The sequence below is a fragment of the Ureaplasma sp. ES3154-GEN genome (assembly GCF_025780075.1).
Taxonomy (GTDB): domain Bacteria; phylum Bacillota_I; class Bacilli_A; order Mycoplasmatales; family Mycoplasmoidaceae; genus Ureaplasma.
Genome location: NZ_JAOXHM010000003.1, coordinates 1 through 115,343 on the forward strand (window position 1 = coordinate 1; position 115,343 = coordinate 115,343).

Consider the following 115,343-nt stretch of genomic DNA (forward strand, 5'->3'; position numbering starts at 1 on the left):
ACATAATCATATGGGAGTCATTTATCTATTTTAGACACTATCATGTCACTTAATTCATGTATTTTTGTTATTCTCTTTTGGTAATTTTCGATTAAATCATCAACACTTCCTATAGTGTCAACTATGTGTTGTTGAAAAATTAATGAAAACTCTGGTATATTAATTGACTTTATGATATCTTGAGTCAATAGCGGTTGTGTGCTACCTATACTTATGTTTTTGTAATTAATTGTTTTTAGAAAATAATATATATATTTCAGTATAAATTCTGAATTACTTAGCGTGGCTATAATCACATTATCAGAAGCTCAAGATTCAAATTTATTAAAAAATAAAGAACCACAATTTCCTACTCTCCCTATAAAAATTGATTCTTTATTTGAATTAAAAAAATCAGTTTTACCAATTATTCCTGAAGATCCATATACATTATATTTACCATATTCATTTAAAACTGGTAATTTACCGCTTTTTAAATCTAATATATATTTTAAAAGCATATTATCCCTCCAATGTTTGTTTATAAAAATTTAAATCAGATTAATAAATATTGTGTAACTTTACTTAATATAAAAGAGGAAATTATGAAATTTATTAAAGATGTAGCAAAAATAAAAAATGGTTCATCAAATTCTGACAACAATATAGAAAATGGAATTTTTCCGTTATTTGATAGATCGAAAGTTATAAAACACAGTAATAAATATCTTTTTGATTCTGAAGGAATTATAATTCCAGGAGAAGGAAAAGAATTTATTCCCATATATTATAAAGGTAAATTTGATTTACATCAAAGGTGCTATTTTATCGATATATTTTCTAAAGATTATTTACCTAAATTTTTGTTTTATTATATTTTTTATAATAATAATTATTTTAGTAAAGTTGCAGTTGGGTCAACAGTTCCTTCTTTACGTTTAAGGCATATTGAACAAATGCAAATACCCTCAACAATTTTAGAGTTTCAACAACACATAGTTGACATTATTTAATCTCATTTAATAAAATCTCTTTAACTTTATTTTCTAGTTCTTCTCCTTTTTTCATTAATTCTAATAATTCATTGGTAGCTAATTTAAGTTGTTCTTTGATTTCTTCATCTGATAATTTATTTGATTCATCAACACCAACATATCTACCAGGGTTTAGTGAATAGTCTTTTTCTTGAATTTCTGAAAGTGATGCTACTTTAGCAAATCCAGGAATTCCCTCATTAAACTCATCATTCTTAAATTTTTTATATGTATCAACAATTAAATTAATATCTTCATTTTCTAATACTCGGATTTTTTTTGATATTAATTTTCCTTTATCACCCGCATCTACAAATAATATATCTTTATCAGTTTTTGCTGCATTCAATATTCAGCATTGCACAGAGATGCTAACATTAGAAAATAATTTATTGGGTAACGCAATAATTGCGTCAACTTTACCCATTTGAATCATGTTTTTTCTTAAATTATAATCATCATTTCGATTACTTGTTGTTGCACCATTTGGCATTAGTATTGCTGCTTTGCCTTTATTAGGAGAAAGCTTTGAATACATTAATGATAATCATGCATAGTTAGCATCCTTATCATTAGGTCTTCCAAAAACCCATCTTGAATCACCTTCTAAAGTAGATTTTCAATAAGATTTTAAATTGTAAGGAGGATTAGCTAAGATATAATCTGCTTGTAAATCTTTATGTTTATCATCTGTAAAAGAATCTCCATTTGAAGGACCTAGATTCCCTTCCAAACCCCTAATAGCTAAATTCATTTTAGCCATTTTTCAGGTGCCTGGATTACTTTCTTGTCCAAAAATAGAAATATTATCTACATTACCTTGATGTTGTTTTACAAATTCAGAACACTGAACAAACATACCTCCTGAACCACAACAAGGATCATAAACTCTACCACTATATGGTTCTAAAATATTTACCATTAATTCAACTAATGATTTAGGAGTAAAGAATTCCCCGCCCTTTGTCGGAATATATTTTGCAAATGCCCCAATGTAAAATTCGTATACTTGACCAAAAAAATCGCCATCTGTCTCTTCCATATTCAAGTTATTAGTAAAGAAATCAACTAATTCACCTAGCGCATCTTTATCTAAATCACTTTTAGAATAAGTTTTTGGCAAAATGTTTTTTAGTTGGTCATTGTGTTTTTCCAATTCGACAAAGGCCATATCAATTAATTGACCTAAATTATATATTTTACCAGTCTCAGGATCAATTTTATTAGATTTTGTGTATTTAGAAATTTCGGATCATAATGCATTTTTAGGAACTATAAAGACGTGTTCCGCAATGTAATAATCTTCATCGTCTTCTCTTCCATCATTATATTTTACTAATTCATTATATTTAGCATTGTATTTATCACTAACATATTTTAAAAACACCAAACCTAAGACTATGTTTTTATAGTCAGCAGGATCACATTTATCTCTTAACTTTTCAGCAGCTCCTCATAAAACTTTTTCAGCAATGATTTCTGACATATTATTTCTCCCTTAATTTACTGTTTATTTCTGATTATTTGAAATATTTTTAACTTTGTATAATTGATTACCCTTTGATTTTGTTTATATTAACATATTCGTGGATAAATTACAAATTTTTTATTAATTCTTATTTTTGTTTAAATATACAAAAATTGCCATATGAAAAATTATATTAAAACTATTTTTTTATTTTTCTTAATCTTATTTTTTACTTACCCTTTTCAAAGTAAAAGTCAAAACTATATCTCTGTAAATCTAAAAAACCTTAAAAATTAATAAAATATAGAAATATTTTAAATTAAAAATAGAACCTAAATTTTAAATGTAAAATGTTTGAGTGAGTTTGATTAAAAAATAATTTTTGTAAATGAATAGTGTAAAATTTTTTACAATTAGAATTAATTTAGAATAATATTTTTTCATTATTTTTTTAGTCAATATTTAGAACATTTACTTATAGAAAATCTTATTTTATAATTTTCATTAATTTATAATAAATTATTTTAATTTTATTTAATTTCTTATAGTGATAGTGTTAATAATTAATGATGTTTTGTTTATTTTTTAAGTAATTTTAACTAAGCAAATAATTGCCAATAAATTAATAATATAATAATATAGAAAGTGAGTTTTTATGTTTAATGAAAATGAAGTTGAAAACACTATAATAATCTTGTTAAAAAATGAAAAATATGAGTTTTTGGATAATGAAAATGATTATTGATTAAACAATCGTCAACTTGATGAATTTATTAACAAAAAAGTATTATTCGATTGTTTAAGACGGATTAATAAGATTGATGATGAATCAATTTTAGAAATGGCAATTAATCATATATTAACTTTAGACAACCCTTCACTATTTGAACGAAATTATGATTTTCACAAACTTTTAATTGATGGATTATCTCTCGAAACAGTAGATGACATAAATCCCACAATATATTTTATTGATTTTAATAATCCAGAAAATAATGTTTTTCAAGTTGTTCACCAAGTTAAATTTAATGAAGGAAAAAACACTAGAATTCCTGATGTTATAATTTATGTTAATGGTATCCCTTTAGTAGTGATGGAGTTAAAATCATTTGCAGAGGATGCAATTAACGCAACTTTAGAACGTGCATATGAACAACTAGGTTCTAATTCAGAAAATGATGGATATAGATATGACATTCCCACTCTATTTAATTTTAATTCATTTTTAGTTATTTCAGATGGGGTAAATACTAAAGTAGGAACTTTAACATCTAAAATAGATAGATATAATGAGTGAAAAAGCATAGAAGGCGAAAAGGGATATGATACAAATTGTGTACATAAATTAGATGTTTTAATAAAAGGGGTTTTTAATAAAACTCGTTTTTTAGATATTATTAAAAATAATATATTTTTTATATTAGACAAAAATGATAAACCTATAAAAATAATGGGACAATATCATCAATATTTTGGAGTTCTCAAATCTGTTAATTCTGTTAAAAATGCTATCAAACCTGTCGGTGATGGAAAAGCGGGAATAATATGACATACCCAAGGAAGTGGAAAGTCATATTCTATGGTTATGTTAGCACATAGAATTATTTGTGAACAAAGTTTAAAAGTACCTACTATAGTTGTCTTAACTGATAGAATCGATTTAGATGATCAATTAGATAAAACTTTTTATAGTGCAAGAGATTATTTAAAATGCGAACCGCAAAGAGCTATATCCAGAGAAGATTTAGTTAATAAATTAAATGATTTAAGACAAGGGGGCATTATATTAACTACAATTGGGAAGTTTGATAAAAATAATTTACCTAAAAACGAAAGAACTAATATTATTGTTATGACAGACGAAGCTCACAGAAGTCATTATGGTATTTATGAAACTGTTAAGTATGAAAAAAACAAAAATACAGATGAATATAAAGCGATTTTTAAGTATGGTGTAGAAAAGTATATTAGAGAAGCATTACCAAATGCAACTTTTATTGGATATACCGGAACTCCTGTTTCAAGTAAAGATAAACAAACTACTGATGTATTTGGTGAAATTATTGATACTTATGATATGACGCAATCTATTATAGATGGTTCTACAGTTAAATTATATTATGAATCTAGATTGGCTAAAGTTTGAATCGATGATAATGACTTAAAAGAAATAGATGCTTATTATAAAGATTTAGAAGAAAACGAAAAATCTGATAGTGAATCCATTGAAAAATCAAAAAAAGAAATGTCAAAATTAAAGGTTATTCTTGAAGATGACGATATGATTGAACTATTTGCTAAAAATATTATGGAACATTATGAAGAAAGAAAAGGTTTTTTGAATGGTAAGGCAATGATTATTTGCCAAACAAGGGTTGCAGCTTTAAAACTTTATAAGAAAATTACTGAAGATTTATATCCTGAAATGAAGAACCAAGTTATATTGGTTGTTACAGAATCCAACAAAGATACAGAGCAAGAAAGACGGATTTTTGGAGATTCTGATTATAGAAGAACATTAGGAGAAGAATTTAAAAAAGATAATTCCAAATATAAAATTGCAATTGTTGTAGATATGTGGCTAACTGGTTTTGATGTACCAGATTTAGATGTAATGTATTTTATTAAACGTTTAAAAGCTCATAATTTAATGCAAGCTATAGCACGTGTTAATAGAATTTATCCAGGTAAAGAAGGAGGATTAATTGTAGACTATATAGGATTATCAAAAGCACTCGATGAAGCATTCACATTTTACACTGATAGAGATAGAAAAGAAAAAGTTCAAGATATTCGTAAAGAGATTTATAATCTTTTTAAAGAAAAATTAAGTTTTTTGAATGAATGTTTTTTCAAGGTTGATAAAAGTAAATTTTATAGCAATGACTCAGCTAAGAGATTTGCAGCAATTCAACTTGGTTCTCAATTTGTCCTAGAAACAAAAGAAAGAGAAATTCAATTTATGGAAGATTTATCGATCTCTATTAAACAAGCATTTGTTCTTTGTGGTGGTATAACTACAGAAGAAGAAAAAAATGATGTTTATTATTATTTAGCAATAAGAAGTTTCATTTTAAAATTAAGAACCAGTTATTTTAATATATCTATTAAAGACATGAATGTTTATGTTTCTAAATTATTAGCTGATGCAATTAAAGGCGATGAAGTTAAGGTATTAACTGAAAACAAAAATGAATCAATAAATGTGATTGAATTATTAAGTCCTAAAAAAATCGCAGAATTAAGACAAAAAAATCCACCTCTAGTCTTTATGGAAATTATTAAGCAATTATTAGAAAGAGCAATATTTGAATCCAGAAAAAATAATTATTTTAAGTCCCAAGAATACAGCAAGAGATTAAGAAAAATTTTAGAGAAATATTCTAATAGAGATGGTGAATTTTTACCCGAAGCCACTATTGCTGTTTTAGTTTCTTTTGCTAATGAAATGGTTTCTGATGAAGAAGAAGCTAATCGCGTTGGTGTATTTGGAAGAGAGAGGGCTTTTTATGATGCTCTTATTAGAGATAGATCAGCACATGATTTATTAAATGATGAAACTTTAAAATTAATTGCCCATGAATTAAAAGAAATTATTGAAGAATATGCAACAACAGACTGATCTCATAAACAAGCTACAAGAGCTAAAATGAGAACTAAAATCAAGGAATGTTTAAAAAAATATAATTACCCACCTGAATACACAAAAGAAGCAGTTCAAGATGTTATCAAACAAGCTGAATATATAATGGAAGAAAAACGATAATATTTTTATTTTTAATTTTTTATAAAAAAAATTCAAGTGCATAACTATTGTACTTGAATTTTTGTTATAAAATAACACAACATATCTTGTTGTATTATTTGTGTTAAAAACATAATTTATCGTGTTTACAACCAATTGTTGAGCGTTTGCCTTCCTTGTTGATTTTTTTATTGCTATTTTTTAGAGCACATAGCAAAATTACAAAAACCAACAAGCTAGTTTTATAAAAGGGAGGATGTAAATTGAAATTAAGTCTTACTTGTTGCAAAATTTAAAGGTTTACACATATTTTTAATATTTTTTCGGTAAATTACATAAAAAATGTGTTTTTTCTATAAATACATCTATGATTAATTTTAGGTAAGACTTTTATTTTTGCTCAAACTAGTGATTAATTGTTTTGCCTATTTTCAAAACTAAGGAAAAACTATAATATGAAAAAATAAATAAAGTTTGGCTAGGTGTTTTTGGCTCTATTGCATTAGCATCAACCGCGCTAGGAGCGTCTATTCACATAAACAATGTTAATGCTTCAAAAAGTATGACGCAAGCGATTAAAAAGCAATTAAGAGTAACTAAAATCGATTTTGCAAATGCTTTTGCCCAATCAAATTCAAACAAAGAAAATTCAACAAGAAAAATTGGTGTAAACAGAATTGACATTCTATTTAAACAAGATTTAAGTGAACAACAAGTTAATTTATTGAAAGATTTGTTGAAAAATAAATTTAATAAAGACCTGCCATTCTCTTATGCTAAAAATGTGCGCGCCGTTTCTGTTGCATACTTCAAGGATACAAATGTCAAGGACCTATTAGCATTAATCGATTTATTCATTAACGAAAACCAAATTGATTATCAAAATGTTTATCAATTTAGCAATAGTGTTTATTATGATGACTTTGCTAATTTGCAAAAAAATAAAAATTTAATAGCACAAAGTGTAGAAAAAGATCTTTTACCACCAAGTGTTGATAATAAAGAAATAAAAAATAATTAACCGATTATTAAGCTTTATTGGGTTAGATTTTGACACTAGAAAAGTTCATTTTTACAAACATAAAAAAAGAAACTTGCAGTTGGTATTTTAGAAGCAGGTGGTGTAATTGAAACATATTACCCTGGATTTTATTGAAATGTAAATTATGGTAATGGGGTATGATGAAGAAATCATGCTTTTTATGCTGAAAAATACAGTGATCATGCTAATCATGTAGGGGAAATTATTGTAGGTGCAAAAGGTATTAATCCAACTGCTGAATTAATTTCTGTTCAGTTAGATACAAATTGGAACGGAATGACCGGTGAAATGAATTATTTAATGTATTACACAAACATTATTAACCATAGTTGGGTTTTCCTACACCACAAAGATTGAGAAAACTATAATGGTTATTCTGAGTATCTAGATGATTTGATTTATAACAATTCTGAACTAATAAATGTGATTTCAGCGGGTAATGAAGGCTATTATGGTTCGCCTTATCGACAACTTCTTGGAACAACACTTTCACAAAACAGCATTATTGTTGGGGCTTTGGACAAAAAAATTTGAAGAAGAAAAAAAGCTGAATATAGTCAGGTTGGCAACGAGTTGAATTATATCTCAGTAGCAGTTCCAGGAACATATAATTTTAGTGATGGTTCAACCGACAGAGGAACAAGTTTCGCAGCGCCTGCTGTCACAGCAATGGCAACAATGTTAAAACAAGATCGTAAGTACCGGTTTGACCAAGGTTCAGATTCAATTATTTTTAAATCAGCACTTTTAACTGGTTCGCGCAAACCTAAAACTACTAACCAAATTTACACAAACGAAACTGGCTTTGGTATTCCTAATTACAAATTGATGAACCAAGCACTAGATAATTTATCAGTTTTCTATATTAGTAACAACTCAATATCAGACATTAGAACTGTGTATTTAAGTGAGGGCGAAACTTTACGAGCAAGCATTGCCTACTTGTATGGTGGTAATTCTCACAAAGTAGACATTGACTTACAATTAATTGACCCCGACCAAACTAGTGTTGCTTTGTCGTTGAGTTCTAATAAAAACGCAGAAGTGATTGAATATACTGCTCAAAAATCTGGTTATTATAAGCTAAAAACTTATGGTTTATCTAATTTTTTAGGAATCAAGGAGGTCGCATTAACCTATGTTAAAAAATAAAACTAAAAGAATTTTACTTGCGACTTTTTCGCTTGTTTTAACAGCGGGTGTGATTACAACTATTGCCGCCTCGTGCAAAGAAAAAAATAGATTTTCGGGCCCAAGTTCTGGTTTTTATTTATCAGCTGATGGAAAAGTTAAAACTTTTGCATTAGGAAACGAAAGCCCAACACCACATATTTTTTATGACAAAGAAACAAAAATGTTTGCAGAAACTGCAAAAAGTGAATCTTCAGAAAATAGAACTTATGTTTCACTTGTAAAAAACGAAGATGAATGAAACAATTTAACAACATCTTCAAAGGATCAGTTAGCCAAAATATTTGATTATAAATTTGACCCTGATTATCCTAGGAATTATAGAGATGTTGTTGAATCAATACAATGAAAATTAAAAAAAGATTTCGTTATTAATTGGCAGAACCAAAGTGTTATTGTTTTAGATTCAATTGTTAATGATTGAAAAGAAGGAATTATCGGTAATTCAACAGCGGGTTTAAACATTAAAAACTACACATTAGAAAACAATAAGCTAGTTGTTAATTTTGATTTTAAACCCCAAGTTAAGGTAAACGATTCAGGTTTATCAATCAATGTATATTGGGAAACTACTAAAATATTTTTCATTATTGTTGATAAGAAAAACATTTCATTAGATCAACTAGAAGTCGAATTTGTTGTCGATAATGTTAAATCGGTAATTAAAAAAGGCCAATAACAATTCTAAAATGTAAACGAAAAAGCACAGCAAAATAAAAGTTGTGCTTTTTATTTACGTAAAAACAAATTAGTTATTAGTTTTTTATAGCGTAGCTTGTTGAAGGTTTTCAATAAACTCAAAATTATTTTTATAAAACCCGTATGCCAAGCTTGTACAGCCGAGAAATAAATCAATATTTTTTTGTATAAAAACTCCTTTTTGTAATTATTTTTTTTATTTTACTAGTTCTTTGAACTCTTTTTTAATATTAGCTAGTTGATGGATGTTTTGAACTAAAAAAGAACCAGAAACATAGTAGTTAATTTTGTTTTTGTATCTTGCAATAATTTCTAAATTAACCCCCCCGTCAATTTCAATTGCAAAATTTAGATTATATCTAGATCGCAAAGATATTAATTTAGCTAGTTTATCATCGGTTTCTTTTAAAAAAGTTTGCCCACCTTTACCAGGAATAACCGACATTAAAGTCACGTAATCCGCTTCTCTTAATAGTGTTAAATAATTATTGATATCAACAAAAGGATGAATAGCAAGTCCTGCTTTAATATTATGTTTTTTTAATAATTGTAAAGATGCCAGGTTTGTTTCGATGTCTTGTGATTCAAAATGAAAAGATAAGCCATTAATCGGATATTTAATATATTTACGAATGTAATTAATGGGATCAATAACCATTAAATGGACGTGTATCCTAACTTGGTTTGCAAATAAAAGATCAAGATCAAATGTATTGAAAGCTGTATTAGTAACATAAATTCCGTCCATTACATCAAAATGACAAAAATTAAAACCATTTTTGCAAAAGGTTTTAATTTGTTGGTTGCGGATTTGTAAATTATTATCAAATGCTAATAAGGAATAGAGATAATTGGACATACTTATTTAATTTTTACAAATGGTTGGGTATTTTCGTTGTATAAACGTTGGTCAAAAATTTGAGCTTTAAACTCAGGATTAATTTTACTTAAAGCTTGAATGCTTATTGTTGGTTCATTAATTGCCAATAACATCACCATTTTAATTAACTGGTCACGCGATAGCTTTAAGAGTGATGTGCTTGTTGTTTGGTTTCAATCCAATTGCTTAACATCGTTTGCATTGAATTGGGAAACCACAAGTGTTTGTTTTCAATCAGGTTGGTCCTTAACATTAAACAAGTTAGTAACTTTGTTTGCATCACGGTAGTAAATATAATCAAGTTGCAGTGGGGTAAACATAATGTCTGGATAAAGCTTAATTGTCTCTACCATATTCGAACGAAGTTCATCGAATGTTAGAGGTAATGTTTGTTTATTGTTATTTGAATCCAAATATTCTTTAGTTTTGTTAATGATAGTTTGTAATTGATCATTGGTTTGTGTTGAATATAATAAATCTTTCAATTCAGTAGCTAACTCATAGAATTGGTTATAACTATTAAACGATTGGACAAGACTAATTAACGCATCTTTAGATGTGTATTTATATAATACACCCTTATATTTGATTTGCTCATCATCATTAACTATAAATGTTTTGTTATCAAATAAATCTACACTATTTAAGTGTTCATTTAAACGGGTACGTTGATTGTCTTTTGTAATTAAACCAAGATAACTGTGGATAATTTTGTTATCAACAGTTGTATAGTTTATGATTTGGGGATTTTTAACATATGTTAAATTGTTCAAGAATTCTTGAGAGTTTACAATTTTGTTGTCCTGATTAATATATACTTCACTTGGATTTATGTTCAATGTATTTCATAACTCGTTTTCAGGTTGGTAAATATGTGTTGCGTAATCATAAAAAACATTTTTTCCAAAATTGGGTAAATTTTTTGTATTTTCTTGCATTGCATAGGCAACAAATAATTGGTTATCATTACTTTCAAGTAGTGAATTTAAATATTTTTTAAAGTTGTCTAGAGTAACTTTTTCATCTTTAATTCCAAGTAAATAAACAAATGTATATAATTGCTTTAAATCGTTTGCATCAAGCTCATAATTTAGCAATAAATTTTTAATTTTAATGTTTAGATGATTTTGTTGTAATGCTAAATTGTATAAATCAGCATTTGTTTTTAATTGTTCACTAGGGTTAGAGTGGAATTTATTATTTGAATTCACAACTTGTTGTTTTTGTTTAATAAACATATTAATCGCATCATTAATTAAACTTTGTTGATCAATAGGCAAATATGTCAACTGGTTTAAATCAATAATATTTAAAAATAATTGCTCATAAACTTTGCGTAAGACAAGGTTTGACATTGTTTGTGTTTGGTATGCATTATTAAATACAGTATTTACAACATAGTTATTAAAAGTAATATTTTGTGTACGATTAACATTGGGATTAATTAAATTAGTATTTATCTCATAACTTGCTGCAAGTGTGTTTATTAAATTATCTAGTTGTTCATTATTGGGTGTAGTTTCTAAATGTAGCGTATTTAATAACTCACTTGTAATTGTATAGTTGTTGTTTTTATCTTGTGTTAATTTAATTCCTGAGCGCAAACCGTTATCGAAAATATTAGCCGCTAACACATTGTCTGCAACTTGCTTGTTGTAAGTATTTACGAGTTGATTCATAGTTCGATATAGCTGTTCGTTGTTGTTGTTTTGGCTAAATTTAAATCATTCGTTAATAAGTTTAGTTGTGTTGTCGTTGAATGAGGTTGGACTAAAGCTGGCTCCTTCTGCTAAATTGGTTTTAAATAGGAAATCGGGATCATTAAAAGTTTGTGCATAATAACTTACTAACAATTGGTCTTTATGGTTTTTAAAGAAATCTTTTAGTTTTTTTAAACCATCAACTGTAGGTAAATTGGTTGTCTTGTTATTGAATAAAGCAGTTTGTAAAAGGAATTGGTTTTTTAGATATGTATAAAAAGCGCTTTCATTAGCGTTTTTCTCTTGTAATTGATTTGCATTTACAAGTGTATAAATATTTACCCCTGTAGGTGTTAAATTGACACTAAAATATTGATTATTTGCGTGCACAATAATTTGGTTAGTAATTTGTTTTATATTGGCTAAATCATTAGAAAAGGCGTTTTGATTATTTAAAGATAAGGGGTAAAAGAATTTATTAAACCCTGGAATTGACTGCTCGTCTGTGCGAACAAAATTTGCGAGCAAATCATCTTTGAAACCTTCAACTACAGGAATGTCATTTGATGTTTGATTACTATTTAATTGGGTAACTAAACGCATAATTCCTAATACTTCATTGGTTTGCAGGTCTTTTTTATTAACTAAATCTGTTAGATTAGTACTTTGAAAACTAATTAAATCTTTGTTGTCAGCGTTGATCATTCAGTTATCTGTTTTTATTGCAGTAATAAACTTTTGATAATTTTTGTGGGTTTTATCATTATCAGGGGTTTTATTAAAAAAAGGAAAAGATTGATTCGCTTTTTCGGGTAGTTGTTTAAAAATTTCTTTGTTAAATAGGTTTTGGTTTTTTAAATCATCATAACTAAAACTAGTTTTAACTAATGATACTGGAAAGTTTTGTCTAACATATTGATCGGCAATGAAGTTTAAAAAATGCGCATACCCTTTATCACTTTCGTTATTACTAAAAATTGATACAGGATTTTGTTTTTGTAAATAAACTTGTGCATCACTGGTTATTGTGTTTATGAAATTTTGATCATCGTCTTGCACAAACAATAAATTTTTGTCATCAAATACTTGCTCATCAATTAATGAATAAGCGTGATCAATAGCTTGGAATTTGATTCAGTTAGCTTTTGTCCCCCCAAAACTATTGTAAATAGCATTTTGGATCGCAATATCCTTGTCATTACCAAACCGTTCAGCTGCTGTTTTTGCAATCCGGTCTAGTTCATCACTTTTATTTTGGATAAAACGATCAACACTTCGGTTTCATTTAACATTAGTATTTTGTTTCACTCACTCGTAAATGTTCGCTTTGAGTTGAGCAGTTAAAAAAGTTCTAACACCGGTGTCAGTATGCATAATTGTATTTCATGCATCTAATGTAGATAAATTTGAACTAATGTTTTTACCATCACCAATATTAATACTTGTTTTAAATGCGTTAGTCTTGGATATTTTTGCACATCCCACGGCTATTCCAACGGTTGCTAACATCAAGGGAACACTTGCAAGTAAAGGGAATAATTTTTTCTTAAATTTCATAACAACTCCAACAGTATTTTAAATATATTATAATTAATAAGTTATATGCATAGTTTAAAGCAATATTTTATTAATTATACAAAAAAATAAACAGCAATTGCAGATTGTTGTATTAAGGAGATTGAATGCAAACGATCAAAATTAAAAATTTAAGTGTTAGTATTGATAATGAAAAAATTTTATCTGATATTAATTTAACGATTAACCAAGGCGATGTCATTGCAATTATGGGTCCAAATGGACATGGAAAATCAACGCTGTTTAAAGCGATCATGAAACATTATAGTCTCAGTTATGATATGGGGGATATTTTGTTTGATGATGTTAGTATTAACGATTATGAAACTAATGATATTGCTCAACAAAAAGTTTTTCTAGCAACTCAAAATCCAATCGAAATTCCGGGGCTGGCCATGCTTGATTTTTATCGAACGTTAGTTAGTAATTATGAAAATAATGAAAATTTAAATGTTTTAGATTTATATAGTAAATTAAATGAAAAAATGAAGGTATTATCATTGGATTCATCGTTATTGCAGCGTTCATTTAATGATAATTTTAGTGGTGGAGAAAAAAAGAAAAACGAGATTTTACAACTTGCAGTTTTGAATCCGGATTTTATCTTTTTAGATGAAATCGATTCGGGATTAGATGTGGATGCATTAAAAATGATTAGTAACATTTTGCAGGAACAGCGTGTTTTAAACAAGGCAATTTGCTATATTTCGCACAACAATGGCTTAGTGAATTTAATCCCCCCAACTAAGGTATTATTAATGATTAATGGACAAATTGTACAAGTTGGTGATATGTCATTAGCACAACGAATTCTAAGTGAGGGTTATGCTTGGGTTGAAAAAGAATTGGGGATTACAATAAGTAAACAAAAATCAAAAGACACATTTGAAAATATTCAGTTAGGAGTATGTGGTGCAAATAGATAAGCAGCTTATTATTGTTGATCAGGATGTTAATTTTGATCTACATATTCACAAAAATACCGACTATTATTTGTTAGATCTTAACCCGCACCCTCACAAGATTAAGATTAATCAATATTTATATGATAATGTGGAATCAACGATTCATTTGATTGTTTTAAACTATGAAAATTACACAAAAGAAATTAACATTCAAGCCTATTTAAATAATAATTTTGCAAAAGCAATTAACTATGTTCAGGTTATTGGGTTTAATAATTCACAGACATCGGTTTTTTTAAATGCTCATTTGCATGCTAAATGTCATAGTAATCAGGTTGCACAGACAATTAAAGCGACATTATTGAATAATGCAAGGGTACAAGGTCAACCGACATTAACAATTGATTCCAATGACGTAAAAGCTTCACACGCTTATGAAGTAGGTAATATTCCTGATGATGTGTTGTTTTATTTAAAACTGAAAGGCTTAAGTAAACATGACGCAATTTACCTAATTGTTACGGCAATGTTTAACCAAGTCCTAAATCATTTTGATGATGATATTAAAAATAAGTATTGACAAAAAATACGTGATACTTTTGAAAGGATTATCTAATGAACTACAAGCATTATTTTCCCTGATTTAAACATAATCCAGATTACACGTATTTTGATTCAGCAGCAACTTCGCTAAAACCCCAGAGTGTAATTGACGCAATTAATGAGTATTATTTATCTCAATCGACAAATCCTCATAATAATGATTCCCCCTTCGCTTACCAAGCGAATGCTATTTTAAGTGCAACCCGGAAACAGATTGCAGATTGATGAAATACAGATGATGATGAAAGTATTATCTTTACAAGTGGAGCCACAGAAAGCATTAATACAATTGCATTTGGCTTAAAACATTTATTAAAACCAGGTGATGAAATTGTATTAACTACAAGTGAACACGCTTCAAACTTATTGCCATGGTATGTGTTGCAAAAAGAAATTGGGGTGAAAATTATTTTTGCAAATCCTAAAAATAAACTTCCCCAGGTTAGTGATTTCGCTAAAGTTTTAACTTCTAAAACCAAAATTGTCGCTTTTGCCTCAGGAGGAAATTTAGTTGGCCATGTCTTGGATGAAAACGAGATTACAAATATTGTTAAAAGATATAACAAAGATATTCTCGTATTGGTTGATGCAACTCAATCAGTCCAACACCGACCCATTAATTTACAGAATAGTGATATTGATTTTGTGGTGTGTTCGGCACACAAAATCTTTGGACCAACCGGTATTGGCGCAATGTACATCCAACCGGCATTAATTAATCTTATTCGACCTCTAAAATATGGCGGAGGAATGAATTCATACATAGAAGCAAATGATTTTGGTATTTTTGATAATTATATGCGCTTTGAAGGTGGTTCACCACATACAGCAGGGGTTTATGGTTTTAATGCTGCTTTAAAGTTTATTAAACAGATTGGTTATGATACTATTCTCGAACACGAGCGAGAGTTAATGAACTATGCCGTGTCTAGATTAAAAGAGATTCCCGCGATCAAAATGTATATCCCCGAACATTTTTCTGCAACTATTTCGTTTAATTATAATGGGGTTTTTGCCCAGGATTTAGCACATTACTTAGGACGAAATAAGATTATTTGTCGAGCTGGTTTGTCTTGCGCAAAATTAATGAATGATATTTTAGACACACAAGCTGCAGTTCGGTTATCATTTTATTTATACAACACAAAAGATGACATTGATTATTTAATTGATGTTCTAAAAAAATACCACAAAGGAGATGAACTTGATGGGCTTATTTAAAACTAAAGATCCCTTGGTTTTACGCAACATTATTATGCAACATTATGAAAAACCAACTCAACGCATTGACAATGCTAAACCAGCACCGTATTTGAATTTTCGGAACCGGATTGAATCGTGTATTGATGATATTACAGTTTTTGTTCAAGTTGAAAACGATACTATCATTGATATAAAATTTTTGGGAACTGGTTGTGCAATTGCAACAGCATCAACCGATATTATGGTGGAGATGTTGAACAATAGCACCATTAGTGATGCAGAAACATTATTAAATGAATATGAACAAATGTTACTAGGAAACGATTATAACGAAGAGATGCTTGCTGAATTAATTGCTTTTCATAACATTAAAAATCAACCTAACCGTATTCGCTGTGGTTTAAACGGAATTGTTGCAATTAAGGAATGTTTAAAACAATATGAGCGATAATAACTTTGTTAAGCGTCCTTATCTTTATGGTTTTGCAGATGATATTCAACCTGATTTTCAAACACAAAAAGGTTTAAATATTGATGTTATTAAAGCGATTTCTCAACATAAGAATGAACCTGATTGAATGCTGGCATTTCGATTGCAATCATACCAAGCATTTATAAATTTAAAAAATCCTAAATGAGGCGCAAATTTAGATTTTATTAATTTTGATGATTATATTTATTACGCAACTTTTAGTGCTGATATTAAAAAGTCATGAGACGATGTACCCCAAAAAATTAAGGATACTTTTAAAGCGCTAAATATTCAAGAAGCAGAAGCTAAGTTTTTGAATGGGGTACATACACAATATGATTCATCAGTGGTTTACGGTTCATTAATGAACGAATTAAAAAATAAGGGTGTAATTTTTACAGATATTCATACCGCAGTTAACGAGCATTCTGAATTAATTAAAAAATATTTAGGAAAATTAGTTCCATTTAATGATAATAAATATGCTGCATTAAACTCTGCTGTTTTTTCGGGTGGAACATTTATCTATGTTCCAAAAAACACCAGAATTAATTTACCTTTACAATCTTATTTCCGAATTAATTCACAATCATTAGGGCAATTTGAGCGAACACTAATTATTATTGAAGAAAATTCATCACTTCATTATATCGAGGGATGTACAGCCCCGATTTATCAGAAAGATAATCTACACGCTGCAGTGGTTGAAATTTATGTGCATAAGAATAGCAAGTGTAGGTATACCACGATTCAAAATTGAAGTGATAATGTTTTAAATTTAGTTACTAAACGTGCGTATGTTGGGGAAAATGCAAATATGACATGAATTGATGGGAACATAGGTTCACGCATCAATATGAAGTATCCAGCATCAATTCTTGCTGAACCTTATGCTTCTAGTGAATGCATTTCTATCGCCGTTGCTAAATCTAATGTTATCCAGGATGCGGGTGCAAAAATGATTCATTTAGCCCCTTATACACGGAGTAAAATCATTTCTAAGGCAGTAGGCTACGGGACGGGGGATTCACGATATCGTGGTTTGGTTAAAATTGGACCAGATGCTGCATTTAGTACTAGTAAAGTAGAATGTGATACTTTGCTATTAAATGAAACCGCACGAAGTGATACTTTTCCGTTAGAAATTGTCGAAAATAATTCTTCGTACTTAAACCACGAGGCAACAGTAACAAAAATTAGTGCAGAACAATTATTTTATTTGCAAACCAAAGGTTTTAGTGTAGAACTAGCTGAACAATTAATCGTCTTTGGTTTCTTAAAAGAATTCAGCGATGAACTGCCAATGGAATACGCAGCTGAATTAAATCGATTATTAAAATTAGATATGACTGGAGCAATTGGATAATATGAAATTAGAACGAATTATACGACGGGATGAAGATTTTGCTGCTTGATATCAATCAGTAGTAAGTAATGCAAAATTAATGATGCACACGAATGTGAAAGGGGCAATGATTTTTTTACCTAATGCATGAGCGATTTGAGAAAGTATTCGCAACACAATTGATCAAGTTTTCAAAAAATACCAGGTTAAAAATTTAGCGATGCCAACCTTGATTCCGATTAGTGAATTTCAGAAAGAAAAAGATCACATTGAAGGATTTGCTCCGGAGTTATACACAATTACACACATCGGAGATAAGCAGTTAGATAATCAATATGTAATTCGTCCAACGAGTGAAATTTTATTTTGTCAATACTTTGCTAATATGGTAAATTCATATAAAGATTTACCAGTAAAAGTTAATCAGTGATGTTCAGTGATGCGTGCAGAAAAAACTACCAAACCTTTTTTAAGAAATTCAGAATTTCATTGACAAGAATTACATGCTGTTTTTGCTCAACAGGATGAAGCTCAACAATTTGCAAGTGATATCATTGACGAGTATGCACGTTTTGCAGAAGAGTGTTTATGTTTGCCTGTTTTCAAAGGTCAAAAAACACCATGAGAAAGATTTGCGGGTGCAGAAATAACGCATACCATTGAAGCTGTTATGCAGGATGGACAAGCCTTGCAGGCTGGAACATCACACTATTTAGGGACATTATTTGCTCAAACATATAATATTAAATACCAAGGTAATGATAATAAATTAAATTATGTACATCAAATGTCAGCTGGTGTATCAACTCGTTTAATTGGTGCATTGATTATGGTTCACGCGGATGACCAGGGTTTAATTCTCCCCCCACCAATTGCCCCAACCCAAATTGCATTAGTCTCAATTAATAATAAAAATATGCAAAATGAAGTTGACGCAGCCTTGGAAGCAATCAGAAACAATCTGGAGAGTTATCGTGTTGAAATTGATGATTCAAATAAAGGTATTGGCTTTAAAATGGCTGAGCAGGAAATTATTGGCACCCCAATTGTTATTATTGTTGGGGCAAAGGATTTAACAAATAACGAAGTTACTGTTTATCGTCGGGATGAAAAAACAAAGACGATTGTCAAAATTGATGAACTAAATAATTATGTTGTAAATTTATATAATGACATTAAAACTAATATTTATAATAAAGCTCTTCTTCATCAAAAGGATAGTATTGTATATGCAAATAGTATTGAAGAATTAAAAGCCGCGATAGATAAGAAAAAAGTAGCACTATGTTACTTCGATGGAACAGAAGCGGATGATAAAGAAATTAAAAATTTAACAAATGCTTCTTCACGTTGTATTGTAGCATATACCGAAGAGGAACACCCTTGTTTCTTTACAAATAAAAAAACAAATAAATTAACCTTGTTTGCACGTGCATATTAATTTGATAATATAATTATAGATAAGATATAAATATTTATGCTTATGTCAATAGAAAGAGTGAAAATTGATGGATAAAAATAAAAAAACAAATCCCATCAAAAATGATGATTTGGTTATTTTTGATGAATTAGTGGTTTTAGATTCTGATTCTTCGGATCATCACAAAAAACCAACAATTATTAAAGGAACAACAGATAATACTGGGTTAGATAGTGAACAAAAAAGCACATATAAACCAGACGATGCTAATTCGATAACATCAAACAAGTTGTGAGAATTAGATGATTTTGTTTTACTAGAGAAAGAGCAAGTAAAAGAAAATTTTGTACAACCAAAAGTTAAGGAAGAAATTAAGTCCGATTTCACTTTACCAGTAGTTGAAGAGGTTATTCATGTAGATCCGGTAGTTGAGGAACAAGAAGAAACGCCAAATACAAAAATTGCTGATAAGGCAAGAGTTAATTTTGCAGATCAATTTTCTGAACCAGAAAAAGCTGGTGTTTCAAACCGGTTTAAAACCCTTGATGAAAGTCAAAAAACATTAGAAAACATTGGAAAATATAGAGAAGAAGCTAATGTTTTTAATCAGAAGACAAATACAAGTAATACAAAGCCAGTAATTGTTTCTTCTATTAACAATGACTTAGAACCAAAAACGGAGTTAGAATCAAGCAAAGAGTCATCAGCTAATGAAGATTTAATTTTTGCATCTTTACCAAATTCAACTTTAGCGCTAGAAGAACAAGCTTCTACTCAAGATTCGGTTGTTGATGTACAGAGAAGTGGGTTTGTTGATGCTGAAAAAACATTAGAAGATGCAATTGAAATGAACTTACTAGATGACACATCTAAAATTGATCCTTTACGTTTATTACCTTTAGAAGGTTATTATGAAAACTTTTCAAAAATTGAGGATCTTTATCAAGATGACCACCATGGTGATGTTGATAAAATTGAAATGCAGTGATGATTAAAAGGTTCATTAGATGAGGAAAATACAGTTGCATCTCAACAACCTTCTTCGGGTATTGAAAATGTTCAAACAGGTACACCTATCAATTTTTTGGCTGTTGAACAACAAGATCTTTCTGCTAAAAAAGTGTGTTGTACTCGTTTAGATCGTACAATTGATGAATGCATTACTTGTTATTTAAATCACCCACGACCAATTATTGACCCCCGTGTAAAATATTTAGATCAACGCTTAGAAATACTAGCAAATATGCAACAATTAAAGAGTAATATTGGTTACCAAAATACAACAGACTTAGTGACGGAAAAAGTTGTTGGTGAACCTAGATCAGTAGTGGTTAGTGAGCCAGTTGCTTTGGCTAGTGAAACAGAGGAATTACCCGTAATTAATGAAGAAGAAAATTTGGTTGATCAATTTTCAGAGCTAGAAAAAGCAGATGTTTCAAATAAATTCAAAATTCTAGACGAAACTCCACAAACATTAGATAATATGGCGAAATATCAAAATGAAGAAGTAATTGTTCCGCTTGCTAATTCAGTAACTAGTGTATTGCAACCAGTGGTAGAACAAGAAGTTTTACCTACTATTTCACAATCAAAATACAAGAATCGTCATACATGATTTGCAACAGAATCACAAAAATAATATATTAATCAACAATAAATATAGATACATGTTGTATCTATTTTTTGCATTTTAAAGGACTAACATATGTACAATATTTTAAATTTAATTAGTAAAAAACAAAAAAAAGAAGCTTTAACTTTTGATGAATTGCACTGACTATACCACAGTTATGCTAACCAACAAATTCCTGACTACCAAATGTCAGCATTTCTTATGGCTGTGTATTTTAATAAATATAACAATGATGAAATGTATTATGCAACCAAAATTATGGTTGAATCAGGTAGTATTATAGATTTACTTGTCGATAATGAAATTGTAGTCGATAAACACTCATCGGGCGGTGTTGGGGACAAGGTATCATTAATTATGACACCGATGCTTGTGGCATTAGGTTTTTATGTTGGTAAGATGTCTGGTCGTGGTTTAGCCCACACTGGAGGAACGGTTGACAAATTAGAATCAATGAAAATGAATGTTGATTTTAATTTAGCAACTTATCAACAACAATACAAGGATAATCATTTTATTTTGACCGGCCAAAGTAGTGATGTTGCCGTTATCGATAAATATATTTATGCACTTAGAGATGCAACAAGCACAGTTGATGTACTTGAACTAGCAGCAGCTTCGATTATGTCTAAAAAGTTTGCATTACAGACTAATTACATTTTTTTAGATATTAAGACAGGAGATGGGTCAATTACAAAAACATTTGCCGATGCAAAGAAATTAGCTGAAAAATGCTTATATTTAGCGAAACGTTTTAATCGTGAAACTATTGTACATATTACAAATATGAATAGGGTTCTTGGTCGAAGTGTAGGGAATGCTATTGAGGTTAGAGAAGCGGTTAATTATTTACAAAATAATTTTGCTTCAAACGATTTGTACGAACTAATTAACACTTTTTTAATTGACATTTTAATAGAAACTAAACGGGCTAATTCAGTAGAAAATGCTCAAGCAAAAATTGACGATGTTTTAAAGAATAAAACCGCTTATGATATTTTTATTAAATGAATTAAGTGGATGGGTGGAGATTATAATGCAGTAGCTAATAACACCCTATTCCAACCTAAATATGAAGCAGTGATTATAGCTGATCAAGATGGGTATATTAATTTTAAGTCTACGCAAGAAATAGGTTTGATTGCAGTGGATTTAAAAGCCGGGCGAAAAGTCAAAGATGAGCCTTTAGATTGACAGGCGGGAATTTATCTTGATAAAAAAGAAAACGAGTGAGCAAATAAAAATGATGTTATTGCTCATTTATATGCAGATGAACCGATTAACAATGCTGTTATAAAACGTTTCGTTGACAATGTTGTGTATTTAAAAGAACCAACTAAGCAAGAACCAGCAATTTTAGATGTATTACGTGCGGAGGATGTATGTTCAAATTAACAACCAATGAAATTAGAAAAAAATGAATTGATTTTTTTAGCAAAAAGGGTCATTATTTTCTTGAACCAGTTTCGTTAATTCCTAATAATGATCCATCATTATTGTGAATTAATTCAGGTGTTGCGACATTAAAAGACTATTTTTCAGGAGTAAAAAACCCCCCTGCAAACCGATTAGTTAATTCACAGAAAGCAATTCGTACAAACGATATTTTTAATGTTGGTCATACCGCTCGTCATCATACATTTTTTGAAATGCTAGGGAATTTTTCGATTGGCGATTATTTCAAGAAAGAAGCGATTGAGTTTGCTTATGAATTTCTAATTAAAGAATTAGAAATTGATGTTAATAATTTATGAATCACGGTTTTTGAAGAGGATGATGAAGCTTATCAAGTGTGAATTAACCAAGGAATTCATCCTGAACGAATTATTAAAGGAAATCGTGATCGAAATTTTTGGGATGTAGGTTCAGGGCCGTGTGGGCCGTGTACAGAAATTTTCTTTGATCGCGGAATCTTGTATGATCCACAAGGTATTGGAGAAAAATTAATTCTCGAAGATCTAGAAAATGACCGGTATGTTGAAATTTGAAACATTGTTTTTTCGCAATTTAATAATGATGGAAAAAATAACTACACAGAACTTAAACGTAAAAACATTGATACAGGTGCAGGTCTAGAACGAATTGCTTGCGTTTTGCAAGAAGTTCCTACAAACTTCGACGCAGATGGTTTTTATAATGCAATCAAGGCTCTAGAGAAATTAAGTCCGTTTAAGTATGATAGTCAAAATTACTTTAAACAAGTTCAAGATGAACAATATGAAATTAATTTTGCGTACAAAGTTATTGTTGATCATATGCGTGCTAGTTTATTTGCTATTGCTGATGGGGCGATACCTGCTAACAAGGATCGTGGTTATGTTTTACGTCGTTTAATTCGTCGAGCCACTGTGTTTGCTTACAAATTAAATATCATTGATCAAGAGTGAATTGATACTGTGATTGATGCAATTGTCATCCAAATGATTGATTTTTATACTTATTTAACAAGTGAATTAATTGCTAAAGTTAAAGATATTATTAATCAAGAGGTCAATGCTTTTAAAAAAACGTATAGTAAGGGAATTAAAATTTTTGACGAAGTACTAGAAAGTAAACAGCTTGATGCAAAAATGTTGTTTAAAATGGTTGACACATATGGATTTAATATTGAATTAATCAAAGAGTTAGCTAAGAAGAATGAATTGGTACTAGATCTTGATGGTTTTGAGAAATTGTTTAAAGAACATCAACAAAAATCACAATCGCAAAAACCAGCAAAGGCAATGGCTGTTCAAAATGAAGCGTTAATGAATATTGATGTAGAATCAAAATTTTTATATGATACCGAAATTATCAATAATGCAAAAGTTATTTATCTTTTGGATGAGGATTTTAATATTATTGACCAGGCCAGTCACCAAGATGCTTACGTGATTTTTGATCAAACTTGTTTTTATGCAACTGCAGGAGGACAAGTTTCAGATACAGGTGTTATTATTGCTGGTGATGAAACATTTGAAGTTTATAATGTATTTAAATCAAATAATATGTTAAACATCCACCAAGTGCGAAATGCAAATTTATTTTTAGGTCAAAGTGTACGTTTGGAAATTAATGCCAAAGACCGTTCAGATGTGATGAAAAACCATTCATCAGAACATTTGCTACACCATTCGTTAAAGAAACTTATTAGTTTAGATATAAAACAAGAAGGTGCTTCAAAAACCCCTCAACGTGCAACATTTGATTTCAATTATCACGAACAATTAACACCAGATCAATTAACAATGATTGAAGATTATATGAATGATATTATTCGCGCGGAGTACGACACGAAAGAAATGTATATGGATCTTGAAGAAGCAAAAGCAATGGGTGCTCTTGCATACTTTGGAGAATACTATAAAAAAATTAAAGGAAAACTAAGAGTTATCCAAATGGGACCAAGTATGGAATTGTGTGGGGGAACACATGTACATAATACTCGTGAGGTTGAACAGGTTAAAATTATTGATTTTAGTTCAAAAGGTTCAGGATCTTATCGAATTACAATGATCACTGGTTTTGAAACGATTAGAAATTATAACAATGAGTTATTAAAAAATTACCAGAACCAATTAAATACATTAGTAAATTCTTTTGTTTTAACAAATGAGCAGCTAAAACATGCATATAATTCATTTATGCAACTAACTAGTTTTAACGATGGCGTAATAAACGAATTTACAGTCCTATTTGCAGAATTAACTGCTAAAAAAGTTCAATGACAAAAAAACAACCAACGCCATATTATTGCAGATATTAAAAATCAATTTAATAAACTTAGCACGCCCTTACGTCTATTAGAATTTAACGACCAAGATAATAAGTTAATTTTTAATGCATTCAATGAATTAATTAATGACAACCAAACAAGTGTTTTTGTTTCGCTAAATACTGTGGGCGAAAAAGTTCAATTATTAATAGCAACTAATCATTCATATTTAGAAAAGCAGAATTTTGATTTCAAGGTTCTTGCCCAAAGAATTAATACTCTGGAGAAGACTAAAGCTGGTGGAAAAAATAACTTCTTGCAAGGAGGATCTTCAAGTTTGGGTGTTTATGATGATTTAAAACGAGTTATTAACGAGTTTTTTAATGCGTAAGTTAGCAATTGATTTTGGAACAAAAGCGTGTGGTTTTGCGATTAGTGATGAATTGAATATTATTGCAACTGGTTTAAGTAATTTTGAATATCCAAACCAGGATTGAAAATATATCTTTAAACATATTGATGAAATTTTTATTCGTTATCAAAATCAAATTGACACTTTGGTTATTGGATATCCAACCAATGTTTATGATGCATCTGCCAATGAACGTACATTATTAGTACGAGATTTTGTTGCCGAAATTAAAAAAATATATCAGCCCCAAAATATTAAAATTATTTTAGTGGATGAACGTTTTAGCACTCGAATTGCTACTCAGCGTCTAAAAGACCAAAACATTAAAGCTGCTCAACGCAAAAAAGTTAAGGATAAAATGGCGGCTGTTGTTATTTTAGAATCTGTGCTGCGATAATCAAATATAATAGATAATAGATAAATGCTATTAAGAAAGTATGTTTTTTATGACCCAACTCAATACCCAAAAAATTAACCAATTAGTTGATGAACCTATTCATTTTTTAGAATCAAGTACACAACAACTTGAGGAACAACTACCTCAAGCTTATGAAAAAATTTTAGAAAACAGAAAATTAGATATCCAAAAAGTCATTGAGCTCAAAGAGGAAATCGCTAATAAAAGAATTGAGATAGCGCAACGTTCGAAAAAAGATAAAATAGGTGCTCGTAAATTCGCAAATGTTATCATTATTATTTTTTGCTTCATAATTTTAGGATTATTTTTCCTATCTTTTTTGATTAAAAATAACAAAATTATTAAAGAATTTAATAAGTTTCAAAAATCTGTACATCAAGAAATGGCAGATATTAACACTCAAAAAAATAATTTAATTATTAGTGTTTTAAATAATATAGTCCCTTATAAAATTGTGAAAGATCAATTATTAAAATTGGGTCTTTATTTATATGGAAAACAAAATTTCATTAACATCGAAGTTGATGATATCGATGTTAATGGAACAAAATTAGTGGGCTATTTTGAAGGAATGCATGTTAAATTTAAATCCACTGACACATATTTTATAACAACCAAGGAATTCTCCTTACGTAATGTTGTTACAAGCGGATCTATTCCTGTTTATTATTATGTAGATGGAAAAAGTTATACAAAAATGGTAACTGCAACTCATACCGAACCAACCCCAACGATTACATCAAACCCATATTATTTACAAAAAACCAATTATGCCCCTGAATTTAGTTTTCGAAATCACCAAAATGCAGGAAAAATTCAAAAAAATGCAGTTTTAGTAAATAATGATTTTATGAAATTATATGGCATTGGAAATACTTCAATTAATTTAGCATATGATACCAAAATTATTGATTTTTTTAGCTCATTAGCACAGGAAAACTACGTTAATTTTGCAAAGAAAAATAATTATATCACCTCTTCATTTGGCAAACAAAAACATGCTCTATATATTGCTGATAAAGAAATTGATAATTTTGATTTTTCTCTACTGTTAAGCAGAATGCCTTTCGGAACATGACAAGGTTTAAAACTAGATTATCAATCAGATGTTTGAAACACACTTAAACCTTTAATCGATGAACACATTGCGCTGATTCGCAGTTATTTAAAAAACTTGACATATGCAAATTTATCACCAGCATTAAGCCGAGAGTGATACGTTCAAAATGAAGATTATAAAATGATGGTTAATTATGATTATGCAACTTATTACACAAACAACAGTGTTTTAACACCGTTAAGTTTAACTTCAAAACTTTTTGGATACAATGCACTTGAAATACCTCAAACTTGTGAGGTTGCGCCATTTGCTTTTGTACGTAAGGAAGAAAAGGCATTTGGGGTTGTAAGTGCTCAAATTGATGTTATTTCATATAATAAAATCGAACGGATTGATCATGTAGTATCATATGCTTATGAATATGGAACTGTTACGGTTCCTGTTCCGTATATTGAATATCAGGAATATTCAGTTCCATTCCTAACAATGTATATATTAAAAAACAAACCAGAACGCGATAATTTTACTTTAAATATTTTTAATAATCGTTTTAGACATTTTGCTTCTCAACCAATTTTTGATGAAGTTTTTGCGGAGGTGGCAGAATACTTTCAAGAAGAGCAAACAACAAACAATGCAGAAATGATTAATACCCAAGTTAAACAATTACAAACGCAATTAGCTGAATGAAAGATAGATAAAAATGATGTATCATTCATCATTGATGAAGATGGTTATTTCTTAGTTTTCAAAAACGAATCTCAAGATATTGCAAATAGTAATTATGAATGGTTTGCAAATTGATTGCGTAAAATCAATCTATAAAATAGAAGAGAAACTAGTTGAACTAGTTTCTTTTTTTGTGGATTTCCTTGTTTTACACATTGTTTATCTTATAATTAGTAAGATAACACCTATTTAAAGGAGCAACTATGATTTTTTTAAAACGTTTTGAAGCGCAAGGATTTAAGTCGTTTGCTAAATATACGCAAACAGTTTTTGAACATCCTATTACAGGAATTATTGGTCCAAATGGTACTGGTAAATCAAATATTATCGATGCCTTAAGATGAGTTTTAGGGGAACACTCAAAAGCGGCATTGCGTGGTGATAAATATTCACTAGCATTCTTAGGGAATGATTTAGTCAAAAAAGCGACTTTTATACGGGTGAGTTTGTATTTTAACAATGTTCATAAAATCTTATATACTGATTTGGAAGAAGTTAAAATCACTAAGTTTTATGATCTTAAAAAAGATGATGTTGTCTACTATATTAATGACCAAGTTGCTAAGTTTAAAGATATTCAGGATATGTTTTTAGATAGTGGATTATTAAAGGGGAGTTTGGGAATTATTTCTCAAGGAAGTGTTTCGTGATTTGCGGAAGCTAAACCTATTGAGCGGCGTCGGATGTTTGATGAGGCAGCTGGTATTGGGAAATATTTTAAACGGAAAAAGGATGCAGAAACTAATCTCGAAAAGTCAACAACCGATCTGAATCGGTTAAATGATAATTTATATGGCTTAAAAAAAGATTTAAATGCTTATACAAAACAAAAAGAAGATTTCTTAAAATATATGGCAATTAAAGATGAATTAGAGTCATTAGAATTAAATTTATATGCAAAGATTTTAACACATAATTATAGATACAAAAATGAACTAAAAGACCAGCTATCAACGGTTGAAGAAAGAATTGTTGATCTACAACCTGAAATTGACCAATTAACAATCCAAAATAATAAAAACAAACAACGTTTACAACACTTACAAACCCAATTGAATTATGACGAAAATGAACGTGATAAATTATACGATCAACTTTCATTAGTTAACCAGCGTTTAAATGAGCACAAGATGTTCTTGAAAAATCAGGCCGATAATCTTAATAATAACCCCCAAGAGCGTTTTGATAACTACCAAGCACTAAAACAAGAAAACTTATTGAAAATTGAGCAATTAAATCAATTAATTGATGAAAAAAACGCAGAAATTAAACAAGTTCAAGTGCAGTTAAGCACGAATAAAACCCAACAGCTAACGAATATTAATCAACGTTCGGATTTAAATACGCAAAAAAATAATTTAAATTACAAGATTAGTGATTACCAAAATACAGTTGCAAATGAATTAGCTCGCGAACGAGGAACTAATAACATAATGCAGGCTCAAGATTTTATTCCTGGGATCTATGCCACTGTTTTACAAGCGATTAAAACTAAACAGGAGCACGAATTAGCAATTAACACGGCACTTGGAAAAAATATTTATAACATTATTGTTCAAAATAACCAGGTTGCTCAGAACTGTGTTGATTATTTAAAAAATAATCGTGCTGGTCAAGCCGTCTTCTTACCATTGACAAATTTAAAGCCCAAAAGTATTAAACCTGAATTTTATGACGCAATTGAAACACTGCAAGGCTTTGTAGGAGTTGCAAAGGATTTAGTACAAATTAACCCTAAATATCAAGTAGTAGCGGATTATTTATTAGGAAATATCATTATTGCTCAAAATTTAACAGATGCGCTATTAATTTCACAAACTTCATATCAAAATTACAAAGTTATCACTCTTGATGGTCAAATTGTTTTTACTGGGGGAGCAATCATGGGTGGAGATATGTCTATTCGTCGCAGTAATTTAAACATGGAAGAAAAAATTGCAGAATTACAAACGATTTTAAATGACGTTAACAGTCGAATTAATGTTTTAAACGGTCTTATTAATGATAATAATTATGAAACTAATTTATTAGAAAATAAATTAAGTAATCTATATAATGATTTAAGTTCTTTAAATTCCCAATTTAAAACAGCAGAAACAGAAGACAAACGTTTAGCAATTGAACTAGAAAAAATTGCTTCTTTACATACGGATTTAACTACTCGCGAACAACAAGTTAGTGTTATTAACCAGGAATACGAAACGATTAATCAAAGATTTCTTAAACAGCTTGCAATCGTTAAAGAAGTGCAAAACGAAATTAGTACTTTAAACAATTTTATTCAGCAAGATATGATTAGTAAAGAACAAAAATACACGACATATAATAAACTATTAAACGAAAAGAATAAATTGCAAGAACAATTTAATTCAAATCAAAATTCAATTATAAAATACGAAACAGTTATTATTGAAGAATATCAATACACAATTGACAATGTTTTTGAAAAATATTTAAATATTCCATTAACTTATACTGAACATCAAGCATTAGAAAAAATTAATAATTTAAAAATTCAAAAAAGTAGTTTCAAAAATATTAATTTTAATGTGCTAAATGAATATGAAGCAAAAAAGCAAGAATTTCAAAATTTACAACAAGAAGTAACGAATTGTGAAAATGCTGTTCAGGTAATTAAAAATACTATTAAGACATTAGATCAACAGGCAAAAGCGGATTTTAAAAAGGTAATTAAAGCTGTTAATGCGATGATTCCTCAAATTTTTGGATATTTCTTTGAACAGGGAACTTGTCAGATTTTATTAGAGGATGAACAAAATGTACTTCAAAGCGGGATCGAAGTAATTGCGAATCCGATGAATAAGAAAAATGTTTCATTGCACCAATTAAGTGGTGGCGAAAAAACATTAGTTGTGTTGGTCATTTTATTTGCCCTATTAAAAGTTGCAAAATTCCCCCTTGTGATTTTAGATGAAGCTGAAGCAGCACTTGACGAAATTAATGTTGATAAGTTTGCCCGAATGATTCAAAATTTTGCCGCTAATACACAATTCTTAATTATTACGCACCGACAAGGAACAATGCGTAATTGTGGTGTATTGATCGGAACAACGATGCATAAAGACAATGTATCGTTGCTAACTAAAATTAATTTGGATGAGCAAATTTACAAATTTGAAGAACAGGAAGAAAATTAATGGGATTTTTTAAAAATTTATTTAGTAAGATTTTCAAGAAGAAATCCAAAAATGAACAAATCGTTGCGGATATTAAGGATAAAAACGAAGAGCAACGTGTCTTAAAACTTGAAAATGACTCATTAGACAAATTCAATGCTGGTTTAAAAAAATCAGCGAATGCATTGGATAATGCAATTAATGAATTAACAGCAACATTTGTTAAAGTAAATGAGGAATGGTACGAACAACTTGAGGAAGTTTTAATTTCTTATGACATTGGTTATGTAGCAACTAGTAAAATCATCCAGTCAATTCGGGACGAAATTGCCTACCAAAATGTTAAGGACACTGAATTAATCAAAGCAATTATTGTTGATAAACTTTTTTTATACTACATCCAAGATACCGATGTTAATGTTGATTTAGAATTGTATAACGCACAAACTAATGTAGTTTTAGTAGTTGGGGTTAATGGGGTTGGTAAAACCACATCAATCGCTAAAATTGCGCAAAAATTTGTTAATGAAAACAAAAAAGTGCTTTTAGTTGCGGCTGATACTTTTCGGGCTGGTGCAATTGAACAATTAAAAGTATGGGCAGACCGGTTAAAGGTGGATATTGAGTTACCGTTAAAAGCTAACCAAGATCCCGCATCAGTTATTTATAGTGGTTTGAAAAAAGGTTATGACGAAAACTATGATCTCGTGATTTGCGATACATCGGGCAGGTTACAAAACAAAACCAATTTAATGAATGAATTAAAGAAAATTTATGATGTTATTCATAAATTTGATGTTGATGCACCGCATGAAACATTAATGGTTATTGACGCAACCCAAGGACAATCTGGGATTAATCAAGCTAAAGCCTTTTATGAAGCAGCAAATGTTAGTGGTATTGTATTAACAAAAATGGATTCAACATCCCGTGGTGGAATAGTTTTAGCAATTAAAGATGCATTTAATATTCCTGTGAAACTTATCGGATTAGGAGAAGCACTAAACGATTTAAAAGTGTTTGACCTTGAAATGTATGTAGATTCAATGGTTCAAGGAATCGTTATTAATGACCGCGATTAAAGAACGCATTTATTTAATTAATTTATTTCAGCAATACAAGAGTTTATTAACAAAAAAACAGCAAACTTACTTTCAGGCTCACTATTATGAAGATTTATCATTGAATGAAATTGCGGATATTAATAATGTGAGCAAAAATGCAGTTTATGATAGTTTAGATAAAATTACTAAATTATTATATAAATATGAAATGCTACTGCATTTATATGAGTATCAAGAAAACCGACTAGCTTTATATGACCAAATTGAGAATTTAGAACTTAAAAATAAATTAATAAAATTAGAAAAAAAATAATATTAAAAGGCGAAATATGTTATACTTATAAGGTGTTTTGTCTTTTTTATTATTTTTAAAATTGATACGCACGGTTAAGTTGTTATTAACCAAAATTTAATAAAATGAAAGGAAATTTTAGATGCCTACAATTGCTCAATTAATTCGTAATAATCGAACGCCAAAGACAAAAAAATCTAAGTCACCAGCGCTTCAATTTACATACAACTCACTAAATAAGCAAACAAATAACAATCCATCACCATTCAAAAATGGTGTATGTACTCGGGTTGGGACAATGACTCCCAAAAAACCTAACTCTGCTTTGCGTAAATATGCAAAGGTACGTTTAAGTAATGGTTATGAAGTTCTAGCTTACATTCCCGGAGAAGGTCATAACTTACAAGAACATAGTGTTGTAAGTATTCGTGGGGGACGTGTAAAAGACTTACCAGGGGTTCGTTACCACATCGTGCGGGGAACAAACGATGCATCAGGTGTTGAAAAACGTGGTCAACAACGTTCTAAATACGGGGCTAAACGTCCTAAAGCTGCTGCTAAATAATTTAACAATAATACTAAGGAGATAGACAATGAGAAAATTAAAACCACAAAAGCGATCTGTCTTAGCAGATCCTGTTTATAACTCGCGTTTAGTTACAAAGTTAATTAACTCTGTAATGTACGATGGTAAAAAAGGTTTAGCTCAGTCAATCATTTATTCAGCATTTGAAATGATTGAACAAAAAACAAGCAAACCAGCATTAGAAGTTTTCAATAAAGCGATTGATAACGTAATGCCTGCTATCGAATTAAAAGTTCGTCGTGTGGGTGGATCAAACTTCCAAGTACCAACAGAAGTTACACCAGAACGTAAACAAACTTTAGGATTACGTTGATTAACTCAATTTGCACGTTTACGTCATGAACACTCAATGGTTGAAAAACTTGCAAACGAAATTATTGATGCATCAAATAATTCAGGTGCTTCAATTAAGAAAAAAGAAGATACACATAAAATGGCTGAAGCTAATAAAGCTTTCGCTCACTTACGTTGATAATCAATCTCTTAAGGAAAATAAATTTATATGTACACTAAAGATCTTAATAAATTCCGTAACTTTGGGATTATGGCCCATATTGATGCGGGAAAAACAACAACTTCAGAACGGATTTTATTCCACACTGGCCGGAACCACAAAATTGGAGAAACGCATGATGGTGCTTCAACAATGGACTGAATGGCGCAAGAAAAAGAACGTGGAATTACTATTACTGCAGCTGCAACTTATGCTCAATGAAAAGGTTTTGAATTAAACCTAATTGATACACCGGGGCACGTGGACTTTACTGTTGAAGTCGAACGTTCATTACGTGTGTTAGATGGTGCCGTAGCTGTTTTAGACGGACAAAACGGGGTTGAACCACAAACAGAAACAGTATGACGTCAAGCTAGCAAATATAATGTACCACGGATTGTTTTTGTAAATAAAATGGACAAAACAGGTGCAGATTTCTACTACTCAATTGACACGATTAAAAATCGTTTAGGAGTGAAAGCAACTGCAATCCAAATTCCAATCGGTGCAGAAGCAGACTATCTTGGAAGTATTGACTTAGTTGAAATGAAAGCTTATTTCTACGATGGGGAAGCAGCCGAAGAGTATGAAGTTAAAGATATTCCTGCTGAATATGTCCAAAAAGCGAACGAAATGCGCGCACAAATGATTGATGATGTTGCTGTTTTTGATGATGAAATCATGGATAAGTACTTATCTGGTGAAGAATTATCAAACGATGACATTAAGAAATGTATTCGTAAAGGGGTAATTGCGACAGAACTTTACCCTGTATTATGTGGTACAGCATTTAAAAATAAAGGTGTGAAGAAATTATTAGACGCAGTTGTTGATTACTTGCCTTCACCACTTGATGTTCCACCAATTCATGGGGTTAATGAAGACGGAGTTGATGTTTATAAACACAACGACCCAAGTGAAGAATTTGCTGCGCTTGCTTTCAAAGTTGCAACAGACCCGTTTGTAGGGCGTCTAACATATATTCGTGTGTATGCCGGAACAATTGACAAAGGTACTTATGTATATAATGTTACAAAAGGCAAAAAAGAACGTATTTCACGTTTAGTTAAAATGCACTCAAATAACCGAACAGAAATTGATACAATCGGTGCTGGGGATATATGTGCTGTGATTGGTTTCAAAGAAACTGCAACTGGGGATTCAATTTGTGATGAAAAAAACAAAATTGTGCTTGAACAAATGGTGTTCGCTGAACCTGTAATCTCATTGTCTGTTGAGCCAAAAACAAAAGCTGACCAAGAAAAAATGAGTCTTGCTTTATCTAAATTAGCAGAAGAAGATCCAACGTTTAAAACTTACACAAACGAAGAAACTGGCCAAACAATTATTGCAGGGATGGGTGAATTACACCTTGATGTGCTAGTTGACCGTATGCGTCGTGAATTCAATGTTCAAGTGAATGTTGGTGCTCCACAAGTTTCATACCGTGAAACATTTACGGTTGAAGGTGAAGCTGAAGGGAAATATATTAAACAATCAGGTGGTCGTGGTCAATATGGTCACGTATGAATTCGTTTTGAACCTAACCATGATAAAGGTTTTGAATTTGTTGATAATATTGTTGGGGGTAAAATTCCAAAAGAATATATTAAGGAAATTGAAAATGGTTTAGTAGAAGCTTTAACTTCAGGACCACTTGCTGGATACCAAACAATCGACGTTAAAGCGACTGTATACGATGGGTCATACCACGATGTCGACTCTTCTGGGATGGCGTATAAAATTGCTGCTTCATTAGCATTTAAAGAAGCTGCAAAAATCTGTAAACCAGTTTTATTGGAACCGATTATGTCAGTAGATGTAACCACACCAGATGAATATTTCGGAACAGTTATGGGAGATATCTCTAAACGTCGGGGTGTTATTGAAGGACAAGAAACACGTGGAAATGCTCAAGCGATTAAAGCTAAGGTTCCTCTTTCTGAAATGTTTGGTTATGCAACGGATTTACGTTCTAATACCCAAGGTCGTGCAACTTATGTAATGCAATTTAGTCATTACGCCGAAGCACCAAAAAGTGTGACAAACGAAATTGTTGAAGCACGAGCAAAAAAATAATCATTTAAGATAAAAAATAATTAGTATATATTTGATATAATTAACTAGTAAAATATATATTTAAAAAATCAATTACAACATTTAAACTTATTAAGGAGAAATATAATGGCAATTGGAAAATTTGAAAGATCTAAACCCCATGTTAATATTGGGACAATTGGTCACGTTGACCACGGTAAAACAACTTTAACTGCTGCGATTAGTACAGTTTTAGCTAAAAAAGGACAAGCAACTGCACAAAGTTACGCTGATGTTGATAAGACACCAGAAGAAAGAGAACGTGGGATTACAATTAACGCGTCTCATATTGAATATGAATCATTAACTCGTCACTACGCACACGTGGACTGTCCAGGACACGCGGACTATGTTAAAAACATGATTACAGGGGCTGCTCAAATGGATGGAGCGATCTTAGTTATTGCTGCTTCTGATGGGGTTATGGCTCAAACAAAAGAACATATTTTACTTGCTCGTCAAGTTGGTGTTCCAAAAATCGTTGTTTTCTTGAACAAATGTGACTTCATGACTGATACAGATATGCAAGACTTAGTAGAAATGGAAGTACGTGAATTACTTTCTAAATATGGATTCGATGGAGATAACACACCAGTTATCCGTGGTTCAGGATTAAAAGCTCTTGAAGGTGATCCGGTATGAGAAGCTAAGATTGATGAATTAATGGATGCAGTTGATACTTGAATTCCATTACCAGAACGTGAAACTGACAAACCATTCTTATTGGCAATCGAAGACGTATTCACAATTTCAGGACGTGGTACTGTTGTTACAGGACGTGTTGAACGTGGAACACTTAAAGTTGGGGACGAAGTTGAAATCGTTGGTATCCGTGATACACAAAAAACTGTTGTTACAGGTATTGAAATGTTCCGTAAATCATTAGACCAAGCTGAAGCTGGGGATAATGCAGGGATTCTATTACGTGGTACAAAAAAAGAAGATGTTGAACGTGGACAAGTTCTTGTTAAACCAGGTTCAATTAAACCGCATAGCAAATTTACTGCAAAAGTGTATATCTTGAAAAAAGAAGAAGGTGGAAGACATACACCGATCGTTTCAGGATACCGTCCACAATTCTACTTCCGTACAACTGATATTACAGGGGAAATTAAATTACCTGCTGGAACAGAATTAGTAATGCCAGGTGATGACGTGGAAATGGAAGTTGAATTAATTCACCCAATTGCGATTGAAGATGGATCTAAATTCTCAATTCGTGAAGGTGGAAGAACTGTTGGACACGGTTCAGTAATTAAAGCTCTTTAATTCAATCATTAACCATAATTATTAGTCTAAAAAACCAAACAGATTATCTGCTTGGTTTTTTTGCTTTTATAAACTCTTTTTTAAATAATAACAACTCTTAACAATGCGAGTTGTTATTATTTGCTATCTCGATAGTTTCGTACGTCTTGGAATGAACCATCTTTCTTTTGAATGTAAACGACCGCTTCTTGGTTACGCCCTAGGGTTTTTACATAATCTAAAGCTTCCTTTTTAGTTTCAAAAACTCGTGTGGGACGACTTCCGCCTTTTTTCATAATTTTTCATCCTTTTTCTTGGTAAGGAGATAAATAATAAATAACCTTAGTGTCTTTATTTGCGTTATTATTTTCTTTCATAAACAAAATAGTCTTTCCATATATAAATATTTGTAATTATTATATGATATAAACAAGTTTTGTGGGAATTTTTCGGAAGCAAAACAGAGGACTAATGAAAAGAAAAATTAGCAATCTAAAAGCACAAGTGATAAAAATTGGTGTTTTTTTAGTAATTTACAGCATTATTTTCCCTAATCATAACTAGCATTTAAAAAAAATTATTTTTTAAATAATATGTTATTATAATTTAAATATGCTTTAGGAGGGTAAAGTTATGAATCAAAATATGATGCCAATGATCAATATTAACCGTCATAATTGCTATACGGCAATAATTTTTACCTTCAAAATCAACATTATTATGATTCGTTTTTTCAAGATTATGTGCTGCTCATATAAGATGAACAGCATCAAGCGTTAATTGAATTATAATAACTTCTTAATTAGACAAATAGACAATAAAAGTCTAATTAAATTAAAATACTAATTAAAATACTAATATGAAAACAAAACAGCAAAAAATAAAAAGTTATCTCAAAAGACTTTTTTTATTATCACCTATAATTGCTATTCCTATAGTAACTGCAGCATGTGGTTATCAAAGCCAAAACGAACAAAAAATTAATCATAAACCATTTCAAACAACTAAAGTTACCCTCGATGATATTCATTTACAGAATCGTTTTTTTACGTATAGTAAAGAACAGGATTTAACTGAATTATCAAAAGAAACCCAAAATTTTTTAAAATCACTACAGAAATTTATTCATCAAGTTTTTCTCCGCTCATTTAGCTTGTATTACATTTACAATTTTGCGTTATTAAATGAAGTAGGAATTGCATACCAAATAGCACCAATTAACATTGCTATTCGTCAAAACGATGATGCAAGCTATGATGTGCGGTTTAAAATTCAAGTAAGAATTAACGATGTTGACGACAAACAATTTAAGAAAGTCAACGATCTGTTACGTTCGAAAAATCTATCATTTACCGATAAACAGTCAATGCTAGATCATTTTAATAATAAATTACAAATGGATTTTGCATATACTAAAACTTTTATTTACACTAATTATCAACGTCTTCATCACAGATCCGATTATAGCCTTGGATATGTATTTACTGATGGGACGTTCGATCGTATTGCTCGTAAATCTGCATATGATGCTAACCAACTAGCGATGCGCGATATTAAAAGTGTGCAATTAGTGAGTTTAGATCAAAATACTAAGGTGTTTCGACCACCAAATGATATTGTGAAATTTTATGAAAAAGGGATTATTACTACTGGCTTTAAGGATTATGATTTAAAAGATATTTTATTTACCAATCTAAAAGACCAACTCCGCATTATTCAAAATGTTTATTTTAAAGAAGACAAACAAAAACCTAACCAAAACATTTCAAATCTGGGGTTTAGTAGTGAATTATTCCAGTTTCCTTATTTTATGAGTGATCCCAATATTTACAAACCTGAAGATGTGTTATTGTATCCGGATTACTTACCAAAGCAATTACAAAATAAGTGAAGTATTTTTAATCAAATCGAACAAATTGATTATGAATCAATTTTTGATAATCATCACCTTGCTCTGATTAATCCATTCTTTTATCAAGATTTATCATTAGAGTTGGTGCAATTGGATAAAAATGTTCATTGTCATAGCGATGGAGTGTGTCATGGGACGACAAAATAATAAAGGTCGACCAAAACGATTAATGAAAGCATTAGATTGGATTATAATGTTTTCATTAATCGCTGTTATAGCGGTCTTTCATCTTGGTTTTTATTATTCAAATAACCTTGAACTAATAACCAAAATTTGAATCCTCTTTTTAACTTTTGCTATTTTATGTTTTATTGTCATTAGTTTTTTAATTTTTAGTGGCTTCTATTTAAATCGCAAATGAGCAAAAGCTTATCGGAAGCAAAATGAATATCATTTAAATAATTTTGATCATAAATTAATTGATCGGTTTTATTATGATGCAAAATTAGAGATTCGTTCATTGCAGTATGCGTGAATTCGCTTACGTTTATTATTAGCAATTATTATTACTCCAGCAACTATTTACAGTTTCGTGTGTTTAATTTACTATGCTAATCAATCTTATTTTTAAAATATTTTTAAGGAGTATTTATGAATCAAAATAATGAACTGAACACCGATGTTCAGTCTCCTGCTGTCAGTCAAAAAAGACGTCTGAATTATGCTTTTAGTAATAATTTAGTTTTCTTTGCAGGAATGGGCCGTTCAATGAAGACTGCGGCCAATCGTGATCGTGTTGTTGATCCGTTAATTGATTTCTTTTCTTTTGAATCTAAATTTGTTAGTTTCTTATGAAAATTAATCAAACTTGTGGGTGAGTTTTTCTTACTTGCGTGAATCGTGATTACAATTACTTTCTTTTTAATTAATTCTGTACCTGGAGAAAACGGGTTGACTATTGGGATTAGTTCGAAAGAAGCGAAATTAGCGATCTTAGCTCAATATGGTTTAGATAAACCAATTGGGGTCCGTTATGGAAATTATTTAATTGATATTTTCAAAGGAGAGTTCGGAGTATCAACATCACTTCGTCCAACTGTTCCAATTAACAATTTTATCTGAGAACGTTATTTAGTTTCATTCTATGTTGGTATTTTCTCGGTGTTATTGACGTTAGGAATCGGAATCCCATTAGGGGTACTTGTTGGTCGAAAACCAGGAGGTTTATTAGATAGTTTATCGACTGTTTTAATTTCAGTGGTCTCAGCTGTTCCATCTCTTGTTTTCGGATTAATTCTATTACTAATCGGAAAAGAAGTAGGACTACCATTTATTTTCGAAGAAAAAGATTTTTTAACATATATTCTGCCGGGGTTAGCTTTATCATTGTCTTCGATCATTGTTTATGTTCAATATATTAAAGTGGAAATGAACCGTGAATTAAACTCAATGCATGCGAAATTTGCTTATCTAAAAGGGGCAACAAGAACACGTTTTGTATGACGTCACGCATTAAAGCCATCATTATTCCCAATTGCAACATTCTTTCCGTTTGTGATTCTTGGATCATTTGTTGGAGCAATGTTTATTGAACAAATCTTCCAAATCCCAGGTTCTGGATCATTGTTCTATCAAGCAATTATTAGTAAGGATTACAACGTAATTTTATTATTAATTATTATTTATTCAATTACAACAATTATTGGATATGCTGCACGGGATGCACTTTATCAAATAATTGATCCGCGGATCAGAAGGGGAGGTAAATAGTTTATGTCCAAATTTAAAAATTTTTTTAAAAATAAAACACAAGAATTTGTGGAAGAATTAAACTCTGATGCTCCCAATAAATTCTTACAACCATTTCAACATCAACAATGAAAGATTATTGGTGATTTAATGGAGTTTAGAGAAAACTCATATATGCACGCTAAACCACGACCATTTCGTGAGTTTGCTAACCGGTTTGGACGTTCATTTTCGGGGTTAATTGGGTTTTCAATTATTTTAATTTTATTTTTATTAGCGATCATTATTCCTTTTACAACTAATGATCCAACACAACTATATCCTGAATATCGTTTTAAAGATTACTTTATTCCCATTAAATCAGCAATTGATAACAAAGAAACAGTTGCGATTTTTGGAACCGATGATATGGGTCGGGATTTATGAGCGATGTTATGGTGAGGATTGCGTTACTCACTGGGGGTTGCGTTAAGTGTATCTGCGATCGATTTAATTGTCGGAGTTACATTTGGAATTTTAATGGGATATTTTAATGTCTTTGATAAAATCATGACATTTATTATTAAAGTATTAACTAACGTACCAGGGATCATTATCCTAATGATTTTAACGATTATTTTAAAACCATCATTTGGGGTAATTGTGTTTAGTATGTCAATTTCAGGGTGAACAAGTATGGCCAACCAAATGCGTTCACAGGTTAAACGTGCTCGAGGCTTCTTATGAGTTTCTGCTTCTAAAACACTAGGTACTAAAGCGATTAAAATTATTTGAAACTTTGTCCCAATCTTAATTCCTATGATTATTACACAATTGGTATTTACAATTCCAGGAGCAATTTTATCAGAAGCGAGTTTAGCATTCATCGGGTTAAGTGACCCTAATAATCCCACATTAGGGAACTTAATTTCAATTGGTTCAAACATCATTACTTTATACCCACGTTACACATTAATTCCATCATTCTTGCTAGTTTGTTTAGTAGCAAGTGTCCAACTAGTAGGAGGAGCAACACAAGATGCGTTACGAAGACAACGTTAAGAATAAAAATAAACTTCCCAAACGTTTTGCGGTGCGGGAATGAACCAAAGCGAGTGCATTGGTTGCTTCACACACAAAAACATTAATAGCAAGCAATGCTGTATCTAATAAAAATGAGAAGCAAACATTGGTAGTCGAACAACCAGTTACGCAAAATAATAATTTTACTGCTACACCACTGGTTCCATTTTTTGATGAAACAGTTATTCCAAACTCAAATCAAAAGGATCTAACAAGTGTAGAAGAAACGATTAACGATAATTCATTCGAAGAATCACAACAAACAGTGTTGTTAGAAGATGAAGTTAATTTCACTTCAACAATTTCAAAAAACACTACTGCTGAAGAATCTATTTTAGAACAAACAGATTTATCACTTGAAGAGCAGGCTTCAAAAGTGTTAACTACTGAAGAAAAAAATCAACTTGAAGAAGAATATGCAGTTTTTGCTGCTAATTATGAAAAAACAAAGGAACAAACGATTAATCTTGTACCTGCTGAATCATTAGTTGAAGAAGAAGTACAAAAAGAAACAACAGTAGATGTTAGTGAAATAGGAATAACTGCACCTGTTACAGCTCAAATATTAGAAACATCAACAGACATTTCAAATCAAGAAATAGTATCTAATGACTACAGTTTTGTGCCAAAAGAAGAATTAACAACTAAACAAGATACTAATGCTCGTTTATTTGAAGAAAACCAAACTAAAAAACTAACAGAAAAACCCAAGAAAAAACAAACAAGTCAAGCATTTAAACGTGGATGAAGCAACTCACGAAAAAACTTTGATTTTGCAACTTTTGAAAAAGATGTGAAGTACAAAGAATTTGCAGATGGAACAAGAAAAAAAATTGCGGCTGAAGTTGATAATATTCGCTTAACTTTTTCCAACCCATCACGACCTGGTGACCGTGCTTTAGTTTTACGAAACACTTCAATTCAATTCTACGAAGGGGAAGTGCATGCGATTATTGGTGAATCTGGTTCTGGTAAATCTGTAATTACGTCGTTGTTATATGGTTTAGCAGGGAATAATGCAAATGTTGAGGAAGGCCGAATTTTGTTATATAACAACGAAGTTCAAAACTTTAATTTTTCACAATGAGAGCGTTCACGTTACTTAGGTAAAGTGATTTCTGCTGTTTTCCAAAATCCAATGTCAACTTTAAATCCTACAATGAAAATTGGGACACAAATTATGGAGGGAATGTTGATTAATGGAATTGTTAAAAATAAAAAACAAGCTCGCCAACAAGCGATTGAATATTTGAAATTAACAAAAATTAACAATCCAGAAGAAGTTATGGAATTATATCCACATGAACTTTCGGGTGGGATGATTCAGCGGGTAGTAATTGCAGCAATCGTTTCGTTACACCCTAAAATTTTAGTACTTGATGAACCAACAACCGCCCTTGACCCAACAGTCCAAGCATTGGTTTTGGACATTATTCGAGAATTGCAAGAGAAATTTAAAATGTGTGTCATCTTTATTACCCATGATTTAGGAGTAGTTGCATCAATTGCAAACTATATTTCAATTATGTATGCGGGACAAATTATTGAAGAAGGTACACGGGAAGAAATTCTTTGAAATCCCCAACACCCTTATACATGAGGGTTGATTTCATCAATGCCAGATGTTAACAAGGGTGATCGTCTTGCAACTATTAAAGGTTCTGTGCCCTCACGTTTAAACGGAATTGTTGGCGATGCCTTTGCAGTTCGTAACGATTACGCACTAGTACGTGATTTTAGCATTGAACCAGACATGTATTATATTTCAGAAACTCACCGTGCAAAAACAGCATTATTAGATGAACGAGCACCAGAGTATGAACCACCAAAAGTCATTAAACAAAAATGAGCAGTTTATAAACAACGCCAAGAACAAAAACAACAGGGAGTAAATAGTAATGAAGGACAATAATAACCAAAAATATTTTTATAATTACCAAAAACGTCCCTTATTAAAACCTAAAATAACTGTACGTCCTGTTGCCGAAGGTACTGCTGAGCGTCTTGCAGCGTATCCAGAAAAGAAACGATTAGTAGAAGTACGACATATGGATATTGTCTATGGTGCTGGGTTTAAAAAATTCCGTGCAGTTAAAGATATGTCTTTTAATATTTATGAAGGGGAAGTTTTAGGTCTTGTTGGGGAATCGGGTTCTGGAAAATCAACAACTGGTTCTGCTTTAATTGGTCTTGTAAAATATGCGTTTGGAGAAGTTAAGATCGCTGGCCAAGTGTTACCGAAACAAAAGGAAAAAGTAACCGACAGTATGCGTGATTTCCTTGTAAATAATGTTCAAATGATTTTTCAAGACCCATCAAACTCTTTAAATCCTTATAAGAACATTGAAACTGTGGTTGCTGAAGGTTTATTAAATGTTAAGGACCTTAAAAAAGGTTATTTAAATGTTGACTTCTTTATTTATCGTCGAAACTTTTTATATTTTGTAGAAGAACACGATCAAACGAATCCAGTATTAATACAAATTAAAGATATTTTTGCAGTAGATGCATGGGATCAAACTAAAGAAGAAAACCAAAAACTATTAATGGATTTATTACAAACTTATGATCAAGAACACCCATTACCTAAAAAAATATCTTTAACGCGACTTCAGGAAGTTTTTGATGAAATTAATTTAACCAAGGATTTATCACGAAATAAATTAGTAAAACATATCGTATTACAAACCTTAAAATCTGTTGGTTTAGATGAAACTGTTCTTGCACGTTACCCTCTGGAATTCTCAGGGGGCCAACAACAACGGATTGGTATTTCACGTGCTGTGGGAATGCGCCCTCGTTTATTAATTGCTGATGAACCTATTTCAGCACTTGACGTATCAATTCAAGCACAAGTTATTAATATTTTTAAAGATTTAAAAGAACGTTATAACTTAACCATTTTATTTATCGCCCATGATTTACGGATGGTTGAATATATTTCTGATCGAATTGCTGTAATGAATAAGGGTACATTATTGGAAATTGGTCCAACCAAAGAGGTTGTTAATAATTTCCTACACCCATATACAAAATCATTAATGGAAGCTGTACCATCGATTGAATCAGAAAAGAAATCACTTTTAGGGTACACATATGACCCAGCAATGCATGGGTATACAGCTGAATACCAACCTAAATGAATTCATTTAGGTAATGACCATTGAATTCTTGCAACTGATGAAGAAGTTGCAAGATGAAAAAACAACGAATACTAGAAAGGAAGCTAGCATAATGAAAAAGACGAATAAAAAAAGATTAAAACTTGGTCCTAAATTAGCGATTGCTTTCGGAACAATTGCTGTTTTAGGTGCTTCAAGTGTTGGTTTTATGAAGTTATATGCAAAAGAAAAGGCAATTGGACGAGTTGAAATTCGTGTTTCAAGACAACAATCAAAAATTGAACAACGTCGAGTCCTAGAAGCGGTTTTATTAAACCAATTTTACCAACCAGTGGCAAAATATGCTTACAATGTTATTACTAACAACTATGATTTCAACCCTGAAGGAAATAGCGAATTCGATCCAAATAAGGATTGAGTTAAAAAAGGTGATGATACACCAGTTCAACTGATGGTTGATTTAGGGAAATACAAAAAAGGCGATGTCATTAAGTATGGTGAATTTTTTGATTTGTTCATTAACAATAATGATTTTAACTTACCGCGTTTAGAATTAAAAACTGGACCAATTCTTTTTGTAAACGAATATATTCCTGCATTAAGTCCTGATGAATTTATTGAATATACAAACTGATTCTTGCAAAATGTTTCATGAGGACCTGATTTAGTTACCCTAACAAAATTCTCATTAACACCGGGGGTAGAAACTCAAGGGAATGCAATTATTTTAGGTTCACATAGTGGAACAAGAGAAAAAACACAAATTAAATTTTCTCCGGATGCTTTCTTTGGTTCAATGCCGATTTTCTCTGCCCTTGCGGGTCCAGGTCAAGATAGTGACAAACTAACTTACAAATTAAATAGTAAAAATTTAAGTACTGAAGAATTAACAAAGTATTTAAAAAACTTACCCTATTTAATTTCTGCATATAATCGTCCAAATTTCCACGGAGTTGTAAACTACGAAGCGATTGCCAATGCCAAAGATCTTTATGTTTTTAACGCTGCTAACTATTTAGTTGATCCGTTCACAAAATCATTTAACAATAATTCATACACCTATGTTTTAAAAGAAATGTTAAGAACGGTTGGTGGGGAAATAACTGCAGATCAAAGTACACATTATAATCTAAAAGATTTATGAACTGATTCAAGCGCTTTAGCAAATATTCTTGAAACATATAATAATTTAAATCAATCAACCAATGTTGATAAAACATTTAGTTTTGATAACGAATTATTAGCTAATTTAACAACATCTGAATTAACAAATTTTTTAGCAACTCTTGAATCACAACAAGCTGTTTTGAACAACGAAATGGCAACTAATGAAGAGGATTCATCTGATTTACAGACCCGAAAAACAAATGTACAAAACTTAATTAATTTTATTAGTTTATTAAAAGATTTATGAACTTTTAATGACCAACTAATAAACAAAACATTTGCGTACCCGTTATCTCTAACGCAACTAAGTAGTTTGCGGACAAAAGTTAATGCTTTAAATTTAGGTGATTTAACAACCACGGATGATAATTTAGTAGGATTAGTTGATTTATATAACTCTGACCGAGCTGGATTTAAAAATAGTCTAGTTGATTTTGTTAAATATTTTGCTGAATACTTAACAAGTTTTGCAACTAATGCTCGCGAAACCTTAAAAACAGTCTTAGCACCATTTAGTAATAATGACGATACAATAGTACCTACTGTTGATTTCAATCTATTTTTAAAACAATTATTCGCGTCATTAAATCTACCTGATGACAAACAAGACTTATGATATTCAACATCATTAGCGTCTCCTGAACAACCAGTAAATAACCAAGACCAATTAAGTCTGGCGAAAGCTAACCTAGAATACGTTGCTGATAAATTTAAAACTGTTTTTGATTTTATTCGTGCCAATGTACCATATATCGAAGACAATACAAGTACATTAAATATGTTTAATAAAACCTTATTAGATGTAGTTGAACAACAAGCAGCTAAAACGCAAGATGCAATGAATGCATTCAGCTTTAATTACTTATTTAGCGCAAAGGATGAAGCAGAAGCACTAACGATTGCGTCAAATTACTTATATGAAATTTTTAATAAGTATGGTTATAATGTTAAATTAAATAGTGATAAAACTGCAAAAAACAAATTTGCAACTGTTAATCAAAAAGATGTAAATGCAGTTAAAGTTAAAAGTGTAGAAACCAAAGAATTTGGCAATTATGGTGCTGGTTTTAGTTTAACTTATGATAACAATGAAACTGGATTTGTTTTATTACCATTTAATTTAAATGAAAACAATGAACGGGATGAAACATTATTCTTAGATGATAGTTCTACAAACAACTTAACTCGTTCTTTCCTGTCACGTCGTGATTCAATTTTCTATAACAGTTTAAATGATTTAATTATTAAGAATTTTGATGATTATTTAAAAACTGAAGATGTACACAACTTCCGTAATTTATATAATTACGATGCTATTATTAAGGATAAAGAAGTTTTTGTCTATGATGATAATAACCAAACAAATCCTCGTTTTTATGACACATTCGACAACTTACTGTTAAATGAAACGAAAAACTTTGATGAAACTAAAATTACTCGGGTACAGATTGAGTCAGCAAGTTTTGGAGAAGCAAGTTCGACAATAAGTAAAGCTAACCGTTTAGTTTTAAAAACAAAAGTTTTAAAATCATACGATCCGGCTGTAATTTTAGATCCATTAAATCCACTTGTTAAAGAATATACATTACTTGCGAAAACGGAAAACAACCCTAAAGGTCGTTTATATGATTCTTCATTTGATGATGCATTCAACACATTTAAAGTTGCTATTAAATACTTTGATCCTTTTACACCACGGGTAATTAAAGAACAAAGTCAATTCGTAGATAACGAAATGCGTAAATCATATGAAGTTTATGTTGATGTCTTTAGCGGATTAATTGATAAAGTAGTTAACAAACGACCGTATTTAATGAAAAAAATTAATGGCGTTCACCAGGAAGTTGTCTATGATGATAATGGGGCTGCGCATTATGAAGTTGTGGATGGGGAATACTATGGATTCTTTGCGACTGACCGTGTCCCTTACTTGTCAATTGTTGCCGAAACTGATCCATCATTTAAGACAACAGGGATTAACTATTTGAAATATGTGGGAGCTCACGAATATGGTCACCACCAAACTTTACAATATGTAAAAGATATTTCAGACACAAGAGATATTTCTGAAGTTGGGGGAATTACATCACGTAGTGGACTTGGTTTAGATAGTTTATACAACATTAATATTGTCCAGGATTATTTAAATGCTCGAAGTTCAGGAATTGGTGTACGTCGAATGAAAATTGACTATACACCAAGTGATGAAGGAGAATTAACAAACTTCTCGACTAATGCTGTTTTAGATGATGATCGTTCAAAATATATTTGAGAATCACCAACTGATGTTTGAGGAGCAGATGCACCCGATAAAGCAAACAATTTCTATAAAAATAAGAAACGACGTTTCTTACAAACTTATGAACAATTAGATGAAGCTGCAAAATTGCGGGGAGTTAAAATTTCAGACTTATTCTTGCTGAATGCTTTTGACCATAACTCAGGAACATTAAGTCCATCAATAGATGCAAGTGTAATTTCACCAGAATTAGTAGCTAAAGATTTACTTGCGGCTCGTTATTTCTTAACCAGAGAATTTAAGGTGGATCCGCAACAAGTTAGTGCTCAGTACCGAAGTGAAAATCCAGAAGCAACAACCGTTGATGTAGAAATGTATGTTGCAAGTGTATACGAAAAAACACTAACTGATTTGCGAACATATGTGCAAACGCAATATGATCGTTTAAACGCAAATACAAAAGTAGTTGCAAACAACAATAATCGTTTTAACCCGCTGCAAGTTTCAGATGCTCTTGTTAAAAAAGTTAATAAGTTTGTAAGTGAAAAAGACACAAAAACACAAAAAGAATATGATGCCTTGTTTACTGAAGCTAACAATGTTTTAATCGATTTAACAAGTTTTGAAATTCCATCAAGAACAACTGATTTTTCAAACTATGCAGGAATTCTAAAAGATGGTATGGGAAATAATATTCTGTTTGCAGACGGACGTCCTGTTGTTTACCGTTTTAAAGATGAAACTTTAACCGGGGAAGCATTATGAAATAAACATAATATTGATGTGTTAATTAAAACTAAAGACAATAATGATGTTTTAAATTTAACATCATTTAGTAACGAAAACGATGTTGTCGATCAAACACGTTTCACAGCAGAAGTTAATAAAATCGTTAACCAAATTAATGCTCTATTATTAGTTCCTGGTTCTTCGGAAGCTCCCCGTTATTCAATTAATGGATGAGAATCAGATGGAAAAGCATATTCAGATGAACCAATTAGTTCAAGTTGAGCCTTTACACAAAGAAAAGAATATGTGGATGCTTATGAGGCAGAAAAATGATTTAATATTGGTGATCCAATGGTGCAAACATTTGGACAAAATGTTGCTAGCTCATCAAGTTTATTGGCAAGTTTAACTAATGTTATTGATCGTAGTTCAGCTGTATCAACTGTTATAAGTTCTGTTTTCCCTTTTAGAAATTATTTACAAACTGAATTACAAAGACCTAATTTAACTGCAAAAGAACGAAAACATTATCAAGGGTTATTAAATGTTGTTCTAGCATGAATAAATCGAATTGTTGTTAATGATGCTCTTGGACAGGCGTTTAGATTTCAACCTAGCAACCATCCATTTTTACGAGGAATGCGTTTCGCACATGCTGATGGCAGTGTTAGCCAATATTTTGGACGTGCAATTGCCACTGTGGGAACTGGAGTTTCATCCGCTGTTGTTAGCAAAACATCAATTGCGTTCTCAGATGCTTTTAAACTTGAATTTAACCAACAACAAACAATCACTAACGAAAGTTTTGTAGACAATAATACTAAATACTTTGTGTTGGGTTCGATGGTAAGTAAAGATAATGATCTACCATTATTCTTTTTAAAGCGTGCTGCTGATGGTAATCAAGCAAACGACCGGATTGTTGCGAATGTAAATCGTGACCGTTATGGATTCTTATATGATTTTCCAGCGTTTATTGTTAATCAAGATGGAAACAAAGAACCAAAATACAATTTTCAACAGTTAACATACAAAAACCAAAAAATAGACACAATTGAGTTCAAAACTCTTGAGGAAGCTGTTGCTTTCTTTGCGATTGACTTCACAAAATACCACTATAACAAAGCCACACAAAACGCGGAGTTCTCATTCTCAGATGAATATGCGTACATTGATAATACATTCTTTGACACGGATGCTTATTATGAGGCTAACAAGGTTGATATTCAAACTGGAGGATTGCGTACAAAAGCGAGTGTTATTTCGGATTTAATGCGTAGTTTTAAACTAAATAATCGTGATTTTGAGTTATTCATTAAATCAGATAATATTCCATTGAGTGATTTAAGCAAATATAAACATATTTTTGAAGGGCGTGTGGGATTAGATGGTGTTGCTTCTTTTGGGAACTCTTATTCACCAAACAATTTAACAGCTCAGCCTGCAAGTCAAATTGCTGGTTATGCAATGCGAAACAAAAATAATGTTTTCGAAGTTGATCCAAACGCGGAAAATCAACGATCAGTTGATGATATCATTGGATTAGTTAAAAAATATATGGTTGATGTTACTAAACAAGATGAAGCAGATATTCAAATTAACTATGGTCTGTTAGTGGATATTACATTAGGTTATAGTTATATATATCCAACGAAAGACACAACTATTTCAACGTATGCTGAACTGTTTGCTTATAATGTTTCAAATACGCAAACAAATGGTAGCATTGAAAAAATTAATGGAGAATACAAAGCTTTATCATCTGGATATACACAAACGAATAGTGAGCGTTCTTATGATAAATTAGCCGAAGTGTTCGCTGATTATACTTATAGTTTGCCAGAAGTATTAACGCGTGATTATGTTCAAACAACATTTGTCCCATCAACACAGGAATTAGATAACTTACCAAACTTTGTATCTAATTTATCTGAATGAAATTCAGGTTCAGAATATGTGTTTGCGGGCAATAATACATTATATTGAACTAAGGCAATTAATGATCTTGGCCGAAGTGGATTTAATAACCAAAATGCGGTCTCTGCAAATTTAATGCGTTTAGTATTAGATTATGACCAAATTAGTCGGGAATTAACTAATTTCAACCGTGCCTTAGTGGATAATGAAACTTGAACACGTAGTTGATTGGAATTCACTGCACAAAACTTTGATCCTGAGCAGTTGCTAACTACAACGACGAGTGCTAACACAAATTTAAAACAATTAATTGATCAACTAAAAACTGACCCAATTATTTTAAATTCACCATCTAGTGATGGGGCAACAGCATTTGAAGCAATTAATAACGATTACCAACGTTCATTAACTTTACAAGCAAGTTTTACTAAACAAGCAATCACAGGCTATGTAGATTTATTATCTTTTGCTCGTAATCAATTAAGTGCTGATGATATTAACTTTGAAAACAAAGCGTTGCTAATTAATTCGTTAGAAAGCATTAGTACGTCAGCGAATGAGTTACTAAAAACTGCAACAAATAATGTGGATGATTTGACATTTATGTTAGATACTTTAAAAAACCAATATGAACGTTTGATTAGTACTCTAACAGATAATAATTTATCTGATGTATTATCTGTTGTTAATGAAAAATTCGACCAATTGACATTGAGTTTAGAATTAACAAATGAACAAAAAAATTCATTACTTAATAACTTAACAAATTTACAAAACCACATTTACTTATTCCTTGTTGCATATAATGAAATTAAAAATCCATTATCTGAATATATGAAAAAAGCAAGCAATAAACTATTTGTGCTAGATGATTTTGAAAACTTTGAATCAATTAGACAAGCTGACCCTAATCGTTTGAATTACATTGGTCAAACCAAAATTACCAATAATGGATACTTTAAAGATCGTTGATTGCGTAAAGCATTAAACTGAGAGCTATATGATGAAAACCGAAACCCAGTGATTGACACCCATATTAAAATTAAAGATCTAAAGAACAATACGATTCAAGATCGGGCACGTGCAATGTGAATTTATTCATTACGATCGCAAGGGATTGGGGATAGAACTCTAACAGGTGTTTTCCGAAATGAACAGTTAGATTCAACATTATTCTGAGGATTTGTTGAATCAAAATATGCTGATAAAATTAAAAAATTAGCATTTAAGCCATTAAATAGCGAATCAGTTGTGTATATTGATTTGACGACAAATAACACGAATAATTTATTCTATCTAAAACGTCAAGGTGACATTAGTACAAAACACACATTAAGTGATGAAGGCTATGTTTCTTGGACAAGTGACTATGCAATTCTTGCAAACTATACAAATGCTCTTGTTAATATTAATTCCGAAGAAAAATTTGAATTATTCTTTGTAGACGAAAATAATGAACGTGTACTTGATGATCAAGGGCGTAACTTGCTGACATTAGGTTCTCGCAAATATGTTGCTGAAAATACGAAATCGTACAACACAGCACCAATCTATGCTTACCAATCAGATGACCCAGCAGAGGCTAATAAAGTCTTAATTAAGATCCAAAATCAATTTAAATTATAAAAAGGAGGAGTCTTATGAAAATAAAAACAAGTCGCAAAAAACTATGACTAACAACCGCTGGTGTTTTGTCGGGACTAACAATGTTAACCACAATCGCAGCGAGTTGTGTAAATAATAGTAAGCAAGACAATCCACAATTACAACAAGCGCGAGAACGAAAATATGACTTTGGGATCGCAATTCCCGCTATTAACTCATTTAACTACTTAAAGTTTACGAGTCTACGTTCAATCTCTCCGACATTGATTTCTGGTTTCTTTAAAACAGCGCCGTCTACGAACTCAAAAATTGGAAATATTTTAGGATTGCCAAAACTGTATGCAAAACAATTTGAAGGTTCAATTGATGGTTTGAACTTTGACCAAATTACCGAAGATGATTTAGAAAACCATTTTAATTCCCACGAAATTAGTGGTTCATTTTATGATTTATCATCCTTTGGGATTGCCCCTGAAACTCTAGCGTCATATGTATCTGATGACTACCAATCATTTATTACATACAACAATAAAAACAAAAAAGTTGTGGCGGTAAAATTAGGATTAAACCAAGGGGCTTCAAAATGAAGCGATGGAAAAGAAGTTGATGCCCAAGACTTTATTGACAGTTTTCAGTACATTATGGACTTAAATACGGGTTCACAATTACGAACAGCATTACTGAATATAAATATTAAAGGTTCACAAAGAATGAATGATGTGCAAGAAGCATACATTCGTAAACATGGTGTTCCTTATAAAAACCCATTCGGTCGTCCACCTTATATCTTTGACCAAATCACCAAAGAGTGAAAAGAGGATCCAAATTTCGTTCCATTCCAAAACCAAATGTTTGATGAGAATAACCAACCAACGGATACAAAAGAAGTTAATGACATCAAAGCTGCTGCTCTTGATATCGGATTATCAACTGGGCGAATGTTCTGAAATATTACAAATAAAGATTTCAAGGATGCTTTATCATTACCCGAAAACCAGAATTTAGATTTAACAAACTTACAATATATTTATGTTAAACAAGATAAAAACGCCGATCCTGTTAAATTTAAATTACAAAAAAATCCATACTTTACTCGTCGTCAAATTTTTAATGTTGATGATTTAAATTTTGCCCAAAAAGAACAAAATTTAACGAATGAACAAGTGCGTGCTCGTCGTTTTAAACAAGTGCGTGATTTAGCAAATGAAGACGAATTATTACGTTATTTTGGTCTTCCGCGTTCTCGTTTTGAATTGCTAATGGAATTTGAAACTTTTGCACCAAAGCCCAACGCAATTACAGTGGTGAATGATTTAAATGGTAAGCAAGAATTATTACCTGCCAACCGTAAATTCATTGAAACCCACGGGGGAATTCATAACTTTGGGACTAACTTAGATAACTTTGTATATTCATCTGCATTTAATATTGATTCAACAATTTTAGGTCCCGAAGGATATATAACATTAAGCAAAAACCCGAATTATTACGGAGCAGATCAAACGATTCCTAATAATATTAAGATTTATTTCAATTCAAAAAATGAAGTTAAATCACTGTGGTTTGAACAAGGAATTATTTCGGCAACCGAAATGCCAACATCTTATATGTTAAAATTCTGGTCACAAGAAAAAACACGTCGTTTAATGAGTAAATCACAAGGGTTTGGGACAGTTGCAATCCAATTTAACTTGAATAAAGATTCACGTTATGAGTCATATGAAGACTACGAAGCAAACAAAGATAAATTCATTCCGTTATTAGATCCAGATTTGCGTCGTGCAATTTCTTTTGCAACAAATCGTCAAAATATCTTACTGTTAACAGGTTGAACTTCATCATTCCCGGTTTCAAATTGAACAGCTTTTGGGGTAATTAAAAACTCTAAGGGGGATAATTTAGAATTATGATTTGATAATGTAAAATTCAAATCTGAATTTAAAGATGCAGATGGAAAAGACAAAGAATTCTTGATTCAAAACAACTCCTTCGCTACCCACTCAGCTAAAAACTATAAATTTGAAAACATTAATCGAACTGACCATGGGTTTGATCCTGATGTTGGTCGTCAATATTTAAATCGGTTTGTAAAAAATCACCCTGAATACAAAAATAAAGAAGTACATCTAACATTCTTGTATTCAACCGAACCATCAGAAAATGCCAAAGCTGCTATTGCTTTTAAAGATATTGTTGAACGTTCATTATCAAATGCTGATACAAAAGTTATTATTGATCTGAAAGCTTTACCACCAAGCACTTATGTTTCATATTTAAACTCAGGTAAATTCGATATTACATACAACAATTTAGATAAGTTTGCTAAGGCTGAGTATTCTGTTCCAATGGGTGCTTTCTTCTTGCCAGATGGAGTAAATTGAGACACTAGAAAAACCCAAGGGTTTGAACTAAATCCATCGGGTGGATGAACATTTAAGGATTTCTTTGAATACTATAAAGATGAAGCAGCTTATAATAACGCCCTTGTACGTTTAGGAATACCTGTTGCCGAAGCGAATATTATTAGGGAACTAGCATATGCAGGGGATTTAAAAACCCAAGAAGTTTATGTTCCCCAATGATATGAACAAGCATTTGCTCGTTTAAACGTAATTTTCAAGAATTACAGTCACACAGCAGAATTACTTGTACCAATCAAAGCGTTAGAAGAACAATTAAAAGTTAAAAATAAAAATATAGCAAATGATCGCCAAACACACGATCAAATGCAAAATCAACCATCATCAACTGATTACCAATTATGACACGATTACTTATTTAGTTTGGGACGTTATGCAAATAGTTTAATGTCTAATTTGGTTCAAATTAACGCTTATGCTAATGATGAGAGTGATTTATTTGCCGCTGTTGCTGAGATGGATTCGTCATTAACAGCTGAAGATAACCAAACTAAACCAGCTGCATTAAAGCAACGTTTTGTAACTTTATTAAGTGAATTAGAAACTGCAAATACTCAGCTTGAAGCTTTCTTGCAAAATGATACAAATAGTACATATGAAGAGTTATCTGCAAAGGCAAACGAAGTTTGAGTAAAATGGGATAGTATCAATGATGCTATTATGCAATTTAATGAGTATTTTGTTCAAGCGTTGACTACTAAAATTGCTAATGAAACCCAAGCAACTTTTGCAAATGCAAAAGCAAAACTAAAAGCAAGTTTAGAAAACTTTACTTACTTAGAAAATGACTTAGCTTTAAGCAAAGAATTAAATACACTACTTAATTTAATTAATAATACTAATTATAATTATGCAGAAGTTATTGAACGGGCTGACAGTATTCGTGCATTAATCACAAATCAGACTGTATCGGGTTTACAAAAAAGTGCAATGGACAAGTTAAATGCTTTATGATTAATTAACTTCTTTAAGGTTTTAAACCAAGTACAAGATTATGCTGCATTCTATAACAGCAATGATACTACAAGTTTTACTACCTTAAACACCACAGTAGACACATTCTTTAATTCGCGTAAAAATTACCTACAACAGGCAATTAATAATTTAGTTGAAGAATTTAACATGCGCATTTCTAATAACCAGACAAGTATGCTTGAATTGTTAGTTCCTTATGCAATCGCAATGCGTGAATCAGCACTTTATACTAACAACCAGGCTTTATTAGACAAAGTTGCTAGCTTAACAAGTTTTTCGTTAACAAAAGAAGAATTAACACAATTAAATGATCTATGGACGCAAGACCAAACAACTTTCGCTCAAACACCACATTTAGTTGATATGTATAACCAATGACAAACTTTAAATTCAACATTAACATCAGTTAATGAATTAGTGACAACTGTAAGTAATTTAGTTAATACAACTAATGAAACTAATTACAATGAATTTAGCCAACAAGCAACAATACTAAAAGCAACGTTGACTGGCAAGGATTTAGAACTAATTAATGATGTTACAGGTGAATGAAATCTTTTGGTACAATTTATTGAACTCCAAAAGATGCTTACTGACTATGCAACAAAACCTAACCAATATTTATCGTGAACAATGTTCAATAGTCATTTAAATGATATTAACTTGTTAGCCGAAAATTTGGTTGATCAAGCAAACAAAAAACTATACAAAAACATTGGATTAATGTTTGTACGAGCAAACAAAATCAAAGAAGCTAGTTTAGATGTAAACAAAGCTGCGGAATTAAAGGAAACAGCGTTATATAACATTAATGATCTGCTATTAGAAACAGATTTAATGTTTAAAGATAACGCCTTCTACCAAGATCGCTTTGCATCAATTAAAAACAAAGTTACTTCATTATTGGCTATTGAGAACGATCAAAAAGCGTTCTTTACTCAATTAGAAGAAAACCAAGCGGCATTGTCTAAGGAATTTGATATTTCTTATCTACGAGGTTTTGAATTAAAAAATGAGGCTTTCCCATTATTTAACTATGTTATTTCGCCTCTTGCGTTGGAAAATTACTATGCCCAATTACGTGATTTAGGAGTTTTAGAAGCGCAAGTTAAGAATATCGAAGACGAAATCTTAACATTAGCTGACAATGAGATAGATAAACGGAATGAGTTGTTAAAGTCATACGAAAAACTATTAGAAACAAAACTTCCATTAGTTCAAAACACCAATGATTTTGCTAACCAAAAAGTTTATTTATCAACAACCGTTGCTAACCAAAACAGCAACAAGCAATTATATGCTGTTGTTAAGGATGTTATTAGTCAACAAACATACACGATTAGTTTAAACCGTGATAATGTTGTTAACGAGAACAACCAATACACAAAAGAAAATTTAATTAAATTCTATGGTGAGGAAAATGCCGAATTAATTTGAGCAACAAAAATTGATCGTGTGCCATTTAGTTTCAACATCATTGATGCAAACTTAAAACCATCTTCATATAGTTTAGTGCGAATTTTTGCAATCGATCCGCGAGACAGTAAGGAAGAAGAACAAAATGTATCAACTTCTTACAAATTCCTAAGCGATATTGTTGATAATGAAATCTTCACTATTAAAAAAGAAGATGATGGTGCTCACCGTGAACGAATTAAAAACTTCTTTAATTCTAACCGTGGAGGTTGAGAATTAGAAAATGACATCTTCAACATTATGCGTGATTTAGAATTGATGCTCCGTGATCAAGTAGGGATTTTACCAATTATGGATACAGATACCCAATGAACTATTAAGTCATTGGGGGGCATCTCACACTTTTATTCATATTATTTACAATATGCATATGATTACAACCATCCACCACGAGCTGGATTACCAACATCCCCAGAAGATGAAGGAGAATAGGAATATTTTATGATTGATCGTTTGTTAAATCGCCGACTGAAGTTTGTCGCATTAATGGATATCTTACAAAACTTATTTTTAATCCCTTTATTAGTAGTGATTGGTTTTTGGGTATCATACAGTAGTTATTTAAATCGGAATTTTGATTTAAATTACCGAGATTACTATAGTCTTGAAACGATGGCAGAAATTAATTGATACAACCAACAATTAACAAGCTTAATTGTTATGTTTAGTTTATTGTTAATTCTTTTTGTTTTTGCATTTAGTTTTAATTTGGTGGTGATTACCAATTTTCTTAAGAAATATATTAGCAAGGTTAAAGAAGAATATAATCAACGGGTACGAATTAGTTTATATTTAAGTTATATTCCTATTCTAAACTTTGTGATTGCGATCTTTTTGCTAGTGTATTATGCTAATCTGAATGACTGAAACAAGGCGTTAAATATTCAAAGTAATAATTACGTTTCCGCATATTAAAACTAAATAAAAATCACCTGTTCTTATCAAAAGAATAGGTGATTTTTTGTACTTATTTATTTTTTGTGTAAAATGTACAAAAAACACAAAAAAAGCGTAAAAGATTACACGAAAAATGTTTAAAATATTTTGCCTTAAAAACTAATTAAATCCGATAAAATAAGGGTTAAAATGCTTTTTTTATTGTTTTTTTAAATAAAAAAACATAAAAATTTCCGAAAATATTTATTTTTTGCTACTATTTATATAATTATTTTATGTTGAAAGGATATATACTATGAAAAAAACAAAAACATTAAAATGAGTTACATTATCATTAACAGCTATGATTGGTATCGCAAGTATTACCAGTATTGCAGCAGCGTGCAAGAAGGAAAATAAGATACGAGAAAAAAATGATAAAGATAAACAACAAACACCTGACAATAATAATTCAGTAGATGCAAACAATACTAAACGAGATACAAACCAAATGTTAGATGTTACTAAATATGGTGTCAAAACGCCTTTTAACCCAGCAACAGGTCGCACAAGAACATTGTTGTTTCCAGCTGATCGTAATGGCAACAAAATGGATGCTAATGGTGTTTTTCATTTCAAACTTCATTTAAAACCTGTACGAGGTGTTAAGGGTGAATGAGTTGCGATTGCAACCGAAGTTAAGTCTTTAACTGATAATTCTTTGGTGCGTGATGCAAATGGTATGCCTATTGTTAAAACAGCATTTACAACCGCTGTTGATACAAATAATGATCAAGACTTTCCGTTAGCTTTTGCTTTCGATGGACCAAACGCACTTGAAGATAAGAAATTCTATACATTCTTGTTCTATGCACTTGATGGTTCTGAACGAATTTTATATCAAGAAGATCATGTAAAAAATAGTGCTGATACCTTCCCTGCTACTTTACCGGCTAGTGCAAAAATGACGAACCAAACACTTGATGTAACTAAGTATGGAGTTGCAAAATATATGGGTAGTATTAAAACGCGTACGTTAATTCACCCAGCAGACACAGCTAATAATAAACTTGATGCACAAGGAGTGTTTAATTTTGCTTTACACCTTGCACCAGTGCGTGGTGTAACTGGCGAATGAGTTGCAATTGCAACTGAAGTTAAAGGTGCAAATGATAATTCATTAGTTTTAGATAATAATAAAATGCCAGTTGTTAAAACTACTACTACAACTGCCGTCCCTACAACTAACGATGCTGACTTTCCGTTACGTTGAATGTTTAATGGAGATAACAAATTAGAAAACAATAAATTTTACACATTTATTTTCTACAAAAAAGATGGTTCTGAACGAATTGTGTTCAAACCCGAAGTAATTGAAAATAACACAGATATATTCCCGGCAAAATTACCCAATTAATTTAAAAATTAAAAAATCTTTTTCTGTTTATAAAAATGGAAAAAGATTTTTTCTTGAATGTAATTTGCTTTTTTGCTATTGTTATAAATTTTCCTTATACTTTCTTAAATACTCTTAGCTAATTTTTTATTGATTTTTTGTCAGATTATAAGTTTTTAAAAGTTATAATTGTTTAAACAAAATATCTAAAACAATATTTTAAAAGTATTGTTATATTAGTATTTTAGTGCTTGATATTATTTTTCATTCCAATTATCGTTGTTAATAATCTTTTGAGAAATACATTAAAAATACATATTCAAATTAATGTAGAAGATCTAGTAGTAATAAGAAAATTATGCAAATGGTTTACTTTGTATGTTATCTACTTTTATGTTGCTTTTGGTTTTTATGACTAATACTCGGTAGAAGCAAATTTAAGATAATCCTTACCATAAGAATTTAAAATCGTTCCAATTATTATTAAAAATAATTAGTTTAATTGAATTATATAGCGTTTTTTTTTTTTTTTGAACATCTATTAAAATTAAAGAAAAAATAAAAAAATGTTAAATTTGGTTGGTTTTATAAAAAAATTTTTAACTCACAAAGAATTAATTTAGATAGAGTAGAAAATAATAAATAACAAAAATATTAATCGGCTGTATTGAGTAGTGTATTTGCGTATTTAGAAGTTACATATTTTACTATTTTTATTAATAAAACATATTTATAATTCGCGGATTGTTAGAATAGAGAATTTTTAAAATAGTACAGTTTTAAAAATTTTTAATTAAAAAAACGCAATAAATATCATTGTGACGTTATTGAGAATAAGGATGTAGAAACAAACCCCATATTATTAAGCCAACACACATTTTAACCACAAACAACGAACTAAAAATTTATGAAGGAGAATAACTAAAAATGAAATTAGAAAATTTAAAAATTTATTTCACATTAGCTGACATTGAATGAGAGGTATCAACACTACATAGCACAGCACGCTTAACAAACTTAATTACTAAGGAAATCTGATATATGCCCTTATTTTCTGAAAACGTGTCTTTATTCCGTCTAGCCCGTTTTATTAAAACTAAAATATTAAATGAGTAATTATAAACCTTTAAAAGAGTTAAGCACCAAAGAAAAAGGGCAGATTTTAAAACAGATTACCGACGGACGCTTTAAAACCACCCGGAAAACCAAACTAACACGTAATGAACAGATTAATAAGGCCTTTAACAAAACTTTTAACCAAAAAAACTATGCCGACCATATGACTATTCTTGAAAACAACCAATCACTAGGGAAAAACTTTAAAATTGATAATACTGTATATAAAAGTTATAAATTTTCCCCATCGGGGCAGTTATCAATTGAAGTTATGAAATCTGGACGAACGATAAAACTAAAACAAAAAATTGTTCGCGATAAATTAAATAGTAACTTTTATAACAAACATTTCAACCGTAGTGCTGATTTGAATTATGTTATCGGAAAACTAAACCACGGTTATGCTACTTTGTTTGACCCTGACGGTTATCATTACGATTTTAACAGTGTTTTATCCGCATCAAGTGCTTATCACGGGGACGGGCGCAGTAAATCATCGCCCCCAATTACTAACGAAACCGAGTTTGAGGCCACTTTTGGGGAAATTTTAAATAGCCTTGAAAAAGCTAAAAAAGTAATTACCGCACAGGAGGCCAAAGAAATCCGCCGTTTATTTCAACCCTTAATTAAAGCATCCGCTATGCAACAGCAAATAAATTCTTTAAAACATCTAGGACAATGAAAAGAGGCTGATAAATTAACGATGGAATTAATAGATTTTGCCCGCCATACGGGAAAATGATTGCGTTATTCTTATAACAAACCCCTAAGAGGCTATTTATCTAATAAAACAAAAATTTTAATGCGGGTGTTAGGATTGCCACGAAAGTAATAAGTAATGGATAAAGCAATACAACAATATTTTTCGGATATTAAAAACGACAAATTTTTTGATTTAAACAAAGTTTTAAGTATTCCCTTAGACGTTAAAATTTATGTTATTAATGGTGGAAAAAATATCGGTAAGACCTACCAAATCGAAAATCATACCAAAAGTCTTGATTCGGAAGTTTAATTAATTACATTAAATTTATTATTTATGAATGTTAGCTTATGAAAATAACCATCAAATAAGAAATGATGGTTATTTTTTAAAAAGATTGAATTAAAATAGAATAAAAATATAAAATACAATGATATTTTTTATTGTAAAAGTACAAATATTATTTTGAATAATTGCACTTTCTAAGGTATAAATTTTTTTAATTTTAATTGTTAGAATAGTTTTTAGATTGTAAAAAATATAGTCTGAAATTACAACAATTTAAAACATAAAGAATTTAGTTGTTAGTTGCTACGTTACTTTTGAATTAATTTGTTTTGTTATGTGTTTTGCACGTTGGAGTAATTAAAAAAATAATTGTTTAGTAGCAAGTATATAATTAATTAGTGAATTAGTATAAAAATTTGATTACTTTAATTACGTTATAGGGAGGTGATTATATGAATAAAAAACAAAAACGTATTCTTGGTCTTGTTTTCGGATCTTTTGCCATTGCTGCGATTACCATCCCAGTAGCTGCAAGTTGTTCGAAAAAAGATAAATACCAAGAAGAATTTAACAAGTTACTTAGTGAATACAAAAAACTGATTCCAGATGCTAGTATTGCAAATATCACTCTTCAACCAATAGAAATTGCATTTAAGGAAGCAAAAACAGACGAAGCAAAATCAGCTGTGATTGAATCACTTAAAACTATTATTAATGCAACTAAGTTAATGCAACTAAGTTAATGCATGTATAATACATTTGATTAAGCTGAATAAATTATTTAAATATTAAAAAGATAGACTCGAAAGTCTATCTTTTTAATACGAGTTTATCTTTTTAATATTTAAAAGAATTAAGAACAAAATTTAATTTAGCAAATTAACTAATAAATAATCAGATGTTTTTTGGAAAGAACAAATTGAGATAAAAGTTAATCATCTTATTAAATATATTTATATGCTCGAAAAAACAACTTCTAATAGTTTATATTTGTCTTTTAATGCTTTTAGACCTTTTGCATACAGCTTTTGTAGATAAAGAAAGTGTATAATTAGGCGTTAAAAACATTAAAATTAACCGCTTAATTATTATTTATTTATAATTAACCATTATATTGTATATATCTTTTAACTTTAAAAGGATTGATAATTATGAAGAAAAATAATTATTTAAAAATTGTAGGTATTAGTTTAAGTTTTAGTTTAGGTGTTTTGCTAGCACCACTGATTGTTGCATGCAAGCCAAATGATATTAAGTCTAATAATAAGCAGGAAGCAGAAGGGTTGAAAAAATTAGATATTAAAATCCAGACAATTAATATTAAAAATTTAAGTTCACATAGCGCAGTGGTTATTTTAAAAATAGTTAATCCTAATTCTATAGCATTAAATAAATTTGAATTGCAAATATCAAAAAATATTAAGGCAGTTGGTCGCTATGATAGTGGCAGCAAGGAAATAATTTTTGAAATAACTGGTTTGGAATCTGGGACAAAATATAATCTATTGGATTTAATTATTAATGATTTTAAGATTGAGCTAAAACCTTATAGTTGATACTTTGAAACGTTGGCAAATAATAAAGATTTGGCTTTGATTCAACCTAATTCAGATCCATCATTAGCGAAGAAAAATAAATACAAATTGGTTGATCTTAATGCTGCAACCACAGCAACTACTGCTGATATTGTTTTTTCATTTGCAAAAAAATTGGATGGTTTAGAACCATTAATCTTGGAGATTATTAATACAAGTGATAAAAAAGTTATAACAAGTAGTATCAGAGCTAAAAATAATGTAGAACAAATTTTTAGTTTTTCGAACCTTGTGCCTAACACAAATTATAAAATTTTGTCCTTAAAAATTCATAATGAAGCTATACCATTCGAGTCTTTTGCAGATTTTATTTTTGTTACAAAAGTTCTGGAAAATTCTGACAATAAGAACAACTATGAGGATTCTAAAAAAGAAGAAGAACCAATTAACCACGATGAGACAAATAATTTAGATTCCAACGAATCTAATTTAGATGACCACAAAACATCTGAACCAATAAATTCTAATGATTCAACAAATGAAAATTTAGTAAATAATCAAAACACTCAAGAGTCTAAAACTAATTTAAACCCTACAAATAATGTATTGGATCCAAGCGCTAAAACTAATGAGTCTATGGATGATAATGATTCTTTAGACCAAGAAACAACAACAGATTCAAATGTGCCAAATAACACCAATGTTTCAAACAACCAAGATAATAATTCGTCTTCTTCACCGAAACAAGATGATGTAAAAGATAAAGATTCATACGAAATTAATAATTTAAGTTTTATTGAGATTACAACTAGTAGTGCTGTTCTTGTTTTAGATACTAATGCACATTTTAGTAACAATTACATTAACCTTACTTTTAAAATTAACGACCAGGATGAAACAGTAAATTTAACAACGAATATATCAAATAATAAGTTAAATTTAACAAACCTCACACCCAATACTAATTATAATTTAGTTGCCTTGCGCATTGGGACACAAGAATTTAATTTAACTAACAGTCCATTTGTCACAAATTTTACTACTTTGCAAGACACAAATGATAGCTCTGATTCATCTGTTGAGCAAGAGAAAAAAGAATCAGAAACAGACCAAGAGTCTGATGACCAACAAACTGAATCTGTTGGGCCATCAAGCAACTCTATGATTGATGATTTTGTGATTAGTTCTATTATCTATTCTAATATTACAAATAACGCCGCTGAAATAGTTGTTAATTTTGATAAACATCAACTTCAAGACACGACAAAAAATCGTTTCAGTTTATGATTAAATGATCAACGGTTTGAAAGTGTTTATCTTCCTAAAAGTAGCCAATTAATTTTTAGAGTTAATGGTTTAGATAAAAATACAGATTACAAAATTAAGAAAATTAGTTTAAATGACCAGATTATTAATCTAAACACCAATAATTTAAGTTTTAAAACAACGAATATTTTAACTAATAACATCCAAAAAGTTTATTATGAAAACATAACTGCTAATTCGGCTGTAGTTTATGTACAATTACAACAACCAATTGATGTGGAAACCAATCTTAATTTATACTTTCACAAGTTGGGAAGTGATCAAAAACATGCATTAAGTAGTTATGAGCGTTTGAATGGTTCACAGTATAAATTCACATTAACAAACCTATTACCTAATAGTCAGTATGAACTTGATAGTATTTATAGTCCCCAGATAACTACGTTTACTAATGATGTAACAAAAACGTTTACAACATCTTCTGCATTATCAACTAACAACCAACATGTTGATTTAACTGATATGGGTAGTTTTAGTGTATATGATGAAAATGTATTAAAATATCATCAAACTTCTCCATTTGTAATCTCCAGTGTAAACGCATATCGTTTTAGTGATCAAACAAAGTATGTTTTACGTTTGGTAAAACCAACTAAAATTAAAGGGTTAATTACTTTAGAACAGAACAATAAAATTTACTACAGTCAATATGATGGCAATAGTCCTGCCATTATCATCACAACTAAAGAAATAGATACAAACAACATTAATGTCAAGTTTAATAATCAAACAATTAGTTTACCAAATGTAATTCCAATTAACACACAAATTACAGATGAGGCCATTTTAACTAGCTATACTCCTAGCACACAAAACCATAACATAACTGTTTATCTAAATAACCTAGTTGATAATGGTATATATCTTTTAACATTAAAACCAGATATTAATGTTGATGATGGTGATTTAACGCTTGTTGCAACAGCCCAAAACAATCGGCTAGTGTTTGATTATGCTGATTATCTAAATCCTGCATACGAACGCTATGTTATTAGTAATTTAGAAGCTTTAAGTACTAAACAAAACATTCGTGTTTCAGAAGATCAATTTATTAATTTAAACCAAAGTAATAATTACCCCAATATTACTAAAATTAAAATTGAAAAAGATGCAAATTCAAATACATTTTATGGGGCCATTAATTTTGATTGAAAAATTGATCAAGCACCACTATTTGTTAATAAATATCTCCGTCTAACTTTTGTTGATAAGCAACAACTACAAACTCCACCTGACCAATTCTATGACATTCAATATCATGGTTTTCATTCAGGTGGTTATGGTTATTTACCACGTGATAGACAACCAGCCAATATCAAATATGTATATTTAAGATTTGATGAATTCAAAAACTTTAGTTTTGCCCATCTAGTTGAACAAACACCATATGTTTTACATAAGGTTGAGCTTGTTAATAAATATAATTTACAACCTGTGCATAATTTTATTTTAAATAACAATATGTTTATTAGTTCAAATGAATACACTGCACAGACTAATAATGATTACGAAGTTAATACTTTTGTTTTTGGAACCGATTTCGCATCAAGACAAAATAAAACAGACCCTGCAGTTACTTCTTATGATGATTTATTAACTTATGATAGAAACCATAATTTAAAGACGCCAATTAATTTTAATTATCAAAATTATTTAAATTTGAATCGTTATTATTTATATGCAACGCAAAAATTTAATCAAGTTTACTACTATATTGAAAAAAATGCACCCAAAAAACGAACAGTCAATGAAATTAATTTTGATAACGGTAAACAAGTTCATTGGGGAGTGATTGTTGAAAATTATGAGCAACGTAAATGACACGAGAGCGATGACCGTAAAATATTAACAATTACTAAAAACCTAAACAACTTTACAAATTTACAGAGCCAAGATGATGTGTTGATGAATTTAAATTTCTTCGCAAGTGTCAAACCCTTAAATTTAGATGAATGAAGTTTAAACCATTTTTCATATGCCTTAAGTTTTTCATATGACCAATTAAATAAAGCTGCAAATAAGACACTGGATAATGTCCCTATTAAATTGGTCCAAAACTGAGAAAACTTGTACAAAAGTATTAACCATAAAGTCGAGGGAAATCCCCAATATTCTTTAACATTGGATGACCATAAATTAGAAGAAATAATTAATGATCGTATTCGAGCAAAAGTGGTTTTAAAAAACAACCAAATTACAATTAGTTTAATAGCTAAAAAAGGGGTTATGAATAAGGATTTATACATTCATAACTTAACCCAAACCTTATCGACGTTTGTTGATAAGGCTAATACTTATTTTTCTGTAATGTCAATTCCGAAAAACAACCAAGATCTGATTTATGAAAACCAAGATATTTTAGATCCTAATATTCGGCGTTTTGATGGTTATATGTATACATTAAAAAACCATTTTGAAGTTTTGGATAATTATAATAAACCAAACAAACCTAAGGGGATGGAATTTATAGTTTCTGATTGAAGAACAATCAATGATCCAGTTAATAAGATTTATGATGATGTACTTTTGCGTTCTGTTGGATTAAATTACGGAAGTGGTTGGCTAGTAAGTAAAGTTAAACCTAATGATCCAACGGACAACCATTATTATTTTGCAACTAATCAGCACGTGCCAGTATATTATGGTGAGTCTTTTTCAGCGCCTAAACCACACACATCACAAACTGATACAGCATATTATCGAGTACCATTTGGTTACTGAAATTTAGGTGCTGATATGGTATGAAAACCATGATTGAGTAAAAAAATGGATGGTACTGATATGTCTTCCGGGCGTTTTTACAATGGTTATGAAGAGGACATTTCGTTCCTACAATATTTAGGACAGACCGATTTACGAATTTTTGATGTTGATGTGACTCCGATTTTAAACTATTATCATGAACACAAAAACACTGCAACGGATGATGATTCAATTTTCAAAGCTGCTGAACATATTTATCAATGAATAAATGCTAATCCAAACACTAAGTTTTCTCAGCAAGGACGTTACATAAGACCACATACTTTCACAACATTCTACCTTTCATCTTTCCCCGGAGCTTTAACAACTAATGCAAAACGTAATATTCAAATGCGTCATAACTTTGTTGGAGATTTCCTAGTAGCTAATTTTGGTGATTTTGGGATAACAGAATCATATGGGTTTTACAACGTTTTTCCTGGATCAAAATCTGATGCTTGAAACCAATTACAGGGAGGAAGTTCGGGAACAGGGGTTTATGACGCGAATGGTGACTTTATTGCAATTCATGCAGGGCGAGATGCGGGTCAAAGCGCATCTTATATCTTAGCGACCCAACGAATTAATTTTGTGGGAGAACTTAATGATTATAATGACAAATCATTTGCATATTACATCCAGCGCCGGCACCGACTATACCCAGATAAATACCCTATGTTAAATGTTTTTTATATTTTTGAGAAACCATTTAATAAATAATAATTTCTTTGTGAATACTAAATTTTTAAAAAATACATTCTTGAAATTAACTTTTTAAGGATGTATTTTTTATTATTTTAATCTAGATTTCCTATTCATAATATGAATAATGTGTTCCGTTTTTTAGAATTTGTAAATATTAATTACTAAAAAAGATGCTATTTAAAATATTTTGTTCCAAAAATTTTCAATTTTTATAACAAAAGAACAGAAAAACGTGTCTTTTTTTTTTTTTTTTGCATTTCCCTTAAAATCAATATGTTATATCCATATTTTGCAATTTTAAAATATAAAATTGATAAACAAAATTGTGTTATTAACTAAGAATATAAATTTAAATGAAAGGTTAATAAAAATCAATAAAAAACGTATTTTGACCATTGCACTCAGCGGATTAGGTTTAGGTCTTGTTATTGTGCCAATCGCTGTGTCTTGTTCAAAGAAAAAAGAACAAAGTGAAGTTGAACGTTTGGTTAATGAAGGAAAAACTTTAATTAATAAAAATCCAGCTTTGGATCCAAATGGAGCAGTTATAGCATCTCTTGAAACTATTGAAAAAAATTATTCTTCAGCATCTAAGGAAGAAAAAGAAATGTTAATGAACCAACTACGCACACTGATCACTCAATTAAAAACTCCCCAAACTTCTTTAACACCAACAGTTAATGTGAATGAAACGCCAAGAGTTAATACGAACGAACCAAACACACCAAATAATACACAGCCATCAAATGAACCAGATTCATCAAACAATTTAAAATCACAAAATGAATCTCAAGAATTAGAAAATGAAAAATCAGTAAAAAAGGATTTTGAACAGTTGATCGAATCAGCTAAAAGTTTGATTTCACAATATCCAGCTGCTCGTAAATTCGAAAAAATTATTAAAGGTATAAAACTTGCTTATAAATTTACTCCCGCAACTAAGAAAAAAGAACTTATTGAAAAACTTAAGGGAGTTGTAGAAAAAATAAAAAGTTCATTATCAAAAAAAGAAAACAAAACAACGACTGAATAGTTTTATTGTTTTAAAACAAAATTAAATATTGCGAATTAGGATATATAAAATCAAATTGTAATTGGTTTTAATGACAACTAGGACGCTATTGCATTTTATAGTGTGTAGATTTTATTGTATGTGTTAGTTAAAAACAAAAGTTTAATAAATATAGTAAACACATTATTATCTAAAAAAGAAAGGTTTTTTAAATTAATATGAAATCAAATTTTTATAATCAGCCACAAGACGTATCTGTATCAAGATTAGTAAATTTACGTACGATTGGTTTGTGACATTTAATACTTTTACCAATGTTTATTTTAGGTATTATTTTATTTGCTACTAGTTTTTTAACAAAAGATCTAGTTTCAACAGTTTCAATGTTAGGAGCAGGTGGTTTCTTTATCGGAATGTATGTTGTTGCAAGTTTAATTCTTAAAATTATGTATATTGTTAAATTACATTCATTAAAATTGGAAGAATTTAAAATCTGATGAATTTTACTACTAGTTGGCTTATTGGTCTCACCACTCTTGTATTTTGTCGCATGAATCAAAACATTAAATAGTTTAAAAAAAATGATTGACGAACAATAGTACTTTTTTCGCTAATAAAGTAACAAAGAAGTGTATTTAAAAAGTAAAAAATATTAATAATATAGTTAAAAGGATATGTGACAACATATCTTTTTTTATTTTCTTAAGAATAAATTAAAGTAAGAGGAAAAATATTTTTTAGATTAACAATTAAACTTTACTTTAATATAATTTCTCTCAACTGTATATTCTTAAAATAATCATTAAGAAAAAACCGCTATAGGAAGTTTCACATTTAACTAAAAAATGTTTTCACAATCTTTGTGTACAATTAATTTTTTTTGCGAATGTTTACAATTTTTTTCTAAACTATTAATCTAGTGAAAATTAGAAAACTTTATTAACAGATATTAAATTAATATTATTTTTTGTTTTTAAAAACGGATTTTTTCTTATCTAATATTTTATAGTTTGTAGATGTTTATATTTTATTTTTAAAAAATTAAAAATAAATGTAGATAAAAAATAAGGTAAGAACCAAGAACCCCCAGGCCAAAAAAATAAAAATTAGCACTCTTAGCTAATAAGTGCTAAAATTTAAGTATTATTATTGGAGGTTATGATAATGGAATTTAAACAAAAAAATAATGATATTAGTCAATATACACGTAATATTAACGAGGAAATTAAAAATAATAAAATCGATCCAATTATTGGTCGAGATGATGAAATTCGTCGAACAATCGAAGTTCTAAGTCGTAAAACCAAATCTAATCCTGTATTAATTGGGGAACCAGGGGTTGGAAAAACGGCAGTGGTTGAAGGACTAGCTTACCGGATTGTGCACAAAGACGTACCTACAAATCTCTATGATAAAACTATTCTAGAGTTAAATTTAACTTCTTTAATAGCGGGAGCGAGTTATCAAGGGGCATTTGAGGAACGATTACAAGCAATTATTAATGAAGTAAAAAAAGCAAATGGTAATATTATTTTATTTATTGATGAAATTCATCAATTGGTGGGTTTAGGCAAAACTCAGGGAGCTATGGATGCTGCTAACATTTTAAAACCAATGATGGCACGGGGAGAAATTAAGGTTATTGGTGCAACAACTTTTAATGAATACCGTCAATATATTCAAAAAGATGCTGCATTAGAACGACGGTTAACACCAATTACAATTAATGAGCCAACAAGCATTGAAGCTCTTACAATTATGCGGGGATTAAAACCACGTTGAGAAGCGTTTCATGGGATTAAGATTCATGATAGCGCATTAGTTGCAGCTGTTAATTTGTCACAGCGATATATTACTGACCGCTACCTTCCTGACAAGGCGATTGACTTAATTGATGAAGCGGCTGCTAAAATTAAGACACAAATTAATTCTTCGCCTGTTGAACTTGATCAATTAACCCGTGAACTTCAATATTTGCAAACAGAAAAAGCGGCTTTAGAAAATGAAAACGATGTTAAATCAACACAACGATTAGAAGAGATTAAAGAACAAATTAATAAAAAACAAACCGCTTATGATAATTTATCAAAGCAGTATGAATCAGAAAAAGAACAAATTAATAATTTAAAATTATTAAAACAAAAAATTGACGATACTAATCATGAGATTGAACGATTACAATTTGATGGTAAATATGAAAAGGCAAGTAAATTATTATACTATGATTTGCCAGCTTACCAAAAACAAGTTGAACAACAAGAAGCATTAATTGAAAACAAAAAAGAGAATAAACTAATTGTCGACGCATTAACTGACAAAGAAATTGCAGATGTTATTGCCACAGCAACTAAAATTCCAGTACAAAATTTATTAGATGACGATAAACAAAAGATTTTACATTTATTTGATAATTTAAAAAAACAAGTAATGGGTCAAGATGAGGCCGTACACGCAGTAGCTAATGCTGTTATGCGCGCACGTGCTGGGATTGCAAATCCAAACCAACCATTAGGATCGTTTTTATTCTTAGGACCAACAGGTGTTGGAAAAACAGAATTAGCGAAAGCATTGTCCTTTAGTTTATTTGACACCAATAAAGCCTTAATCCAGTTTAATATGTCTGAATTTATGGAAAAACACACCGTTGCAAAATTAATTGGTGCACCTGCGGGTTATGTGGGATATGAGGATGCTGGTTTATTAACTAAAACTGTAAAACAAAAACCATATAGCGTCGTTTTGTTTGACGAAATCGAAAAAGCACACCCTGATGTCTTAAATACCTTATTGCAGATTCTTGAGGAAGGGACAATTAAGGATGCACATAATAACGATATTAACTTTAAAAACACTATCATTATTATGACAAGTAACATCGGTAGTCAAGAGATTTTAAATAAAAACAAAACTAAAGCATTGTTGTTATTACAACAAACTTTAAAACCTGAAATTTTAAATAGAATCAATGATATTATTGTTTTTAATCCACTAGAACATGATGTCTTAATTGATATTATTAAGAAAATGTTTAAGGATTTACAAGCAAGATTAAAAGATAATGATTATTTAATTAATTTTGATCAAATTGATTATGATGCCATTTTAAAAGCAGCATACAACCAAAGTTTTGGAGCACGACCGTTCAAACGTTGAATTATCAACCATATTGAAAACCAGATTGCTCGTTTTATAATGACGGATCAAATTAAAAAGAATACGGATTATATTTTAAAATATAATCACGAGGAAGATCGTTTACAAATTATTTTATAAAAATATATTAACTACGGATAGATTAATACACCATATAAATCTAGTTTAATAATATATTTCTTGCATTTATTAAGTAAATGTATTATACTTATATGGTGTATTAATATGGTGGTTATGGTGAAGTTGGTTAACACGCCTGACTGTGACTCAGGTACTTCGCGGGTTCGAGTCCCGTTAATCACCCCATTTAAATTAAACTTTATTAATACTTTTTGTGTTAGTAAAAGTCTGTAGAAAAAAGAAGTATAGTGAGCGCTATACTTCTTTTTTTGTAGTTTATAAAAGGAAATTAACACGTATTCTGAAATATATAAAAACCTTTTTAACCAATTTAAAATTTTTAAAACAAATAACTAAATTAGCAAATTATAAATAAATGTGATAATATAAAAATATTCATTATTCTGGGTTATTTTTACAAAAAACTATGTTTTATAGTTTTTTTAATTGTTATTATAACAAGATTTAATTAAGAAAGGTTATTAAGGAATTTATAAACATTTATGGACAAGCTTTATATATATATATATATCAATGAACAAATGAACAAGGGAGATCAACAACTGGTTGATCGGTTTAATAAAAACAATTTAACATATGAAGAACATTTAGATAAAATTATTGAATCTGATTATTTAGATAATAAATATTGACAAACATTATTAGCTATCAAAGATAAATATAAACGATATGATCAATTTTTTGCAGATATTATTAGTATTACTGACAGCATTTATCTTTTAAACAATGATTTACGATCTTCAAAAGACCGTAGTAATGCTGTTATTTTTTGTTTATTTATAAATCAAAACAGAAAAGTTTTTAAGGACCAAGATAACTTAATGTTGACTTTTAAAACATCTTTTAATGATCAACCATTTTTAAAATTTGAACGCATTGATATTTTAAGAAAAATTAATCCAAAAAATTTTCAGTCATTTGTTAATATTTATGAAAACTACAATTTGCAATTTGAAATCAAAACAAATAATAAAAAAGAAGAAAACATTGGTAATTCTTGAATCCTTAAAACACTCTTAAAAGAAGTATATAACCGCTCAAATCTATCATTAATGCGTTCGTTTGATAGAAGAAACAAAGGCACAGTGCGAATCGCAAACACATTTGATTTTTTAAGTAAGTATATTTCCGTTGAATGGAAAAAGTTTAATAAAAACGAAAAACAGCTAGAAAGAGATATTTTTCCGCATGTTCTTTTATTGAAAGATCCAAAAAATACTGTTGTAGAATACAATGACGATAATGCTAAACACAAATTTATTTTTCGCATCGTAAACAAGAAAATTAGTAGTGATTTTGTTGATATTGTAAGCAGTAAAGAAAAAGAGTTTTATTTTTATGATGAAGAAGATGTTGATAAGAATGACAAAATTACAAACATTAATTTCAATCCATATGATTATAGTCAAAAACTAGAAAACTTGGTAAAAAACATCGAAGATAAAAATAAAAATTTGAAGGAAAATTACGAATATTTTAAAGAAAAACAGAAAGAAAACAAAGAAGAAATCGATTCTTGCGAAAATAATTTAAACAAACTCGAAAATAATTTAAACAAACTCAAAGAAGAAAAAGAGTTATTATCATCCGAAGTTCAATATTTAAAAAAAGAAATTTATACAAAAAATAATAATATTGATGAATTAAAAAAACAAGTAAAAGACAACTGAAATAGAGTAAAAAAATTAAAAAAACAAAAAGACGCTCAATTAGTAATTGTTCAAAAAACAAATGAAATTGATAGATTAGAAAAAGAAATTAAACGAATTCAAGAAAATAAAAATAATTATGATAAAAGTCTAAAAGAAAATGATAAAAAAATCAGTGAAATAAATAAACAAATTAAAACTCTGGAAGAAAAGAAATCTAAATTAAATAATGAATCTAAGAATTTAGAAAATCAAATCAATGCCAATAAAACAGAGATTCAAAAAAATGATGAATTAATTAAAAAAGCAAATAAAAATATTGAGCTAACTAATGAACAAGAAATTAAATTTTATACATTTAATTTAAAAACAAAGGATATATCAAAAGTCAGATTAGATGATTTTTATCATTTAGACATTTCACAACCCGAAAGTTTATTAGATGGTTTTGTCTTTTTAACAGACCCTAGTGAATTAAAAAATAATAGTTATAGTTTATTTATTCTATGCAATAAAAACTATGGAACATTTGAAAAAAATCGTCGTTTATATTTGGCACTAAAGAACCTTATAAATGGTGTATTTAAAAACCCATTGTTGCCTAAATCAATTGAAGCGCCAGATAGTTTTTTTATTACTAAAGAAGAGTTAGACCAATTAAAAATAAATACTGGTCCCATTAATTTAAATGAGAAGCAAGTTGATGCGGTAAAAAAAGCAATTTTAGCACCGTGTATTTCTTATTTACAAGGTCCGCCTGGGACTGGTAAAACCCAAAGTATTTCTGCTTTAATTTATCACATTATTAAAAATGACCAAAAAAATGTACTACTAATGTCTTCTACAAATGAAGCAATTCTTAATGTTTTTGACCGGATTAAGGATTTAACTGCAGACGATCCGAATTTTATAATGTATAAAACGATTAGAAAAAATAAAACTGATGATCTAAATGATCCAAATATTTTCGATTTGAAACACAGTTTTAATAATTTTATGTCTGCGATTATTAAATACAACTTAAATATCAAAGATGAGAAAAATAAGTTTTTAGATGATTTACCAACATTAAAAAATCTGTCATTTAATGAAAATATTAATGTTTGAAGACAGATCATTGATTTAGTTGATATTATTTTTGGATTGAAAGACGAGTTATTAAAGACTAACAATGATGAAGAGTTGAAAATAATAAACAAATATCAAAATAAGTTAATAAAACCAGATCAATTTGAAAAACTAATTAAACACTTCCAAATTGATGGAGAAAATGACATAGATTATAATCGTATTATTGATGATTATAATAATTTTTATGATCATTGAAATAAGGAAAAAATTAATAATGCAAAGAGATATTTAAATTATTTAAATGATTTTAAAAAAACCAATATTTGAACACAATACCAGAAATTACTGGATTTAAAATTAAATGTCAAGGATTTGTATAAAATTAATGATTATAATAATAATCAACCAATAAGAGATAAGTTATATTTGATTGAAGGGGATTTATCCAAAAATACTGGCAATGAGTATAACGAACAAATTAGCAAATATTTTAGCAAATATATTTATGACAATGAATTGGTTAATTTAATCGGATTAACAACCACCGCTAAGCAAACTATTAGTTCTCCAACTGATGAGAAAGAAAAAAGTTTATTTCTTGAATACCCAATTTATATGTCTATTGTCGATGAGGTTTCAAAAAGTACAACTGCTGAAATTATTAACTGTTGTATGATGTCAGAAAAAACCTTGTTAGCAGGAGATTATAAACAACTGCCACCGGTCACAGATTTTGAAAATGGTTCAATTAATGAAGATCAAATTGAAAACGAAAGCATTCATAATCTTCAAAAATCCTTCCCTGTTCCTTGAAATATATGAAATCGTTTAATAAAAGAAGAACAAGAAAAATTAGAAAAAAATAAAAATTATAAAATTACGAAAACAGAAGATGGATTTAAAGACTTAATAAATGAACTAAAGTATCCATTTTTTAAATTCAATGTTTTAAAACTCAAAAGCAATAATAGCAATAATTCAGGAATGAACTTTTATAGTTTTTTAAATGAGCAACATCGTTTTAACGAAGACATTCAAAGTGTGGTAAATATCGTATATGATGATGATGAAAAATTAAAAACAGAGAGTAAACAAGTAAGTAAATACGTAATGAATTACTTAAGACCTTCATATAGTTATAAAGAATCATTTATTTTTGTAGATACATCTTATTTATCAAAATCATTTATTAATTTTTTAAAAAATAAAAATAGACTACCAACAGGTTTATATAATCAGTTGAAAGAGAATGATTTTAGAGCATTTGATCAAAATATACCACTAATTGATAACGAAAACAAAGACAGTGGCGCACGCTTTAATGAGTACAATGGTTATATTATTAATGAAATTATTAAAAATCTGATTAATAATAACATTGAAAATGATGTTTTTGATTTTGATCAAATCGGAGTTATTTCTATGACTCGCCCTCAAAACAAGGTTATTAAATATTTTTTAAATGATATTTACCATAATAAGGAATACAAATCTCGAATTAAAAACCATGTAAGAGTAGATACAGTAGATAACTTCCAAGGTCGAGAAAAACAAATTATTATTGTTGATTTAGTACGAGCACAAGGGGAATATAAAAAAGAAAACCAATTAATTTACCATAATAAGCGCAATTACTCTTTTTATAAGAGCACTGAACGAATCAATGTCGCAGTATCGCGAGCAAAAGATTTGTTGATTATTGTTGGCGCTTTTAATGATTTAAAGGATTTACAATTCCGACTTTCTAAATGAAATAGTGACCAAAACAAAATTGATGATTCAGAAACTATCGCAATTATAAATGAATATAGAAAAAAAGCCCGCGAAAAAGATACGTATATAAATATTAAAGAACTCGATGATCCAAAGAAAGGTGGTAACTAATTTATGGAACAAAAAATTATATTTAAATTATATAAACCAACGTTAAAAATACCTTTTAAAGCTTATTTTCGCAAACAAATTCCTGCTAATTCTTTAGACCGTTTTATTATTATTCTACTTTTATATGATCCAAACGTTTTTAAATATTATGATTTAAAGATAGTTGATTACATTAAAACGGTTACTAACATTCAAAATGAAAAACTGTTAGATTTTTACTTAGAGAGGATGCACTCATTAATTAAAACTGGTATCATTCGTTCTGTTCCTCCTAATATATCATTTGAAGACCTTAAAAAATTATATGTTTCACAATTGTTTTCGCAAGAAAATTGAATTCACAAAAAAATCAAGAAAGAATATGATAATAATAACTTTATTTCTCTTGATACTAAAGACCAAAAAAAATCGTATTTATACATAAGAGATTTATTAAGCAACAGTGAATCAATTGAAAATATTAAATATAACAATGATTCAACGTTATTTAGCGGTTTTAATTATGAATATTATCAATACAAAAACAAAAGTATTTTAGACAATAAATATGATGATCAAATCACGAATACCATATCTGAAGAGTTAAATGAAAAGGCAGGATGAAACGAAATTTATGTTAGTTATCAACTACCAGATGGTAAAGAAAAAACTGACAATATGGTTGAAAAAGATGTAGTATGGGAAGAAATAGATTTTGATTTTTATTTAAACAATAATGAAATATCAATTAAAGACAAAAAAATCGAAGCATTTTTATCATCAGTAATTGAATTAGAATTATCATCAGATGAACCAAAAGTTTTAAGTATAGATATCCAAAAATTAATTTACGATATCTTAAAAATCGATAACACTTATTTGGAGCAGTACACAAAAAAAGAAATTTTAAATCCAACACATTTTGATTTTATTTTTCATACAAAAATGAAAAATAAAGAATACAATGATTTTGAAAAATCTTTAGAAATGATGTTTCAAATTCCTATTGTTAATGATGAAAATGATTTTTTTAAAGAAGTATTTTTATCAGATTTTAAGATTAAGTTTTATAATCAACAAATTGATGTTGTAGGTTTTAATTATGTTCAGTATGATTTTGTGAGCTTGATTAAACACAGAAGTAATTTTTTACAATTAAACACACATAAACAAACGAACATAAAACTTGTAAATTTAGTAATAGAGTATTATTCATATTTTGTAAAGCATACTGATTTTGGAAAGTGATTGGGCCTAAATGTCGACCAAATTAAAACTCTAGAATTTACTAATTTAGATGAAATATTAGCCAATATTACGATTAAGCAAAATGATAATTTGGTTTTAAAATTATTAAAGAAAACAACCATTTTAAATAAAAAGACAGTTTTTGATAATCAAAAAAAATTAATAGATTTTTTAAAGAAATATAAATTTAATGACTACGATAAATTAATTCAAGAAATTGAATTTTTGTTTACAAAAGAACACTTATTATTTTATGAACAACACAACAAAATAAAACACATTGAAAAATTTTATAATCAGTTAGATAATTTGTTGAATGATAAAAACCATCTAAATAGTTTTTCAGAAATCAATGAACAAGATAACAAAAAATATGAAAAAATAATTGATGAATATGATGAATGAATTAAAAAATTTCCACAAGAAATTCTTCCGATTTCAACAGAACAAATTGATCAATTTGATTTATTTAAGCAAACAATTATGCATCTTAAAAACATATTAATTAATGGTACTTTAAATACAAAATTAGGTAAGATGACTGATTTACGAAAATTAATCGAAAGAGAAAGTGGTTTTTCAACGAATAACCCAAAAAACACACCACTACAAAAATATTTAACTGACACATTTGAAGAAGATGATAATTTGAAATTTTTATTGGATAATATTAAAAAATTACTAAATCCTTCTGCACACGAATTAACTGATGAATTAAAGAAAAAAATTAATCGTTTCTCTTTTGGAGATATTAATGAATTAGAAGAAAATATTAAAAACAAAATTAAACAACTTGTTAAAAAGTCAATAAAGGTAAAGAAATAAGATGAGTCATGCCGTTACAATTACATTTGAAATAAATACCGACACTGAACGAGGGGAAATAAATGATTTACGTCAAAGCTTGTTGAATTTGCAAAGTGTAGTTCATTCTCAATTGGTTGCTAATTGTATTAATGATTTATTAGAACAATTGCAGAAAGTTGAAGATCAATTAATTGCAATTAGTGGTTTACACACAGAAACAGGAAGTAGAAATTCTATTGATCAGAAATTTCTTGAGTATGAACGTCAAAAAAGTCATTTATTAAAAACTGTACAAAATTTACAAATTGATGTGTCTTACGAAGAACTAATTAATGAAAATAACCAAATAATTCATAACTTAATAATTGAAAATGGTTTTTTATCTAAAATTGTGATTGATCAATTAGAATCTCAAGGTTTAAATATTAATCCCGAAAACTTTTTAAGTGTTTTAAATGAGGTTAAACAAGCAAATATTGACCAAGAGAAATACAACAACCTAAAAACTTCATTAACTGAAATGCTAATGAAGCAAAATGTTGATCATAAATTAAAAGGAACATTATTAAACGAATTTATGATGATGCAAAACTACCAGGAGCTAGCAGACTTTGCTGCTTATGTTAAGGAAGTAGTGAATAACTATAATGAAGCATTAAAAAAACAAAAGATTTATGAACATATTTTTGCAAAGCACAATTATAAACCTAGAAAACTGGAATTTATTATTAAGAAGGATGATGAAAACAAATTACGGCCAACATTTGCATTTATTGCTGATTTTGTTAATCAAAAACAACACAATAATATTTTAAAATTAACTCTAAATTTAGATGGCACAGTTAGTTATGATATCGGCGATTATGAACGTCATATGTGTTGAAATCTTGCAGAAAATGTACAGCAAGATTTACTTGCTTACAATTATAAATATGCTAAACAAACATTAACTCGTAATGCTTCAAACGCGCGTCCATTAGCGCGAGCAATGAAACAAAAAACAGGAAATAACAATGCTTAAATCATTAGAATATTTGAAAATTAAACTAGCTCAAAAAAATATTATTACTATTAGTGGTAATGTTAGTGACATTTATGGATACCAAAAACACGATAATAAAAATCCTGAGCAGAAAATGTTTGTTGAAAAGGATTTAAAAGGTATTATTAGAGATTTTGCAGAACAAGAACAATACAAAATATTGGAATATTTCTCTCCATCTTTTGGGGGTTTAAATTTACTAAATCAATCCAATAAGGATGAATATAAGCCTATAGATTGCCCTAATCTTGACGCTTTCTTAGACCGTATTATTGAACAAACCACGGATATTATAGATGAAGACGGAAATATGATTACGCATACTAAAGGAATTTATGTAATTAATTTTGCTGATTCATATTTTGACAGCAACAATAATCAAAATATGTATCTTGAAAAATTAATTAGCTTATTAGCTCAATTTTTAGACAGCAAAAAAATTGAAACTAAATTTGATGAAAATGCAGATTTACGTGAACAGGATAAATTAGTTTTTATTACCCGTGATCCAAACCATTTGTTTAAGGATATCTATCAAAATAACATTGAATATGCTGAGGTTATGATTAAAAAACCTAACATCAACGAACGTCGGGATTTAATTAAGTACTATGCCGCGTCCTTACGCACTCAGGATGCAAATCTTTTTAAACAAAACAGTGTTGCATTAGAAAAAGTTGTTGCATTAACTGATAAACTATCGTGTATAGAAATCGCTCAATTCGGACGTATTAGAGATAAAAGCCAAACATTTGTTAACCGTTATAATCTTGTTAATTTTAATAAACAAGAATCAGAATGAGAAAAAATTAATTTTAATAAGATTAGGGAACTCAAAGAACATTTTAAGAATCGGGTTAAAGGACAAGATTATGCGATTGAACAAATAAATATAAATCTTATAAATTCGTTTTTAGGTTTAAACGGTTTATTGTATAATGAATCACGTTCAAAACCTAAAGGAATATTATTTTTTGTTGGACCAACAGGAACCGGAAAGACAGAAATTTCGAAAACATTGGCAGAATTTGTCTTCGGAAATGAATCTAAATTAATTCGGTTCGATATGTCTGAATATAATCACGAACATTCTGACCAACGATTAATTGGTGCTCCCCCGGGGTATGTGGGCTATGATTCGGGGGGAGAATTAACCAATAAGGTTAAAGAACACCCGTTCAGCATTTTATTATTTGATGAAATCGAAAAAGCGCATCCTAGAATTTTAGATAAATTTTTACAAATTCTCGAAGACGGAAGATTAACATCTTCAAAAGGAGAACTAATCGATTTTTCAGAAACATTCATTATCTTTACATCTAATATTGGAACTAATAAAATTGATAGTTCTAAGGACGAACTAACTGTTCGTCGTCAGTTTGTAACAGAAGTTCGCAAGCATTTTATTGAGAATATGAATCGTCCTGAGTTGTTAAATCGAATTGGAGAAAAGAATATTGTTCCCTTTAATTACATCACTGATTGAAACATCATCAGGGATATTGTTCTTATGAAAATTAAACAGTTATTTAATAAAATTAATAACCAATATAATTTAAAAATTAATTATGATAAGGCAGAAAATGATTTCATAGAATTTATTAAAAATAAAAGTGATGAGAAAATGGGGGCACGTGGGATTATTAATGTAATTGATAGTACACTAACGACAAGTGTTAGTCAATTTATTTTTGATAATTATGAATTTATTCAAGAAAGAATAAAAGAAGATAAAATTATATTTGCAGAAATGATTATTCAAAATAAGAATATTCTCATTGATTTAATTAATGATTAATAATCCAAAATAATAAATTAAATATAAGCACAGTAGTGTCTCATTTTATGATGACACTACTGTTTTATGTTTATCGGTTTTTGTGAATATGATTTTTGATAAATAATAAATTTATTTAGAAATTATTGTTTTTTATATAGAGTAGTTAGAACTATATTTTGGTATTTTTATTATGGAAGATAAAAATTATCTTCTCAAATAAGATTTTTTTAACAGAGTAATTTATAAAAAAGACTAGGAATTATAATAATATGAATAAATAAAGAATAGTAATGAACGGATTTGGTAATAATTTTATAAAATATAAAATATTAACTTTTGCTATTAAAGAAAATTCGGAATAAAATATGCGATTAATTTTATTTAATCATATAAATATTAATTCACTAACAATATAAAAAATGTGACTACACTAAAATTCCTTATGAAAACTAATAGGTAAAATAATACAAAAACCAAGACATGAGTTTTACTATACAGAACTCATGTCTTGGTTTTTTAATAGCAGTTAAAAATATAACTAAGCATTTTGTTTATGAATTTTTATTATTTGTTTTTTTATGTTTTTTTGTTAAATAAATGATTAATGGAATAAGGATTATTCCTAAAATAGGAATAACAATTATTGCTCAAAAAGCATTGTTGTTATGTTCTTTTTTTGTACTAAGAACAGCTGTATTTTTAATTATCTTATCGTATTGGTTATTATAGTTTTGTAGTTTATTTTTTGGTTGTTCGCCATCAGATTGATTGATAAGATTTTTGGTTGCTTTAACTTGTTTTAACAGTCCATAAAGTTTATTGATTTTATTTTGTGCTCAATTTTGATAATTAGTATTAATTGTTGTTTCAATTTGATTAATCAATAAATCATACTGGCGAATTAATGGGTTATCACTTGGTTGTATTGGTTGAGGATTTAACGGACCTAATGGTTGTTGAATATAGTCTGTTGGTATTGAAGTTTTAATTGATTCGTTAGGATTTTTTACTTCTTGATTCCCTTGTTTTTTGGATTCTGAATGATTAGTATCAGGAATCGCTGTTGGTTGGGGTGCAGGAAAATCGGGCTGATTTTCTATGTTGTTCTCTTGGTCTTGTTCATTTAGTTTTGTAGCAGGATTATCATAAGAATTAGTTTTGTTTGGTTGTTCTAATTGTTGCTTTTTGTGCGCACTAGTTTTTTGGTTTTTTGGTAAAACGATATTAAATGTATGTTTAACATGTGTATTTAAATAATTTAAATGAACAGTAACGTTTAGTGTGTTGTTCATTATATCAGCGTTAATATCATCAACCTTAATATCTAAATCTTCTAGATTGCTTTTGATAGTTAAATCATTAGAGGTAATAGTATTGATTGGTTGATCAGGATTAATGATTTTAATACTAATTAAGGGTATTTGATTATTGATGATTTCTGTTTTTTGATTTTCTAAATTATTAATTAATTCATTGAAATTATTATCAATTTCATCACTGATTTGTTCTAAATTACTAATTACTAAATCAGTACTATTAATTTGTTTTAAAACATTAGATATTGTGGTTTGTCACTGGGTAATTGAACTAGAAAATATTTGTTTTGTAATAAAGGGAGCTAATTGTTGGTTATATGCTTGAATTTTAGCTTTAATTGTTTGTTTGTAAATATTTTGTTGATTAATAATTTGTTGTAGATTATGATAAGCTTCTTCTAATAAATTAGTTAATTGATTAATTGCATTTTTCAATCAATCAATATTGTTTTCAATATGGTTGTGATCATATTTCACAATGCTAGCGGATAATACATTGGTTATATTCGCAAAATGTGTTTGATGCTCAGTGATGAATTGATTGATTTCGTTGTTAATTGTTTCATATTGTGCTCGAAGATCATTTAGTTTTTTATGATTGTTCATATCCTGAGTTGTTAAAAAACCAGAGATAATTTGGGTTTTTATTTTTTTGAAACCTTGGAAACCTAAAGAGTATCTAAGGGTTAAACTACCGGTTTCATTGTCGGGTATTAAAACTAAATGTTCAACATTTCAGTTATCTGATAAAACAGGGGGGATTAACTGGTTAGCATCAATTTCGCTTGGAAGAACGGTGTTCTTAAGATTATCAGCAATTGAATAATTAGTACGTGATGCCTGAGTATAAAAATTTTGTTCAGCTGCTTTTAATGCAGCTTGCTGATCCAGGCTAATTTGTTGGTTTGCTAGCTTGTTTTTTAATGTAATTAATTTGTCTACACTTTCTTTAATGTCCAAAGTATTTGTATGTTCTGATGAGATTATTGAATTATGGTGATTAATGGCGTTATTGATTTCTGTAATTAAGGATGCATAACGTTCGGAATTTATCGTATATTGGTTTTTTAAAGTAATTAATTGGTTGACAATATTGTGATAATCAGCAAGTGCTTTAGTACGAGCTTTTTTAGCAACTAATGCATCGTGCGCACTTTGTTTAATGTTGTTTCAGTCATTATAATTGGTTTGAATTAAATCAGCATCTAAACTAGTGCCAATTACCTGTTGTAGGCTTTGGTAATGTGTGTTTAGATCGTTTTGGATATTTGCGTCATTTAGGGTGTAGTACTCATTATTTGAGTAGTCTTGATCAACCAATAAATTTTGTTTGATTTTGTTGAGCAATTGGACTAACTCATTATATTTATTTTTTAATGTATTATATGTTTCTTCGTTATCAGCACCATTAAATATCTTTATTAGATTAAGTTTTTGTATGGGGGTAAATGAGTTGTAGTATGTTAAATCATTTTGTTGGTAATTCCGGTCGATTCAATTAGTCAATGTATTTTTAACAGCTTGTCAATTAGAATAATTGCTTATATTTGAGATTTGGTTTACAAGATTATTTTTTTCTCATTGGTATAAATGGTTATTATTTACAATTTCTTGTTGCAAATGTTCGAGAGGATTAGATGTTAAGATATGTGTGAATCTTGATAATTGATTCTGATAATTAATCAGTTCTTCTTCGTAACTATTAGAAACTAATGCGTGTTGCAAGTTATTGTAAGTTTCGTTTAGCGCGTTTTGGTCTTCTACGGTCAATAATTGATAACCTTTTTTAGTTTGGTAATCCGCAAACGAACTAAATATTGTTTGCGTGTTTGACATTGTGCTATTTAAACTAGTGTATTCTTCTAGTAGATTACTAATTTGTTCAATATTAATTGAGTTTTGTAATGTGTTATTCAAATGAGTTAATTGTGCTTGATTTAAATGGTTTAAAAGATGAATTTTGCTAGGTAAACCGAGGTTAATTAAATTTGTTAATAATTGGACAAATTGGTTTTTATCTGGTTGTGCTTTTATGTGAACTTCTTTTAATTGATGTAATAATAACGTTTTTTGATTAGGATACAAAATGTTATTTGATGAAATTAATGTCTGTTGTTGAATATACCACTGGTGATTTGTTTCAATTGTGCTTTTTAAAATATTTAAATTAGAAATTCAATCATTTAATTGATTAATACTTAAGGAATTTAAATTAGTAATTCTTGTTTTGATTTCATTAATCAGATTAGTATAACTTTGTTTTTGACTTGTAGGAATATTTTCAAATTGGTTTGTAGTTTGAAAAGTTATAAAACCATTAATAAAATCTTTCAAACTAATTAATGCCTGATTGAAATTGCTTGCATCCGTAATAATCGGTTGTACATCTTGTCCATTATTAATAGTTTGTTTAATTGCGCTTGCGTATTTGTTAAATAGATTTTGGTCGTTGATAGTGTTAAAAAAATCATTAACAGTATCAAGGGAATTATTTAAATCACGAATAATATTTTTCTTGCTATTAATTGATGTACTATGTTGGTGAATTAAGGATGAAATTTGTGAAGCAACATCACTTCCATTATTTATTGCTTTTATTTGATTAATTAGAATATTAGGAGTATTTTTCATGTTGCAATTTTTTGGTCTCAATCGTTTTTTGAATCTAATAACCAAGTGAACTTATGTTGATAAGACGATTGCAGCGCATCAAAGTTTGCAAAATTTATATCATCAACAATATAAGCAATGTTTTTGGCTAATAAAGCGTATTTTTGAACTTTTTGATTGATTTGTTCAATCTGCATACTTGTTAGTGTTTGGTTTAGAAATAAAGTGTTTATTTCATTGTTAATACTAGTTTTAAGGTTACTTAGAAATCTTGTATTTTCTTCATTGAAAACTGCTTGGTAATTAGTTGTTGTTAATTGATTATAATTATCTTCCAACTTATAGAGATGTTCTAATAATTCATCTAAAGCTGGCTTCAATAAATTTCATCGATTTTTAATCTTAATAAACGTTGTTTGATTCGCATTAGAATTACTGTGTAAAGTGTTTAAAGCATCAATAAATGCAGTTGTTAAATAATTACTAACAATCGAATAATTTTCAAGATAATAACTTTGCATTAAGGAGATATCTGCTATTAAGGTGTTTTTTTCGTTATGATATTGGGTCGGAGCAATTGAAATGTTATCCAAAGTTAAATTATTATATTTGCGAGGGATAAACCAACCATTATCAGGTGTTTTCTTGTATGCTACTAGTCGTAAATGCATTCCTAGATGTACAGGATGATTTGCTTGCAAAACAATATTAAATTTTTGTTGGTTAAAATTAGTTGGTATATTGACAGTTTGCAATAATCGATCATCATCATAGACTTCAATAATTGCATTCTGATAAGCATTTGGATTATCTGATGTATCTAGTGTTATTTCTTGGTCATAGTCATAAATTGGTTGTTGTGTACTAATTTGTAGATTGGTCATTAAGGGTCCAAGACCGTTGTGGTTAATATAATCATCCGAATAATAGAAATTAGTTCGGTAAATCGCCTGAATTATTGAGGGACCTGGGAAATCCATAAATACAATACCTAAACTGCCTAAAGCATTTTGGGTTTTTAAATATCTTGTCATTAATGGATTCACATCTCGTGAAGATACGAATGGTCGAGTGCGACTAGCGTAGGACATAAAGTTTAAATAAAAAAGTTCCTCATCATAAGGACGATTATTTGTTTTTTGCATAAAGCGTTGGACAATTTGCGCTTTATGATTAGGATCATTAATTCCGTCGTAATTGTCTTGCAAAGTATTTCTTCGATCAACGACGTTGTCGTACAAAAACCCCCCAGTAAGATCTTGGTTAACAATATGGTGTCAATGGTTTAAGAAAATGACTTTCCCTCGAAATGATTCCACATTAAAATTACTTGTATTTTTTAACTGCCATTTTTGTAATCCGTTGGGATTATATAAATAATTACGATACTTATTTAATACACGCTGATATTCTGCATTCGCTTGACGAGCATAATAATCTTTGTTTACATTAAAATTTTCGTCTTTAATCCGAATAATAACAAATTCTGAAGGATGCTTAGCTAGGAAGGTAGTGACATCACGCATCGCATCATCAAGGGTTTGTTTAGATGGGACAATACCATGCACCAGACGTCCATCATTTTGCATTCGCAGATCAAAACCCCTGATTCCTAAACGCAATTGATCCCGAAAATTATATGCTTGGGTTAAAGCGTATTCCTGACCAAAAAAGCCATAAATACCGCTATATGAATACATTGTAGAGTCATGAGTTGCGGGAATACTTAATGAAAAAATACTACGATTATTAGGTATTTGTGCCATTCAATCTTCTGATAGCAAACTAGAAAAACGGTCATTAATATCTCCAGTTCGCCATACATAAGATAAACTCTCATCAAGATAAATATCTTTCTTTTGAGCACTAATTACTAATGTGATTAGTGGAGATAAAACCACTGGTGTACTATATAGTAGATGGTGTATAAATCTTTTTTTACGCATTAAATTATTTGTTCCCTCTATATGTTACTTAGTTAATTATTATATATCAAAAGATATGTTCTAATGTTAAAAACATATGATAGAAAATTTTATAATAAAAATCAGCAAAATATAGAAAAAATAACAATTATTAATGTAGTGCAGATGGTTTAATTTTTCTTTATTTAAATTTAAACTAAATATTATTGTTCATAAGGTGTTTTGACTTGTTTTTGAAAATTTTTAATAAATTAGTATTTTTTGTTTATATTTATAGTAAAATCCAATCATATATTCATGATATTTGCTACACAAAATAAAAATAAGAAGGATTTATATGTCACAAAATAAACAAGCTGCACAGCGTGCGGAATTACATAAAAAAATATGAGCTATTGCTGACGATGTACGAGGTAATATTGATGCATGAGATTTTAAAGAGTATTTTTTAGCAATATTATTTTATCGTTTTATTTCAGAAAATTTAGCTGATTACTTTAACAAAAAATTACAACAAGCAGACCCTGATTTTTCTTATGAAAAGTTAGATGATGAAGAGGCTAAAAAATATTTTAAAAATCTTAGTGTCAATGAAAAAGGATTTTTTATTTTACCATCTCAACTATTTGTTAATGTTATCAATGAATATGTTGATAAATATGACAACAACGATAATTTAAATATTTTTTTAACTAATGTTTTTAAAGATATTGAAGGTAGTGCTGATAGTCTTGAAGACAATAGCCACATCAAAGGTTTATTTTCAGATATTAATTTTGATAATAATCGTTTAGGAGCAACTCTTAGAGACAGAAACAAAAGATTATCTGATTTATTAAAAGGTATTCAAGAAATTAATTTTGCAACTGTGCACGACCAAGACATCGATACTTTTGGTGATGCATATGAATTCTTGATTTCAAATTATGCTGCGAACGGTGGAAAGTCGGGGGGGGGAATACTTTACACCACAAACAGTATCTAAATTACTTGCTAAAATTGTAACATTTCAAAAGCAATCAATTAATAACGTTTATGATCCAACGTGTGGATCTGGATCATTGTTGCTACAAATGAGTCATTTTTACCATGATCAACATAATAAAATAATCAAAGGGGGTTTCCACGGACAAGATGATAATTTAATAATCTATAATATGTGTCGGATGAATATGTTTCTGCATAATATTAATTATTCGGACTTTAATATTAAACATGGTGATACTTTATTAAAACCCTTACATGACGATAACCAAAGATATGACGCAATTGTTAGTAACCCGCCTTATAGTGCTAATTGGACAGGAGAAGACGATCCAACATTAATTAACCAAGACCGCTTTAGTCCAGCGGGTGTTTTGGCACCAAAAGGTTACGCTGATTTTGCTTTTGTTTTACATACACTACATTATTTATCATCCCAAGGACGGGCTGCGATAGTTTGTTTTCCTGGAATTTTTTATCGTAAAAATAATGAACAAAAAATTCGAAAATATCTAATTGATAACGATTTTATTGATTGTTTAATTCAATTACCTGAAAACATGTTTTTTGGCACATCGATTGCAACATGTATTCTTGTGTTAGTGAAAAATAAAAACAATCGTAATAAGAATAAGGTATTGTTTATCAATGCTTCTGATTGTTTTAAAAAAGAGGGGAAGAAAAACATCTTTACTGATAAAGATATCGAAAAAATTATGTTTGCTTTTGAAGATCGTAATGACGACGATCATTTTGCTCGATTAGTTGATAAACAGGAAATTATTGATAATGACTACACACTTTCGGTTTCTAATTATATAACACCAAAATCTAATAAAGAAATTATTGATATTAAGCAAGTTAATAAGGACTTAGCAGAATTAGTTGTGAAAATTGACGACTTGCGTGCAGAAATCGATGAATTAGTTAAGGAACTTGAAAATGATTAAATTTAAGGAATTACTTGTGAACGAGCAAATTCAATGAGTTAAATTAAAAGATGTTTGTGAAATGAAACGAGGAAGAACAATATCTAAAAAATATATCGCTGATAATGTCGCCCAATACCCTGTTTATTGTCTACAAGCATTAAACGATCCTATATTAGTTAAAATGAGTACTTATGGTTTTAATGAAGAATATGTTAAATTGCACCAATTAGGAGATTATGATGAACATAATTGATCTCATTAAAAAAGAAAAAGTAGAATATGTGAAACTTAAAGATATTGCTAATTTACAAAAGGGTAAAATTATCACTAACAAACAAATTATTACTGGTGATATTCCTGTAGTCAGCGGTGGGATGAAACCTAGTTACTATCATAATCAAGCAAATATCTTTGAACCTGTAATTACCGTTGCCGCTAGTGGTTCCGCAGGTTTCTTGGATTACTTTGAACAACCAATTTGATTATCTGATGCAATTGGTATCACTAAAAAAGATAATATTCTAATAAAGTTTCTTTATTATTATTTAAAACATCAACAGGATATTATTTATGGTTTGAAAAAAGGAAAAGTAGTATCGCATATTTATATTAGTGACTTAGGCAATATTTTTATTCCTGTACCTTCCTTAGAGATACAAGAAAAAATTGTGAAAACTCTTGACAAATTTACAAAATATGTTAGTGAACTGCACCGTGAACTGCACCGTGAACTGCAATATAGAAATAATCAATATACTTACTACCGAGATTATTTATTAAATGATAAAAATTTACTAAAAATGTCAGAAGGATCAAAAACAGATAAGTTTTTTCTAGAACACAGAACATTACAGGATATAGTTTATGTTGATGCTGCTGGAGTGGATAAAAAAATCAACGATAACGAACAAATGGTTTCGTTATTAAACTATATGGATGTTTATACAAATAACTATATCCATAAAAGATTGTTAAATATGACTGTATCAGCTCCAGAAAATAAATTAACGAAATGTAACATTTTAAGAGGTGACATTTTTGTTACTCCTACATCTGAAACAACTGAAGATATTTTTAGAACCGCAGTTGCTATTGAAGATATTGATAATGCTGTTTATTCGTATCATCTTGTTAGATTACGATTGAAAAATGTGAATTATACAACTTCTTGTTATCTAAATTACTACTTTAAAAGCAATTTATTTAAATCACAAATTAATAAATATGTTTATGGTCAAACTAGAAAAATGATACCAAAAACATCAATTTCAAAAATGTTAGTTTCAATTCCGCCGCTACTGATCCAACAACAAGTTGTCAGTATTCTTGATAAGTTCAGCGAACTTGTAACCCAGACAACTGGTTTGCTTCCAGAAGAGATTGAGAAGCGTCAAAAACAATACGAATATTACCGCGAAAAACTCTTGACATTTGATTTAGAAAGTGGTAGCAAGCAAGCAAGCAAGCAAGCAAGCAAGCATAAATAATTACTTATCACTTTTAGAATCATTATGTCTTAAATACAATGTTAAATACTTACTAAACAATTATGCTAATGCAGTTTCATATGTCAAACTTGAGGATATTTGTGAAATTAAACGTGGTCGAGTTATTTCCAAAAAGGATATTGCCAATAACGCTGGTGAATACCCTGTATATTCATCACAAACATTAAATGATGGTATTATTGGCAAAATTAACACATATGATTATAATGGCGAATATGTAACCTGAACAACCGATGGGGCTTATGCGGGTACGGTTTTTTATCGGAGTGGCAAATTTAATATTACAAATATTTGTGGTTTATTAAAACCAAAAAATCACCAACAAATATTACCAAAATTCTTGGCATATTATTTGCAAAAAAATACTAAAAAATATGTAAATTATGCAACAACTAATCCAAAATTAATGAGCAACACGATAAGTAACATCCAAATTCCCTTAATTCCAATTGATATTCAGCACTACATTATAAAGACCCTAGATAAGCTATCAAGTTTAATAAACCAAACAACAGGCTTGATTCCTAGCGAACTTGCTTTCCGGACTAAACAATACGAATACTATCGTGAACTATTATTGAACTTTAAAACGACCTAATTAAGTAAGAAAGAATATTTATGTCTATAAATAATAAAATTTTACAAAATGAACCAATTGCCGAAATTCCTGATGGGATTATTTTGGGAAAATATGAGCCACAAAATAAAAAGAATACAAAATATCAAACTGAAAAAGAATTAGAAGATCAGTTAATTTCTGATTTAGCAAACCAAGGTTATGAACGTTTACATATTTATAAGCAAGAAGATTTAGAAATAAATATTAAAGAACAAATCCAACGTTTAAATAATGTTGTCTTTAATGATGACGAATGAACAGAGTTTAAAAATAATTATTTATTACCTAGTAATGGTAAAGACATAAAATCATGTACAAGGCGAATTCAGGAAGATGAAATATATACTTTTAAATTTGATGATGGTTCTTCAAAAAATATCAAAATTTTTGATAAAAAAGACATTTATAATAATAGCTTGCAATTTATTAATCAAATGCAAAATACAGGGCTTCTTAATAATCAATATGATGTAACGATTTTAATTAACGGTTTGCCGATTGTTCAGATTGTACTTAAAAGACCGGGCGTGGATATTCGTGCAGCATTTAATCAAATTCAACGTTATAAAAAGGAAAGTTATAACAATTTTTATAACTATATCCAAATCTTTGTAATTTCTAATGGGACGTTTACTAGTTATTTAGCAAACACGAATGATAAAAATAAAGATCAATTTAAATTTAGTATGAACTGAGCGGATGTTCAAAATAATGTTATTAATGATCTAAACGATTTTACTACCAGATTTTTTGAAAAAAGAACATTATTACAGATTATTACAAAATATTGTGTTTTTACCAAAGATGGAAATTTATTAGTTATGCGCCCATACCAAATTGCCGCAACTGAGCGGATTTTGTGAAAAATTAATTCAAGTAATAAAAATAAAATTTGGGGGAACAATAAAGCAGGTGGATATATTTGGCATACCACAGGAAGTGGTAAAACATTAACATCTTTTAAAGCAGCGTTGCTAGCAAGTCGTTTAGAAAACATTGACAAGGTACTTTTTATCGTTGATCGTAAAGATTTAGATAACCAAACTTTAGAGGAATTTAAAAAATACGATGAGGATAGTGTTATTGGTAGTAATTCTACCCAAAATTTAAAAAATAATTTTGAAAAAAGTGATCGAAAAATTATTATCACAACCATTCATAAAATGAAAAAATTTATTGACAATAATCCAGATCACCCTGTATACCAAAAACATTGTGTTTTAATTTATGATGAATGCCACCGTTCTCAAACGGGGACTTTCCAGAAAAAAATTGCTAGTAAATTCAAAAAACATTATCAGTTCGGATTTACAGGCACGCCGATTTTTCGCACAAATGCCATTAATAATTACACCACAGAACAAACTTTTGGCGCCTTATTGCACCAATATGTTTTATTAGATGCTATCAGGAATAAAAAAGTACTTAAATTTAAAGTTGATTATATTGAAACAACGGGTCATAACAATAATGAACGCCCGAGAATAAAAAGAGATGAGCAAGATGAAGAAAATGTTGATTATTATTACGATATTCAGCAAGAAAAATTGTTAAAACATCCGAATAGAATTCAAGCTGTTAGTGAGCACATTTTAAAAGTTTATAATACTAAAACTGCACGTATTCGTACAAATGAACGAGAAAAAGGTTTTAATGCTTTATTAGCAACTACAGACATCGAAGCAGCTCGTAAGTATTATGAAACATTAAAAAAATTACAAAAAGATAAACCAAAAGAAGAACAATTAAGAATTGCAACAATTTTTAGCTATCAGGAAAATCCTGATCGAGGTGATGGCGATATCGAGGGTGAAGATATTGAAATAGGCCAAAATATAGATAAAATGGAATTAACTGATAAACAGTTTTTAATGCAAACTATAGATGATTATAACAAAATGTTTGAGAATAAGAATATGAATTATAGTATTCAAGAATTCAATGAATACTACCAAGATGTTTCTAAGCGTACAAAAAAGAAAGAAATTGATTTATTAATCGTTGTTAATATGTTTTTAACTGGGTTTGATGCACCAACATTAAATACGTTATTTGTAGACAAAAATTTAAAGTATCATGGTTTAATTCAAGCATTTTCACGCACAAATAGAATTTTTAATGATAAAAAAACATTTGGTAATATTGTATGTTTTCGGGATCTAAAAGAACAACTCAATGATGCGCTAAGATTATTTAGTGTTGCAAATGATAAAGATTTATATATCTATGTTGAGCGTGGTTATAATGATTATTTCGAGGGCTATAAAACAGATGATGGCGTACATAATAGAGGTTATAAAGAAGTTTGTGAAGAATTGATATCCCATTATCCTGATCCCAGCGTTTTAGAAAACGCAACAGATGAGGAAAAGAAAAAATTTGTTGATTTATATAATGAATTCATAAAATTAAGAAATATATTATCTTATTATGATGAGTTCGGAAAAGACGAAAAGGTTGAGATTATTGGAAGTCAGTTACAACAAGATTTACAAGCTGCTTATCTGCGAATTAAGGATGATTTTAATAAAAAAAGAAAAGCGGATGCAGAAAAAAATATTCCCAATTTGAATGATGAAATTATTTTTCATACTGAACTTATAAGTACAGATGAAATTAATATTGATTATATTCTTAAATTAGTTTACGATTGGTGGATCGAAATAAAAAAACATAATATTATTAAAGAACATAATATTATTCATATCAAAAAAACTATTGGTGACATATTATCAGCCCATATAGACTACCGCCATAAAAAAAATATATTTGAATATTTTATAGATTCATTAGTAAAAAATGGTCTTGCAAAAGATGAAAACTTCGAAGAATTTAATCGTATTTTTCTTGAATTTACAAAAAATAAAAAACAAGAAAAAATTGAAAATTTGATTAGTGAAGAGTTTTTAACAGAAGGAACTTATGAGTTTATTGAAGAATGTTTTAGAAACAAAAAACTATTAGAAAACACTTCTGAAAAATTGAATCGTATTGTTCCACCAACACACTATACTAAGTTAGAAGCAAAAAAAGAACAAGTGTTAGAGAAAATCAGAAAAATAGTAGAGGAATTCGAAGGTTTATAATAGACAAAGTATAAAAAATGAAACACATGATGTGTTTCATTTTTTTATATAGGTTAATGCTATTAGTTTTCTTCTAACCGAGCCATATCATTAACATATAGTTTATCATTAGAGTTAACTAAACTAATTACATAAAGTTTCATTGGTGTATGAACTTCGTTCATTATCTCATTTGTTTCATAATCAGTAATTGAAGATAATTGGACTGTTTTTAAATCATCAGAATATGAAGATAAAATTTGAATTTGATCATTAATTAAAAATTTATTTTTAGATGTAATTAAATATTGATTATTCCCTAAGATTTCTGTGACAATAAAAATAAACGATTGTCCAACAAGTTCTTGTTTATCGTGGTATAGCATTAATTCGTGTCCAGGATTACCATTCATTCATGCGACATTTGCTAACCGGTTCATTGCTTTTTGCAGCTGATTTTTTAACTCATCTCAGTTAACTGGTTGGCTGTTTTGATAAGCCTTAATGGCTTGCTGATAAGCGTGAACAATGGTTGCGATATAGTGAATTGATTTCATTCGTCCTTCGATTTTAAAGGAGTGGATTTGTAAATCCATTAACTTGGCAAGGTTGCTAATTTGAATCATATCTTGGGATGACATTGAAAAAGGGGAGGGTGTTTTATCAAGGATGTGATTTTTAATATTATAAGATCATCGACATGAATGAGCACATCCACCAACGTTTGCATCCCGTAAACTAAAATTGTTGCTCATCATACAACGTCCTGAGTAGGCAATACATACTGCTCCATGGATAAAAACTTCAACCTCAATTTGTTGGTTAAGATTTTTCATTAATAAACTAATCTCATCGATTGTCATTTCTCGGGATAAAACAACACGGTGTGCACCATTACGTTTAAAAAATAATGCAGATTTTGAATTTGTAATTGATTGTTGTGTACTAATGTGAATTTCGGTTTTTTCACGATAATGTTTTTTTAAATGGTCAATAATAAATGGATCCGCACTAATACATCCATCAGGGGGATTGACCATAATTTGGTCAATGAATTTTGCGAAATTCTTGGTCAAAGGCATATGACAGATAACATTAGTTACTAAATAAACTTTTTTATTACGTGCATGTGCATAATCAATTAACTCATGAATTTGTTCGATTTCAAAATTGCTTGCACGAGCACGTAAAGAATAACTTTTCGCCCCTACAAACACTGCATCAGCCCCGTAGTCTAAAGCTATTTTTGCCTTAAATAAGTCGCCCGCAGGAGCGAGAAGTTCATAATTAAAATCCTTATTTTTCATGCTCATATTTTTCCATACTTAAAATATCTTTAATTGTTCCATAAAAACTGTGTGTAATTGTTTTGTTATAGCTAAGATCTTTAATCGTGTTTCACGCAGTCTTTTTAAATACCTCGTCATAACTATTGTTATCAAGGTGTTTGATTGCTTGTTGATACAAGTCAACAAGCAATAAAGATTCTTCATCGGTGTGCAAATAATTATTAATCCAAAGTAAATCAACTTTCGTTTCTTTAATTTTATCTAAAATATCTACACAGCATAATTCATAACCACTATACATATGAGTTCCATACCGGTCTTGCTTTAGTAAATGCGGATACATACGTAATTGTTCCTGGATTTCTAAAAACGCTTCTTTATCAAATTCCACCTGTTCATACTGTCGTGCATATGCGGCAAAATTTGATACTAAATTTCATCGCGAATGCATAACAAATAATAAACCATTGATTTGGATCATTGTCTGGATGTTTAGTGGATTATCGTGACAGATCATTTTAACTTCTGCTAACCACATTTCACGGGCTAAGAAAACACTCATAATTTGATTTTCTGCAAAAAAAGGAAATTGTTTTGAACTCGTCACAGTTGTTTCAGAATTATACATCAAATTTAAACCGAGATTTTGTTCTAAATTAATTTCAGCTACCGCATAATCGGAAAACATAATTAAATCAACTCCTATTTTCTTAAGGTTAATCAAGTATTCTGTTAGCTGATCTAATTGTGCATCATAAAAAAAAGCATTAACTGCAACAATGATTTTTGTTTTTTGTTTATTATTGTTTAATTCCACTAAATCATTTCAAGTACAACTAAAACTCATTCGTACACTATAATCATCATCCCCCACAATGATGTACTCTACTTGCTTATTGATTAAATCATAAGCGTTTTTTAAACTAGTGGGACTTACACATAACTTCATTCTTTATCTTTCTACATATATTTTGCAATATATCATCTTTGTTAACATTTTATCTTTAAGTATTATTATATTATAGTAATATAAATATGATTAGCAAATAATCATATAGGAAACCAATAACCAAAAAGAAAGAAAAATTATGACTAATTCACAAAATGAACTCCAATTAATGACGATTAAAATTTTAAGTGCTAATGAAGAAAATAAACTTGATGATCAATGTATTGGTAATAACCATAATTCCCCTGGATTAACTTGAACCAAAGTACAAGATGCTAAAAGTTATGCTGTGGTAATGATTGATTACGAAGCAACACCCGCATGCGGGTTGAGCTATGTGCATTGATTTGCGTGTAATATTAAAAATAATTATTTAGATTTTAATGATGCAAAACTAAACAAAGATTTAATCCAATCTAAACCAACAGGGGCTTATTGATCAATTGATTTTACAGTACCAAATACTAATGAACTAACAACTTCATATATTGCCCCATTCCCCCCTAACGCACCTCACCGTTATGAAATTCGTGTTTACGCCCTAAGAAATGATGTCCAATTTGTTGGTAGCAGTACAACAATTAGTATGGATGTTTTTGATGCTCTGATTAATGAAGCAGGAATTATTAATTACGGGGTGGTGTATGCACATGTTCCACAATTAACGCTTGATGAAGAAAAACAAGTGGTTAAAGGGGAAGTATACCCATTAACGTTAATGAAAAATGAAACATACACAAAAATTAAGGATGTATCAATTAACCATTTATGACTAAACATTTTTACAAAGGATATGTTATACCGTTTTATTGATCCATTACAGTGTGATTTATTGATTGAAGATGATGCTAGCGGTGCAAAAGCGTATGCAATTCTGATTACAAGTAATATTGGTTATCAACAACACGGAACGAGTATTGTGCATTATGCGCATATTATCAATAAAGATGATAAGCAGCGTTTTAAATTTTTAAATTCATATGCAACTAAGCCTGATTTATTAGATATTAACCCCAAAGTAATTAAAATGATCGGAACAGAATTTGCGGTTGTTTACGATAAAAATAGTAAATTAACAAATAGTAATGAATGATATTTAAATGTTAGTGTCTTTGGATTAGATAAAAAAATTAATGATTTAAATAAAAAAATTATTGATCAAAGTGTTGCTGGCATGTTTGATATGATTGCAGGTCATACAATCGCTTATGCAAACAAATATATTAAAATCAAAGTTTAGTTATTAAAAGTATTATATATGAGTAGTTCATATAAACGTAGTCAAAATAACACAAATGTTTATTTACAACACAAAGCATATAGTGTGATGCTAAATAGTAGCAACGCTTTGGGGTTACAAGCAAATAAACTACAAAAAAGATTTGCACAATATCCCAAGCTTAATATTTCAAGCAGTACAATCAATTTATTTGATGAATTTAATATAAATCTTCCTACAAAACTAATAGTATTAGTTGATAAACAAAAACAAACCGATTGATTTGATTATGTGCAAGCAGTAGTAACTAAAATGAGTATTTTAGATGATCAGATTGAAGTGCCTGAAACTTTTAGTAAGGAAAATGAATTTAAGAAAATCAATAAAATATACCACGAGTGGTTAGAATCCAAACGGGATTACATAGTTTTAAATCATCCTGATGATTTAAAACCAAAAAAACTAACTTCATTAATAAACAAAAGAATACAAGGTCACCGTAAGAACTGATTAGAAATTAGTCTTTTTGTTTTCATTGGGTTAACTGGGATACTGGCAATTGTGTTAATTATTTTAGCTGCTTTACAACTTTTATAACAAGAAACATAAATTTATCAATTTCAGGAAATCGCTAAGTTGATAATAATAGCAAAATTAATTAAATAAGGTGAAATTATGTCAAGTATCAAAATTGCAATCGATGGACCCAGTGGTTCAGGAAAGTCATCAGCAGCGAAATTACTTGCTGCAAAATTAAATTTTTTATATGTTAATACGGGAAATATGTATCGCACATACGCCTATGTATTACAGGAAAACGGTTTATTAGACTTAATTAATGATCAGCTAGATGAATCATTACAAACTAAAATCAAAACTTTTTTAGATAATCAAGAAATTATTTTTAGTGGAGACGATGTTTTTGTAAATGGATTAGACATTAGTGAGATTGTACGTCGCAACGAAACTGCAAATCTAGCGAGTATTGTTGCCCAAAATGCTTTTATTCGTACTTATGCAACGAATAAACAACGCGAAATGGCTGATAGCCAAAACACAGTGATGGATGGCCGGGATATCGGAACTGTTGTACTAGTTAATGCTGATTTAAAAATTTATTTGAACACTAAAATTGAAACCCGCGCTCAGCGCCGGTTTGAGCAAAACCAAGGAATTGACAATCAAGACTATCAAACAATTTATAACGAAATTAAATTACGGGACGAAAAAGATATGCATCGCCCATTAGCACCATTAAAAAAAGCCGATGATGCTATTGAAGTTTTTAATGATGGTATGAATGTCGAACAATGTGTAGATTACTTATTAACCATTGTTAATGAACAATTAAAAAATAGATTTTAATTATTAGTAAGTACTATTGATAGAAAAGGTTTTTAACAATTAATATTTGGTTAAAAATCTTTTTTAATGTGAAAAAATTAGTTGATTAGACTATAAAATTATCCGAGGTTCAAACTTGCTTTTTTTATTTTTTTCGTATAAGATTATAGAAATATTTATATGAAAATTTTTCATCAACTGATGGATAGAATAGAACCCAAAAAAGGTTCTTTTATGTGTTTATAGTAAAATTTAACAAATATAGGGTAAAAAGTGTTTTTTATGGTTTTAAAAACCACTTTTTATTTTTAGTTAATATTTTTGCATTATATAATATTAATGCACCGATGATAAAAAAAGTAGACGGATAGAATATGGTAAAACAAAAACATAAACATTATTTTAGTTTTGATAAACATTTACGAACAATTAAAGGGTTAGTTATTTCGTGAAGTATTATCTTCACAATCATACTGCTTTACAGTATTGTTTTCGGGGTAATAATCCACTTTTTAAGTGCTCAAAACTTAAATGTCCAAGATGCGTTTATTGTTAATCGAAGTTATTTAACAAATCCAACTAAAAACATTATTTATGCAGGTTATGCAATGTTGTATTTTCCTTTATTATTTTTAATTGGTTGTTGAATTAATGGTATTAACAATGTGCATAAATCCGTTTATTTCCATTGACTAATTTGGTTTTTATATGTTGTTGCGACAATCTTACTCATCATTGCAATGACTCTAATTACAAATATTTACATCTATATCTAATATTTAATAATACACTCTTATTGCAAGAGTGTATTATGTCATTTACTACACATTAAAATAAAAAACAGAAGGTATCTAAAATATGCATAAAGTAGAAAATAATAAACCCGTTTATCACAGTCGTGAGGAGTTAGTTGATAAGATAAAATTAAGTTTTGCAGATGATTTTGCTTTTAATTATATTCTTGAAGAAAAAGATGCAGGGATTTTAGAATCACGCAACCTTTTAGCTCTTAAAGGCCATAATATTAATGAAATCTTAATGGATATGGTGATTGAACTTTCCAATAAAAAACGCACAAGAAATACAATTAAATATTTAAAATTACGTGACCGTTTAGCCCAATTTTCTCTAAAAGATGAACATTATGAAGAAATTGTTGCAACTCTTGAATCATTAGGGATTACTGTTACACAAATTGATTTATTTCAAAAAGATAAAAAACTATCTCCAACAAAGAAAAAAGATGAATGAGGAATCGATGATACGATGGAAATCTCATCTACTAAAATGGGTATTGCATCATCGCTAGGTGAAAAAGTCGATGATGGAATTAAAGCCTATTTAGGTGTTTTAGGAGAAAGTAAAATCTTAAAGAAAGATGATGAAGAAACTTATGCAAAAATGGTATTAGAGGATGATGAAGTGGCTCATAAAACGGGTGTTGCACAATTATACACTTCTAATATGCGTCTTGTAACGTCAATTGCTAAAAAATATTTAAACCGTGGTCTTGAACTAGAGGATTTGATTCAAGAAGGTTCAACGGGCTTATTGAAGGCGATTTCGAAATTTGACTACGAAAAAGGTCATAAATTCTCCACTTATGCAACATGATGAATTCGTCAATCAATTACCAGAGCAATTGCTGATCAAGCTCGTCAAATCCGGATTCCGGTTCATATGGTAGAAACGATTAATAAGTTAACAAAAACTGAACGTTCATTGGTTCAAGAATTGGGACGTGATCCTACTGCTGACGAAATCGCAAAAGCGATGAATAAGTTAGAAACTCTAAAAACAACATCTCCAATCACTGCGTCTCGTGTAGTAGAAATTAAAAAACTAAATGTTGATCCAGTCTCATTAGATAAACAAATTGGTCATGATGAAGAATCTCAATTTAGTGATTTTATTTCTGATGATGAACTAATTTCACCAGAAAAATACACTGAACGTCGTGCTTTGAAAGATGAAATTAATGAAATTTTCCGCAAAGTTTTATTAGAAAAAGAAGAAAAAGTAATTAAGATGCGTTATGGTCTTTCACCTTATGAACGACCGTATACACTCGAAGAAGTGGGTCAAGAAATTAAAGTTACGCGCGAACGTGCTCGACAAATTGAATCAAAGGCACTTCGTAAATTAAAACATCCTTCGAAATCTGCAAAGTTAAAATCATTCCTATTATCAATTAATGATGGTAAATAAGAAACTTCAAACAATTGCGGATTTAATTCCTGATAGTCGATATTTAGTTGATGTTGGATGCGACCATGGATATTTAGGGATTTATGCTCTACTAAATAACAAAGTGGATTATGTTCTTAATTTAGATATCAACGCTGAACCACTAGAACAAGCGCGTCGTAATTTTCAAAAATATAACTTATTAAATCAGGCGTCTTTTGTTTTGAATGATGGGTTGAAGAATCAAAAATTTGATAAGCAAACAACAGTTGCAATTGCGGGGATGGGTGCTAATTTAATTATTAAGGTTCTTGAGCAACAAACAGCATATGCTGATGCATATATTTTATCTGCTAATTCAGATGTTATTTTTTTAAGAACCTACCTTTATGAACACAATTATTTATTAGTTAACGAAGAGATTGTGTATGAAAAAGGGAATTATTATTTTGTTTTTTTAGCAAAACATTTAAATAAAAAAACAGATTATCATAAAAAGGATTATTATATAAGTAGGTCACTATACACACGAAATGATCGTGTTTATCGTACTTATTTACAAGCGCGATATGACTACTTATCGCAATTAGATATTGCCAAAGTTAGTCAACATTTACGTGACGAATATCAATATCTCAAAGGGGTTATATTAAATGAAAGATAATAAAATCTTAAAAGTTCAAGATATCTATGATTTCTTGTTGACAAAATATCCGCTAAGTTTAGTTGAACCTGATGATAAATCAGGTTTATTCTATGTTCATGATGATCCAGTAACCAGTGTTTATGTTGCATTGGAAATTACGCCAAAGGTTTTGCAAGAAGCAAAGATTTACGGATCAAACTTGATTATTACCCATCATCCACTATTTACTAATGATGACATTACTGTTGATAAACCGTATTATGTGAATGAATCTGCTATTAACTTTTTAAAAGAAAATAAAATTGCTCACATTAATTTACATTCTAATTTTGATAAATCACCAGATGGAATGAACATGACGATTGCTAATTGATTGAACAATATTAATGGTAATGGGATCGGTATCGGATTGGCGAATATTCAACAAGATCCTAATAATCCATATATTGTAACCGCTGAAACTAAGGTTGGAATTGGAATTGAATATATTTCGCGTGTAATTAAAGCGACTGTTCGTTCACCAATGGTAAAGTATAACAATAAGTGGGTTAACCATCGTGTAAACAAATTAGCTATTTGTGCTGGTTCGTCATACAAGTTTGCTGATTATGTTTTTAATGATTTAAAAGTTGATACTTTCTTATCAGGTGACTTAAAACATCACGATTGAGTTGATGCTGAAAGTAAAAATCAAAATATTATTGATATGCACCATTTAGCTGAAAATGTATTTGTAATGGTTGTTGAAAAAGAATTATCAGCTATATTTGCAGAAAATTTAACTATCTATAAAGCTTTGGAACCGATGAAAATTCGTTTAGTTTAATCATAACAAAAAAATATCTTAATATCACCTTATGATAGGTGATATTTTTTTGTGCAATAACCATAACAAATTTTAATCATATTTACACATTTATTTTGCAAAATTAAGCAAACTTTTTTTGATGAACAAAAAAACACGGATTTTACACATTTTTCAATGCTTTAATAATGTATAAAAATTTTCTAAGTGTTATTATAAGTGTGTAAATTATTTTTTTAAAACAAAAAATAGTTGAAAACTCAATTATGTTGGGTTTTTATATTGATATAGTATCAAACAATAAGATAGGAAAATTAATGAAAAAATTAAATAAAAAAATTCTGTTAAGTACCCTTGGTGCGGTAGTGGTTTTAGGTTCAGTTGCTGCGATTGCTGCAAGTTGTAAAAAAGATGCTGACAAAAAAACTCCCGGAAAAGATAAACCAGGTTCTGGCTCTAGTGCAAATAATGGTACGAATGGTGCAACTACAGGAGCAACAAATACTGAAAATGCACCTTTAGCAGCAAAACCAATGAAATGATCTAATGCTAAAAACGCAACTGCTATAGATGGATCAAATTTATTTATCGTTCCACAACCTCCATTAGGGCAACATATTCACCCGGATGGATCAGTGCATGGACATGTCCATTCAACATTACTATTCGAACGTCAAGCACATGATTTAGTGGTTACTCAAAAACCTGTTGAAACAATCAATTTAGCTGACCCAGTACCGATGATTAAAATGGTACGTATTAACTTTGTATCAAACGAAGAAGCAACAAAAACAGAAAATAAATTTGATGCAGAAGGTAATGCTGGACTTTATGAAAAAGATGGTAAAGTATTTAACGCTAAAGGTGAGGTAATCGACATTAGTGTTAATGCTCCAACTTTCTACTACGAAAATATGAACAATGTACGTTTATTAACAAATATTCCAGGCTTAGAAACAAATATTGTAACATTCACAAAAGAAGATGTTGACCGTGGTTATTTAATTGCTAACTTCGCCTTCACACACGGTTTACCTGCAGTAAAAGAAAATTTATTTGAAAAAGAAATTAACTACTTCTATGTTAATCGTTTACAATTCTTACACTACCATAACGATCAAATTGGTGATCACTGAGAAGTAAATTTATCTAATCTACCACGTGTTTCAGTTAAATATGAAGTTCATGGACAAGAACAAGACGAAATGTCTCAATTAGATAGTAATATGATTGATTACCGTGGTGTTTTAGACGCTGCTCGTGAAGCAATGACATTAATCCACCCTGACCGTCGTTTTAAATTTGTTGGTTTATATGGACACACATTACTTACTTTAAACACTAACCCATCAGTGAAAACTTGAGATAGTGAATTAGCAAAAGATGAAAATGGTCAATTAATGAAAATTGGGGAATATACATTCTGAAAAGGACGTTTCCCAGATCGTGGACAAGTAACATGAGCTGAAAAAGTAACTAACACTGCTCCAACAGATAGTCAAAAAGATTATGAATTATACCGTAACCCATATGGTGAATCTGCTGCATCAGGAGGAGATGTTTCTAAAGGTAACTTATTCTTGTGAAATGAATTTGTAAAAACTGCTGTTGAATTAGATCACAAATTAAATGTAGAAGCAGTTATGAACAAAACAGATGCATTAGACAAAGAAATGTCTAAACTTGCTCAAAAATTATCAGTACTAACTGAATTTATTAATAAATACCGTGAACTTGATGTTGTTGGTGATGAAGTTTATGGATATGTTGATGAATGAATTGCATCACATAAAGATACTTTTAAAGCAATTCCAGGTAAACCTGATGCTGAGCCAAACATTTTCCAAACTGCTGAACCAAACGATGCAGAAAAAATGTTTAACGCTGTATTAAATTCTGTTTTAACATTAAATACTAAATTAAAAGAAGCTAACATTGATTACACAAATAAGGAAGCTGCGTTAGCAAAAGGAAACCAATTAATCGAAGAAGCAGTAACTAAGTTATCTCAAAGATTAACTGAATTTAAAGAAGCATCTGCTTATGTTGATAATAATGAACCAGATGTTGTTACTCCAACTTCAACAACTGTAAGTAAATAAGTGATTTTTTACAAGCTAAGATATAATTAAACATAAAAATACGATTACCGGCATACCGGCAATCGTATTTTTATTTGGAATGTAATTTTTCAAATAATAAAGCAGCCGTTTTTTTGTTTAGGATTTGTTCTAATGCTGGTAAACTTGCTTGCTTTAAATGATCAATATCTTGGTAGTATTTAAAAATTTTTTGTTTGGTAATTTTTCCAATTCCGCTAATTTCATCAAGTATTGATGATGTCATTGTTTTTTGTTTTCTTTTACGTAAAAACGAAATTGCTCAATTGTGAACTTCATCTTGCATATGAGCTAAATATTTATATATAGCGGATGAACGATCTAATAAATATTCTGATTCATCTGCAAAAACTATTGCATTTGTCTGGTGGTTATCATCTTTTTTAAAACCAATTACAGGAATTTTTTTATTGATTTCAGTCAGGGCTTTAAGCGCAGCGCGTACCTGTAGCTTGCCCCCATCGACAACGATTAAATCGGGTAATATTTGCAAATTAGTGTATCGACGTTTAATAACTTCATACATAAAGTGGTAATCTGATTGCAGTTCTTTGGATGTTAGGTTATATTTACGCTTTAATTTATGGTTTATTAGTCCGTTTGTATAAACAATCATTCCTGCAATAGGAAATTCAAGAAAAATATTAGAGTTGTCAAAGATTTCAATTGTCTCTAGCTTATCTAATTTAACAATCGCTTGCAGAGTTGTTAAATTTTCTTGTAACAAATTTTTGCGGTGCTGCAAGCCTGCCAGATGAGATTCGTAATAAGTTTTTGCGTTAAAAACTGCGAGCTCGAGAATTTTTTGTTCTTTTTTATTACGAGGATTAATAAATTTTTGTGCTAACTGGTTAGTTAATCATTTTTGATGATCTATCGGCAAAGATACAAGACAAATACTTCTTTTATGAACACTATAATATTGATTTAAATAAGATGCAATCAAATCATTAATGTCTTCTAAAATAATTTGATCGTAAAAAATGTTTTTGCTTAATAAATTACCATCTTGGTAGTTAAAAACATTGATTACTAAATAGTCGTTTTGTTGGTAATAACCAATAACATCAAAGCTATCATCAAGATCTAATTGTACTAGCGATGAAACATTTATGTTTTTTAAACTGATTTGTTGATCATAATATTTTTTTGCGCTTTCGAAATCTAACTTACTTGCTGCGAACTGTTCTTTTTGAGCAAGGTGTTCGATTAAGCTTTGTGTTTGACCTTTGAAAATATAACTAATTTCTTTTTTAAAACGTGCATATTGCTCAAATGTTTGGGGAGTCACATGATGTGCGATACATTGGTTAAGGTGATAAAACATACAGGTTTTATCAGCAGAAACCTTACATTTTTTAAAAGGGTAAATATTATTAAGTAGGTTTAATAAATCATAACGATGACTAGTTTTGTCAGCGATTGGTCCGTAAAATGTTCCAAGATTTGGATTATATGTACGCTGATAAATTAAACGAGGATGCAATTCATTGGTAACACAAATATAAGGGTAAAAATTACCTTCTTTTAGTAAGATGTTAAATTTAGGTTTATGTTTCTTAATTAAATTATTTTCTAAAATTAGAGCTTCGTTAGGGTTAGCAACAACAATGTAATCAAAACCTGCGATTTGTGCAACTAAATGTTGAGTTTTGGAATTTTGTTGGTCGTAAAAATATGAATGCATGCGGTCATACAAATTTTTTGCTTTTCCGACATAAATAATTTCATTATGCTTATTTTTTCATAAATAACATCCCGGTTGTTTGGGGATGTTTTTTAAAGTATTTAAAATGTTGTTATTATTCATATGTAAAAAGCTTAATCTTGTGCAAAGATTAAACTAATATATTTTTTAATACAGCCTTGCTCATAAACAACTTTGTAAAGGTGATAGAATAATGGGCATTCGTTTGTTAATTGGTGCTTGTTTAATAAGTCATTAATTCCGTGTAACGCATTTAAACCTTCAACAGTACTGCAATTATTATTAATAAGATCAAGTGCATCATTGGTTGCTAATTGAAAACCAAACATAAAGTTACGTGATTTATCATCAGTACAAGTTAAAATTAAATCCCCAAACCCAAAGTATGAAATAAAATCGTTTACATCGGCTTGATAAATGGTTTTTAAGAATAAAAGTATTTCTTTAACACCTTGAGTTAAATATGCACAAAGGGCGTTTTTTGAATTATACAAACCCTGCACCAACCCGCAACCAATTGCCAAAACATTTTTCATACTTGCTAAAAAGTTTGCACTTGATGTTTGACTACTAAAAGCGAGTGAAAACCATGGGGTTTGAAAATCTTTTTTGATTTGCTGCGCTAATGTCTTGTTGGCTCCTAAAATATTAATTTTAGTTGGTTTTTGTGCAAAAACTTCAACTGCAAACGAAGGTCCAGCTAAACAAAAGACAGCAGCGCATTGTACTTCCTTTTCAATAATATCTCCCCAAAACTGAAATGTTTTCAAATCCATTCCTTTTGCAGCATTCAAGATGATTTGGTTACGTAAATCAAAAGTTTTCAAAATATCAATCACACTACGTAGTGCATTTGAGGGAACACATAATAAGATGACATCATAAATATTATCAATTAGTGCGGTTTGCAAATTATTGTAGATTTTATTAATCGGATGCAAAAATTTATTTGTTCGAAAATAACGACTATTTGTTTGGTGCTCTTTAATTTCATTTAACTCGTTTGCATTAATTGAATAAAAATCGATTTGGTGGCCATTGAATAATAATGGCTGAGCAAGTGCTGAACCAAATGCTCCTGATCCGATAATTAAATATTTACTCATTTTCAAGACCTCGGATACGCTTGTTTTTATCTTGTCAATACAGAGTAATTGGCACTAAATCAAAACCAAACCGAAGACGAATTTCGTTTTCAATGTAACGCGCATAACTAAAGTGCAGGAATTTAGGGTTATTACATTTAATCACAAATGTAGGAATTTGTGACTTAACTTGGACAGCATAACTAATAATAATTCGTCCACCTTTGTGAATTGCGGGATCATTTGCAACATTTGCACGCACAAGTGTATCTGTTAAAACACTTGTAGAAATTCTACGGTCTTTTTGCTCACGAACCTGATCTATTGTTTCAAAAATTGTGTGAATACGTTTATTTTCTTTAGCACTAATAAAGACAATTGGTGCTCAAGATAAATATTTAAAATGACTTCGGACTTTTTTGATGTATTGATTCATAGTTTTTTCATCTTTTTGCACAACATCTCATTTATTAACAACAATGATAGTGGGGATATTTGCCTGGTAAGCAAGACCGCCAACAACTTCATCCTGCTCAGTGATATCACGTGATCCATCGATCATAAATAAAATTAAAGACGCTCGAGCAATGGCTTTTTGGGTTCTTAAAACAGCGTACTTTTCCACATCTTCACTAATTTTACCTTTACGACGTACACCTGCTGTATCAATGATGGTATAACTTTTTTTATTGTATTTAAAGTCAGCATCAATGCTATCGCGTGTTGAACCTGCTTGATCGTGCACAATTGACCGGTTTTCGTTTAAGATAGCGTTTAATAAGGAAGATTTTCCTACATTAGGGACACCAATAACGCAGAATTTAAAAACATCTTCATTTTCATTTGGGTTATTAGGTTCTAAGCCAACCACAAGCTCATCCAATAAATCCCCTACACCAACTGAGTGTTCAGCAGAAATGTAAATTGGTTTTCCAAAACCTAATGCATATAGTTGGTTTTCGTTAATGTTATCATTGCGGTTATCAACTTTATTAACTGCAAGAATAACACGTTTATCACTTGCAGTTTTCTTTAACATTTTTGCGATCATCATATCATTGGCGTCGATTCCGTCCTTGTATGAAACAAGGAAGATAATCGTGTTTGCTTCATCGATGGCAAAATTAACTTGTCGTGCGATATCTGCTTGATAGACATCATCGGTTTTGGACAACAAACCACCAGTATCAATTAACATAAAGTCTCGCAACAATCAGTTCCCTAGACCATAAATTCGGTCTCTTGTAATTCCTGCCTCGTCATTAACAATTGATTGTTTACGACGAATAATTTTATTAAATAATGAAGATTTACCGACATTAGGTTTTCCTACAATAGCTATTGTACGCATATCTCTAACTCCTTATGTTTTTTTATTTTATGGTAGTAAAAAATAATAAACTTGACGGTTAATAGGTTATATGCAAACAAATGTTAAACATTCATTTTCTTTTATACTATCTATTAGTTTGATGAGTTGACTAATCTTATTTGTTAGTGTAATTAGTGCTGTGTATTATGAGCGTTTTTTTATCTTACTCATTAACCTTATTAGTCTTGTTTATTTCTTTCTCTATAAGTTTAATTATAAACTAATTATTATATATGTTTGTAGCGGATTATTAGTCGGAATATTATCACACTATATAAGTGAATATTTTAGTGTACAAAATGTGTTTATATTTATTCAAAAAAAGCTGAATTTTAATTTAAAAGAGCTAATGGCTAAACAGATAGACTATGTGTATGAAAACCCTAGAAGCAAACTTTTGTTTAAACTGTTGGTTTTAAACATCAAAATAAAATCAGATATATTAGATCAGATTTATAGTTTGAATATTGCACACTTATTTGTTGTCTCTGGTTTGCACCTATCTTTAATTCTAAAACTCATTGATAAAATAAAATTTAAGCATAGCATGTGATACACACGTAGTTTTAGTTTAATATTTATTTTATTTTATGGATATTTGTTAGATTTTAATCCTGGGGTGTTAAGGGTTTTAATTAATTTAATTTTAACTTGGATCTGAAAAAATAATGATCTTGTTTCAAAATTAAGTTTAAATGGAATTATTAATACCTTGATTTGTCTTCCGCATGCGAAAAGTTATGTATTTTATTTTAGTTATGGGGTTCTGTTTATTATTTTTTGTTTAAAAACAATCATTAATAAACGTAAAATTGTGTATTATTTAGTAACTAATTTAGTTGTCTTTATCTTTACATCGCTTATTAGTTGGACAATTAAAGCACAATTGAATATTTTAGGAATTATTTATATGCAAATATTTAGTGCACCGATTCTTATTTTGCATCAACTATTGTTTTTTCTAGGGTGAATTCCAAAAATTAATATTGTCTTTGATTTGTTTTTAAATCTATTGTTTACCAGCGTTACTAATATCTCACAAATAGATGTTTTTATTAAATTTCAATACATAAATAAAAATGTTTGAAGAGCCCTAATTTTAGTTGTTTTCAGCGGGTTGTTAATAATTTATAAAAACCAGAAAAAAAGATATTTTTATACTAATAAATCTTAAAATATAAGTAGCCAAGTAGCAGAAAGAAGGCAAGAGTATGTTTATTGGTTCATTTAAGGTAATTATGGATCAGAAAAACCGAGTTCGCATTCCTGCAAAAATAAACAAGTTGCTTGATCATAGTATTGATAAAGTTATTGTTTCTCTTGGCCTTGACGGCAATCTAGATCTTTGGTTATCATATGATGAATTTTTATCTTTTTTGTCTTCATCCCAGCACCAAAATTTTCATCACAAACGGTTTCGTGAACTAAAACGAATTATTTGTGCACACACTTGAATATTAAAAGTGGATGCTGCGAACCGAATTACGATTCCTGCTGTTTTGACGCAAAAAGCAAATTTAAGTAGGGAAGTGTATTTTTGGGTATGGGTGAGAAAATTGAAATGTGAGATATGAATGTCTTTCATTATAAAAATCCGCATATTAAAATTAATCTAGAAAAAAAGTCAAATAAATTGATCTTAAAATCTAATCAGAAAACAAATGATCAGTTTAACGATCAGGAAATGGATGATTATGAGTTTTAACCACCACATTAGTGTTTTATTGCAACCCAGTGTTGATGTTTTAAATATCAAGCCTAATGGTGTTTATGTTGATTGTACTTTTGGTCGAGGAGGTCATTCTCGATTGATTCTTCAACAATTAGATCAGAACGGTAAATTGGTTTGTTTTGATCAGGATGAGAGTGCGATTGCATATGCTCATCAGATTTTTAGTCAAAACCCTAATGTTATTATTTGCAAAACTAATTTTAAAAATCTTAAGCAAACTTTATTAGATCTTCGCATTGAAAAAGTTGATGGTTTTATTTTTGATTTGGGTGTATCTAGTCCCCAATTAGATGATAAAACTCGGGGATTTAGTTATTTACACGATGCATATTTGGATATGCGAATGGATCAAAAGCAAAGTTTAACTGCTTATGAGATTGTGAATACTTATTCACCAGCATCTCTAAAAAAGATTTTTAAAGACTTTGGGGAGATTAACGCTCCCGACAAAGTGGTACAAGCAATTTGTAAACAGCGTATTATTAACCCGATTACAACAACTTTGGAATTGGTGGAATTAATTCAGAAGGTTATACCTAAAAAATTAATATACGCAAAAAAACATTTTGCTCGTTTGTATTTTCAAGCATTGCGGATTGCTGTTAATGATGAATTTCAGGTTTTAGAAATCGCACTACACGACGCAATTAACTTGCTAAAACCCAATGGTATCATTAGTTGTATTAGTTTTCACTCATTAGAAGACAAGATTGTTAAAAAAATTTTTAAGCAATACCTTGATCAAAAAGTTCCGAACGAAATTCCAATCACGGAAACAATTGGGAAATATAGTTTAAAAATTAACAAATTAAAACCTGATGCGCAGGAAGTTGCTGATAATTACAGATCTCGTTCATCAACGTTACGAGCACTTGTACGTAATTATTAAAATTACGAAATAGGATTTTTGCTTCTGCTTATCTAATAACATAATTTTATTTTTACAAACCTAAAATATTAAATAATTAAACCTATTTTTTATGCTTTGAAACTAAGAAGTGGAGTTTTGTTTAGCATTTATTAGGAAAGAAAAAAATGATGTTTTATGTAAAAAAGATTAGTATAAAAAATAAGGTTCAAAATTTAGTTAGAGCCACTGATAATATATTTAGGCCTTATTGAAATAAAAAAACTATTTTTATCACAAACATATTGCTATTATTTTTTAATTGTTAAATTTAAATAATCAAAGTTGTGATAAATTCTAATAACAAATATTGCTTAAATTAGGTGACTAATATTATTGCAAATAAATATTTCTATTATTTATTAATATAAAATTTAATATGTTACTGTTTATTAAATTGAATTAGCAATGAATATATCTTAAAAACAGGCATTTATTTGTCTGTTTTTTTAAATCAATAAATATATTTGCGAAAGAAAAACCAATTAAGGAGTTTAAATATATGATTAATAATCAAGCGCTACAAAATAAATTACTGAATTTATTATCCACAGATAGTCGTGACCAATGTATTAGAACTAAAATTGATAAATCCCATGCCGATTTATTAACTTTTTTTAAACTTGATGATATCAAATCATTTATCAATAATGACATTAGCGAACTCGAATATAAAGTTTTTATTGATACAAAAACTCTAAAAAAAGATCTTGCTGCTACTTTTCATTTTACTGAATTTAATGAAGTTCTAAAAAAATACCAAATTTTATTATCGGATGTTGCCACTAAGGCGAAAATTAATGCTCTTGAAGAAGATTTTGATGTAAATCAAAGTGAAATGATTGAATATATTCTTAAAAAAGTTGATGGTTTAATCGCTAAATTAGATCTCATCAACCAACAATCTCAAGGAATTTATAAACAAACAGGGATTTGACCACTATATATTGGTTATGACTATATCATTGGGAATACCATTAAACCAAATGCGATTAACGCACCGATTCATTTATTACCTGTTCAAATCGTTAAACGAGCCAATAAATTGTTCTTAGAACGACGCAAAACCAACAACACCTTAAATCAGAAACTACTTTTATTTTTAAAACGTGATTATAACAATTCATTTGTTAAATTTGATGATGAAGCAAATATGTTAGATGATGTGAAAAAATTAACTAACCAAAATTACATTAGTAGTTATAATTCTCAAAATCGCTTTTTAAATTTGAGTACCAGTGAAATTAAAGACAAATTCCAACAATATTTTTTATATAATGCATACATAATCGGGGTATTTCAACCGCGGGGTAATGCCATTAAGAATGATCTAGAGGAGTTAATCAAACAAAATGTTGATGTATTCGTAGAAAATTATGATGATAACCAAGATGTTATCAGCGACGATTATCATTTAAAACGAGCACAAGATCCAAAACCACTTGTTCAATTAAAAAAACCCTTAAATTTATATCAATCCTATGCAATTTACTCTTCACTAGTAAAAAACACATTGATTTATGGTCCACCCGGAACCGGGAAATCCCAGGTTATTTCCAATATTCTTGCTAACATCGTCTTTCAAAATAATAATGTGTTAGTGGTATCTGAAAAGAAAGCTGCATTAGATGTCTTAATTGACCGTTTATTCCGTTTAAACCAGTTAACACTTTATTTAGATTCTGATGAAAATAAAATGTGGTTTTATAAAAAGATTAGTGACCTTTTGTCTACTTTTGGACGCTTCTGATTATTTAACCAAAAAAATGATAAGAAGGATTTAGTTTCACAAATCTATACGAGTAATAATGCAAAAAAAATTATTCAAAGCAATGTTTTAATGCAAAATTTAAACCGGTTAAAAGTTAGTTTATATAATGCAGATTTTATAAATTTTAAAAAGCAAATGTTTAATATTATGCCTGAAAAATGAATACAGATTAAGGATTATCATTTGTATGAATTGTTACAAAAAATATTAGGTAATGATTTGAATAGTATTAGCGCACGATTAAACGATTATCTAGCAATTAATACATTTATCAAAAAATACAAAATTGATTTCAATGAAACTTTACTAAATAGTTTATTAACATTACAAGCAAAAATTAAAACTGAACAAAAATTATACCCCGATTGGTGAGCAAAAGTTAATGATGGTTCATACAAAAATGATTATTTATTTGGTAAACAAATACTAGATCAATTGGATTTGACTTCAATATTTTCTGATTTGTATGATGAAACGTTTGAAGAAAAAATAAATAAAGTGAATGTATTTTTCACACTTTGAAACGACACTTCTGTTGGTGAGTTGCAAACAATTTGATTTAATTTAAAAAAATATTTAAAGCCTTTGAATGATTGTTTAAAACTCCAAAAAAACCAAATTAATCGTTTAAAGGTTATTGATTGGTTTATAGCTAAAAATGAAGTAATTAATAAAAATTGGTTATTTTATAGATTTCAAAATGACCAAAATTTAATAGAAAAGTACTATAAAACCATCGATTTACTTACAAATGATGTTGTTTATGAAAGATTTGATTTTAATACTTTAAGGCGAATATACGATTTACAACAATCGGGTTTTAATAATTACCATGGTTGGTTACACAAGAATTATGATGTTTTAAATTTAAATTATTTACAAGAGCTTTTAACCTTAAATTTACAGATTGATGTTGATTTTTTTAATTTACTAGTTGGATTTGATTTCGATGTTGACCAGTTAGTTAAAATTTATCAACTGCAAGCTTTTTATCATGAATCATTAAGTGATTACACTAGTTTGTCAACTATTAATACAAATGATTGATTTGCTCAATATAAGCAGCAAAACAATGCTTTTTGTCAAACGTTAGATAAAGAAATTTATGAAGAATATTGATCATATTTAGACCAATGAATCAAGCATAGTGACTCAAAAACCAAAGAACAATTAAAAAATATGTTAAGTATTGCAAAACTTCCACGCCAACCTGAAGTTGCAACTTTTGTTAAAGAGTATTATAAATATTTAATTAAATTATTTCCAATCTGAATTGCAAAACCCAATGATGTTTGTGATATTTTTCCTTTACAACAAGACCTATTTGACTATGGAATCTTTGATGAAGCCAGTCAAATGTTTTTAGAAAATGCATATCCAGTTTTATACCGCACAAAAATTAAAATTGTTGCTGGGGACGATAAACAATTAAAACCAACAAATTTCTTTTCAACACGTAATGATGATAATAATGAATATGCTATTGATGATGTCGATGTTGCAGAAAGTTTGTTAGATAGAAGTAAAAGCGCTTTATGAACAACATATTGATTAAAAAACCATTATCGTTCTCAAAGTGCTGATTTAATTAGTTTTAGTTCACATTATTTATATGATGATGAACTAGTATTTGCTTCATATAACCACCAATTATACAAAGGAATTGAAACATATAATGTTGATGATGGAATATATGAAAATAACACCAACACACAAGAAGCACAAAAAATTATTAATTTATTGATTGAGCATGAAGCAAATTATAAGCAAATTTTAGTTATTACATTCAACCTAAAACAAGCAGAACTTATTGAAAATATGATTGCAACACAATATTTTGATACAGATGTATATCAAAAAGTATTAGACGATGAAATTCAAATTACTAATTTAGAAAATGTACAAGGGAATGAAGCGGATTTGGTGATTTTAGGAATTACATATGCCAAGGATAACAATGGGGTTTTAAGAAATCAGTTTGGTCCAATTATTAAAACAAACGGCATGAATCGTTTAAATGTTGCGATTACTCGCGCTCGTCAGAAAATGTTTGTAGTTAAATCGTTTATGGGAACTGAACTAAATATTAATAAAAACAACGAAAACTATATGGTCTTCTATCATTTTATTAATTTTTGTGATCAATTAAATTTAAATAATAATGATGTAATTACACGATACCAAGTGAATGAAAATAATTTTAATAACCAAGTTGATCGTGAAATATATCAATTATTAAAAACATTAATTAACGATCAGCAAATTATTTTGTATCAGTATGATTTATTAGGTTATCAAATTAGTTTTGGTATTTATAACAAATTGAATCAACAATTTGATTTACTAATTGATTATCAAAT

General features: G+C 29.5%; 74 protein-coding genes, 1 tRNA gene and 1 pseudogene (1 of these 76 running past the window's edge). 64 read left to right on the forward strand and 12 right to left on the reverse strand.

Annotated features, from left to right (window positions below; all coding sequences use genetic code 4):
* The coding region (locus tag OF377_RS01190) for a restriction endonuclease subunit S (protein WP_263836081.1) at positions 1-500 on the reverse strand (500 nt) is incomplete at its 3' end.
* Between the two features lie 84 nt (positions 501-584).
* Between OF377_RS01190 and OF377_RS01195 the strand changes: the two genes are divergently transcribed.
* Positions 585-992 (forward strand): restriction endonuclease subunit S, encoded by a 408-nt coding sequence (locus OF377_RS01195; RefSeq protein ID WP_263836082.1) that lies wholly within the window; start codon positions 585-587, stop codon positions 990-992.
* Here OF377_RS01195 and OF377_RS01200 read toward each other — a convergent pair.
* The gene (locus OF377_RS01200; RefSeq protein WP_263836083.1) at positions 985-2,499 is read right to left on the reverse strand and encodes a type I restriction-modification system subunit M; all 1,515 of its coding nucleotides are present in this window, start codon (positions 2,497-2,499) and stop codon (positions 985-987) included. The genes OF377_RS01195 and OF377_RS01200 overlap by 8 nt on opposite strands.
* A 637-nt stretch (positions 2,500-3,136) precedes the next feature.
* On the opposite strand from OF377_RS01200, the gene OF377_RS01205 reads away from it, so the two are divergent.
* From OF377_RS01205 to OF377_RS01220, 4 genes are all read left to right on the forward strand, one after another.
* Positions 3,137-6,247 (forward strand): type I restriction endonuclease subunit R, encoded by a 3,111-nt coding sequence (locus tag OF377_RS01205; RefSeq protein WP_263836084.1) that lies wholly within the window; start codon positions 3,137-3,139, stop codon positions 6,245-6,247.
* Positions 6,248-6,788: 541 nt separating this feature from the next.
* Positions 6,789-7,247 carry a hypothetical protein gene (locus OF377_RS01210; protein WP_263836085.1) on the forward strand — a complete coding sequence of 153 codons (459 nt, stop codon included), beginning with the start codon at positions 6,789-6,791 and terminating at the stop codon, positions 7,245-7,247.
* A gap of 105 nt (positions 7,248-7,352) precedes the next feature.
* The gene (locus OF377_RS01215; RefSeq protein ID WP_263836167.1) at positions 7,353-8,420 is read left to right on the forward strand and encodes a S8 family serine peptidase; all 1,068 of its coding nucleotides are present in this window, start codon (positions 7,353-7,355) and stop codon (positions 8,418-8,420) included.
* Positions 8,407-9,138 carry a Vmc-like lipoprotein signal peptide domain-containing protein gene (locus OF377_RS01220; protein ID WP_263836086.1) on the forward strand — a complete coding sequence of 244 codons (732 nt, stop codon included), beginning with the start codon at positions 8,407-8,409 and terminating at the stop codon, positions 9,136-9,138. Before OF377_RS01215 ends, OF377_RS01220 begins: the two co-directional genes overlap by 14 nt.
* 216 nt (positions 9,139-9,354) lie before the next feature.
* Here OF377_RS01220 and OF377_RS01225 read toward each other — a convergent pair whose 3' ends face one another.
* Entirely contained in the window at positions 9,355-10,017 is a 663-nt protein-coding gene (locus OF377_RS01225; RefSeq protein ID WP_263836087.1) for a ribulose-phosphate 3-epimerase, read from the reverse strand.
* A gap of 2 nt (positions 10,018-10,019) precedes the next feature.
* The gene (locus tag OF377_RS01230; RefSeq protein WP_263836088.1) at positions 10,020-13,295 is read right to left on the reverse strand and encodes a DUF3713 domain-containing protein; all 3,276 of its coding nucleotides are present in this window, start codon (positions 13,293-13,295) and stop codon (positions 10,020-10,022) included.
* Between the two features lie 125 nt (positions 13,296-13,420).
* Here OF377_RS01230 and sufC point away from each other — a divergent pair, with 125 nt between their 5' ends.
* The 18 genes from sufC to tuf all read left to right on the forward strand — a co-directional run bounded on the left by sufC (position 13,421) and on the right by tuf (position 36,145).
* Complete coding sequence (gene sufC, locus OF377_RS01235; protein WP_263836089.1) at positions 13,421-14,239, forward strand: Fe-S cluster assembly ATPase SufC; 819 nt, start codon at positions 13,421-13,423, stop codon at positions 14,237-14,239.
* Entirely contained in the window at positions 14,226-14,834 is a 609-nt protein-coding gene (locus OF377_RS01240; RefSeq protein ID WP_263836090.1) for a SufD family Fe-S cluster assembly protein, read from the forward strand. Before sufC ends, OF377_RS01240 begins: the two co-directional genes overlap by 14 nt.
* Positions 14,834-16,042, forward strand: coding sequence for a cysteine desulfurase (locus OF377_RS01245; RefSeq protein WP_263836091.1), 1,209 nt, complete (start codon positions 14,834-14,836; stop codon positions 16,040-16,042). Before OF377_RS01240 ends, OF377_RS01245 begins: the two co-directional genes overlap by 1 nt.
* Positions 16,029-16,475, forward strand: a complete 447-nt coding sequence (locus OF377_RS01250) for an iron-sulfur cluster assembly scaffold protein (protein ID WP_263836092.1) — start codon at positions 16,029-16,031, stop codon at positions 16,473-16,475. Before OF377_RS01245 ends, OF377_RS01250 begins: the two co-directional genes overlap by 14 nt.
* Positions 16,465-17,862, forward strand: a complete 1,398-nt coding sequence (sufB, locus tag OF377_RS01255) for a Fe-S cluster assembly protein SufB (RefSeq protein WP_263836093.1) — start codon at positions 16,465-16,467, stop codon at positions 17,860-17,862. The genes OF377_RS01250 and sufB overlap by 11 nt, the downstream gene beginning before the upstream one ends.
* A 1-nt stretch (position 17,863) precedes the next feature.
* The gene (proS, locus tag OF377_RS01260; RefSeq protein WP_263836094.1) at positions 17,864-19,282 is read left to right on the forward strand and encodes a proline--tRNA ligase; all 1,419 of its coding nucleotides are present in this window, start codon (positions 17,864-17,866) and stop codon (positions 19,280-19,282) included.
* Between the two features lie 67 nt (positions 19,283-19,349).
* Positions 19,350-20,900, forward strand: a complete 1,551-nt coding sequence (locus OF377_RS01265; RefSeq protein ID WP_263836095.1) for a hypothetical protein — start codon at positions 19,350-19,352, stop codon at positions 20,898-20,900.
* A gap of 66 nt (positions 20,901-20,966) precedes the next feature.
* Positions 20,967-22,289: a thymidine phosphorylase gene (locus OF377_RS01270; protein ID WP_263836096.1), complete on the forward strand. Its 1,323-nt coding sequence runs from the start codon at positions 20,967-20,969 to the stop codon at positions 22,287-22,289.
* The gene (gene alaS, locus OF377_RS01275) at positions 22,277-24,979 is read left to right on the forward strand and encodes an alanine--tRNA ligase (protein ID WP_263836097.1); all 2,703 of its coding nucleotides are present in this window, start codon (positions 22,277-22,279) and stop codon (positions 24,977-24,979) included. Before OF377_RS01270 ends, alaS begins: the two co-directional genes overlap by 13 nt.
* Entirely contained in the window at positions 24,972-25,397 is a 426-nt protein-coding gene (ruvX, locus tag OF377_RS01280; protein ID WP_263836098.1) for a Holliday junction resolvase RuvX, read from the forward strand. The genes alaS and ruvX overlap by 8 nt, the downstream gene beginning before the upstream one ends.
* A 49-nt stretch (positions 25,398-25,446) precedes the next feature.
* The gene (locus tag OF377_RS01285) at positions 25,447-27,303 is read left to right on the forward strand and encodes a hypothetical protein (protein WP_263836099.1); all 1,857 of its coding nucleotides are present in this window, start codon (positions 25,447-25,449) and stop codon (positions 27,301-27,303) included.
* 107 nt (positions 27,304-27,410) lie between these two features.
* Positions 27,411-30,365, forward strand: coding sequence for an AAA family ATPase (locus OF377_RS01290; protein ID WP_263836100.1), 2,955 nt, complete (start codon positions 27,411-27,413; stop codon positions 30,363-30,365).
* Positions 30,365-31,426, forward strand: a complete 1,062-nt coding sequence (gene ftsY, locus OF377_RS01295) for a signal recognition particle-docking protein FtsY (RefSeq protein WP_263836101.1) — start codon at positions 30,365-30,367, stop codon at positions 31,424-31,426. The genes OF377_RS01290 and ftsY overlap by 1 nt, the downstream gene beginning before the upstream one ends.
* Positions 31,413-31,721: a YlxM family DNA-binding protein gene (ylxM, locus tag OF377_RS01300; RefSeq protein ID WP_263836102.1), complete on the forward strand. Its 309-nt coding sequence runs from the start codon at positions 31,413-31,415 to the stop codon at positions 31,719-31,721. The genes ftsY and ylxM overlap by 14 nt, the downstream gene beginning before the upstream one ends.
* A 121-nt stretch (positions 31,722-31,842) precedes the next feature.
* On the forward strand, positions 31,843-32,265 hold the full coding sequence (rpsL, locus tag OF377_RS01305) for a 30S ribosomal protein S12 (protein WP_263836103.1): 423 nt from the start codon (positions 31,843-31,845) through the stop codon (positions 32,263-32,265).
* A 28-nt stretch (positions 32,266-32,293) separates the two neighbouring features.
* Positions 32,294-32,761, forward strand: a complete 468-nt coding sequence (rpsG, locus tag OF377_RS01310; protein ID WP_263836104.1) for a 30S ribosomal protein S7 — start codon at positions 32,294-32,296, stop codon at positions 32,759-32,761.
* Positions 32,762-32,788: 27 nt separating this feature from the next.
* Positions 32,789-34,858: an elongation factor G gene (fusA, locus tag OF377_RS01315; protein ID WP_263836105.1), complete on the forward strand. Its 2,070-nt coding sequence runs from the start codon at positions 32,789-32,791 to the stop codon at positions 34,856-34,858.
* Positions 34,859-34,963: 105 nt separating this feature from the next.
* Positions 34,964-36,145, forward strand: a complete 1,182-nt coding sequence (gene tuf, locus OF377_RS01320; protein ID WP_263836106.1) for an elongation factor Tu — start codon at positions 34,964-34,966, stop codon at positions 36,143-36,145.
* Positions 36,146-36,261: 116 nt separating this feature from the next.
* On the opposite strand, the gene OF377_RS01325 is transcribed toward tuf, so the two are convergent.
* Positions 36,262-36,501, reverse strand: coding sequence for a DUF2188 domain-containing protein (locus tag OF377_RS01325; protein ID WP_263836107.1), 240 nt, complete (start codon positions 36,499-36,501; stop codon positions 36,262-36,264).
* A 482-nt stretch (positions 36,502-36,983) separates the two neighbouring features.
* Here OF377_RS01325 and OF377_RS01330 point away from each other — a divergent pair, with 482 nt between their 5' ends.
* The 23 genes from OF377_RS01330 (at position 36,984) to OF377_RS01440 (ending at position 80,908) form a co-directional block, all read left to right on the forward strand.
* Positions 36,984-38,183, forward strand: coding sequence for a hypothetical protein (locus tag OF377_RS01330; RefSeq protein ID WP_263836108.1), 1,200 nt, complete (start codon positions 36,984-36,986; stop codon positions 38,181-38,183).
* A complete protein-coding gene (locus OF377_RS01335) occupies positions 38,167-38,607 on the forward strand; it encodes a hypothetical protein (RefSeq protein ID WP_263836109.1) in 441 nt (146 codons plus the stop codon). The genes OF377_RS01330 and OF377_RS01335 overlap by 17 nt, the downstream gene beginning before the upstream one ends.
* 20 nt (positions 38,608-38,627) lie before the next feature.
* Positions 38,628-39,746: an ABC transporter permease gene (locus tag OF377_RS01340; RefSeq protein WP_263836110.1), complete on the forward strand. Its 1,119-nt coding sequence runs from the start codon at positions 38,628-38,630 to the stop codon at positions 39,744-39,746.
* 3 nt (positions 39,747-39,749) lie between these two features.
* A complete protein-coding gene (locus OF377_RS01345; protein WP_263836111.1) occupies positions 39,750-40,766 on the forward strand; it encodes an ABC transporter permease in 1,017 nt (338 codons plus the stop codon).
* Between the two features lie 688 nt (positions 40,767-41,454).
* Positions 41,455-42,699, forward strand: coding sequence for an ABC transporter ATP-binding protein (locus tag OF377_RS03280; protein ID WP_263836168.1), 1,245 nt, complete (start codon positions 41,455-41,457; stop codon positions 42,697-42,699).
* On the forward strand, positions 42,686-44,005 hold the full coding sequence (locus tag OF377_RS01355; RefSeq protein ID WP_263836112.1) for an ABC transporter ATP-binding protein: 1,320 nt from the start codon (positions 42,686-42,688) through the stop codon (positions 44,003-44,005). Before OF377_RS03280 ends, OF377_RS01355 begins: the two co-directional genes overlap by 14 nt.
* Positions 44,006-44,021: 16 nt before the next feature.
* The gene (locus OF377_RS01360; protein ID WP_263836113.1) at positions 44,022-51,587 is read left to right on the forward strand and encodes a PDxFFG protein; all 7,566 of its coding nucleotides are present in this window, start codon (positions 44,022-44,024) and stop codon (positions 51,585-51,587) included.
* A gap of 14 nt (positions 51,588-51,601) precedes the next feature.
* Positions 51,602-56,869, forward strand: a complete 5,268-nt coding sequence (locus tag OF377_RS01365; RefSeq protein ID WP_263836114.1) for an ABC transporter substrate-binding protein — start codon at positions 51,602-51,604, stop codon at positions 56,867-56,869.
* 9 nt (positions 56,870-56,878) lie between these two features.
* The gene (locus OF377_RS01370) at positions 56,879-57,352 is read left to right on the forward strand and encodes a hypothetical protein (protein ID WP_263836115.1); all 474 of its coding nucleotides are present in this window, start codon (positions 56,879-56,881) and stop codon (positions 57,350-57,352) included.
* A 277-nt stretch (positions 57,353-57,629) separates the two neighbouring features.
* Entirely contained in the window at positions 57,630-58,730 is a 1,101-nt protein-coding gene (locus OF377_RS01375; protein ID WP_263836116.1) for a Vmc-like lipoprotein signal peptide domain-containing protein, read from the forward strand.
* A 906-nt stretch (positions 58,731-59,636) separates the two neighbouring features.
* Positions 59,637-59,825 carry a hypothetical protein gene (locus OF377_RS01380; RefSeq protein WP_263836117.1) on the forward strand — a complete coding sequence of 63 codons (189 nt, stop codon included), beginning with the start codon at positions 59,637-59,639 and terminating at the stop codon, positions 59,823-59,825.
* On the forward strand, positions 59,818-60,657 hold the full coding sequence (locus OF377_RS01385; protein WP_263836118.1) for a hypothetical protein: 840 nt from the start codon (positions 59,818-59,820) through the stop codon (positions 60,655-60,657). Before OF377_RS01380 ends, OF377_RS01385 begins: the two co-directional genes overlap by 8 nt.
* Positions 60,658-60,663: 6 nt before the next feature.
* Entirely contained in the window at positions 60,664-60,840 is a 177-nt protein-coding gene (locus tag OF377_RS01390; RefSeq protein WP_263836119.1) for a hypothetical protein, read from the forward strand.
* Between the two features lie 428 nt (positions 60,841-61,268).
* The gene (locus OF377_RS01395) at positions 61,269-61,559 is read left to right on the forward strand and encodes a Vmc-like lipoprotein signal peptide domain-containing protein (protein ID WP_263836120.1); all 291 of its coding nucleotides are present in this window, start codon (positions 61,269-61,271) and stop codon (positions 61,557-61,559) included.
* A gap of 408 nt (positions 61,560-61,967) precedes the next feature.
* Positions 61,968-67,139: a hypothetical protein gene (locus OF377_RS01400; protein WP_263836121.1), complete on the forward strand. Its 5,172-nt coding sequence runs from the start codon at positions 61,968-61,970 to the stop codon at positions 67,137-67,139.
* Between the two features lie 373 nt (positions 67,140-67,512).
* Positions 67,513-68,157, forward strand: coding sequence for a hypothetical protein (locus OF377_RS01405; RefSeq protein WP_263836122.1), 645 nt, complete (start codon positions 67,513-67,515; stop codon positions 68,155-68,157).
* A gap of 197 nt (positions 68,158-68,354) precedes the next feature.
* The gene (locus tag OF377_RS01410; protein ID WP_263836123.1) at positions 68,355-68,735 is read left to right on the forward strand and encodes a hypothetical protein; all 381 of its coding nucleotides are present in this window, start codon (positions 68,355-68,357) and stop codon (positions 68,733-68,735) included.
* A gap of 565 nt (positions 68,736-69,300) precedes the next feature.
* Positions 69,301-71,409 (forward strand): ATP-dependent Clp protease ATP-binding subunit, encoded by a 2,109-nt coding sequence (locus OF377_RS01415; protein ID WP_263836124.1) that lies wholly within the window; start codon positions 69,301-69,303, stop codon positions 71,407-71,409.
* A gap of 108 nt (positions 71,410-71,517) precedes the next feature.
* Positions 71,518-71,595: transfer RNA gene (locus OF377_RS01420), tRNA-His, on the forward strand.
* 317 nt (positions 71,596-71,912) lie between these two features.
* Positions 71,913-76,034 carry an AAA domain-containing protein gene (locus tag OF377_RS01425; protein WP_263836125.1) on the forward strand — a complete coding sequence of 1,374 codons (4,122 nt, stop codon included), beginning with the start codon at positions 71,913-71,915 and terminating at the stop codon, positions 76,032-76,034.
* 3 nt (positions 76,035-76,037) lie between these two features.
* Complete coding sequence (locus tag OF377_RS01430) at positions 76,038-78,086, forward strand: hypothetical protein (protein WP_263836126.1); 2,049 nt, start codon at positions 76,038-76,040, stop codon at positions 78,084-78,086.
* Between the two features lies 1 nt (position 78,087).
* Complete coding sequence (locus OF377_RS01435) at positions 78,088-79,089, forward strand: hypothetical protein (RefSeq protein ID WP_263836127.1); 1,002 nt, start codon at positions 78,088-78,090, stop codon at positions 79,087-79,089.
* Positions 79,082-80,908, forward strand: a complete 1,827-nt coding sequence (locus OF377_RS01440) for an AAA family ATPase (protein WP_263836128.1) — start codon at positions 79,082-79,084, stop codon at positions 80,906-80,908. Before OF377_RS01435 ends, OF377_RS01440 begins: the two co-directional genes overlap by 8 nt.
* A 533-nt stretch (positions 80,909-81,441) precedes the next feature.
* Here OF377_RS01440 and OF377_RS01445 read toward each other — a convergent pair.
* Together OF377_RS01445 and OF377_RS01450 are read right to left on the reverse strand one after the other, a co-directional pair.
* Positions 81,442-84,837 carry a lipoprotein 17-related variable surface protein gene (locus OF377_RS01445; RefSeq protein ID WP_263836129.1) on the reverse strand — a complete coding sequence of 1,132 codons (3,396 nt, stop codon included), beginning with the start codon at positions 84,835-84,837 and terminating at the stop codon, positions 81,442-81,444.
* Positions 84,813-86,762 (reverse strand): hypothetical protein, encoded by a 1,950-nt coding sequence (locus OF377_RS01450; protein WP_263836130.1) that lies wholly within the window; start codon positions 86,760-86,762, stop codon positions 84,813-84,815. The genes OF377_RS01445 and OF377_RS01450 overlap by 25 nt, the downstream gene beginning before the upstream one ends.
* 316 nt (positions 86,763-87,078) lie before the next feature.
* Here OF377_RS01450 and OF377_RS01455 point away from each other — a divergent pair.
* From OF377_RS01455 to OF377_RS01475, 5 genes and pseudogenes are all read left to right on the forward strand, one after another.
* Positions 87,079-88,675: pseudogene (locus tag OF377_RS01455) on the forward strand (type I restriction-modification system subunit M).
* Positions 88,668-88,919: a restriction endonuclease subunit S gene (locus tag OF377_RS01460; RefSeq protein ID WP_263836131.1), complete on the forward strand. Its 252-nt coding sequence runs from the start codon at positions 88,668-88,670 to the stop codon at positions 88,917-88,919. The pseudogene OF377_RS01455 and the gene OF377_RS01460 overlap by 8 nt, the downstream one beginning before the upstream one ends.
* Positions 88,897-90,144, forward strand: a complete 1,248-nt coding sequence (locus tag OF377_RS01465) for a restriction endonuclease subunit S (protein ID WP_263836132.1) — start codon at positions 88,897-88,899, stop codon at positions 90,142-90,144. The genes OF377_RS01460 and OF377_RS01465 overlap by 23 nt, the downstream gene beginning before the upstream one ends.
* A complete protein-coding gene (locus tag OF377_RS01470) occupies positions 90,101-90,763 on the forward strand; it encodes a restriction endonuclease subunit S (protein ID WP_263836133.1) in 663 nt (220 codons plus the stop codon). The genes OF377_RS01465 and OF377_RS01470 overlap by 44 nt, the downstream gene beginning before the upstream one ends.
* Before the next feature lie 20 nt (positions 90,764-90,783).
* Positions 90,784-93,870, forward strand: a complete 3,087-nt coding sequence (locus OF377_RS01475; protein ID WP_263836134.1) for a type I restriction endonuclease subunit R — start codon at positions 90,784-90,786, stop codon at positions 93,868-93,870.
* A 62-nt stretch (positions 93,871-93,932) separates the two neighbouring features.
* Here the strand turns inward: OF377_RS01475 and OF377_RS01480 are convergent, their stop codons facing one another.
* On the reverse strand, positions 93,933-95,162 hold the full coding sequence (locus tag OF377_RS01480; RefSeq protein ID WP_263836135.1) for a peptidase U32 family protein: 1,230 nt from the start codon (positions 95,160-95,162) through the stop codon (positions 93,933-93,935).
* Positions 95,146-96,087, reverse strand: coding sequence for a peptidase U32 family protein (locus OF377_RS01485; protein WP_263836136.1), 942 nt, complete (start codon positions 96,085-96,087; stop codon positions 95,146-95,148). The genes OF377_RS01480 and OF377_RS01485 overlap by 17 nt, the downstream gene beginning before the upstream one ends.
* 139 nt (positions 96,088-96,226) lie before the next feature.
* On the opposite strand from OF377_RS01485, the gene OF377_RS01490 reads away from it, so the two are divergent.
* From OF377_RS01490 to OF377_RS01525, 8 genes are all read left to right on the forward strand, one after another.
* Positions 96,227-97,327, forward strand: a complete 1,101-nt coding sequence (locus OF377_RS01490; RefSeq protein ID WP_263836137.1) for a YbhB/YbcL family Raf kinase inhibitor-like protein — start codon at positions 96,227-96,229, stop codon at positions 97,325-97,327.
* Positions 97,328-97,345: 18 nt separating this feature from the next.
* Entirely contained in the window at positions 97,346-97,903 is a 558-nt protein-coding gene (locus OF377_RS01495; protein ID WP_263836138.1) for a hypothetical protein, read from the forward strand.
* A 78-nt stretch (positions 97,904-97,981) separates the two neighbouring features.
* Positions 97,982-98,671 carry a (d)CMP kinase gene (cmk, locus tag OF377_RS01500; protein ID WP_263836139.1) on the forward strand — a complete coding sequence of 230 codons (690 nt, stop codon included), beginning with the start codon at positions 97,982-97,984 and terminating at the stop codon, positions 98,669-98,671.
* Positions 98,672-99,024: 353 nt separating this feature from the next.
* Positions 99,025-99,426, forward strand: coding sequence for a hypothetical protein (locus OF377_RS01505; protein WP_263836140.1), 402 nt, complete (start codon positions 99,025-99,027; stop codon positions 99,424-99,426).
* A gap of 82 nt (positions 99,427-99,508) precedes the next feature.
* The gene (locus tag OF377_RS01510; RefSeq protein ID WP_263836141.1) at positions 99,509-100,858 is read left to right on the forward strand and encodes an RNA polymerase sigma factor; all 1,350 of its coding nucleotides are present in this window, start codon (positions 99,509-99,511) and stop codon (positions 100,856-100,858) included.
* Positions 100,848-101,501, forward strand: a complete 654-nt coding sequence (locus OF377_RS01515; protein WP_263836142.1) for a tRNA (adenine(22)-N(1))-methyltransferase — start codon at positions 100,848-100,850, stop codon at positions 101,499-101,501. Before OF377_RS01510 ends, OF377_RS01515 begins: the two co-directional genes overlap by 11 nt.
* Positions 101,491-102,309 (forward strand): Nif3-like dinuclear metal center hexameric protein, encoded by an 819-nt coding sequence (locus OF377_RS01520; protein ID WP_263836143.1) that lies wholly within the window; start codon positions 101,491-101,493, stop codon positions 102,307-102,309. The genes OF377_RS01515 and OF377_RS01520 overlap by 11 nt, the downstream gene beginning before the upstream one ends.
* Before the next feature lie 296 nt (positions 102,310-102,605).
* The gene (locus OF377_RS01525) at positions 102,606-104,390 is read left to right on the forward strand and encodes a Vmc-like lipoprotein signal peptide domain-containing protein (RefSeq protein WP_263836144.1); all 1,785 of its coding nucleotides are present in this window, start codon (positions 102,606-102,608) and stop codon (positions 104,388-104,390) included.
* A 70-nt stretch (positions 104,391-104,460) separates the two neighbouring features.
* Here the strand turns inward: OF377_RS01525 and uvrC are convergent, their stop codons facing one another.
* Genes uvrC through der form a run of 3 tightly spaced genes read right to left on the reverse strand, consistent with a single transcriptional unit; the run spans position 104,461 to position 108,552 of the window.
* Positions 104,461-106,218, reverse strand: a complete 1,758-nt coding sequence (uvrC, locus tag OF377_RS01530; protein ID WP_263836145.1) for an excinuclease ABC subunit UvrC — start codon at positions 106,216-106,218, stop codon at positions 104,461-104,463.
* 11 nt (positions 106,219-106,229) lie between these two features.
* Positions 106,230-107,222 carry an NAD(P)H-dependent glycerol-3-phosphate dehydrogenase gene (locus OF377_RS01535; RefSeq protein WP_263836146.1) on the reverse strand — a complete coding sequence of 331 codons (993 nt, stop codon included), beginning with the start codon at positions 107,220-107,222 and terminating at the stop codon, positions 106,230-106,232.
* Positions 107,215-108,552 carry a ribosome biogenesis GTPase Der gene (der, locus tag OF377_RS01540; protein WP_263836147.1) on the reverse strand — a complete coding sequence of 446 codons (1,338 nt, stop codon included), beginning with the start codon at positions 108,550-108,552 and terminating at the stop codon, positions 107,215-107,217. Before der ends, OF377_RS01535 begins: the two co-directional genes overlap by 8 nt.
* Positions 108,553-108,922: 370 nt before the next feature.
* On the opposite strand from der, the gene OF377_RS01545 reads away from it, so the two are divergent.
* The 5 genes from OF377_RS01545 to OF377_RS01560 form a co-directional block, all read left to right on the forward strand.
* Positions 108,923-109,747 carry a ComEC/Rec2 family competence protein gene (locus OF377_RS01545; protein ID WP_263836148.1) on the forward strand — a complete coding sequence of 275 codons (825 nt, stop codon included), beginning with the start codon at positions 108,923-108,925 and terminating at the stop codon, positions 109,745-109,747.
* Between the two features lie 37 nt (positions 109,748-109,784).
* A complete protein-coding gene (locus OF377_RS03290; protein ID WP_443080789.1) occupies positions 109,785-110,189 on the forward strand; it encodes a hypothetical protein in 405 nt (134 codons plus the stop codon).
* A complete protein-coding gene (locus OF377_RS01550; RefSeq protein WP_263836149.1) occupies positions 110,117-110,278 on the forward strand; it encodes a hypothetical protein in 162 nt (53 codons plus the stop codon). The genes OF377_RS03290 and OF377_RS01550 overlap by 73 nt, the downstream gene beginning before the upstream one ends.
* Positions 110,262-111,194 carry a 16S rRNA (cytosine(1402)-N(4))-methyltransferase RsmH gene (rsmH, locus tag OF377_RS01555; RefSeq protein ID WP_263836150.1) on the forward strand — a complete coding sequence of 311 codons (933 nt, stop codon included), beginning with the start codon at positions 110,262-110,264 and terminating at the stop codon, positions 111,192-111,194. The genes OF377_RS01550 and rsmH overlap by 17 nt, the downstream gene beginning before the upstream one ends.
* Positions 111,195-111,714: 520 nt before the next feature.
* Positions 111,715-115,343 carry the 5' portion of a DEAD/DEAH box helicase gene (locus OF377_RS01560; protein WP_263836151.1) on the forward strand. It continues 172 nt past the right edge of the window, so the window shows 3,629 of its 3,801 coding nt (coding positions 1-3,629); the start codon lies at positions 111,715-111,717; the stop codon falls past the right edge of the window.